This window comes from Rhodovulum sp. YNF3179 (assembly GCF_050586465.1).
In the GTDB taxonomy this organism is placed as follows: domain Bacteria; phylum Pseudomonadota; class Alphaproteobacteria; order Rhodobacterales; family Rhodobacteraceae; genus CAJXYS01.
The window spans coordinates 107,207-215,032 of the sequence record NZ_JBOCEG010000006.1; the positions used below are offsets into that span (position 1 = coordinate 107,207).

The window sequence follows — 107,826 nt, forward strand, 5'->3', positions numbered from 1 at the left end:
CCGAACGGACCCTTCAGACCCTCGACATTGGGCAGCAGCGCGTCCTCGCCCACCTCGACGCCGTCCATGACGATCTCGCCGGTGATCGAGGCGCGCAGGGACAGCTTGCCGCCGACCTTGGGCGCCGAGAGCCCCTTCATGCCCTTCTCCAGCACGAAGCCGCGGATCTTGCCGCCATGCGCCTCGGACTTGGCCCAGACCACGAAGACATCCGCGATCGGCGAATTGGAGATCCACATCTTGGAGCCCGAAATCACGTAGCCGTCCGCGGTCTTCTTGGCGACGGTCTTCATGCCCGCGGGGTCCGAGCCCGCATCGGGCTCGGTCAGGCCGAAGCACCCGATCAGCGCGCCCTTCGCCAGCCCGGGCAGGTATTTCCGGCGCTGCTCTTCCGAGCCGTAGGCGTGGATCGGGTACATCACCAGCGAGGATTGCACGCTCATCATCGAGCGGTAGCCGGAATCGACGCGCTCCACCTCGCGGGCGACGAGCCCGTAGGTGACGTAGCCCGCGCCGATGCCGCCGTATTCCTCGGGGATCGTCACGCCCAGCAGGCCCATCTCGCCCATCTCGGCGAAGATCGACGGATCGGTCTCGGCCTCGCGATAGGCGTCGATGATGCGCGGCTGAAGCTTTTCCTGCGCATAGGCGCGCGCCGCGTCGCGCATCATCCGCTCGTCCTCGGTCAGCTGGTCCTCGAGCCGGAAGGGATCCTCCCAGTCGAAGCGCGAGAGAGAGGGCGAGTCCTTGGCCGGGATCGGCGTTTCCATGTTCATGTCTTTCCTCCGCAGGCTGGCACGGGTGTCGTGCCGGACCGTATCAATTGCAACGAGCGGCCACAACGGGCAAGCCGTATCGTTTCGTCGTGTTCAGCCGACATGTTCCTCGACGGCGGGTATCTGCGCGCGATGCGCCTGGCCCGCCGCCGCCGCCGCGACCAGCGCCCGGAAGATCGCGCGCTGCCGGTGGGCGTAGAACAGGTGCTCCGGATGCCATTGCACGCCGAGCGCGAAGGGATCGGTCACGCGTTCGACGGCCTGGATCATGCCGCCCGTGTCGCGGGCCGCGACGCGGATGCCCACGCCAAGGCGGTCCACCGACTGCGTGTGCAGCACGTTGACCCGCATGCCCTCCGGCCCGGCGATGCCCTCCAGCCGCGAGCCCGGCACGATCTCGATCGACTTGCGCGGCAGGACCGTCCAGCGCCGGTCGCTCCTGTCGTAGACGCTGTAGGCGTCCTGGTGCAGCGTGCCCCCGAGGGCCACGTTCAGCATCTGCGCGCCCCGGCATATCCCGAGGATCGGCTTGTTGAGTTCGAAGGCCCTGTGGACGAGGTCGCGCTCCATCCGGTCGCGGTCGGGGTCGAGCCGCGCACTGGAGACGAGATGCCCGCCATAGAAATCGGGCGAGATATCGTCCCCGCCGCCCACGATGATGCCGTCTGCATGATCGATATCCGTGCCGTATCCGTTGCCCCAGCGCACCGCGCGCCCGCCGGCGAGCCATATGTTGAAGGCCAGCAGGGGAAAGACGCGCCAGCCGCTGCGGCGCGACGTGGTCACACCGATCACGGGTCGGGTCATAGGCGTGCCTCTCCGCTCAGGCCGTGGCGGGAAAGTATGGCATCCGCGCGATCCTTCCAGTCCGGCCGCACGGTCAGCAGCGCGCCGCGATGGGCGGCCCAGGCCTCGGCCAGCTCGGCCATCGCGGCGCGGTCCGCGGCCACGCGCTCGACCAGCACCCAGCGGTTCCATTCGTCCGCCAGCCTGTAGTCGGCTTCGTCGATCCGGCAGTCCGGCAGGCGGTAGTGAAAGGTCGGCCGCCCCCCGGTGGCGGTATCCCGCGGGAAAAGCCGGTCGAAGCGGGCGCGGTCGAGATGCGCGAAGAGCGGCAGCATGTCGAGCCCGCGGTTGCGGGTATTGCCGTGCCGGGCGTAGAGCCCGAACAGCGCATCGACATCCATCTCGGGCCAGCCGGCGGCCAGGTCGTCGACGAAGCCCCGCGGATAGGGGTCGGTGAAGGGCAGCACCCGTCGGCTGAGATTGATCGGGTTCACCGCGCGCAGCCAGTCTTCGATCAGCGCATAGGCGGTGACGATATGCACGGTGGCCGTGCCCGAGAGCGCGGGCACCTCCGGGTTGAAATGCACCCCGAAGCCAAGGAACAGGCCGTCGCGGCTGCCCGTCGCGCCGCGCGCGCGCAACCGCGCGCGAAGCTTTTCCAGCGTGGGCAGCGCCGCGGGCGGCAACGGCGGGGTGACGATCTCCACCGGGATGACCGCGCTGCCGAGTTCGAGCCCGGCCTTCTTCAGCGGCGTGTCGGCATATTTGCGCAGGGCCGTGTCGAGATAGACCCGGAAGGTGCCGATCCCGGTGTCGCGGATCTCGGTCTCGAGCGCGCCGGCGTCGTGGAGGCTGCCGCCGAATTCCGCGCGCACGCAGGCTGCGGCGGCGTCGCGGTCCAGCCCGCCGAACTCGATCTCGACGCCGATCCGTCTCTCCGAGCCGTCCTCGGTCGTGGGGGTGGGCAGCGGGGCGAACATGGGCGGGTGCGCGGGGGGCTCCGTCTTGCGGGGCCCGGGGATCGGGCCGGAGGGATTGCCACGGGGGTAGCACATCGGGATCGCCCTGTCTGCAACGCCGCCGATGCCCCGGCGCGATGCCCGGCCCGGTCTTTGTCTTTGCCGCGCGGCTCCGCTAGGCTGCGGCGGACCGAAGGCGCCGCGCAACCTGGGAGATGGCATGATCGAGATTTCCGGCATCGGCGGGTTCATCCTGCTTATCCTCGACCTCTGGGCGATCGTCTCCATCCTCGGGGCGTCGGCGACGACAGGGCGCAAGGTTCTGTGGATCCTGCTGGTCGTCCTGTTGCCGCTGCTGGGCTTCATCCTCTGGCTGATCGCCGGCCCGCGCGCGGGGCGCTAGACGCGGGTCAGATCAGCGGCCGCTTCTGCGGCGTTTCATCGGGCGCGACCTGGGCGATCTCGCAGAGGCGGTCGAAATTGTTGACCGCCAGCCGGCCCTCGCGCCAGGTGGCGATCTGGCGTTCGCGCAGGGTCTTGAGGGTCTTGTTCGTGTGCACCAGCGACAGCCCCAGCGCGTCGGCCAGGTCCTGCTGGGTATAGGGCAGGGGCGCGTGCCCGTTGCGGGCCATGTCGACCGCCCGCGCCCGGCTGTAGACGTGGACGAAGGCGCGGGCCACCTTCTCGCGCGCGGTCATCTGCCCGAGCGCCGCGACGCTGTCGCCCAGGAAATGTTCCTCGATCGCGGCGAGCCATGTCAGGTCGAAGGCCCGTTGCGGCCGCTGGCGGAAAAGTGACCATAGGCTGGCCCGGTCGAAAACGCAGAGCGTCATCCGGGTGGTCGCCTCCATCGAGTGCTGCATCTTGCCCATGACGCCGGCCTGCAGCCCGGCGAAATCGCCGGGCAGCGCGAAGTTGAGCACCTGCCGACGCCCGTCGGCCAGGGTCTTGTAGCGCAGGCCCATGCCCTCGAGCACCGTGAAGAGCTGCGGGCTGTTCGATCCCTCCATCAGCAACGTGGTTCCGGGATTGACATTCAGCTCGCCGGTCTTGAATTTCTGCATGAAGGCGACCTCCTCCTCCGACATCGGGGTGAAGATCTCCTTCCGGCGCAGCGGGCATGCGTGGCATTTGGTGGCCATCTTCGCTCCTGGCGTCATGTCATAGTTAAATGCGCCGGCAGCGGATGGGTTCCACACTGCGAACCATGACCAGACCCGATTCGGGCAGGAGAAAGTTTGACCGACCGTAGAAAGACCCCGATTTACGCCGTCGTCGACCGCGACGCGGTGATTTCCATGGACCTTGTGGAGACCCTGCGCGAGGCCGGCCCGTGCAAGGTATATCAATACAACAGCATCGCCGATTTCCGTGCCGATCTGGCCCGCTACGAACGCTTGACCGCGGCGTTTCTCGAAACCGGCTATGACGCCATCACCCGCGACGGGCTCGACCGCACGCTCGAAGGGCTGGGCGCGCGGATCGTGATGACCGCCGGCGAAGCCGATGCCCCGCGGGTCGCGGACCGGGGCTGGAAGCACCTGGTGCGCCCTTTCACCGGCGAGATGGTGCGCGAGAGCCTGTCTTGAGCTGTGGCCGGACGGACCCACCCGCCCGGCGCGACGGGCCTGCCGGGCGCTCGGAGTTTTCTTCGGGGCCATCGTCGCCGGTGTTTCCGGCTGCGGCGGGGGGCGCGCAGATCCTCTTCGTCGGTTTGCCGTCCCGCTTCGCGATCAGGCGGTCAGCGTCTCGGTGCTGGCGAAGAACATCGCCTGGCTCACCGCCGAGCGGATCTGGCCCTCGTTATAGGGCTTGGAGATGAGGAAGGCCGGCTCGGGCCGCTCGCCCGTCAGAAGCCGTTCGGGGAAGGCGGTGATGAAGACCACCGGCGGCATGTTCGCGCCGCTGAGCAGGTCGTTTACCGCGTCGATGCCCGAGGATTTGTCGGCCAGCTGGATATCCGCCAGGATCAGGTCGGGCGGGTCCGCGCGACCGAGCTTCACCGCCTCGTCGCGCGTCGTGGCGACGCCGGTGACGCTGTGGCCCATCTCGGAGACGATCGAGGAGATATCCATCGCGATGATCGCCTCGTCCTCGATGACCATGACCCGGCCGGTGACGCCATCGGCCATCTCGGTCTGGGCGATGGTGACCAGTTCCGCGGCCTCGCCGGGCCCGACCCCGAGGATGTCGCCGATCTCGTCGGGGCGGAAATTCTCGATGCTGTGCAGCAGGAGCGCCTCGCGGGTGTTCGGCGTAAGGCCCGAAAGACGTCGCTGGGCCTGCGATTCCGGGCCGTCGGGGGCGTCCGGCCCGCTGTCGACCGGCGCGCCGGAGGACGCCCAGATCCCGTGGAACACCTTGAAAAGCGCGACCTTCGCCGTGGCCGAGCGGTCGAAGACCTCGTCATCGGCGAGGATCGCCTCCAGCGTCGCGGCCGCATAGCGGTCGCCGGTTTCCTGGCTGCCCGTCAGGGCCCGCGCATAGCGGCGCAGGAAGGGCAGTTCGGCGGCGATCGCATCGGTGAGGCTCGCGTCGGTGCGGGCGTCTGACATTGTGTTCCCCCATAACTTTTCACATGCTCTTGGAACCGAACGCAGGGTCGCGCCGTTCGGTTCCATGAACAAGCCGGGAATTCGCGGACTTAGGCAAGCATGACAAACCAGCGGAAGAAATCCAAAGTGCAGGAACAGATCGACGAAAACCTCCGGCGCGTCTACGCCGAAGCGCTCGACGACGAGATCCCCGACCGGTTCACCTCGTTGCTGGATCAGCTGCGTGCACAGGAGAAGGGTCGCGCGACGGACGATCCCGCGGAGGGCGAATGACCGCCGATCCCGGACATTCCGACCCGCGTGAGGAGCTGGTGGAGCATCTGCCGGCCATGCGGGCCTTCGCACTGAGCCTGACGCGCAACCCGGCGACGGCCGACGACCTGGTGCAGGACACCATCGTCAAGGCGTGGACCAATATCGACAAGTTCCAGCCGGGCACGAACCTGCGCGCATGGCTTTTCACGATCCTGCGCAACACCTTCTATTCGCTGCGCCGCAAGCGCAAGCGCGAGGTCGCCGACAGCGACGGCGCGATGGCCGAGCAGCTGTCGCAGAAACCTGACCACGACGGCCGGCTCGTGCTGAGCGATTTCCGCGCCGCCTTCGAGCAGCTGCCCGACGAACAGCGCGAGGCGCTGATCCTCGTGGGGGCATCCGGCTTTTCCTACGAGGAAGCGGCCGAGATGTGCGGCTGCGCGGTCGGCACCATCAAGAGCCGGACGAACCGGGCCCGGCGGCGCCTTGCGGAGTTGATGAACCTCGAAGACGACGAAGAGCTCGAGATGACGGACGCCGCCACGGTCGCCGTGGTCTCGGGCACCCCGGCCGCATGACCGGGCCGGGCGGCCCGCCGCCGCCGCGCCGCCGGTTCATGCGCAGCCTGACATCGCAGCTGATCGCGGTCCTCACCGTGGCGCTGCTGCCGCTGGGGCTGATCTCTCTCTACCAGACCTCCGAAGTGCTCGAGGAAACGCGCGCGCTGTCGGAAACGGCGCTGCTCGGCCAGACCGAACGGGCCGCCGAGCGCGAACGCACCCTGATCGAAGGAGCCTTCGGCGCGGCTGCCGCGGCCGGGGCCGCGCTGCTGGAACTGCGCCGCGGCGGGGATGCCTGCGGCCCGATGCTGGCGCGGCTGGTCGAGACCGGCCCGCGGTTCGTACATGCGGCCTTCATAGGACCCGACGGCGCGACGATCTGCTCCTCTGACGGGCAACCTGCCAGCCTGGGCGACACGGAGCGCTACGAGACCTACCGGGCCAGCCCCCGGCGCGTGGTGGAGATAGAGGCCGGCGCGCCGGAGGGCGGCCCGCCGGTCCTGACCGTCGGCGTGCCCCTGGTGGCAGGCACCAGCTTTCTTGGCTACGTGACCATCGGCGTCCCCCACGCCGTCGCCGGTCCCCTGAACGAAGAGACCGACCGCCAGGCCGAGCTTCTGACCTTCAACGCCGAGGGCACGATCCTCTCGGCCGGACCCGGGCTCGGTGACATCGCCCGCACGCTGCCCGCGGCCCATGAACTGGCCTGGTATTTCGGCGGGGCGCCGCGGGCCTTCCTCGGGCGCAACACCCTGGGCGAAGAGCGTGTCTTCGCGGTGGTTCCGATCGTCGACGATACGGTCTATGCGCTGGGCAGCTGGCCGCCGGAACGCAGCCTGAACGGCGCGATGGCGCTGGTCTTTCCGCTGCTGATGTGGATCGTCAGCATTTTCGTCGCCTATTTCGGGCTCAACCGTCTGGTGATCCGCCATGTCCGCCGCCTGCAGCGCCGGATGCGGCTCTATTCCGCGGGGCATCATGAATTCGGGACCGTGCGGCTGGACCGCGCGCCGGAAGAGCTCGACGAGGTGGCGGCGACGTTCAACACCATGACCCGGACCCTGAACGAGAACGAGCGCCGCCGGGAGGAGGACCTGCAGGAGAAGACCGTCCTGCTGAAAGAGGTGCATCACCGGGTCAAGAACAACCTTCAGCTGATTTCCTCGATCATGAACATGCAGATCCGCGCCGCCGCCACCGACGAGGCGCGGCGCGTGCTTCGCCGCGTGCAGGATCGCGTGATGGGGCTCGCGACGATCCACCGCTACCTCTATACCGCGCGGAACCTCGGAACGGTGCGGGCCGACACGCTGCTGCGCGAGATCATCAACCAGCTGGGCGTGGTCGGCAGCGGCGGCGGCGAGGCCGCGGTGCGCATATCGGAGCATCTCGACCCGGTCGAGATCACGCCCGACCAGTCTGTGCCCCTGTCTTTGCTCGCGACCGAGGCGGCCACCAACGCCGTGAAGTATGTTGGCCGGCCCCGGGACGAAGATCCCTGGATTTCCCTGGTGCTGAAGGATCTGGGCGGGCGCAAGGCGGTCCTGAGCATCGTGAACTCCCTCGGCGACCCGGTCCACGACGCGCTTGAGGACAACGGCTCCGGGCTCGGCTCGCGGCTGATCGAGTCCTTCGTCACCCAGCTGGGCGGCACCCTCGAGACCGAGGCGGGCACGGAACGCTTCGGAATCCATGTCAGCTTCGAGATCGCCGAATTCGACCCCGAGAAGGAGGCGGTTCCGCTGCCGGACGCCTGAGCCCGGCCGGCTGGGCGGAACGTCGGGCGGCCCGGTGCGTTTCTCCGGGGACCCCCGGAGCCGGCCGCCCGCGGCCGCCGGATCACCCACGCTTTGACGGAGGCAGACATGGCCGATACCGACACGACCTGGAAAGACGCCGAGACGCAGCTGTTCCGGCGCCTGCACGCGGTGCGGGCCGGGATGCTCTCGCTCGAGAATTCCTCTTTGCACGCCCGTCCGATGACCCATTACCTCGACGAGGCCGGGCGGGTGCTGCACTTCATCACCGCGCGCGACACGGATCTCGTGCGCGCGCTCGGGCAGGGGGCGACGGCCCGGTTCACGATCCAGTCGCCCGAAGAAGACTATTATGCCTGCCTGACCGGCACGCTTCGCCAGAGCGAGGACACCGACAAGCTGGACGAGGTCTGGACCCGCGGCGCCGCCGCCTGGTTCGAGGAAGGCCGCGACGATCCGAAGATCGTCCTGCTCGAGATGCCGCTGCGCGATGCGGCGATCTGGGCGACGACCGACAACGCCGTCGTGTTCGGGCTCGAGGTCACGCGCGCCGCGCTGGGGGAAAAGAGCGCGCCGGACGTGGGCGCGCAGGTGCTGCTCGACTTCACCGCCTGAGCCCGCGCGGCGCTTTTCGGCGGGCGGGCGGTGGACCGGCCCGCGCGCCACCGCTATCTTGCCCCGGAAACCGGGCAGGGAGGTGCGCGCGTGGCCCCGAAAACAGAGACTATCGAGGACGTCCAGGCGCTGCTTGCCGGGCAGGATTATGTCTGTGACCGGGCGCTTGGCACCGTGGTCTTCCTGGCGTTGCGCCTGGGGCGGCCGCTGTTCCTCGAGGGGGAGGCCGGCGTCGGCAAGACCGAGATCGCCAAGGCGCTCGCCGCCGGGCTGGGCCGGCGGCTGATCCGGCTGCAATGCTACGAGGGGCTGGACGCCGCGAGCGCGGTCTATGAATGGAACTTCCCCGCCCAGATGGTCGCGATCCGCACCGCCGAGGCGGTGGAGAGCACCGACCGCGAGGCGCTCACCGACGAGTTGTTCTCGGACCGGTTCCTGATCCGCCGCCCGCTGCTCGAGGCCATGAGCCCGCAGGCCGGGGGCGCGCCGGTGCTGCTGATCGACGAGCTCGACCGCACCGACGAGCCCTTCGAGGCCTTCCTGCTGGAGGCGCTCAGCGATTTCCAGGTGACGATCCCCGAGCTTGGCACGATCAGGGCGCCGGAGCCGCCCATCGTGATCATCACGTCGAACCGCACCCGCGAGGTTCATGACGCGCTGAAGCGGCGCTGCCTCTATCACTGGGTGGACTACCCCGATTTCAGCCGCGAGATGGATATCCTGCATGCCCGCGCGCCCGAGGCCGCCGAGGCGCTCTCGCGCGAGGTGGTGAGCTTCGTGCAGCGCCTGCGGGGCGAGGATCTTTTCAAGAAGCCGGGCGTGGCCGAAACCATCGACTGGGCGAAATGCCTGTTGGCGCTCGACGCGGTGCAGCTGAGCCCCGAGGTGATCGCGGACACGATCGGCGCGATCCTGAAATACCAGGACGATATCCAGCGCCTGCAGGGATCGGAGGCCAAGCGCATCCTCGACGAGGCCCGCGCCGGGCTCGAAACCGCCTGAGCCCGGGCGCAGCGCCATGGTCGAATACGCCCCCCTCGACATTCCCGAGGACGGCAAGCTCGCCGCCAACATCACCCATTTCGCCCGCGCGCTGCGCAAGGCCGGGCTGCCGGCCGGGCCGGGGCGGGTGGTCGATGCGATCCGCGCGGTGGAGGCGGCCGGCTTCACCAGCCGGGCGGATTTCTTCTTCACGCTCCAGGCCTGTTTCGTGAACCGGCCCGAACAGCGCGCGGTCTTCGCGCAGATCTTCCGGCTTTACTGGCGCGATCCGCGTTACCTCGAGCACATGATGTCGATGATGCTGCCGGCGATACGGGGCGTGCAGGAGGAACGCGCCGCGCGCGCCGCCGAACGCCGCGCGGCCGAGGCGCTGCTCGACGGGGTGGCGCGTGACGCGCCCGACCTGCCCGAGCCCGAAGGCGAGAGCGAGCAGATCGAGATCGACGCCGCGCTGACCATGTCGGCCGAGGAGCGGCTCCGGACGCTCGACTTCGAGCAGATGACCACCGCCGAGATGGCCGCGGCCCGGCGCCGGATCGCCCGGCTGAGCCTGCCGGTCCCGCCGCTGAAGACGCGCCGGCTGGCCGCCGATCCGCGCGGCCGGCGACCGGACTGGCGCGCCACGATGCGCGCCGCGCTGCGCCGCGGCGGCGCGATCGAACGGCTGTCCTGGCGGGCGCGGCGGACGCGCTGGCCGAACCTGGTCGCGCTCTGCGACATCTCGGGATCGATGTCGGCCTATTCGCGGGTGGTGCTGCATTTCCTGCACAGCGTCGCCAACGAGAAGGGCGCGGGCTGGGCGAAGGTGCACGCCTTCACCTTCGGCACGCGGCTGACCAACATCACCCGCCAGCTCGGCGCGCGCGACGTGGACGCGGCGCTGGCCGCGGCCGGGGCCGAGGCGCGGGACTGGGAGGGCGGCACCCGGATCGGGCATTGCCTGCACGTCTTCAACCGCGACTGGTCGCGGCGCGTCCTGGGATCGGGCGCGGTGGTGCTGCTGATCACCGACGGGCTCGACCGCGACGACCCGGAGCGGCTGGCGCGCGAGATGGAGCGGCTGCATCTCTCGGCGCGGCGGGTCATCTGGATCAACCCGCTGCTGCGCTGGGAGGGCTTCGCGCCGCGTGCACAGGGGATCGCGGCGATGCTGCCCCATGTCGACTGCTTCCGCGCGGGCCACAACCTGGCCTCGCTCGAGGCGCTGGCGGACGCGGTGGCCGATGCCGGCGACCAGGGCGAGAAACTGCGGCTGATGCAGATGCTGGCGGCCGGCTGAGCGGCGGCGCGCTGGCGCGCGCCAAGACGGTTTGCGCGCCCGTGCCGGGCGCGCGGTGCCTCCGGCGGGGATATTTCCGGAACGGTGAGAACGGGAAAGGGGCGCCCGCAGGCGCCCCCTGGCCGCGTTCGGGGTCGTGGCGGCGCCTCAGTCGACGATCGTCGCCTCGGTCTTCTCGCGGATCTCGTCCGCGGTCACGCCGTCGGCGGTCTCGACGATCCTGAGCCCGCCCTCGACCACGTCGAGCACGCCGAGATTGGTGATGATCCGGTCCACGACGCCGGTGCCGGTCAGTGGCAGGGTGCAGGCCTTCAGCAGCTTGGGCGCGCCGGCCTTGTTGTTGTGGTCCATCACCACCACGACGCGGCGGACGCCGGCGACGAGGTCCATGGCGCCGCCCATGCCCTTCACCAGCTTGCCCGGGATCATCCAGTTGGCGAGATCGCCGTTCTCGGCCACTTCCATCGCGCCGAGGATCGCCATCGCGATCTTGCCGCCGCGGATCATGCCGAAGCTGGTCGCGCTGTCGAAATAGGCGGTGTTGGGCAGTTCGGTGATCGTCTGCTTGCCGGCATTGATGAGATCCGGGTCCTCCTCGCCCTCGAGGGGGAAGGGGCCCATGCCCAGCATGCCGTTTTCCGATTGCAGCGTCACCGTCACCCCCTCGGGGATGAAGTTCGGCACCAGGGTCGGGATGCCGATGCCGAGATTGACGTAGGTGCCGTCCTCGAGTTCCTGCGCGGCGCGTGCCGCCATCTGATCGCGATCCCAGGCCATTACAGGTCCTCCCCTTGTCCGGCGCCGCCCTCGGCCTTGGGCCGGGTCGTGCGTTTCTCGATGCGCTTCTCGTGATCGCCCTGGATCAGCCGGTGCACGTAGATGCCCGGCAGGTGGATGCCGTCGGGGTCGAGCTCGCCGGGCTCGACGATTTCCTCGACCTCCATCACGCAGACCTTCCCGCACATCGCCGCCGGCGGGTTGAAGTTGCGCGCGGTCTTGCGGAAGATGCAGTTGCCGGTCGTGTCGGCTTTCCAGGCCTTGACGATCGCGAGATCGGCGAAGATCCCCCGCTCGAGGATGTAGGGCTCGCCGTCGAAGTCCTTGACCTCCTTGCCCTCGCCGATCTGCGTGCCGTAGCCGGTCTTGGTGTAGAAGCCCGCGATGCCCGCGCCGCCGGCGCGCATGCGTTCGGCCAGCGTGCCCTGCGGGTTGAACTCCAGCTCGAGCTCGCCCGAGAGGTATTGCTGCATGAAGGTGTCGTTCTCGCCGACATAGGACGACATCATCTTCTTGACCTGGCGGGTCTGCAGCAGGAGGCCAAGTCCGAAATCGTCGACGCCCGCGTTGTTGGAGGCGACGGTCAGCTCCTTGGTGCCGGCATCGCGGATCGCCGCGATGAGCAGTTCCGGGATCCCGCAGAGCCCGAAGCCCCCCGCGGCGATGGTCATCCCGTCGAACAGAAGCCCGTCCAGCGCTTCCGCCGCCGAGCCGTAGATCTTGTTCATGGCAAGCTCCCGAATGTCTGAAACTGCCCGCGTTTGTGACCGGGGGCCGGGGTGGAGTCAATGCCGATGCCGCGCTGCAGCGGGGTCAGAAGACCTGCTGGCGGATCTCGGTGATCATCTCGGAATGGAGCGCCCGGACCCTTGCGCAGGGCTGGCGCGCCATGAAGACCTCGCCCTGCGGGTCCGGGGCGCGCACGGCGCTGCCCGAGAGCTCCTCGAGCACCGCGTGGCCGCAAAAGGGCACGTAGAGTTCCGAGTACCCGCCCTCGTGAACCATCGCGAGCCGCCCGTCGCAGAGCGTGTCCGCCGCCCGCATCAGCTGGCGCGTCATGAGCCGGAAGGTTTCCGCGGTGCACATCATCCGTGAGAGCGGGTCGATCGCGCTGGCGTCGTAGCCGCAGGCCACGATCACGATATCGGGGCCGAAGCCGGTGAGCGCGGGCACCACCAGCCGTTCCATCGCCTCGAGATAGGCCTCGTGGCCCGCACCCGGGGGCAGGGGTATGTTGAGGTTGCAGCCATGCCCCGCGCCGGATCCGCGATCCTCGACGAAGCCGGTGTCCTCGGGATAGTTGCGATCCTGGTGAACCGAGATCGTCAGAACGTCGTCGCGGTCGTAGAAGATCGCCTCCGTGCCGTTGCCGTGATGCACGTCCCAGTCCACCACCGCGAAGCGCCGGCCGCGCCCCGACGCGATCGCCGCCTCGATGGCGATGGCGATATTGGCGAGGATGCAGAAGCCGTTCGGGAAATCCGGCAGGGCGTGGTGGCCCGGCGGGCGCGAGAGCGCGTAGGCGTTGCGATAGTCGCCGTCGAGCACCGCCGCCACCGCCTGCTTGGCCAGCCCGGCCGAGAGGCTGGCGATCTCGAACCCGCCGCGGGAAAACGGTGCCTGCTCGCCGATCTCGCCGCCGCCGGCATCGGACAGCGCCTTGAACCTGCGCAGGAACGCCTCGGGATGCACGCGCGCCAAGTCCGTCCAGCTTGCCGGTTCGGCCCCCTGGGCGTCGAGATCGCGGGTCAGCCCGGTGACGTCCATCAGGTTCTTCAGCCGCCGCTTGGTCTCGGGGCTTTCGGCGAGGCCCCCGGCCGCCTGTGGCTGCACCAGCCCGCCGACCGGCATGGTGAAGCTGTAGGTCCCGCCCGCGTGCCAGAAGCACCGTTCGTCCCAGAAGAACGCCGTCTCGTGCATGCCCTGCCTCCCTCGTCTGGGGCGAGATAACCCGGACGCGCGCCAAAAGGGAAGGGTGACCGCGCGGGGCGCGCCGGGCCGCGACAGGACCGTCCGTCTCGGGAACCGGACTTCAGCGCTTGAGCCGGTAGCTGCCCTCGGGCAGATCGAGCGCGGCCGCCAGGTCGCGGATCTGGGAAAGCGACAGGGTGATCTTCTGGTCGCGGTCGGTGCGCGGGTCGGTCTGTTCGACCGTGACGCAATCCTCGAAGGCCGTAATCGTCACGTCCTCCTGCAGGTGGCTGCCCGGCTCGTCGACCAGCGTGACCACGGTGGCGTCGAATTCATGCTCGATCGTGAACATCTGGCCCCCCGATTCTGTAGGGTCGATCAAACGCCCGTCACGCCGCAAATGCAAACCCGCCGCTTCAGGCCTATATTGGGTTCGAAGGAGATACCGATGCGCAGCCTTTTCGTCCTCGCCCTCTTCGCCCTCTCGGCCTGCGTCGCCACGGTCGAGGACGGCCCGCCGCCGGCCGCCTCGCAGCCGCCGCCGCCAGCGGTCTCCGCCGACGTCGCGGCCCGGAATTTCGTGGAGGTGGTGCGCCGCGTCGAGCCGGTGGCCGAACGCGTCTGCCGCGCGGAGGCCCCGCGCCTGGACTGCGATTTCCGAATCGCCGTGGATGATCGCCCCGGCCAGCCGGCCAATGCCTTCCAGACCGTCGACGGGCAGGGCCGGCCCTATATCGTCTTCACGCTGGCCCTGATCGCCGACGCGCGCAACAGCGACGAGCTGGCTTTCGTGCTGGGCCACGAGGCCGCCCATCACATCGCCGCGCACATCCCCAAGCTGCAGCAGAACGCGCTGGGCGGCGCCATGCTCGGGGGGCTGCTGGCCGCGACGCTGGGCGCGGATTCGCGGGGGATCGAGGCCGGCCAGGACCTGGGCGCCACCCTGGGCGCACGCCGGTATTCCAAGGAATTCGAGCTGGAAGCCGATGCGCTGGGCACGGTCATCGCCCATCGCGCGGGCTACGATCCGCTGCGCGGCGCCGCGTTCTTCGCCCGCATTCCCGATCCGGGCGACCGGTTCCTCGGCACCCATCCGCCCAACGCCGCGCGCATGGACACGGTGCGCCGGGTGATGGCGCGGCTAGAGTGACAGGCGCCGCTGCCGGCGCAGGTGCCACCGGTAGAGCAGCGGCGCGAGCACATGGTCGTAAAGCGCCGCGGCGGCCTGCCGGACGCCCGGCAGCCCGACCAGCCGCGCCAGCCAGCGATAGCGCGGCATGTCCCGCCACAGCGTGAGAAACGCCGGAATACCGCTCTCGAGCCGGCCGTTCCGGGCCACGTAGAGACGACGCGCGGCCTGGTCGGGCGTCAGGCCCCAGCGCGCCAGGTCGGTGGCGTTGAGATCGTGGAAGCGAATCGGCAGCGCCCGCGCGCCGGCATAGCCCTGGTAATGGCCGATCTCGGCCGCGCAGACGGGGCAGGCCCCGTTGTAAAGCACGTCTGTCTGGGTTTCCTCGGTCATGATCGAAAGATAGGCGGACGGGCCGGCCCGGAAAGGGGGGGGCTTGCGCGGATTTGATCTGGATCATGGTATTCGTTGCAGATGCAACGGACTCTGGTGTCGAGACGCCGCGCATGCGGCCCCGAAACCCAGAGGAGGCGCACATGTTCAACCTGTCCAAGCTGGATCGCCACGAGAAACTCGTCGACCGCATGGCGGAAACCCAGGGCATCGACATCGGGGAAGAGATGATGCGCGGGCATCTCTCGGCCAACGACCTGCGGTCGGCCGTGTTCAGCTGCACCGCCTGCACCCATGCCGATGACTGCGTGCACTGGCTCGAGGATCACAAGGACGGTGCGTCGCAGACACCGGACTATTGCCGCAACGCCGGTCTTTTCCGCGCGCTCCGCGAGGCCTGAGCCGGCTGGCGGGCGCGGGGCTGGTCCCCGGCGCCCCCATGCGCTAGACGCGCGGCATGCGGGTCTTCGAGAATGTCCTGACCGACCGCGGCTCGAAATACGCGGTTTCCGGCGGGCCGGCCGACAGCCGGGCCGCCGCGCAGGCTTTCGTCAAGACGCTCAAGAAAAACAAGAAATTCGCCAAGGCGACGCATAATACCTGGGCGGTGCTGCTCGACGCGGACGGCTCGCCCGAGCCGGTGAAGAACGACGATGGCGAGGCGGGCGCCGGGATGGTGATCCTGCGCATGCTCGAGCGGGCGGGCCGCACCAACCACGTCGTCGTGGTGACCCGCTGGTACGGGGGCGTGAAACTCGGGGGCGACCGGTTCCGCCGCGTGCAGGATGCGGTGACCTATTATCTCGACCGGCTCGGCGACTGAGCCGGCTCAGTCGCCGGTCTCTTCCGCGATCCAGCGGGCGGTGTCGGGGTCGGCCGCGATCTCGGACCAGGTGATGGCGGGCAGGTCATAGGGATGGCGGTCGCGGATCAGCGCCACCAGTTCCTCGACGCAGGACGAGCGCGTCTTGAAGCTCAGGATCCGTTCTTCCTCGTTCTCGATCTTGCCCTGCCAGTGGAAATGGCTGGTCACCGGCCCCGAAAGATTGGCGCAGGCGGCGAGCCGGGCCGCGATCGCCGCGCTGGCCAGCGCGGCGCCGGTCGCCGCGTCGGGGCAGGGAACGTGCAGTTCGACAGGGTGGGGCATGGGGCCTCCGCTCTCTGATCGCGTCGGAGAGAGGAAAGCATGTCACCCGCGTTCCGGCAAGCGCCCCCAAAGATCGTATTCGGAGGCCTCGTCGACCTCGACGGTCACGATGTCGCCGGGGCTGAGCGACTCGAACCCGGCATCGATGAAGAGGCAGCCGTCGATCTCGGGCGCGTCGGCCTTGGTGCGGCAGGTCGCGCCCTTGGCATCGACGGAATCGACGATCACCTCTTGCAGTTTTCCAACCTTCCCGGCCAGTTTTTCGGCTGATATCGTCTGGGCTCTTTCCATAAACCGATGCCAGCGCTCCTCCTTGACCTCTTCGGGCAGGTGGCCCGGCAACGCGTTCGAGCGGGCGCCTGCGACGTTCTCGTATTTGAAGCAGCCGACGCGGTCGAGCCGGGCCTCGTCGAGCCAGTCGAGGAGCGTCTGGAATTCTTCCTCGGTCTCGCCCGGGTAGCCCACGATGAAGGTCGAGCGCAGCGCGATCTCGGGGCAGATCGCACGCCAGGCGGCGATCTCGTCCAGCGTCTTCGCCGCCGCCGCCGGCCGCGCCATGCGCCGAAGCGTGTCGGGATGGGCGTGCTGGAAGGGAATGTCGAGATAGGGCAGGACCTTGCCCTCGGCCATCAGCGGGATCAGCTGGCGGACATGCGGGTAGGGATAGACGTAGTGCAGCCGGACCCAGGCACCGAGATCCCCGAGCGCCCCGGCAAGGTCGGTGATATGGGCGCGGATCTCGCCGTCTTTCCATGGGCTCGCCGCATGCTTGAGATCGACGCCGTAGGCACTGGTGTCCTGCGAGATGACGAGCAGCTCGCGCACCCCCGCCTCGACCAGCTTCTCGGCCTCGCGCAGCACCGCGCCCGCCGGCCGCGACTGCAGCCGGCCGCGCATGTCAGGGATAATGCAGAACTTGCACTTGTGATTGCAGCCCTCTGAAATCTTTAAATAACTATAGTGGCGAGGTGTCAGGCTGACCCCGGAGGCCGGCAGCAGGTCGACGAAGGGATCGGGCGCGGGCGGCACCGCGTCATGGACCGCGTCGAGAACCTGCTCGTACTGGTGCGGCCCGGTCACCGCCAGCACCGTCGGATGCGCGCCGGTGATGTAGCCGGGCTCGGCCCCCAGACAGCCGGTGACGATGACGCGCCCGTTCTCGGCCAGCGCTTCGCCGATGGCCTCGAGGCTCTCGGCCTTGGCGCTGTCGAGAAAGCCGCAGGTGTTCACGATCACCGCGTCGGCGCCGGAATACTCCGCGGAGATCGCGTACCCCTCGGCACGGAGCCGGGTCAGGATCCGCTCGCTGTCGACCAGCGCCTTGGGGCAGCCGAGCGAGACCATGCCGATGGTCGGCTGGCCGGGGCGGCGGGTCGCGGTCAGTCGGGCGGCCGGGGCGATGTCGGGGCGCAGGTCGGGCGGATTGGTGCTCATGCCTGCCATATAGAGGCCCCTCCGCGCCCGCGAAAGGCCCTTCGCACTTGTGGGCACGCCGCCCGGCACCTTAGTCTGGACCACGCACGCATTTCCCGGAGGCCGTAGGATGCGCTGGCTGCTTCGCCTGGTCTTTATCCTTGGGGCGCTCGCGCTGATCGCCGGCGCGGGGCTTCTGCTCATGCCGACGGATCGCATCGCCGAGGTCGCCGAGCGCCGCTTCGAGGCGGCGACGGGCCGTGTGCTCGATCTTTCGGGCGGCGTCAGCCCGACGCTCTGGCCGGTTGTCGGGGTTCGGACCGGGCCGGTGACGATCTCCGATGCGCCCTGGGCGGGCGCGGGGCCCATGGTCGCGGCCGAGGCCCTGACCATCGGGCTCAAGCCCGGCCCCCTGATCCGGGGCGAGATCGCGATCCAGGAACTGCGCCTGACCGCGCCCCGCATCCGGCTGCGCCGCGAGGCCGACGGCCGGGCCAACTGGAACCTTGGCGGCGAAGCCGCCCCGGCGGCCCCGCCGGCCGCCCCGGCCGACGACGGCGGGGGGGCGGCCGCCCTGACGCTTGACGAGGCGGTGATCGCCGGGGGCGAGCTGCACTTCACCGACGCGGCGACCGGCACCGAGGCGGTGCTGACGGATCTGGAGCTGACCGCGGCGCTGCCAGAGGCCGCCGGCCGCGCCGAGATTTCCGGCACGGCGGTCCTGAACGGCGCCGAGACCGCGTTCAGCACGGCCATCGACGGTTTCGCCGGGTTCCTGGCGGGCGATCTGCGCGCGGTCAGTGCCCGGCTCGAGATCGGGCCCAACAGCGTCACCTTCGACGGACGGGCGGGGACCGCGCCGGTGGCGGCCGAGGGACGTCTGCGCGCCGATCTCGGTGACTGGCCGGCGCTGCTGACCGCGCTGGGGCAGCAACCGCCGGCACCGCCGTCCGGGCTTGGACGCAGCGCGGCGCTGTCGGGTGAGCTGACCTATACCGAGGCCGGGCTTGCCCTGCGCGGTGCCGAGCTCTCTGCCGCGGGAAACACGCTGCGGGGAGAGGCCGACCTGACATTCGCCGAGCCGCGCCCGCGGCTGGTCGCACGGCTCGGCGCCGAGGCGCTCGAGCTTGGGGCGCTGGCGGGTGATGGCGGCGGCGGCGCGGATGGCCGGGCCGACGAAGACGGTGGCGGCTGGTCCGATGCGCCCATCGACGTCAGCGCGCTTGCCGCGCTGGATGCCGAGATCGCCCTGAGCGCCGGGCGCGTCGCGCTGGGCGACATCAGCCTCGACCGCACCGATCTCGTGGCAAGGCTCGACCGGTCCAGGCTCGTTTTCGACATCACCGAGATCGGTGCCTATGGCGGGCGGATCGGCGGGCAGTTCGTGGTGAATGGCCGGGGCGGCCTCTCGGTGGGCGGCGATCTGACGGTCGCCGATTTGCAGTTGCAGCCCTTTCTGACGGCCACCGCGGAGTATGACCGGCTCATCGGCGCGGTGGACGGCGAGGTCGATTTCCTCGGCGTCGGCAATTCGATGGCCGCGATCATGCGGTCGCTTTCGGGCAGCGGGCGCCTGTCGATCGGCAAGGGGGAATTGCTGGGGCTCGACCTTGTCGGCATGCTGCGCAATTTCGACACCTCCTATAGGGGGCCCGGCTCCAAGACGATCTTCGACGCGGTCACCGCGAGTTTCACGATCTCCGACGGGGTGCTGTCCAACGAAGACCTGCTCTTCGTCGCGCCGCTCGCCGAGGCCACCGGCGCGGGCACCGTCGATATCGGGGCGCGGCGCCTCGATTACCGCGTGGTGCCGGTCGCCTTTGCCAACCGCGACGGCACGGAATCGACCGGGGGCGTGAGGATTCCCGTTGTCATTACCGGCAGCTGGGACGATCCGAAGTTCCGCCCCGATCTCGCAGGCCTGATCGAGCAGGAAACGGGTCTCGACGAGGAGCAGGTCAAGGAAGACCTCCGCGGCCGTGTCCGCGAGAAGATCGAAGAGGAGATCGGCCCGGTCGAGGAGGGGCAGTCGCTCGAGGATGCCGTGCGCGACAGGATCGAGGACGAGGCCAGGAAGAAACTGCTGGACTTCCTCGGCGGCGGAAACTGACGGCTTGATCCGGCACGCCCGCGCCATAGCTACTTCGTCACACAGGCGGAGGAGACACGGATGCGGATCATCGTCACGCTCGTCGCGCTTACCCTGATGGCGCTGCCGCTGCGCGCGGCGGAGTTCAGCTTCGACTCGATCGATGGCGGCACGCTGTCGCTGACCGACTATGCCGGGCGCCCGGTGCTGGTGGCCAACACCGCCTCGCTCTGCGGCTTCACCGATCAATACGCCGATCTCCAGGCGGTTTACGATCGCTACCGCGACAAGGGGCTGGTCGTGCTGGCCGTGCCGTCCGACGACTTCCGGCAAGAGCTCGGCAGCGCCGCCGAGGTCAAGGATTTCTGCGAGCTGAATTACGGCCTCGATCTGCCGATGACCGACATCACCCATGTGCGCGGGCGGAATGCCCATCCGTTCTATGCATGGCTGAGGACGGATCACGGCATCGCGCCGCGCTGGAACTTCTACAAGGTGCTGCTGGGCCCCGACGGCTTGCCGGTGGAAAGCTGGGGATCGGCCACCAAGCCGACCGCGCCCGAGGTCACGCGCCGGATTGAGGCGCTGCTGGCAGAGTGACCGCGGCGCCGCTCTTCATCGGGTCCGAGATCTATCGCGGCTCCAGCTACGGAACCTGGCACCCGCTGGCGATCCCGCGGGTGCCCACGGTGATGGATCTCGCGCGCGCGCTCGGCTGGCTGCCGCGGGACCGCTACGTCGCCAGTCCGCGCGCCAAGCCGGCCGCGCTGGCAGCCTTCCACACGCCGGGGTACCTGGCCGCGCTCCAGGATGCGGAGCGGACCCAGTCGGTCAGCGACCAGGTGCGCGCCCGCCATCACCTCGGCACCCATTCCAACCCGGTCTACCCCGAGGTGTTCCGCCGCCCGGCCACGGCCGCCGGCGGCTCGATCCTGGCGGCCGAGCTGCTGCGCGACGGCGGGGTGGTCTACAACCCCGGCGGGGGGACCCATCACGGCCTGCCCGATCGCGCCAACGGGTTCTGTTATCTCAACGACCCGGTCCTGGCGCTCAAGGCCTTCCGCGCGCAGGGTATCCGGCGGCTCGCCTATGTGGACGTCGATGCCCATCACTGCGACGGTGTGGAAATGGCCTTCGACGGTGATCCCGAGATCCGGATGATCTCGGTCCACGAGGAACGGCGCTGGCCCTTCACCGGGGCGCTGCAGGACCGGGCCGGCGGCGCTGCGCGCAACATGCCGGTGCCTGCGGGGCTGAACGACAGCGAGATGGACGCGATCCTCGACGGCGCCATCCTGCCGCTCGTCGCGGATTTCCGGCCCGAGGCCGTGGTGCTCCAATGCGGCGCCGACGCGCTCGCCGAGGATCCGCTGTCGCGGCTGACGCTCTCCAACGGGGCGCTGTGGCGCGTGGTCGCGGCGCTCCGCCCGCTGGCGCCGCGCTTCCTGGTGCTGGGCGGCGGCGGCTACAATCCCTGGTCGGTCGGGCGGGCGTGGACCGGCGTCTGGGCGACGCTGGCGGGCCACGAGATCCCCGACCGCCTGCCCGGGTCGGCGCAGGCGGTGTTGCGCGCGCTCAACTGGTCGCGCGCCCGGAGCCGCCCCCCGGCGCCGTCGCTCATGGAGACGCTGGCCGATGCGCCGCGCCCCGGCCCGATCCGGCCCGAGATCCGGACGCGTATCGCCGCGGTGACGGCATGATGCGGGCCTTCGTGGCCATAGACCTGCCCGAGGCGGCACGCACCGATCTCGCGCTCCTGCAGCAGGCACTGCCTGTCGGCCGCGCCGTGCCGCCCGAGAACATGCATGTCACGCTGGTCTTCCTGGGCGAGGTTCCCGAGCCGGTGCTGGAAGATGCCGATGCCGCCTTCCGCCGGGTCGCCGCGCCGGGCTTTTCGCTGCACTGCGCGGGGGTGGGCGTTTTCGGCGGCGACCTGCCCCGCGCGGTCTATGCCGGCATCTCCGGGACCGAACCGCTCTGCCATCTGCAGGCGAAGCTCGAGACCGCGGCCCGCGGCGCCGGGGTGACGGTGGCGAAGCGCCGCTTCGTCCCGCACGTGACGCTCGCCCGGCCGGGCGGGCGCGTGGACCGGATCGCGCTGGAGCATTTCATCGCCGGTCACGCCGCCCATCGCGGCCCGGAATTCGAGGTCGCGGATTTTCGGCTCTACGAGGCGACGCTCGGCCGCAAGGCGGCGCGCTACACGGAACTGGCGCGCTACCCGCTGACCGGGTGACCCGGCCCGCCGGGCCGGGTTTCGCGCGCGATGCGCGCGAGGATATTTGGACCACTTGGAGAACGGCATCCTCCAAGTGGCGGAAATATCCCCGCCGGAGGCATGGACTCGCCGCGCAGCGGCTCAGACGCGCGGCGTGCCGCCCGACAACACAGTGCGCATCCAGTCCGTGTCGATGTTGCCGCCGCACAGGATCACGCCCACCTCCTTGCCCTGCATCCGTGCGCGTTCCTGCATCAACGCGGCAAGGGGCGCCGCGCCCGCGCCCTCGGCCAGGTTGTGGGTGTCCTGGAAATAGACCCGGATCGCCTCGGCCACGGCGTCGTCGCTGACCGTCACGATGCGCTCGGCGCCCGTGGCGTAGATATCGTAGGCCGCCTTCACGGGCACCCGTACCGCCATGCCGTCGGCGAAGGTCGCCGCGCTCTCGGTCGGCGTGAGCGTTCCGCGCTCGACGGAGAGCTTGGCGGTCTGGGCGTGCTCGGAGACGACGCCGACCACCCTGGTCCCGAGCCCGAGCGCGTCGCGCGCCGTGATCACCCCGCAGATGCCGGAGCCGCATCCGATGGGCACGTAGACGGTGTCGAGATCGGGCTTGACGGTGAAAAGCTCGAAGGCATAGGTCGCGACCCCGCGCATCAGTTCCTCGTGGAAGGGCGGCACCATGAAGAGGTCTTCCTCGGCGGCCGCCCGGCCGGCGGCCTCGCGCGCGGCGTCGAAATCGGCGCCCACCTCCACCAGCTCCGCGCCGAAGGCGCGCATGGCGGCGTTCTTCTCGACCGAATTGCCGTGGGGGACGAAGATCTTGGCGCGCAGCCCTGCCGCGCGGGCCGCGCGCGCCTGGCTCTGTCCGTGGTTGCCGCGGGTCGCGGTGACGATGCCGCGCGCCTCGGGATGGGTGCGGCGGAGCCAGTCGATGAAGGTGATGCCGCCGCGGATCTTGAAGGCGCCGGTGGGCGTGTGGTTCTCGTGCTTGACCCAGACCGTGGCGCCGAGCCGGTTCGACAGGGTCGGCCAGGCATATTGCGGCGTGGGCGGCATCTGGCTGTGCACGAGCGCGGTGGCGTTCTCAAGGGCGACGCGGTCGAAAACGGGTTTGGCCATTCTGCCTCCTTCTTTGGGACGCCGGGGCGGCACGGGGGCGGGCCCCTAGCCCCTGAGCGCGATCATCAGGTCCATCACGTTGGTGCCGGTCGGACCGGTGGTGAACAGGCAGCGCTGCGCGGCGAGCCAGCGGCCCGCATCGGCGCGGGCGAGCGCCTCGGCCCCGCCGGTGGCGCGTGCCCAGCTGGCGCCGTCGACGATCCCGCCGGCGGCCTGCGTCGGCCCGTCGGTGCCGTCGGTGCCCGCCACCAGCAGCGTCAGCCCGGCCTCGCCCGCGATCTGGCGCGCCAGCGCCAGTGCCAGCGCCTGGTTGCGCCCGCCGCGGCCGGGGTCCGGGGGCAGGGTCACGGTGGGTTCCCCGCCGAGGATGGCCACGCCCGGCGGCAGCGCCCGCAGTCGCGGGCCCAGCGCGCGGGCGAGGAGTTCCACCTCGCCGTAGAGATCCTCGGCATTGACATGAACCGCGAGCCCGGCCGCGCGGGCCGCCGCCGCGGCCGCGTCGCGCGCGATGGCGTTGGAGGCGACGATGCGGGTCTCGCAGGTGCCCCCCGCCGCGGCGGGGCATTGCCCGATCCCCGACCCGATCACCGCGATGTCGTCGCCCGACACGTCCGAGATGGCGAGCACGGTCGCCCCTGCGCCGCCGAAAGCCGCCAGGAGCCCGCCGCCCTTGATCCGCGACAAGGCGCGCCGGCGGGCGTTGATGGCGTGGATGTCCTGCCCGCCGGCCAGAAGGCGGGCGTTTTCTGCCGCGAGATCGTCGAGCGACACGCCTTCGGCCGGGCATTCCGCCAGCGCGGAGGCGCCGCCCGAGACCAGGAGAAGCAGCGTCTCGTCCGCGGACATCGCCGCGACCGCATCGTAAAGCGCACGGCCGGCCGCGAGGCTCGCGGCGTCGGGCACGGGGTGGGCGGCTTCGAGGACGGTCAGCCCTGGCGGCGCGCCGGTACCGTGGCCGTACTTGGTGACCGCGAGGGCCGGCACCGCGGCGTAGCGGGCCAGCGCCGCGCGGGCCATGGGCACGGCGGCCTTGCCGACGGCGAGGATCCGGTCGGGCCGCGGCGGCGCGTCGGAGGCCAGCGCCGCGGCCACGGCGGTATCGCCGCGCACGGCGTCCACCCCGGCCTGCCAGATCCGGCGCAGGGTGTTTTCTGCGGAGAGCGCGCTCATGGCGCGCATTTGGACAGAAACGGCGCCGGAGGCCAAGCCCCCGGCGCCGCCGATCTTTCAGGCCGTCGCCGCGCTTACTGCGCCATGACCTCGGCGGTCGGGCGCGGGGTGGCGGCGGTTTCGGCCGGCAGGATCGGCACCGTCACGTCCGGCGCGCGGCCGGTGAGGCTGTCGAGGAAGGCCACCAGCTTGTCGGCCTCGTCGTCGGTGATCGCCGCGCCGAGCTGCGACTCGGCCATGATCTGCACCGCGACCTTCAGGTCCCAGACCTTGCCGGAATGGAAATAGGGCGCGGTCAGCGCCACGTTCCGCAGCGGCGAGGCGCGGAAGACATACTCGTCGTCCACGGTGTCGGTCACGGCGAAGCGGCCCTTGTCGTCGGGCGGCAGAACCTCGGCGCCGGGCTTCTCGATCAGGCCGAAGGGATAGTAGCCCTCGCCGCCGAGGTTGACGCCGCTGTGACAGGCCACGCAGCCCTTGTCCATGAAGAGCTGGAGCCCGTCCTTCTGCATGGCGTTCAGCGCCATGTCATCGCCGTTGAGATAGGCGTCGAAGGGCGCCGGGGTGATCAGCGTGGCCTCGAAGGCCTCGATCGCGCGCGCCATGTTGTCGAAGGTGACCGGCGCCTCTTCCTCGGCGAAGGCGGCCTCGAACCAGTCGACGTAGTCGGGCATCGAGTTCAGCGTGACGACGACGTTCTCGGGCGTGTTGGCCATCTCGACGCCGGCCTGGATCGGCCCCTTGGCCTGGGCCTTGAGGTCCTCGGCGCGCCCGTCCCAGAACTGGGCCTCGTTCAGCACCGCGTTCAGCACGGTGGGCGAGTTGCGCGGACCTTTCTGCCAGCCGTGGCCGATCGAGGTTTCCTGGTTGTCGTCACCGCCGGTGGCGAGGTTGTGGCAGGAATAGCAGCTGAACACGCCCGAGGCCGAGAGCCGCGGGTCGAAGAACAGCGCCTTGCCGAGCTCGATCTTTTCTTCCGTCACGCGGTTGTCGGCGATCTGCGGGATGGTGGAGGGCAGCGGCTCGAAATAGTCCAGCGCGTCGTCGCGCAGGGCCTCGGCCGAGGCCGCCCCGGCCAGGCAGGTGGTCACCAGGAAGGCAGGGAGGATATGTCTCATGAGGGTCTCCGGACTCGGTTACGCGTTTCCCGGTTCCGAGCATGCCGTCTGCCCCCGCGGCGGCCTTGATCCAGCGCAAATTCGGGCCGGAAAATTCACCAATTTTAGTATCTTAAGGATAGGTAGGGTTAACCTTACCTTTACTCCTGGAAGACATAGGTGCCCGGCGCGTCGCAGAGCGGCGCGAGGCCCGCATCGGGCGCGCCCATGGGCGGCGGCGCGGCCCGCCGGCCCGACCGGCGCTTGAGCCAGCGGGACCATTCCTGCCACCACGAACCGTCCTTGATGGCGGCGCTGGCGAACCAGCTGTCGGGATCGACATAGGGCGCGTGATCGGCCATCGTGCAGACGCGGTAGCGCCGCCGGGGATGGCCGGGTTCGGACAGGATGCCGCCGTTATGGCCGCCGCTGGTCAGGGTGAAGGTCACCTCGGTGTCGGTCAGGTGAGCGATCTTGTAGGCCGAGCGCCAGGGTGCCACGTGATCCTTCTCGGTGCCGACGGCGAAGATCGGCCGGCGGATATCGGTGACCGAGACCGGCCGGCCGTCCACCTCGTAGCGGCCCTCCGCGAGATCGTTGTCCAGAAAGAGCCGGCGCAGGTATTCCGCGTGCATGCGGTAGGGCATGCGTGTCGCGTCGGCGTTCCAGGCCATGAGGTCGCTGGGGCTGGTGCGCTCGCCCATCATGTATTCCTTGAGAATCCGCGACCAGATCAGGTCGTTCGACCTGAGCAGCTGAAAGGTGCCGGCCATCTGCGCGGGGTCGAGCCCGCCCTGGTCCCACATCATGTCCTCGAGGAAGGCCAGCTGGCTCGGCCCGATGAAGAGCGTCAGTTCGCCCGCCTCGGTGAAATCGACCTGCGCGGCCAGCAGGCTCAGGCTGGCCAGCCGGTCGTCGCCGTCCCGCGCCATCGCCGCCGCCGCGATCGACAGGAGCGTACCCCCCAGGCAGTAGCCCGTGGCGTGGATCCTGCGGCCCGGCTGCACCTGTCCGATGGCGTCGAGCGCGGCCATCACGCCCTCTGCGCGGTAGTCTTCCATGCCGAGATCGGCGTCCTCGGGGCCCGGATTGCACCACGATATCGCGTAGACGGTGAAGCCCTGTCCGGTCAGGTAGCGGATCATCGAGTTGTGCGGCGACAAATCCAAGATGTAGTATTTCATGATCCAGGCCGGCACGATCAGCACCGGCTCGGGATGCACCGTCTTCGTCTCGGGGGCGTACTGGATCAGCTCGATCAGGGCGTTGCGGTAGATCACCTTGCCCGGCGTGACGGCGAGGTTCTCGCCCACGGCATATTCGCCGGTGCCGTCAGGGCGTTCGCCGGCGGCGATGCGGGTGGCGTCTTCGGCCAGGTGCCCGGCGCCGCGGACCAGGTTCGCGCCCATTTCCTCGACCGTGCGGCGCTGCACCTCGGGGTTGGTCCAGAAGAAATTCGAAGGTGACATGGTATCGAGCAGCTGGCGCGCCGCGAAAGAGGCGACCCGGTCATGCTGGTCGCTCATGCCGCGAATGCCGGTCGTGGCCTCCTGCCACCAGTCCTGCTGGGCGAGGAAACCGCGATAGAGCAGGTTATAGGGCCAGCGCTGCCAGGCCGGGTCGCGGAAGCGCTTGTCGCCCGGATCTTCCGGCTGCCCGGCGATGTCGCGCCCGAGATCGTTCATCAAGGTAAGCCAGCGCGCACCGGCGCTGTCTGCGAGCTGCGCGCATTTCCCCGGCGAGAAGCCGAGATGCAGCGCCCAGTCCAGGTAGACCTGGCTGAGCGCCACCGGCGAGAGTCCCCCCGTCATGCGCGCGACGGCCGCGTGCATCCGCCGGTCGAAGCGACTGGCCAGCGCGTCGAGGCCGGCCGGGGTCTCGGCACTGGCGGGGCGGGGGCTGGTCTCGCGCATGGGGCAGTCCTTTCGGTCGGTCACGTCTGGCCGCGTGATGCCATCGCCCGGGTAACGGGAAAATGACAGACCCGGCCCGCCGGCCGCGGCGAACTGCCTCAATCCCCGGATGCGGAGATGCCCTCAGCGGCCGCTGGCGATCCGGTCGGTCACCTCGTCGATAGAGCCGCGCGCCAGGCCGATATCCTCCAGTTCATGGGCCGAGAGGCGGTAGAGCTGGTTGCGGGTCTGCAGGCGGTCGCGGTAGCGGCGCAGCAGTTTCAGGGCGGAGATCATGGCGGCGGTCCTTTCGTGTCCCGGTTTTGAATGCCTTGAAAAAGATAGGCACAGGGATCACGCTATGCTATCGAGATCGGCTCGAAATATATTGAGAAAAACTAAAAGATGACCGCACTTCGCGACCTGCCTCTCTCGGCGCTCCGGGCCTTTGCCGCGGTGGCGCGGGCCGGCAGCCTCAGCGGTGCGGCCGAGCGGCTGGGCGTGACCCCCGGGGCGGTCAGCCACCAGATCCGTCATCTCGAGGACAGGCTGGGGGTCAAGCTCGTGACCCGGGCCGGGAACGGTGTCCAGGTCACCCGCGCGGCCGAGCGCGCCCTGCCGGATATCGACCGGGGCTTCGAGGCGCTGCGCCAGGGCATGCAGCGCCTGCGCACCGAGAGCCTGCACCAGAGTTTCACCGTCGCGGCGGATCCGTCCTTCGCGGCGCTCTGGCTTGCGCCGCGGCTGCCCGCGCTGCGCGCCGCGGTCGAGGGGCTCGAGGTGCGGATCGTCGCGCCGGTGCCGCTGGGCGCGATGCTGGACGAGGCGGTGGATCTCTCGATCAGCTACAGCGCCGACATCCCGGCCGGGCTCGAGACGGTGGCGTTTCCGCCCGAGCGGATTGTCCCGGCCTGTGCGCCGGACCTGCTGGAGGGGATCGCGAACACCCGGGCGCCGGGGGTGATGCGGCGGCTGCCGCTGCTGCATATCGACCCCTCGATGGGTGACAACGTCTATCCCGGCTGGCGCGACTGGTTCGCCGCCGCCGGGTTCCCGGCGGCAGAGGCGGATCGCGGCGTGCATTTCGGCCTCGGCCTCGTCGCGGCGCAGGCCGCGATCACCGGGCAGGGCGTGCTGCTGGCCAGCGAGGCCGTGCTGGAAAGCCATCTCGGCGCCGGCGCCCTGGTCGAGATCGCCGGGGACGGGCCGCGGCTCTCGTTCCAGCGCCGGCTGGTCTGGCCGGGCCGCGGCCCGCGCGCCGCCCAGAGCGCGGCGGTGGCCGATCTGCTGGCGCATGCCGCCGGGCGCTGAGCCCGGGCTTCAGCCGGCTTCGTGGGCGTCGCGGCTGTCAGCGGGGGCTTCGGCGCGGTCGGTCATCCCGTAATCCCGGATGACCTCGGCCACGCGCAGCCGGTAGTCGGCGAAGACGCCGTCCCGGCCCGCCGCCTGGGCCTCGCGGTGGAACTGGGTGTTGCGCCAGGCGGCGACCGCGGCCTCGTCGCGGAAGAAGGAGACCGACAGCATCTTGCCCCCGGTCGTGAGGCTGGCGAAGCGTTCGACCGAGATGAAGCCGTCGATCTGCTCCAGGTGCGGGCGAAGCGTGGCGGCGATATCGAGATAGGCCTCCTTGCGGCCGGCGGCGGGCGTGACCTCGAAGATGACGGCGATCATGGTTTCTCCCTTTTCGCGGGCGATCCTGCGCCGGGCCGTGCGGGGGTGCAAGCGGTGTCGGCTTCCCCCGCGGGGGCGCGCGGTGTAACCCTGTTGCGCGAGGGGGGCGCGATGGCACGCGGCACGAAAAACATCCTGTTCATAATGTTCGACCAGCTGCGCTGGGATTACCTGTCCTGCGCGGGCCACCCGCATCTGGAGACGCCGAATATCGACCGGCTGGCCGCGCGCGGCGTCCGCTTCACCCGGGCCTACGCGCAGTCGACCATTTGCGGATCGTCGCGCATGTCCTTCTATACCGGGCGCTACGTCCATTCCCATGGCGCCAGCTGGAACGGCATCCCGCTCAAGGTGGGCGAGATGACGCTGGGCGATCACCTGCGGGCGGCTGGCATGGACTGCTGGCTGGTCGGCAAGACCCACATGCGCGCCGATGCCGAGGGCATGGCACGGCTGGGGCTCGCGCCCGACTCGATCATCGGCGCGCGGGTTGCCGAATGCGGCTTCGACGTCTTCGAGCGCGACGACGGCATGCGGCCCGAGGGGCCGGACGGCTTCTACGACCCGGGCGGTGCGGCGGCCTATAACGACTGGCTGCGCGCGCGCGGCTACGACGCCGACAACCCCTGGCACGATTTCGCGAATTCGGGCCGCGACGCCGCGGGCAACCTGCTCTCGGGCTGGTTCCTGAAGAACTCCGCGCAGGCAGCCAATATTCGCGAGCAAGACAGCGAGACGCCCTACATGACGCGCCGGGCGATGGACTTCGTCTCGCAGGCCGCGGCGCCCTGGCTCTGTCACCTGTCCTACATCAAGCCGCACTGGCCCTACGTGGTGCCCGAGCCCTATGCCTCGATGTACGGGCCCGCGCATATCCTGCCGCCCGTCCGCACCGAGGCCGAGCGCGCCGCGCCCCATCCGGTGCTCGACGCCTTCATGACGAGCCCGCTGGGGCAGGCCTTCTCGCGCGAGGAGACCCGCGCGGCGGTGATCCCGGCCTATATGGGGCTGGTCAAGCAGTGCGACGACCAGATCGGCGTGGTGCTGGACTGGCTCGAAGAGACCGGCCGCATGGAAGAGACCATGATCGTGCTGACCTCCGATCACGGCGATTACCTCGGCGATCACTGGATGGGCGAGAAGATGTTCTTCCACGATGCCAGCGTGAAGATCCCGCTGATCGTCTACGATCCCGCGCCCGCGGCCGACGCGACCCGCGGAACGGCCTGCGAGCGGCTGGTCGAGGCGATCGACCTCGTGCCGACCTTCATCGAGGCCGCGGGCGGCACCGTGCCCGGCCACATCGTCGAGGGCCGGTCGCTGATGCCGCTGCTGCACGGCGCGGACCCCGCGGAGTGGCGCGATTTCGTGATCTCGGAATATGATTTCTCGGCCACGCCGATGGCCGAGAAGCTGGGCGTCGACGCCCGCGAGGCGGTCATGTTCATGGTCGCGGATACCCGCTGGAAGCTGATCCATTGCGAGGGCGGTTTCCGGCCGGTGCTGTTCGACCTCGAACACGACCCCGACGAACTGACCGATCTCGGCGACAGTCCCGACCACGCCGCGGTGATCGCCGCGATGTATGACAAGCTCTTCCGCTGGACCCGGCGCGTCGCCCAGAGGACGACCCGCAGCGACGCGCAGCTGCGCGAGATGCGGGGCAAGTCGCGGCGCCGTGGCGTGCTGCTCGGCATCTACGACGAGAACGACGTCCCGCTCGAGCTGACGGTGAAATACCGCGGGCGCAAGGTGCCCGACATGAAGGACTGACGCCGCCGCGCCGGCCCGCGCCGTGCGCTAGCAGGCGTCGCGCGCGGCCTGCGCGAAGGCCCGCGCCTCCGCCGGGGCCTGTCCCAGCTGGGCCGCCGGGTCGAAGACCCCGGCCAGGTCGGCCTCCGGCCAGCGCGCGCGGGCGAGATCGGCCAGCGGCGTGCCCGCCGCCAGCGCCTGCTGGCAGAGCGCCTTGACGGCCGCCTGTGCGTCGGGGCGCGGCATGTGGTGCGCCAGCGCGAAGCTCAGCGCCTCGGCATGGATCAGGCCCAGCCCGTCGCCGTCGAGATTGGCCGCCATGCGCGCCGGATCGGGCGCGATGGTTTCGGCCAGCTCGCCCGCCACGGCCAGTCCGCGCGCCGTCGCCATCACCAGTTGCGGCAGGGTCAGCCATTCCACCATCCAGGCCACGCCGTCGCGTTGCTGGCGATGGGCCATGGCGCCCGAGATCGCGGCCTGTTGCGCGGCCGCGAACCGCCCCAGCGCCACCAGCAGCGAGGGCTGCACGGGGTTCTGTTTCTGCGGCATGGTCGACGACCCGCCGCCCGCGCCGAGCCGGACCTCGCCCGTGTCGGACTGGGTCAGCAGCACGAGATCCTCGCCCATCTTCGCAAGGCTGCCCGCCACGAGCGCGCACCAGTTGGCGAATTCCGCGATGCCGTCGCGGGTGCCGTGCCAGGCGCCGTCCGCGCGGTCGAGCCCCAGGGCCTCTGCCAGCCCGTCGGCCACCCCGGGCCCCTTGTCCCCCATCGCGGACAGCGTGCCGGACGCCCCGGCGAGGCTGACCCGCAGGAGCCGCGGACGCAGCTCTGCCAGCCGCGCGCGATGGGTCAGCAGGGGCCGGCCCCAGGCCGCGCAGACGGCGCCGAAGCTGGTCGGCGTGGCCGTCTGCGCCCAGGTGCGCGCGGCCATCGGCGTCTCGGCATGGTTCGCGGCCAGCCGGCCGAGCGCGGCCGCGGTCGTGGCCAGCCGCTTGTCCAGCAGGGTCACCACCTGCCGCAGGCGCAGCACCAGCGCGGTGTCGATGATGTCCTGGCTGGTCGCGCCCCAGTGGACGTATTGCGCGTGTTCGGGGGCCTGCATCGCCGCGCGGAAGGCCTTGACCAGTGCCGGGACCATGACCGCGCTCTGGCCGGTTTCGGCGGCGAGCCCGCCCGGGTCGAGCTGGATCTCGAGGCTGGCGCGGTGGATCGCCTGGGCGCTCGTTTCGGGGATCAGCCCAAGACCGCCCTGAACCTTGGCCAGCGCCCCCTCGACGATCAGCATCGCGCGCAGCTCGGCGCTGTCGGCAAAGAGCTGGCCTGCCTCGGCGTCATGGAAGAGGCCGCGGAAGACCCGGCTTTCGAAGGGCGAGACGGCCATGGCTCAGCCGGCTTTCAACGGCAGGCCGAGGATCTCGCGCGCCTGCTGCCAGCTGGCGACGGGGCGCGCGTGTTTCTCGCAGATCTCGGCCGTGCGCCGGACGAGCGCGGCGTTGGACGGCGCCAGCGTGTCGCGGTCCCAGCGGATGTTGTCCTCGAGCCCCGTGCGGGTGTGCCCGCCCGCGGCGATGGACCACGCGTTGAGCGTGACCTGGTCCTTGCCGACGCCCGCACCGCACCAGGTCGCATCGGGGGCGAGACGCCTGACCGTCTCGACGTAGAAATCGAACACCGCCCGGTCCACCGGTATGGCGTTCTTGACGCCCATCACGAACTGGATGTGGAGCGGCCCCCTGAGCCGGCCGTCCTGCTGCATCTTCACCGCCTGGAAGATGTGCGACAGGTCGAAGGCCTCGATCTCGGGCTTCACGTCGTATTTCAGCATCTCCGCGGCGAGCCAGTCCACGAGGTCGGGCGGGTTCTCGTAGACGCGGGTGGGGAAATTGTTGGACCCCACCGACAGGGAGGCCATGTCCGGGGCCAGGGGCAGCATGCCGCCGCGCGCGCTGCCGGCCCCCGACCGGCCGCCGGTCGAAAGCTGGACGATCATGCCGGGGCAGTGCTTCTCGATGCCCTCCTTCAGCCGCGCGAAGCGCTCGGGGTCGGAGGTCGGCGTGCCGTCGTCGAGCCGGACATGGCAATGCGCGATGCTGGCGCCCGCCTCGAAGGATTCATGGGTCGACTCGATCTGTTCGCTGACCGTGATCGGGACGGCGGGATTGTTTTCCTTGCGCGGCACCGAGCCGGTGATCGCGACGCAGATGATACAGGGGGTGGTCATGACGTTCCGGGGCTACATGTCGAAGAAGACGGTTTCGTGGTCGCCTTGCAGGCGGATGTCGAACCTGTAGACACCATTCCCCTCGGGCTGTGCAAGCAGGCTCGGCACGCGGTTGCGATGCTCGATCCGCGCCAGCACCGGGTCCTCGGCGTTGGCGTCCGCCTCGTCGGCGAAATACATCCGGGTATGCAGCCCGGTGTTGATCCCGCGCGCGGCGATCCAGACCGTGACATGGGGGGCCTGCAGGCGCCCGTCGGGGTAGGGGACGCGCCCGGGCTTCACGGTCTCGAAGGTGAACGTCCCGGTCTCCCAGTCGCAGCCTGACCGGCCGAAGCCGGCGAAGTCCGGATCGGCCGTGCCGCGCGGCTCCTCGGGCGAGGGGTAGAGCCCGTCGGCGTCGGCCTGCCAGATTTCCACCAGCGCGTCGCGGAGCGCCGTGCCGGTGCCGTCCCAGACCGTGCCGGTGATGGTGATCCGTTCGCCCCGGGTCCGGTCGTTGACCATCCGCGCGCCGAGATCCTCGGGATAGATCCCGGTATTGCCGAGGAAATTCGGCGTGCAGCCGATATGGACGTAGGGCCCGGCCGTCTGCGAGGGCGTTTCCTTGAGAGTGTCCGGTCGCCGGGTCATCAGAGCCCCTCCTTTCGGGTCTCGAACAGCGTCTGGCGCCGGCCGCGCAGCACGATGTCGAAGCGGTAGGCCAGCGCGTCCATCGGGATCGTCGCGGTCATGTCCTGCGCCGCGATCAGCCGCTCGACCGCGGCGTCGGACGGGATCGTGCGGACAATCGGGCATTGCCAGATCAGCGGATCGCCCTCGAAATACATCTGGCTGATCAGCCGCTGCGCGAAGCCCGAGCCGAAGAGCGAGAAATGGATGTGGCTCGGCCGCCAGTCGTTGACGCCGTTGGGCCAGGGATAGGGCCCGGGCTTGACGGTGCGGAACTCGTAGCGCCCCTCGGCATCCGTGACCATGCGCCCGCAGCCGCCGAAATTCGGGTCGAGCGGCGCGAGGTAGCCGTCTTTCCTGTGGCGGTAGCGCCCGCCCGCATTGGCCTGCCAGACCTCGATCAGCGCGTTCGGCACGCCGCGGCCATGCTCGTCCGTCACGCGGCCATGGACGATGATCCGCTCGCCGATGGCGGCCTCGCCGTCGCGGGCGAAGTTCAGGATCAGGTCGTTGTCGCGCGGGCCCAGCATGTCGCGGCCGAAGACCGGGCCGGTTTCCTCGGACAGGGTCGTCGGCATCGAGATCAGCGGCCGGCCCGGCGCCCGCGTCACGCTGGTCTTGTAGCCGGGCGTATAGGCCGGCGGGTGCCAGGCCCGGTCGCGCTGGATGAAGCCGCCCTTGGTCATGTCTGTCCCCCCGTGGTATCGGCCTCCATCGCGGCGAAGGTCTCCTTGGCGATGCGGATGGCGTGGTTGGCCCTGGGCACGCCGGCATAGACCGCGACATGCAGGAGCGCTTCCATCACGTCCTCGCGGCTGGCGCCGGTGTTGGCGGTGGCGCGGATATGCATGGCCAGCTCGTCATGGCTGCCGGTCGCGGCCAGGAGCGCGATGGTCAGCATCGACCGCTCGCGCAGGCTGATCGTCTCGCGCGACCAGAGATGGCCCCAGGCGGCCTCGGTGATGAGATCCTGGAAGGGCGCGTCGAAGGCCGTCTTCGCCGCCTCGGCCCGGTCCACATGGGCGGCGCCCAGCACCCGCCGGCGGGTCGCCATGCCACGGTCGTGCCGCTCAGACATGGCCGGTCTCCTCCAGGAAGGTGGTCAGCAGCGCGGCGAAGGCTTCCGGCTTCTCGACACATGGCAGGTGCCCCGCGCCACGGATCAGTTCGAAGCGCGATCCCTTTACCAGCTCGGCGGTCTCGCGCACGAGGTCCGGCGGGGTCGAGCCGTCCTCGGTGCCCGCGATGGCCAGCGTCGGCAGGGTCAGCTGCGCGGTCGAGGCATAGAAGTCGCTGCCGCCGATCGCGGCCGAACAGCCGACATAGCCCGCGTCGGGCGTCCGCGTGAGCATGTTGCGCCAGCCGGCCAGGTCGACGGGCTGCTCGGTCCGGAACCGCCTGGAGAACCAACGCTCCATCACCGCGTCGGCCAGCACCTCTATGCCGCCCGAGTCAACTGCGGCGATCCGCTCGTGCCACATCTCGGTGGTGCCGATCTTGACGCCGGTGTTCGACAGCACCATCGCGCGCACCTGGTCGGTGCGCTTCATCGCCAGCCCCTGCGCGATCATGCCCCCGATGGACAGCCCCACGAAGAGGCAGTCCCTGACGCCGAGCGCGTCGAGCAGGTTCTCGGCGTCGCGGACCAGGGCGCCCATCGAATAGGGCGGGCGGGGGCAGCTCGTCAGCCCGTGGCCCCGCTTGTCATAGCGGATGACGCGCAGGCCTTGCGGCAGGTGCGGCAGGATCGGGTCCCAGAGCCGGAAATCGGTGCCGAGCGAGTTGGCGAAGACGACCGGCGCGCCGTCGGGGTCGCCCTCGTCGGCGTAATGGACCATGATGTCGTCCAGCTCGATCATCCGCATGGCGGCTCTCCTCAGTAGGGCAGTCCGACGTAATTCTCGGCCATCGCGGTCTGCGCGGCAACCGAGGTTTCGAGATAGGCGATCTCGGCCTCCTGCATGCGCTGGTCGAAGGTCGACTGTTCGGGGAAGCGGTGCAGCATCGTGGTCATCCACCAGCTGAAGCGTTCGCATTTCCAGACGCGGGAGAGCGCCCGCTCGGAATAGGTCTCGATCCCTGCATCCTCGCCGTCGCGGTAATGGGCGGCCAGCGCCGTGTGCAGGTAATGCACGTCGCCCACGGCCAGGTTCAGCCCCTTGGCCCCGGTGGGCGGCACGATATGCGCGGCGTCGCCGGCCAGGAACAGGCGTCCCCAGCGCATCGGCTCGGCCACGAAGGATCGCAGCGGCGCGATGGATTTCTCCACCGCCGGGCCGGTCACCAGGCGGTCGGCGGCATCGCCCGGAATGCGGCGGCGCAGCTCGTCCCAGAAGGCGTCGTCGGACCAGGCTTCGACCCGGTCCTCGAGCGGCACCTGCACGTAGTAGCGGCTGAGCCGGGCATTCCGCATCGAGCAGAGCGCGAAGCCCCGTTCGTGGTTGGCATAGATCAGCTCGTCGGAGACCGGCGGCGTCTCCGACAGGACGCCGAGCCAGCCGAAGGGATAGACGCGTTCGAATGCGCGCAGGACGCCGGGCGGGATGCAGCCGCGGCTGACACCGTGATAGCCGTCGCACCCCGCGACGAAGTCGCAGTCGATGCGATGCTCGGTCCCGTCCTTGACATAGGTGACGTGGGGCGCGTCACCGTCGAGGCCGTGCGGCATCACCCCCTCGGCTTCGTCGATGATCGTGCCGCCGGCGGCGTCGCGCGCGGCATAGAGGTCATGGGTGACCTCGGTCTGGCCGTACACCATCACGGGCTTGCCGGTGGCGGCCTTGAAACCGATCCGGAAGCCGCGGTTCTGGGCCGCGAGATAGGTGCCGTCATGGACGAAGCCCTCGCGGTCCATGCGGGCGCCGACGCCCGCGGCGCGCAGCATCTCGACCGTGCCCCATTCCAGTACGCCGGCCCGGATCCGCGAGAGAACGTGGTCGCGCGACCGGCGTTCGAGCACGATGGTCTCGATCCCGTCGCGATGCAAAAGCTGCGACAGGAGCAGGCCCGCGGGCCCGCCGCCGATGATGACGACCTGGGTACGCATCGGTTCCTCCCTCGACCGGTGGCGTGCCGAGAGGATGGGCGCAGGTGATTGGCAATGTCAACTATCCTGCCGTCCGGCCGCCATGGCCCCGGCCGCCGGACCGCCCCGGCGCGGGCGCGGCGGCGTGTTTCGGCTTGACCGGAACCGGGCTTTGCGGTCGGGTTCGGGCAAGGGCCGGGTCCGCCGGCCGACACGCTGCACAGGGGGACGTCCATGACCACTATCCGCGCCGCCGTCTGCCACGAATTCGGCGCCCCGCTTTCCATCGAGGAAGTGACGCTCGCCGCGCCCGGCGCCGACGAGGTCGAGGTCGCGGTGGAGGCCGTGGCGATCTGCCATTCCGACATCTCCTATGCCGACGGCGCCTGGGGCGGCGCGCTGCCGGCGGTCTATGGACACGAGGCCGCCGGCCGGGTCACTGCCGTCGGCGCCGGGGTCCGGCGTCTGGCCGTCGGCGACCCGGTGATCGTGACGCTGATCCGATCCTGCGGCCAGTGCCCCAGCTGTTCCGGCGGCCACCCGGTGCGCTGCGAGACGCCCGCGGCCGATGCCGGGCCGCTGACCCGTGCCGATGGCGGCCCGCTGGTGCAGGGGCTGTCCACCGCGGCTTTCGCCGAGAAGGTGGTGGTCCATCGCAGCCAGGTCGCCCCGATCCCGGACGACATGCCGATGGACGTGGCGTCGCTGCTGGCCTGCGGGGTGATCACCGGGGTCGGCGCCGTCATCAACTCGGCCGGGGTGCGGCCGGGCGAGAGCGTTGTCGTCGTCGGGGCGGGCGGCGTCGGGCTGAACGCGATCCAGGGCGCCGTGATCGCGGGTGCCCGGCAGGTGATCGCGGTCGACCTGTCGGAGGAAAAACTCGACGACGCGCGTGCCTTCGGGGCCACCCACGGCGTTCTGGCCACCGATCCGAAGCCGCATCGCAGCGTGCGCGAGATCACGGGCGGGCGCGGGGCCGATCACGTGCTGGTCACGGTCGGGGCGGCGCAGGCCTACCAGGACGCGCCGAAATTCCTGGCGCCGGGCGGCACGCTGGTCATGGTCGGGATGCCCCCATCGGGCGCCACGGTGACCTACGAGCCGGTGGTGGTCGCGGCGACCAGCCAGGTGATGCGCGGCTCGAAGATGGGCGACGTGGTGATCTCGCGCGATATTCCGTGGCTTGTCGATCTCTACAAGCAGGGGCGGCTGGAGCTGGACGCGCTGATCTCCGGGCGCTACCCGCTGGACGACATCAACGCCGCCATCGCCGATACCCGCGCCGGGCGCGCGCGGCGCAACGTCATCGTGCTGCGCTAGCGCCCCCCGGGGACCATGCCCGTGAAGGCCGCGCCGGAAGCGTCCGGCCCCGGCGGTGTCGCCCCGGGCCGGACCGGCCAATTTCGCGCTTGCCACCCGGATGGCGGCGCGGCAGCGTAGGCGCAGGCAATCGGAGGGCAGGATGCGTCTGAGCGATCTCGAGATTTTCGTCACCGCGCCGCCGCCACCCGGCTGGGGCGGGCGCTACTGGATCTTCGTCAAGCTGACCACCGATTGCGGCATCACCGGCTATGGCGAGGTCTACGCCGCTTCCGTCGGCCCCGAGGCCATGCGCGCGGTGATCGCGGATGTCTTCGCCCGGCACATGCAGGGCGAGACCCCCGAGAATATCGAGCTGATGTTCCGCCGCGCCTATTCTTCCGGGTTCACCCAGCGCCCGGACCTGACGGTGATGGGGGCGTTCTCGGGGCTCGAGATGGCCTGCTGGGACATCATCGGCAAGGCCCATGACCGGCCGGTGCATGCGCTGCTCGGCGGGCGGATGAACGCGCGCATCCGGTCCTACAGCTATATCTATCCGCTGCCGGGCCATGACATGGCCGCGTTCTGGACCAGCCCCGAACTGGCCGCCGAAAGCGCGCTGGCGATGGTCGAGCAGGGGTTCACCGCGCTCAAGTTCGACCCGGCCGGGCCCTACACGCTGCGCGGCGGGCATCAGCCCTCGATGCGTGACATCGAGACCTCGGCCGCCTTTTGCCGCGAGATCCGCCGCGCGGTGGGCGACCGGGCGGACCTGCTCTTCGGCACCCATGGCCAGTTCACCACCGACGGGGCCATCCGGCTGGGGCGGCGGCTCGAGGAATTTGACCCGCTCTGGTTCGAGGAGCCGATCCCGCCCGACAACCTGCTGGAGTTCGCCCGGGTCGCGCAGGCGGTGCGCATCCCGGTCGCCACCGGCGAACGGCTGACGACGAAGGCCGAGTTCGCCACCCTGCTGCGCACCGGCGGCGCCTCGATCCTGCAGCCGGCGCTGGGCCGGTCCGGCGGCATCCTCGAGACCAAGAAGATCGCCGGCATGGCCGAGGCCTTCAACGCGCAGATGGCGCCGCATCTCTATGCCGGGCCGGTGGAATGGGCCGCGAACCTGCAGCTGGCCGCCAATATTCCCAACCTGCTGGTGGTCGAGACGATCGGGACCGGCGGCGACTTCCACCAGCAGCTGATCGGGAACGCGATCACCTGGGAAGAGGGCTTCATCCATGCGCCGGAGGCCCCGGGACTGGGCATTGCCTTGGACGAAGAGCTCGCCCGGGCGCATCCCTACACGGGCACGGGGCTGCATCTCGAGATGCAGGAAGCCCCCTGCAACTACGCCGAGGGAAACAGCTTCATCGGGGGCGCGCCGCCGGTCGAGGCATAGCCGCGCGCCCGATCCCCCGTGACACCTCCGGGCCCCCGTGCTACAGGGCGCGCGAGCCCGTGCCGGGCAGTCCAGAGGGCCAGATCCTTGCCGAAACTCTCCGTCGTCATCCCCGCCTATAACGAGGCCGGGAACATAGGCGCCCTCGTGGCCGAGACCTTCGACGCCGTGCCGGCCGACCTGCTCGGCGAGGTGATCGTCGTCGACGATTGCTCGACCGACGCCACCGGCGCCGAGGTCGCGGCGCTGTTCGGGCAGTATCCGGGGCTGCGCTGCCTGCGCCATCTCAGCAATGCCGGGCAGAGCGCGGCGATGCGCAGCGGGATCGCCGCCGCGCGTTTCCCGGTGATCGGCACGCTGGACGGTGACGGGCAGAACCCGCCGGGCGACATCGCAGGGCTCGCCGGGCACTACGCACCCGACGGGCCGCAACTGGTCGGGGGCATCCGCGCCAAGCGGCGTGACACGGTCTCCAAGCGGCTCGCCTCGCGGGCGGCCAATGCGATCCGGCGCGCGGTGCTGCACGACGATTGCCCGGACACGGGCTGCGGGCTCAAGGTCTTCGACCGCGAGGTCTATATGCGGCTGCCCTTCTTTCACGGCCAGCACCGCTATCTGCCCGCGCTCTTCCGGGCCTATGGCTGCGTGACCGCATACCATCCCGTCGGCGACCGTCCGCGCCGCCACGGGCAATCGAAATACACGAACTGGCGCCGGGGCGTGATGGGAGCCTATGATCTGATCGGGGTCTCGTGGCTCGTCCGCCGGACCCGCTTCGCCGCAACGGAAGAACTTGGCCGAGAATGATCGACAGCATCCGCAACTTCCTCACCGACACGCCGACCCTGGAACTCGCCTGGCTTGGCATCGGCTTCCTGGCGCAGGCGATGTTCTCCGCGCGGTTCCTCGTCCAGTGGATCGCCAGCGAGCGGGCCCGGCGGTCCATCGTGCCGGAACTGTTCTGGTACTTCTCCTTCGCGGGGGGCGCGCTGCTCTTCATGTACGCGATCTACCGCAAGGACCCGGTCTTCATCCTCGGACAGGGATTCGGGCTGCTGGTCTACTCGCGCAACATCTATTTCCTCTGGCGCTACGGGTCGAGCGACCCCGCGCCGCCGGCGCCGCGCTCCGACGACTGAGGCTCAGGCCTCTTCCAGCCGGTCGGTGGCCGGGGCGGGCGCCGGGGCCAGCGCATCGAGCCGGGCCTTGAGATCGGCGTCGAGCGTGAGCCCCATGGCGGCCAGGGACGGGTCCAGCTGCGCGACGCTGCGCGCGCCGACGATCGGGCCCGTCACGGCCGGGTGCGCGGCCACCCAGGCCACCGCCAGCGTCGCCGGGTCGTGCCCCGTTTCCCCGGCCAGCCGGACGAGGCCCGCGGCCGCCTCGTGCATCCAGTCGGGCGCGTAGCGCGCCGCGTAGCGGTCGTCCTCGGTCAGCCGGCCGCTGCCGCCGGCCGCGTATTTCCCGCTCAGCAGCCCGCCGCCCAGCGGCGAATAGGGCTGCACGGCGATGCCTTCCGTGGCGGCCATCGGCAGGATCTCCACCTCGGCCTGGCGTTTGACCAGGTTGTACATCGGCTGGATCACGTCGATCCCGGTGCCGAAGCTCCGGGCGACGGCCTGTGCCTTCATCACCTGCCAGGCGGCGTAGTTCGAGACGCCGACATGGCGTACCAGGCCGCGGTCCTGCAGCCCGGCCAGGGTCTCGAAGGTTTCCTCGAGCGGCGTGTCGCCGTCCCAGCGGTGCAGGTAGAGCAGGTCGACGCTGTCCATGCCGAGCCGCGTGCGACTCTCGTCGAAGGTGCGCAGGATGTTGTCGCGCGCGGCCCCACCCTTGTAGCCGGCCTTGGTCGCGATGAAGAGCCGGTCGCGCTCGGGTGCCGCGAAACGCCCGAGCAGCGTCTCCGAGGCGCCGTCGGTGTAGACATGCGCCGTGTCGAAATGGGTGATCCCGGCGGCGCGGCTGGCCTCGAACAGGGCTTGTGACGCGGCCGCGTCGGCGCGGCCGCCGAACTGCATCGTGCCGAAGACGAAGCGGCTGGCCGGCTGGTCGTCGGCGGTGATGAGCGGGGCGTTGGGCATGGCAGGCTCCTCAAGGAAAAGGCCCGCGCCGGGGCGCGGGCCTTGCAGGGTATCGAACTGCCGCGGGGCGGCAAGGGCTCACTTGGGCAGGTCGCCGGTGATGCCCTCGACGTAGAAGTCCATGCCCAGCAGCGTGCCGTCGTCGGCGGTCTCGCCCTCGGCCAGCCAGACGCTGCCGTCCTGCTTGTTGATCGGGCCGGTGAAGGGGTGGTACGCGCCACTCGCGATGCTCTCCTTCAGCGCCAGCGCCTCCTCGCGGACCTCGGCCGGAACGGCGTCGGTGATCTCGCCGATTTCCACCATGCCCTCGTCGATGCCGTGCCAGACGTCCTGGCTTTCCCAGGTGCCGTCGATCACGGCCTGCACCCGGTCGATATAGTAGGGCGCCCAGTTGTCGATGATCGACGAGACGCGCGGCTCGGGCTTGTACTCGGCCATGTCAGAGGCCTGGCCGAAGCCGATCACGCCGCCCGCTTTCTCGGCCGCGGCCAGCGGCGCGGTGGAGTCGGTGTGCTGCATGATCACGTCGGCGCCCTGCTCGATCAGCGCCTGCGCGGCGTCGGCCTCTTTCGCCGGGTCGAACCAGGTGTAGGCCCAGACGATCGAGAACTCGACCTCGGGGTTGGCCTTGCGGGCATGCAGGAAGGACGCGTTGATGCCGCGCACGACCTCGGGGATCGGGAAGGACCCGATATATCCGATCTTGTTGGTCTCGGTCAGCTTGCCGGCGATGTGTCCCTGGATGGCGCGGCCCTCGTAGAAACGCGCCGAGTAGGTCGAGACGTTGTCGGCCCGCTTGTAGCCGGTGGCGTGCTCGAACTTCACGTCCGGGAACTTCTTGGCCACGTTGACGGTCGGGTCCATGTAGCCGAACGAGGTGGTGAAGATCAGGTCGGCCCCCGACAGCGCCATCTGCGTCAGCACGCGCTCGGCATCCGCGCCTTCCGGCACGCTTTCCTGGTAGACGGTCTCGACCGCGTCGCCGAAATGCTCCTCGACGGCGAGCCGGCCCTTGTTGTGCTCGTAGGTCCACCCGCCGTCGCCGATCGGCCCGACATAGACGAAGCCCACCTTGACCGGGTCCTGCGCGGCGGCGGCGCCGGCCAGTCCCAGCGACAGCGCGGCGGCCGTCAGTAGTTTATGCATCGGTTTCATTTCATCTCCCTCGTTGGTTTCGGACGCGGTGCGCCCGGGTTGGCAGCCTGCGCCCCGGCGGTCAGCTCGAGGCATGAAAGGATCGGCCGAGCGAGGCGGGCGCGTTGAGCGCCGCGCGGCTGCGGTCGGCCGACATGATCACAAGGACCAGAATGGTTATCAGATACGGGGCCATCGACAAGTATTCCACCGGGATCGCGATGCCGGCGGCCTGCAGATTCAGCTGCAGCACGGCCACCCCGCCGAAAAGATAGGCGCCCAGCAGAACCCGCGGCGCTTTCCAGCTGGCGAAGACCACGATGGCCAGCGCGATCCAGCCCGCGCCCGAGGTCATGCCGTCGGTCCACTGGGGCACCCGCACCAGCGAGATATAGGCCCCGCCCAGGCCGGCGCAGGCCCCGCCGAAGAGGATCGCGAGGATGCGGATGCGCACCACCTTGTAGCCCAGCGCATGGGCGGCGTCGTGGCTCTCGCCCACGGCGCGCAGGACGAGCCCGGCGCGCGTGTAGCGCAGGAAGGCCCAGACCGCGGCGACCAGCAAAAGCGAGGCATAGACCACCCAGTCATGCTGGAAGAGGATGCGCCCGACCACCGGCAGGTCGGCCAGCACAGGGATCTCGATCCGGGCCGTCGGCGGCGGCTTGATGCCGGTGTAGCCCTGGCCCATCAGCGACGAGAGGCCGAGCCCGAACAGCGTCAGCGCAAGCCCCGTCGCCACCTGGTTCGACAGGAAGACCTGCGTCAGCACCCCGAAGACCAGCGACAGCGCCGCGCCGCCCGCGAAGGCCGCCAGAAAGCCCAGCAGCGGCGAGCCGGTCTCGACCGCGGTCGCGAAGCCGCAGATCGCGCCGGTGATCATCATGCCCTCGACGCCCAGGTTCAGCACGCCGGCCTTCTCGACCACCAGTTCGCCGATGGCGGCCAGCAGGATCGGCGTGGCGGCCACCATCAGGCTCGCCACGAGCACCAGCGGATTGATCGCGGAGAGATCCATCAGGCCACCTCGCTCGTGACGCGTCGGACGCGGTAGTTGGAAAAGACGTCGAAGCCCAGCAGGAAGAACAGCAGCATGCCCTGGAAGGCCTGGATCGCGGCGGCGGGCAGGCCCAGCATGAACTGCGCCAGCTCCCCGCCGATATAGGTCAGCGCCATCAGCAGCCCGGCCAGCAGGATGCCCACCGGGTGCAGCCGCCCGAGGAAGGCGACGATGATCGCCGTGAAGCCATAGCCCACGTTGAAATCGATCGAGATCTGCCCGGCGGGGCCGGCGACCTCGAACAGCCCGGCGAGCCCGGCGAGCGCGCCCGAGGTGCCGAGGCAGAAGGCGACCAGGAGGGGCGGGCTGACCCCGGCGAAGCGCGCCGCGCGCGGCGATTGCCCGGCGAGCCGGATATGGAAGCCCAGGATGTGGCGGTTGAGCAGCACATAGGCGGCGATCACCGCGAGAAAGGCGGTCATGACGCCCCAGTGCATGCCCGTTCCGGCGATGATCTCGGTATTGGCCGCCGCCGGGTATTCCTGCAGGTTCCGCGAGCCCGGGAAGCCGTGGCCCTCGGGGTTGCGCAGCAGCCCGAGCGACATCGAGGCCAGGAACTGCTCGGCCACGTAGACGAGCATCAGCGAGACGAGGATCTCGTTGGTTCCGAAGCGGATCTTGAGCAGCGCCGGGATCATGCCCCAGGCCCAGCCGCCCAGCGCGCCGGCCAGCACCATCAGCGGAAACACGATCCAGGAGTCGAGCGGGTAGAAGGCCAGCGCCACACCGGCGCCGCAGATCGCCCCGGCGATGTACTGCCCCTCGGCCCCGATGTTCCAGATCCCGGCGCGGAACCCGAGGCTTAGTCCGAGCGCGATGAGGATCAGCGGCCCGGCCTTCACCAGCAGCTGCGGGCGCGCGAAGTCGGCGAACTGCGCGTTGAAGAGCGGATCCCAGAAGATCGTGCGGATCGACTCCAGCGGATCCTTGCCCAGCATGGCGAAGAGAACGCCGCCCGCGATCATGGTCGTCAGCACCGCCAGCACCGGCGTCACCGCGGTCCAGAACCGCGAGGGCTCGGGCCGTTTTTCCAGCCGGATCATGCGCCGGGCCTCCGTCTTGCCGCGTCAGATCGCATCGGCCACCTCCATGTCGTGGGCGCCGCCCATCATCAGGCCGATTTCCTCGATGCTCAGGCCGCGCGCCGGGCGCGGCGCCGAGAGCCGGCCCTCGTTCAGCGCCGCGAACTGGTCGGAAATCTCCATCAGCTCGTCGAGATCCTGGCTGATGCAGATCACCGCCGTGCCCGTCGAGGCCAGGTCCAGCAGCGCCTGCCGGATCGCCGCGGCCGCCGAGGCATCGACGCCCCAGGTGGGCTGGTTGACCACCAGGACCTCGGGGCGCTGGAGCACCTCGCGCCCGATGACGAATTTCTGCAGGTTGCCACCCGACAGGGAGCGCGCCGCATGCCCGACGCCGGGCGTGCGCACGTCGAAGCGTTCGACGATGCGGCGGGCAAAACCCTGTGCCGCGCCCCAGCGCAGGAAGCCGCGGGCGGCCAGATCCTCGCGGATGACGCCGGTCAGGATCGCGTTCTCGGTCAGGCTCATGTCCGGGGCGGCGGCATGGCCCAGCCGTTCCTCTGGCGCGCAGAGCAGCCCGAGCCGGCGGCGGGCATTCGGGCCGAGCTGGCCCACATCCGCGCCCTTCAGCCGGATCGCGTCCGGCTCCACCCGCGACTCGCCCGAGAGCGCGGCCAGCAGCTCGTCCTGGCCGTTGCCGGCGACGCCGCCGATGCCCAGCACCTCGCCCGCGCGGACACGAAAATGCACGTTCTTGAGCGTGGTGCCGAAAGGATTGGCCGATTTCATCGACAGCCCGCTGACGTCGAGAACGACCTCGCCGGGCGCGGCCGACTCGCGCTCGGGCGGTGTCAGCTTGGTGCCGACCATCATCTCCGCCAGCTCCGCCGCGCTTTTCTCGCGCGGGTCACAGGTGGCGACCACCTTGCCCAGCCGCAGGATCGTCGCGTGGTCGCAGAGCGCGCGGATCTCCTCGAGCTTGTGACTGATATAGAGGATCGCCGTGCCTTCGGCCGCCAGCTTGCGCAGCGTCTCGAACAGGATCTCCACCTCCTGCGGCGTCAGCACGCTGGTCGGCTCGTCCATGATCAGCAGCTTGGGATCCTGCAACAGGCAGCGGATGATCTCGACCCGCTGGCGCTCGCCGGCCGACAGCTCGCCGACCAGCCGGTCGGGGTCGAGCGGAAGGCCGTAGGCCTCGCTCACCTCGCGGATGCGGCGCGCCAGCTGGCGCTGGGGCGGCGGGTTCTCCATCCCCAGCGCGATGTTCTCGGCCACGTCGAGCGCGTCGAAAAGCGAGAAATGCTGGAACACCATCGCCACGCCCGCGGCCCGCGCCGCGCGCGGCTCGGACGGCGTGTAGGGGGTGTCCCGCAGGCGCATCCGGCCGGCATCGGGACGCACCAGACCGTAGATCATCTTGACCAGGGTCGACTTGCCCGCGCCGTTCTCGCCCAGAAGCGCGTGAACCTCGCCCGGGGCGATGGCGAAGGAGACGTCGTCATTGGCGACGACACCGGGATAGGCCTTGGTCAGACCCTCGACGGTCAGCAGCGCGGTCACGACATGGCCTCCCTGGCACGGTCCTCGGCACTCTCCTGTCTCAGTAGCCCCGCCGCCACCCCGACCGCAATGGCCTGCGGGTGTTTTCCGAGCGCCGGGTCGCCGATCGGGCAGGCAATGCGGTCGATCCGGGCATCCGGGTGGCCCAGCTGCCGAAGGCGTGAGCGGAAACGGGCCCATTTGCTGGCCGACCCGATCAGCCCGGCACTGGCGAAGCCATGCCCGAGCAACCTGTGGCAGAGCTCGAGATCGAGGGCGTGGGAATAGGTGAGCACGAGATGCGCGGCCGCGGCCGGCGCATGCGCCACCAGCCCGGCCGGGTGCGCGGCGACCAGCCGGGTGACGCCGGCCGGGATCTCGGGCGGGAACCGGTCCTCGGCCGTGTCGATCCAGGTGATGGCGAAGCCGGGCAGGGGCGCCAGCGTCGCGACGAGGGCGCGACCCACATGTCCCGCCCCCCAGATCCAGAGCGGCCGTGCGGGCGCGGTCAGCGGTTCGACGAGCCAGCCGGAGACCAGCTGCGGTTCGGGCAGGACGCCCGCCGACCGGGCCCGGTTCAGCACCCGGCGGAGCGCCAGGGGCGGTGCGGCGTCGGCCCCCGGCGCGACCGGGCGTGCATGGACGTCGCCCGGCGCGTCGGCAAGCCGGTCAAGCGCGCGGGTGTCGTAGAGTTCCGTCACCAGCGTCACCGCGCCCCCGCAGCACTGGCCGAGCCCCGGCCCGAGCGGGATGCGCGCGAACAGCGGGGAGGCCGCGCCCGCCGCCAGGCGGTCGCGCGCCCGGTCCGCGGCCGCGTATTCCAGCGCCCCGCCGCCGATGGTGCCGGACTGGCCGCCGGCCCAGACCAGCATCGCCGCGCCCGGCTCGCGCGGGGCCGACCCGGCGGCGGCGGCGACGACGACGCGCGCCACCGCGCCGTGATCCCGCGCCGCCCGGCGCAGAGCGTCGCGGTCGAAGCTCATCGTGCCGTCGCCCGCTGGCGCGCCACCGCGGCCAGCACGCGCTCGGGCGTGGCCGGCGCGTCGAGCGCGACATAACGGGTCCCGTCGCCGCAGGCCGCCACCGCGTCCGACAGCGCCATAAGCGCCGAGATGCCCAGCATCAGCGGGGGTTCGCCCACGGCCTTCGACCGGTAGATCGTGTCCTCGCGGTTGCGGCCCTTCTCCCAGAGGCGGGCGTTGAAGACCCGCGGCCGGTCCGAACAGGCCGGGATCTTGTAGGTGGACGGCGCATGGGTCGCGAGGCGGCCCTCCGCGTCCCAGACCAGTTCTTCCGTCGTCAGCCAGCCCGCCCCCTGGACGAAGCCGCCCTCGACCTGGCCCAGATCGATCGCCAGGTTCAGCGAGCGGCCCGCATCGTGCAGGATATCGGCCCGCAGCAGCCGGTACTCGCCGGTCAGCGTGTCGATCGCGGCCTCGGTCACCGCCGCGCCGTAGGCGAAGTAGTAAAACGGCCGCCCGCGCCCGGCCTTGCGGTCCCAGCTCAGCTTCGGCGTGGCGTAGAACCCGGTCGCCGAAAGGCTCACGCGGTCGAGATAGGCCAGCCGGGCGGCCTCGGCGAAGCTGTAGGTCTCGGCCCCGGCCGTGACCCGCCCATCGGCAAAGACGACCTCGGCCGCCTCGGTCTGGTGACGCTCGGCGAGCAGGGCCGCGATGCGGCCCCGGATCTCGTCGCAGGCGGCCTTGACGGCCATGCCGTTCAGGTCCGATCCCGAGGACGCGGCGGTGGCCGAGGTGTTCGGCACCTTGCCGGTGTCGGTCGCGGTGATCTTCACCGCCGAGAGGTCCACCCCGAAGGCCTCCGCCGCCACCTGGGCCACTTTCTGGAACAGCCCCTGGCCCATCTCGGTGCCGCCATGGTTCATGTGGATCGAGCCGTCCTGGTAGACATGCACCAGCGCGCCCGCCTGGTTGAGATGCGTCAGCGTGAAGCTGATCCCGAATTTCACCGGCGTCAGCGCGATGCCGCGCTTCAGAACCGGGTTCTCCGCGTTCCAGGCCGCGATCTCGGCCCGGCGGCGGCGGTACTCGGCGCTGTCTGCCAGCGCGTCCACGATCTCGCCGATCACGCAGTCCTCGACCGCCATGTGATAGGGCGTGGTCTGCGCCGTCGACGCCCCGCGCGCGGCGATGCCGGTGCCCGGATCGGCCGCCGCGGCCCCCGGCTTCGCCGTTCCGGAAATATCCTCGGGGGGAGTCCCGGGCGCCTGCCCGGGACGGGGGGCGGACAGCCCCCCTGCCACGGCGTCCCGGTAGAAATTCAGCTGCCGTATGTCGAGCGGGTCGCGGCCGAGCGCCTGGGCCACGTGATCCATCACCCGCTCGATCCCCACCATGCCCTGCGGCCCGCCGAAGCCGCGGAAGGCGGTGGCCGACTGGGTGTTGGTCTTAAGCCGGTGGCTTTCGATGCGGGCATGGGGCAGGTGATAGGCGTTGTCGGCATGCAGCATGGCCCGGTCGGCCACCGGCATCGAGAGATCCAGCGCCCAGCCGCAGCGGGCGTATTGCTCGAACAGCACCGCCTCGAGCCGTCCCGCCGCGTCCGTGCCCGCGCGGTAGGCGATGCGGAAGTCGTGGCGCTTGCCGGTGATCGTCATGTCGTCGTCGCGGTCGTAGCGCATCCGCGCCGGGCGGCCGGTCAGCCGGGCCGCCACGGCGGTGGCGACCGCCAGCGCGTTGCCCTGGCTTTCCTTGCCGCCGAAGCCGCCGCCCATGCGCCGCACCTCGACCCGGACGGCGTGCATCGGCACCGCCAGCGCGTCGGCCACCTTGTGCTGGATCTCGGTCGGGTGCTGGCTGGAGGAATGCACCACCATGTCGCCGCCTTCCTGCGGCAGCGCCAGCGCGGCCTGGCCCTCGAGGTAGAAATGCTCCTGCCCGCCGATCTCGATCACGCCCTCGACGCGATGGGCCGCCGCGGCGTAGGCGGCCTCGGCGTCGCCCTTCCGCCAGACCACAGGGTCCTCGAAGCGGCTGCCGGCGGCGAGCGCGTCGTCGATGCTCAGGATCGCGGGGCGCGCGCGATAGGCGATCTTCGCGCGCCGCGCGGCCCTGCGCGCGGCCAGGTGGCTCTCGGCGGCGACCAGGAAGATCGGCTGCCCGACATACTGCACCGTGCCGTCGGCCAGGAGCGGTTCGTCATGGATCGAGGGCGAGACGTCGTTCGCGCCCGGCAGGTCCGCCGCGGTCCAGACCGCGACGACGCCGGGGGCGCTGCGCACCGGCGCGAGGTCCATCGATCCGATCTCGCCATGCGCGATTTCCGACAGGCCGAAGCACAGATGCAGCGCGTTGGCCGGCAGCGGGATGTCGTCGACGTAGCGCGCGGCGCCCGTGACGTGGAGCCGGGCGGCGTCGTGGGGCAGGGGCCTGGCCACGCTCATGCCGGCACCTCCAGCACGCGGGTGGCCGGGCCGTCCGTCGTCTCGAGGAAATAGCGGGTCAGCATGTTGCGGGCCGTCTCCAGCCGGTAGGCGGCCGAGGCCCGCATGTCGTCGATCGGGGCGAAGGCGGCGTCGAAGGCCGGCCCGGCGGCCGTGATCGTGGCCGCGGTCCAGGGCTGGCCGCGCAGCGCGTCCTCCACGGCGGTGGCGCGTTTCGGCGTCGCCGCCATGCCGCCGAAGGCGATGCGCGCCCCGGTGACCCGGCCGTCCGTGACTGTCACGTTGAAACAGCCGCACACGGCCGAGATATCCTGGTCGAAGCGTTTCGACAGCTTGTAGCATTTCAGCCGATCGGGCTGGACCGGGATCGTGACGGCTTCCACCAGTTCGCCGGGCCGGCGGTCCTGCTTGCCGTAATCGAGGAAGAAATCCTCCAGCGGCATGTCCCGCGTTTCGGTGCCGTGGCGCAGGTGCAGCGTCGCGCCGAGCGCGATCAGCGCCGGTGGCCCGTCGCCGATGGGCGAGCCGTTGGCGATGTTGCCGCCGATGGTCGCGGCGTTGCGGACCTGCACGGACCCGTAGCGGCGGATCAGCTCGCCCAGGCCGGGATGGCGCGGCACGAGCGCCTCGTGCAATTCCTCCAGCGTGACGGCCGCGCCGATGCGCAGCCCCGCCGCGGTCTCGTCGATCCGCCTGAGCGCGGGCACGCCGGCGACGAAGGCGACGCGATCCATCGCGCGCAGCGCCTTGGTGACCCAGAGGCCCACGTCGGTCGCGCCGCCCACCAGAACCGCGTCCGGGTGCGCGGCATACCATTCCGCCAGCCGCTCGAGGCTGTCGGGCACGAAGGCGTCCGCCGTTTCCAGCGCACCGGCGGCCAGCGTCGCGACGGCGTCGCCATCGGCGCGCATCCAGCCCGGCACGGGCGCGTCCCGGGCCGCCTCGGCGGCGCGGATGATGGGCGCGTAGCCCGTGCAGCGGCAGAGATTGCCGGCGAGCACGTCGTCATGGTCGCGGCGCCCGTTCAGATGCCCCACCGCCATCGAGACGACGAAGCCCGGCGTGCAGAAGCCGCACTGGCTGGCGTGATGATCGATCATCGCCTGCTGGACCGGGTGCAGCGTGCCGTCGGGGCCGGCGATGCCCTCGACGGTGCGCACCGCCTTGCCGTGGAGCTGCGGCAGGAACAGGATGCAGGCATTGACCGCGCGGTGCACCGGCGTCCCGTCCTCCAGCGCGGTGACCATCACGGTGCAGGCGCCGCAATCGCCCTCGTTGCAGCCTTCCTTGGTGCCGGTAAGGCCACGCGTCTCGCGGAGCCAGTCGAGCAGGGTCCGGGTTGCGGGGGTGCCGGCCACGCGCACGGGCTCCCCGTTCAGAAGAAAGGTGATCTCTCCCATTTCTGTCCGATGCCGCTTTCTGTTTCGCGGTCTTTCGCCGCAATGCACCGGCCCGATGCGGCGTAAAGCCGGTGCTCTCCCCGTGTTGGTTGCTTTCAGGAAAGACGCCAAACCCCCGGCTTGGCAAGAGTCGAGTTTTGCCGGCCGCGCGAAAGACCTTTCGGGAATTCCCGAAGATGGACGGGCCTTCCGCCCGGGCCGCCGCTGGCCTAGTCTGCCGCCATGAGCAGCGATCCCCGATTCATCCATCTCCGCCTTCACACCGAGTACTCGCTTCTCGAGGGGGCGGTGCCGGTCAAGAAGCTCGCCGGACTCTGCCGCGATCACGGCATGCCCGCCGTTGCCGTCACCGACACCGACAACATGTTCTGCGCGCTGGAATTTTCGGTCCTGGCGGCAGGGGAGGGGATCCAGCCGATCATCGGCTGCCAGATGCACATGACCTATCTCGACGCCCGGCCGGGAGAGCGGGCGCCGGACCCGGCGCCCGTGGTGCTGCTGGCACAGAACGAGACCGGCTATCTCAACCTGCTGAAGCTCAATTCCTGCGCCCACCTGATGCGCAGGGGCGAGGCCGCGCAGATCCGGACCGACGAACTGGAGCGTCACGCCGACGGGCTGATCTGCCTGACGGGCGGCGCGGATGGCCCGGTGGGCCGGCTCCTGCAGGCCGGCCAGCGCCCGGCGGCCGAGGCCCTGGTCCGCCGTCTCGCCGCCGCCTTCGCCGACCGGCTCTATATCGAGATCCAGCGCCACCCCGGCGGCGGCGGCCAGCGCAGCGACGCCGAGGCCGCCACCGAGCGGGGGCTCGTCGAGATGGCCTACGCCATGGACCTGCCGCTTGTGGCCACCAACGACGTGCATTTCCCCAGGCCCGAGATGTACGAGGCGCATGACGCGATGCTCTGCGTGGCCCAGGGCGCCTATGTCGACCAGCAGGAGCCGCGTCGCCGGCTGACGCCCGAGCATCACTTCAAGTCGCCCGAGGAAATGGCCGCGCTTTTCGCCGACCTGCCGGAGGCGATCGAGAACACGGTCGAGATCGCGCGGCGCTGTGCCTTCAAGGCAGAAAAACGCGCGCCGATCCTGCCGCGCTTCGCCGAGGACGAGGTGGAGGAACTGCGCCGCCAGGCACAGGCGGGGCTGAAGGCCCGGCTCGACGTCATTCCCCATGCCGCGCCGGTCGAGGACTACGAGGCGCGGCTGGACTACGAGCTCGGCATCATCGAGTCGATGGGGTTCCCGGGCTACTTCCTGATTGTCGCCGATTTCATCAAATGGGCGAAGGATCACGACATCCCCGTCGGGCCGGGGCGCGGGTCGGGCGCGGGGTCGCTGGTGGCCTACGCGCTGACGATCACCGATCTCGACCCGCTGCGCTACAAGCTGCTCTTCGAGCGCTTCCTCAATCCCGAGCGCGTCTCGATGCCGGACTTCGACATTGATTTCTGCATGGATCGCCGCGAGGAGGTGATCGAGTACGTCCAGAAGAAATACGGCGCCGAGAAGGTCGCGCAGATCATCACCTTCGGCGCGCTCCTGTCCAAGGCGGCGGTGCGCGACGTCGGCCGGGTGCTGCAGATGCCCTATGGCCAGGTGGACCGGCTTTCGAAGCTGATCCCGGTCGAGGGGGTGAAGCCGGTCTCCATCGCCAAGGCGCTGGAGGAGGAACCGCGCCTGCGCGAGGAGGCCCGCGCCGAGGAGGTCGTCGACCGGCTGCTGACCTATGGCCAGCAGATCGAGGGGCTGTTGCGCAACGCCTCGACCCATGCCGCGGGCGTGGTGATCGGAGACCGCCCGCTGGACGAGCTGGTGCCGCTCTACAAGGATCCGCGCTCGGAGATGCCGGCCACCCAGTTCAACATGAAATGGGTCGAACAGGCGGGGCTGGTGAAGTTCGACTTCCTCGGGCTGAAGACGCTGACGGTGATCCAGAACGCCGTCGACCTGATCCGCGCGGGCGGACGGCAGCTGCACGAGGCCGCCGACGGCCGGCAGCTCTACGCGCCGCCCGAAGGGGCCGGGAACCAGATCAACGCCATCCCGCTCGAGGACGAGGCGACCTACAGGCTCTATGCCTCGGCCAAGACGGTGGCGGTGTTCCAGGTGGAAAGCTCGGGCATGATGGACGCGCTCCGGCGGATGAAGCCCACCTGCATCGAGGACATCGTCGCGCTGGTCGCGCTCTACCGCCCGGGACCGATGGAGAACATCCCGAAATACTGCGAGGTGAAGAACGGGATCTCCGAACGCGACCACATCCACCCCTCGATCGACCATATCCTGGACGAGACCCAGGGCATCATCGTCTACCAGGAACAGGTGATGCAGATCGCCCAGGAGATGGCCGGCTACACGCTGGGTGGCGCCGACCTGCTGCGCCGGGCCATGGGCAAGAAGATCAAGGAGGCGATGGACGCCGAACGCCCGAAATTCATCGACGGCGCCAAGGAGAACGGCGTCGACGACGGCAAGGCGCTCGAAGTCTGGAACCTGCTCGAGAAATTCGCCAATTACGGCTTCAACAAGTCGCACGCGGCAGCCTATGCCGTGGTCAGCTACCAGACGGCATGGCTCAAGGCCAATCACCCGGTGGAATTCATGGCCGCGGTGATGAACTGCGACATGCACCTGACCGACAAGCTCAACATCTACAAGCGCGAGGTCGACCGGCTGGGGATCGGGCTGGTGCCGCCCTGCGTGAACCGCTCCGGCGCGCACTTCACCGTCGCGGACGGGCAGATCGTCTACGCGCTCGGGGCGCTCAAGAACGTGGGCGCCGACGCGATGCGCCTCATCGTCGAGGCGCGCGGCGAGCGCCCGTTCCGCGATCTCTTCGACGTCGCCGAGCGCGTCGACCTCAAGCGGATCGGCAAGCGCTCGCTCGAGATGCTGGCCCGCGCCGGGGCCTTCGACGAACTCGACCCCAACCGCGCCCGGGTCTTCGCGGCCCTCGACGCGCTGGTGGCCTATTCGAGCTCGGTCCACGAGGACCGCGCCTCGGCGCAGGTCTCGCTCTTCGGCGAGGCGACCGAGACCTTGCCGAAGCCGCGCCTGCCCCAGGCCGAGGACTGGCTGCCGGCAGAGCGGCTCGGCCAGGAACACCAGGCGGTGGGCTTCTACCTGTCTGGCCACCCACTCGACGATTACATGGGGCCGCTGAAGCGCAAGGGCGTGTCGACCCTGGCCGAACTCGAGAAGAAGGCCGCCGGCGGTCCCTGCGTCGCCAAGCTCGCGGGATCGGTCTCGGTCCGCCAGGAGCGCAAGTCGGCGCGCGGCAACCGCTTCGCCTTCGTCCAGCTCTCCGATCCCTCGGGGCTCTACGAGGTCACCGTCTTCTCCGACACGCTCGAGGCCGGGCGCCAGCATCTGGAACCCGGCTCGAACGTGGTCCTCTCGGTCGAGGCGACACTGGAGGCCGACCAGCTGAAGCTGCTGGCCCGCGGGGTGCAGCCCGTCGACCTGGCGGTGGCGGACGCGGCGCCGGCGGGGCTGCGCGTCTATCTCGACGATGCCTCGGCAATGACGACCGTCGCACGCGTGCTGGAGCGCGCCCGCGCCGAGGCCCAGGTCCGCGCCCGCGGGCCGGTCTCGCTCTGTCTCATGGCGCCCGACCTCCCCGGCGAGGTCGAGGTCGCGCTGCCCGAGCCCTTCCCGGTGACGCCCCAGGTCAAGGGCGCGATCCGGAGCCTCGGCGGCGTGGTGGAGGTGGAAGACTACTAAGCCCGCGCGTGCCGCGCGGGCGGTTTCGCGCGCCCTGCGCGCGAGGATATTTGGACCACTTGGAAGGGGCGGGCCGACCGCGCCCTCCAAGTGGCGGAAATATCCCCGCCGGAGGCATCGAAATCCCGGGCGCGCAGCGCCGGTCCGGCGCGCCGCCGCCGACCCCGACGGACAGGGCGATGTGATGGGGCGGGGCCGGGGTCGCGGTCATCGGGCGCGGTCGTTCCGGGCAAGGCTCACCAGTGCGGCGGCTTCTCGTCGCCGAGCGGGACCGTGCCGCCGGCCGCGACCTCGCGCTCGGCCTCGCGGTCCATCAGCAGCGCCACGCGGCGTTCGAGCCGCTCGATCGCCGTCGCCTGTCCCGCGACGACGTCGCTGAGATCCTCGACCATGCGGGTCAGGTGGGCAAGTCCCGCCTCGGCGTTGTCCAGTCGGTCGCTCATATGCACTCTCCTTCCGATCCTGCGCGGAAGTCCTAACCGCTTCGCGCCCGGGATGCACCGGGGAACGCGCCCCGCCTTGCCCCCCCGCCGCCCATCCGCTAGACGACGCGGCAAGTGCCCAAGAGGGATGCGAGATGGCGAAGGACAAGGCGAAGAAACCCCGGCGGCCCAGGGCCGAGACGCCCAAGGGCTTCCGCGACTATTTCGGCGCGGAGGTGAGCGCGCGCAACGCGATGCTGGCCACCATCGCCGAGGTGTATCACCGCTACGGCTTCGACCCGCTCGAGACCGCCGCCGTCGAGACGCTGGAGGCGCTGGGCAAGTACCTGCCCGACGTCGACCGCCCCCATGCCGGGGTCTTTGCCTGGCAGGAAGAGGATGACGGCGACTGGCTGGCGCTGCGCTACGACCTGACCGCGCCGCTGGCGCGGGTGGCCGCGCAGCATCGCCAGGAGCTGCCGACGCCCTATCGCCGCTACGCGATGGGCCCGGTCTGGCGCAACGAGAAGCCCGGCCCGGGCCGGTTCCGCCAGTTCTACCAGTGCGACGCCGACACCGTGGGTGCGCCCAGCGTAGCGGCCGATGCCGAGATCTGCGCCATGCTGGCCGAGACGCTGGAGGCGGTGGGCATCCCGCGCGGCGACTACATCGTGCGGGTCAACAACCGCAAGGTCCTGAATGGCGTGATGGAGGTCGCGGGCATCCTCGACCCCGCCGATCAGGATCGCTTCGAGCACGAGCGCGGCATCGTGCTCCGGGCCATCGACAAGCTCGACCGTCTGGGCGAGGACGGCGTGCGCGCGCTGCTCGGCGCGGGCCGCAAGGACGAGTCGGGCGACTTCACCGAGGGCGCGCAGCTCTCCGACGGGCAGGCCGAGATCGTCATGGGCTTCATGGCCGCCGGCCGCGAGACGGGCGCGGCGACCTGTGCGCGACTGCGCGAACTGGTGCAGGGCGCAGAGACCGGCGAGACCGGCGTCCAGGAGCTCGAGACCATCGCGGCGCTGCTCGACGCGCAGGGTTTCGGCCCTGACCGCATCGTGATCGATCCGTCGGTCGTGCGTGGCCTCGGCTACTACACCGGGCCGGTCTTCGAGGCCGAGCTGACCTTCGAGATCACCGATGAAAAGGGCCGGCCGCGCCAGTTCGGCTCCGTCGCCGGGGGCGGGCGCTACGACGACCTGGTCAAGCGCTTCACCGGCCAGGCGGTGCCGGCGACCGGCGTGTCGGTGGGCGTCGACCGGCTGCTCGCGGCCCTGCATGCCCGGGGCCGGGGCGGGGCGGAGGCCCACGGGCCCGTCGTCGTCACCGTCATGGATCGTGACCGCATGGCCGACTACCAGGCCATGGCCGCCGAGCTGCGCGGCGCCGGCATCCGGGCCGAGGTCTATCTCGGCAACCCGAAGAACTTCGGCAACCAGATGAAATATGCCGACCGCCGCGCCGCGCCGGTCGCGGTGATACAGGGCGAGGATGAGCGCGCCCGCGGCGTCGTCCAGGTCAAGGATCTCGTGCTCGGCGCCCGCATCGCCGAGGATGCGACGCTGGAGGAATGGAAGGCCCGCCCCGCGCAGTACGAGGTCGCGCGCGGCGACCTCGTGACCGAGGTGCGGCGCATCCTGGCCGGCGGGACGGGCTGATGGACACCGACGCGAAAGCCGCGATCCGGGCCGAGGCCGACCGGCTGGCCGCGCACTTCGCCGCGGCGGGGGCGCATCCCGTCGAGGCCGATATCCTGCAGCCGGCCGGAACGCTGCTCGATCTCTACGGCGAGGATATCCGTGCCCGTGCCTACACCACCCGCGACCCGGTCCGGGGCGAGCTGATGCTGCGGCCCGACTTCACCGTGCCGGTGGTGCAGATGCACATGGCCGAGGGCGCCGAGCTGGCGCGCTACACCTATGCCGGGCCGGTCTTCCGGATGCAGGACGCGGCCTCTCACCGGGCCTCGGAATACCTGCAGGTGGGCTACGAGCTTTTCGCCCGCGACGATCCCGCGGCCGCCGATGCCGAGGTCTTCGCGCTTTTCGCGAAGCTGCTCGCGCCGCTGGGGTTGCGGGCGGCGACCGGGGATATCGGGCTGCTGAAGGCGGCCGTGGCGGGCCTGCGCACGACGGCGCGGCGCAAGGCGGCGCTGGCGCGTCACATCTGGCGCCCGGCACGCTTCCGCGCGTTGCTCGACCGGTTCGGCGGGCGCACGGCCCCGCCGGCAAGCCGCGCCGCACTGCTGGACGCGGCCGAGACGACCCCGGCCGAGACGCTGATCGCCGAGGCCGGCCCGCTGGTCGGCCTGCGCACGCCCGACGAGATCGCGTCGCGCATCGCGGCGCTTCGGGCGGATGCCGCCGCGCCGCCGATCGCCGCCGGTGAGCTGGCGATCCTCGACCGGCTGCTCGGGCTGGCCGACACTGCGCCGCGCGCGCTGACCGAGTTGCGCGGCCTTGCCGGCGAAATGCCGGCCCTGGCGCCCGCCACCGACCGGATGGCGGCGCGGCTGGACGCCCTCGCAGACCGTGGCGTCGACATCGACGCGCTGCCCTTCGAGGGCAGCTACGGGCGCACCACGCTCGAGTATTACGACGGCTTCGTCTTCGGGTTCTACGCCGAGGGGCGCGCGCTGCCGCCCGTCGCCAGCGGCGGGCGCTACGACGCGCTCACGCGGGTCCTGGGGCAGGGCCGCGAGATCCCGGCCGTGGGCGGCGTGATCCGTCCCGCGCAGGTGCTCGCCGTGCAGGAGGGATTGGCATGACCGTCAAGCTCGGCCTGCCGTCCAAGGGACGGCTCATGGAACAGGCCTTCGACTGGTTCGCCGCACGCGGCGTCGCGGTCCGGCGCACCGGCTCGGACCGGGAATATGCCGGCGCGGTCGAGGGGGCGGACGGGGTGGAGCTGGTGCTGCTCTCGGCCGGCGAGATCCCGCGCGAGCTTGCGGCGGGACGGATCCACCTGGGCGTCACCGGCACCGATCTCGTGCGCGAGAAGATCCCGCTCTGGTCCGAGAAGATCGCGGAGATCGCGCGCCTCGGCTTCGGCCATGCCGACCTGGTGCTGGCCGTGCCGCGGGCCTGGATCGACGTGGATACGCTCGACGATCTCGACGCCGCGGCGGCGGCCTTCCGGGCGGCACATGGCCACCGGCTGCGGATTGCCACGAAGTACCATACGCTGGTGCGCGATTTCCTGAAGGCCAACGGCGTCGCGGATTACCGGCTGGTGGACAGCCAGGGCGCGACGGAGGGCACGGTCAAGAACCTGACCGCCGAGGCCATCGCCGACATCACCTCCTCGGGCGAGACGCTGCGCGCCAATCACCTGAAGATCCTCTCCGACGGGTTGATCCTGCAGAGCCAGGCGACCCTGTTCCGCTCGCGCATTGCCCCGGCGGAGGGCGCCACGGGGCGGCGCCTGGCCGCGTTGCTCGAGACGCTGGGGCTCGCCGCGGCGGGCTGAGCCCGCGCGCCGGCGCGCGGGCGGTTTCGCGCCCTTCGGGCGCGAGGATATTTGGACCACTTGGAAGGAGCGCGCGGCCTCTCCCTCCAAGTGGTGAAAAATCCCCGCCGGAGGCCTCGATCGCCGCGCAGCGGCGCTCAGCGCACGCCGATCTCGGCCAGCGCGGCGGCCAGGGCGGGCGGCAGCGACTCCTCGCGCGCACGGCCGGGCGGCAGGTCACGGGGGCTCTCCTCGGGCCTGAGGTAGCGCCAGCCCTGGAAAGGCCGGCGGGGCGCCCCCTCGGTGCGGACGATCTCGGGGTCGAGCAGGATACCGCAGCGCCGCACCCCGTCGCCGCGGTCGACCGGGTCGAGCCGCAGGATGCGCTGGCGCGCCAGGATCACCCCCTTGAACACCCAGTAGAGCGATCCGCCCGCGAGGATTTCGTCCGCGCGCTTGGGCCACATGCGGGTGACGTGACAGGGCAGGCCGTCCGGGGACTTCGCCGCGCGGCTCGCCTGCCACCGCGCGAGGTCCTCGACCTTTTCGGCGCCGACGCAGAGTTTCACGAGATTGATATGGCCTTTTGCCACCCTGACCCCATATCTTGTCTGTCCGTCCGAAAGCTAACCGAGTCGTTGCGTTTTTCAAGCGGACCGCCTATTTTCGAGGACTCTTTCGCAACCCATCGGACGCTGCCCCATGACGCGTTTTTCCGCCCCCATCGCCGAGCAGATCTGGGACATGAAATACCGCCTGAAGGAGGCCGACGGCAGTCCCGTCGACCAGACCGTTCAGGATACCTGGCGGCGAATCGCGCGGGCGCTGGCAGCCGCCGAGACGGACCCGGCAGAGTGGGCGGATGCCTTCTACCAAGCGCTCGAAGGGTTCCGCTATCTGCCGGCCGGCCGGATCACGGCCGGGGCCGGGACGGCGCGGGACGTCACGCTGTTCAATTGCTTCGTGATGGGCACCATCCCCGACAGCATGTCCGGGATTTTCGACATGCTGAAGGAAGCCGCGCTGACCATGCAGCAGGGTGGCGGCATCGGATATGATTTCTCGACCATCCGGCCCAAGGGCGCGGCGGTCCAGGGCGTGGCCGCCGACGCGTCGGGCCCGCTCAGCTTCATGGATGTGTGGGACGCGATGTGTCGCACGATCATGTCGGCCGGCTCGCGCCGCGGCGCGATGATGGCGACGATGCGCTGCGACCACCCGGACATCGAGGATTTCATCGCCGCCAAGCAGGATCCGGCGCGGCTGCGCAACTTCAACCTCTCGGTCCTGGTCACCGACGCCTTCATGGAGGCGGTGAAGGCCGACGGCGCCTGGGATCTGGTCTTCGGCGACAAGGTGTATCACACGGTCGAGGCGCGCGCGCTCTGGGATCGGATCATGCGCGCGACCTATGACTACGCCGAACCCGGCGTGATCTTCATCGATCGCATCAACGAGATGAACAACCTGCGCTACTGCGAGGAGATCAGCGCGACGAATCCCTGCGGCGAGCAGCCGCTTCCGCCCTATGGCGCCTGCCTTCTGGGATCCGTCAACCTGGCCACCCTGGTCAGCGCCCCCTTCGAGCCGGCCGCCGCGCTCGACGAGGCGGCGCTGCACGATCTGGTGCGCACGGCCGTGCGGATGATGGACAACGTGGTCGACGTTTCGCGCTTCCCGCTGCCCCAACAGGCCGAGGAGGCGCGGAACAAGCGCCGGATCGGGCTGGGCGTCACGGGGCTGGCGGATGCGCTGCTGATGCTGGGGCTGCGCTACGGCTCGGAAGAGGCCGCCGCGCAGACCGAGGCCTGGATGAAGGCCATCGCCCGCGAGGCCTATCTCGCGTCGGTCGAGCTGGCCAGGGAAAAGGGCGCCTTCCCGCTTTTCGATGCCGAGAAGTTCCTCGAAAGCGGGGCGCTGCGGCACATGGACGAGGACGTGCGCGAGGCGATCCGCACCCATGGCATCCGGAACGCGCTGCTGACCTCGATCGCGCCGACGGGGACGATCAGCCTCTATGCCGGGAACGTATCGTCGGGGATCGAGCCGGTCTTCGCCTACAGCTACAACCGCAAGGTCCTGCAGAAGGACGGCTCGCGCACCGAGGAGGAGGTCGTCGACTACGCCGTGCAGATGTGGCGCGACAAGTTCGGCGACGCGGACCTGCCCGGGCATTTCGTCAATGCCCAGACCCTGACGCCCGAGGATCACGTGCGCATGCAGGCGGCGGCGCAGAAATGGGTCGACAGCTCGATCTCGAAAACGATCAACTGCCCCGAGGACATTTCCTTCGAGCATTTCAAGGACGTCTATCTCAAGGCCTACGAGACCGGCTGCAAGGGCTGCACGACCTATCGCCCGAACGAGGTCACCGGATCGGTGCTGTCGGTCAGCGAAGAGACCGAGGCCGCGCCAGAGGCCGACCGCGGCGCCGACGTGGTCTACATCGCCGAGCCGCTCGGCAGGCCGCAGACGCTGGAGGGGCACACCTACAAGCTCAAATGGCCGATGTCCGAGCACGCGATCTACATCACGATCAACGATATCATCGTGAACGGCCACCGGCGGCCCTTCGAGGTCTTCATCAACTCCAAGAACATGGAGCATTACGCCTGGACGGTCGCGCTGACGCGGATGATCTCGGCGGTGTTCCGGCGCGGCGGCGACGTGAGTTTCGTGGTCGAGGAACTCAAGGCGGTGTTCGACCCGCGCGGCGGCGCCTGGGTGGCGGGGAAATACATCCCCTCGATCCTGGCCGCGATCGGCGGCGTGATCGAGGAACACATGATCTCCATCGGCTTCATCGACGCGGCCGGGACCGGGCTGAAGAGCGACCCGCACGCGGCGCTCTACGATACCGGCGAGGCCGCGCCGGCCGGCAAGACCTGCGAGCATTGCGGCAGCCGCGAGATGCGCATGATCGAGGGCTGCATGACCTGCGCCGATTGCGGTTTCTCGAAATGCGGATGAGCGGCTGAGTCTCGGTCCCGCACGTCGCGGCCCGGGCAAGGGGCGGATGGCCGGCGCCGCCGTTCCGCGTGCTTGACACCGCGGACAGGGGGACTACTCCTTCGGACAGAGCAACAGGGGCGTCCGCCGCGCGCGGGCTGAGAAGCACCCTCCGAACCTGAACCGGATCATGCCGGCGTAGGGAGTTGCAAGGACGGATCGCCGTCGCGGCGTCCCTGCTTGCCTCCCCTGCCGGACAGGAGGCGAGATGAAAAATCCCGGACACCACCTCGATGCCATGCGGTCCGCTGGCCCGCTGGTCCATAACATCACCAATTTCGTGGCGATGAACGTCATGGCAAACGTGCTGCTCGCGGTGGGGGCATCCCCGGCGATGGTGCATGCCCGCGACGAGGTGGCCGAGTTCGCCGGGCTCGCGCAGGCGCTTACGGTAAACATCGGCACCGCGGATGCCGAATGGGGCGCGGCGATGGAAGAGGCCGCCGCCATCATGTCCGGGGCCGGGCGGCCCTGGGTGTTCGATCCGGTCGGCGTCGGCGCGACGCGCTTCCGCAGGACGCTGTCCGCGCGCCTGCTCGCGCTCTGCCCGGCCGTCCTGCGCGGCAACGCCTCCGAGATCCTGACGCTGGCCGGGCTGGGCGGCGCGGCGCGCGGTGTCGATGCGGGTGATGCCGTGGCCGATGCCGAGGCGGCCGCGCGCATTCTGGCCCGCCGCACCGGCGGCGTGGTCGCGGTCTCGGGGCCGGTGGACTACGTCACGGACGGCAGGCGCGCCTACCGCGTGGCGAACGGTCACCCGCTCATGGCGCGGATCACGGTGATGGGTTGTTCGCTCAACGGCGTGATCGCCGCCTTCTGCGTGGACCAGCCCGCGCTGGAGGCCACGGCCGCCGCGCTGGCCGCCTATGGCCTCGCCGGCGAGACCGCCGGCGCGCATGCGACGGGGCCGGGCAGCTTCCAGCCGGCCTTCCTCGATGCGCTCCATGCCCAGAGCGCGGCGGTGCTCGACGCCGGCGCCCGGATCGAGGCGGTCGGATGATCGGGGCGGTCTATGTCGTGACCGATCCCGAGGCGCCCCTGCCGGTCGCCGAACAGGCCCGCGCCGCGGCGCGGGGTGGCGCCTGGGCGGTGCAGCTGCGGGACAAGCGCGCCGCGGACGCGGAGATGGCACAGTTGGCCACGGCGCTGCTGGCCGAGCTCGCTCCGCTCGGCGTGCGCGTCTTCGTCAATGATCGGGTCGAGGTGGCGCGCGCCACCGGCGCGGATCTGCATATCGGCCAGGGCGATGGCGACCCGCGCGCCGCGCGGGGCCGGATCGCCCCCACGGCGCTGCTTGGCCTGTCCGTCGAGACGGTCGCGCAGTGCGCCGCGATCCCGGCGGGCGTGTCCTATATCGGCGCCGGCCCGGTCCGGGTCACGGCGACCAAGCCCGACGCGGCCGCGCCGGTCGGCATCGCGGGCCTGGCGCGGATCGCCGCCGCCGCGCCGGTTCCGACGATCGCCATCGGCGGTCTCGCCGCCGCCGATATCCCGGGGCTCAAATCCGCCGGCGCGGCCGGTCTCGCCGTGGTCTCGGCGGTCAGCCGCGCCGCCGATCCGGAGGCGGCGACACGGGCGCTTGTCGAGACATGGAGGCGGACATGATCCCGAACATCCTGTCCATTGCCGGCTCCGACCCGTCCGGCGGGGCCGGGATCCAGGCCGATATCAAGGCGATCTCGGCCAATGGTGGTTATGCCATGGCCGCGGTCACCGGCCTGACCGCGCAGAACACCACCGGCGTGCGCGACGTGGCCCTGGTCGCGCCCGGCATGGTCGCCGGCCAGATCGCCGCGATCCGCGAGGATATCCGCATCGATGCGGTGAAGATCGGCATGCTGGGCAGCGCCGCGATCGTGGAGGCCGTGGCCGGCGCGCTGGCGGGGCTGGAGGCCCCGGTGGTGCTCGACCCGGTGATGGTCGCCAAGGGCGGCGACCGCCTGCTGGCGGCCGATGCCGTCGCGGCGGTGCGCGACCGCCTGCTGCCGATGGCGACGGTTCTGACGCCCAACCTGCCCGAGGCGGCCGATCTGCTTGGCGGGGCCGAGGCCGGGAACCGCGACGCGATGGCGCCGCAGGCCGCGGCGCTGCGTGCGCTCGGCCCCTCGGCGGTGCTGCTCAAGGGCGGGCATCTGTCCGGGGCGGACTGCCCGGACCTGCTCGAGACCGCCGGCGACGCGCTCTGGCTCGAGGGGCGGCGCCACGCCACGCGGAACACCCACGGCACGGGCTGCACCCTCTCGGCGGCGCTTGCCACCGGGCTCGGCCATGGCCGATCCCTGGCCGGGGCCGCCCGCATGGCCAAGGCCTATGTGGCCGCCGCCATCGCGGCCGCCGGGGCGCTGGGCGTCGGCACGGGTCACGGGCCGGTGCATCATTTCCATGCCATGACCACGAAGGAGACGACCGCATGACCCGTCCGTTCCGGAACCAGACCGTTCTCGTCACCGGCGCGGGCCGCGGGCTTGGCGCCGCCATCGCCCGCGCCTTTCACCGCGAAGGCGCCCGCGTCGCGATCAACTATCGTCGAAGCGGCCCGGCCGCGGAGGCCCTGGCCGAGGCGCTGGGCACCGGTGCGGCGGCGGTCAAGGCCGACGTGACCGACCCCGATGCGGTCTCCGACATGGTCGCGGAGGTCGCGGCGCGTCTCGGCCCGCCGACGGTCCTGGTCCACAACGCGCTGGCGGATTTCTCCTTCGACGGGGACGCGCGGGCGCATCTCGACCGTCTGGCCTGGGAGGACGTCGCGGCCCAGACGCAGGTGGCCGTGGGCGGCGCGCTCAACGCGATCCGGGCGCTGCGCCCGCATTTCGAGGCCGCCGCCGGCGGCCGCGTGGTGACGATCGGGACCAACCTCGTCCAGAACCCGGTGGTGCCCTATCACGACTACACCGCCGCGAAGGGCGCGCTGCTGGCCTTCACGCGCACCGTGTCCAGGGAACTCGGGCCACTGGGCGTCACGGTCAACATGGTGGCCGGGGGGCTTTTGCGGACAACGGATGCCAGCGCCGCCACGCCGGAACCCGTCTTCGACATCATCGCGGAGCAGACGCCGCTCGGCCGCGTCACCACGCCGGAAGAACTGGCCGATGCCGTGCTTTTCTTCGCCTCGCCCTGGGCGCGGGCGGTGACGGGGCAGACCCTGGTGGTCGATGGCGGGCTGGTCTGCGGCTGAGAGGATCGCGCGCGGGCCGGCGCCGGCGCTCAGCGCAGGGTGGCGTCGAACTCGATGACCGTGCGCCCGTCGTCGCGGGCCGGGGAGACGGCGATCTTGGCGTTGGAGACGCCTTCGCCGGAAAACTCGATGGCGCCGTTCAGCGCCGCGCTTTCCGACTTGTAGATGTCGTAGGCGCCGTCTTCCAGCGCCGTCCGCCATTCCGTCATCAGCGCGTCCGGTTCCTCGGCCGTCGCGATCGAGAACATCCGCACGGACGAGCCGATCTCGCGGTCCGAGAGCACCTCGGCGTCGGCGGGCAGGCGCAGCACGCCGGGCACCCAGCTCTGGACCCAGCCCTGCACCTGTTCCTCGGCCGAGAGAAGCGCCGAGGTCGAGAGCACGATCGCCGCGGCGGTCACCATCTCGCGCACCCGCATGGACCTGGCCAGGCGGCGGCGGATCTCGCGCGGGGCGGCGGGCGGCGTTATACCGGCAGAGGCCATGCCGGGCAGGGCGGTCGCTGTCATCATGCGGCAATCCTAGGCGGTCGGTCGATCACGTCAATTCCGCTCGGCAATCTTTCGCCGGGCTGCCGGCGGGGGCGCGCGGCTCAGCGCATCAGGATCACGGGCACCTTGCAGGAGCGGATCATCTCGGTGGTGGTCGAGCCGATCAGCAGCGACCGCACGCGGGAATGGCCATAGGCCCCCATGACCAGAAGCTCGAAGCCTTCCGAGCCGGTCATCTCGGCCAGCACCTTCTCGGGTTCGCCGGGGCGGAGCCGCGTCTCGGCCGTGATTCCCCCGGCGGCCAGCGTCGCGGCGGCATTGTCGAGCGCGGTCCGCGCCTCCGCCGTGTCGGCACCGGCGTAGACGAGCGTGACCGCCAGCCCGGCGAAAAGCGGGCTGCGCGCCATGAAGTCCACGGCCTTCAGCGCCGAGGCCCCGCCGTCGAAGGCCACCAGCACCCGGCTGATGGGCCGGAAGGCGCGGTTGGCCACGAAGACCGGCTTGTGGCTGGCGCGCACGATCCGTTCCAGGTTGGAGCCGACATGCTCCATCGCCGTGGCGGCGGCCTCGCCGCGCTTGCCGATCACGATCATGTCGGCGGTGTCTTCCTTGGCGGTGATCGTCTCGACCAGGTCGCCCTGGCGCAGCCGCGTCTCGACCTCTATGTCGCCGTCGCCCTCGATGATGGCCTTGGCATCCTCGAGGATGGCGCGGCCGTGTTCATGCGCCAGCTTGGCACGTGCCGCGTCCAGTTCGCTCAGCTGCTCGAGCAGCCGCGAGCGTGCACCGAGCCGGATCGCCCCGCTCAGGTCCTGTTTCTCCGGGGCGTCGCGGCGGCCCATGACATGGTATATCTTGACCTTGGACCCGGTCCGCTCGGCGATCCAGGCGGCGTGGTGGCAGACGCTTTCGGAATAGGCTGAGCCATCCACCAGCGCGATGAGTGTGCGTGTCGTCATGTTATCTGTCCTCAGTGGCCGAGCAGCTCGTCCATCGCGCCGGGCTTGTCATGTATGGCGAGCCGGTCGACGATGGTTTCGGAGGCTTCGTTGAGCCCGATGATCTCGACCTCCGCGCCCTCGCGGCGGAACTTGAGCACGGCCATGTCCAGCGCCGCAACCGACGAGATGTCCCAGATATGCGCGCGGCTGACGTCGATCGTCACGCGCTCGGGCGCCTCCTTGAAATCGAAGGCGCGCATGAAATCCTCGGACGAGGCAAAAAAGAGCTGCCCCTCGACGAAATAGGTGCGGTGGCTGCCGTCGGGGGTGATCGTCGTGCGCACGCGGAAGAGCTGCGCGATCTTCCAGGCGAAGAACAGGCCCGACAGCAGCACGCCCACCAGCACGCCGATGGCGAGGTTGTGCGTGTAGACCACGAAGAAGACCGTTGCCAGCATCACGATGGACGACGAGCGCGGGTGGTCGCGCAGGTTCCGGATCGAGGACCAGGAAAAGGTGCCGATCGAGACCATGATCATGATCGCCACCAGCGCCGCCATAGGGATGATCGCGACGATATCGCCGAGCGCCACCACCATGATCAGCAGGAAGACCCCCGCCGCGAAGGCCGAGAGCCGCCCGCGCCCGCCGGATTTCACGTTGATGATCGACTGGCCGATCATCGCGCAGCCGGCCATGCCGCCAATGAAGCCCGTCGCGGTGTTGGCGAGCCCCTGGCCGATGCATTCCTGGTTCCGGTCCGAGCCGGTGTCGGTCAGGTCGTCCACGATCTGCTGGGTCATCAGGCTTTCGAGCAGCCCGACCACCGCGACCGCCACCGAGTAAGGGAAGATGATTTGCAGGGTTTCGAGATTGAGCGGAATGTCGGGGATCAGGAAGACGGGCAGCGTGTCGGGCAGCGCGCCCATGTCGCCGACGGTGCGCACCTCCCAGCCCATCAGGACGGTCAGCCCCGTCAGCACGATGATCGTCACCAGCGGCGATGGCACGGCCGTCGTCAGGCGCGGGAACAGGTAGATGATCGCCAGCCCGGCGGCGACCAGCGCATAGGTTAGCATCGGCACCTTGGAGGGGTCGAGCTCGGGCAGCTGTGCCATGAAGATCAGGATCGCAAGGGCGTTGACGAAGCCCGTCATGACCGAGCGCGAGACGAAGCGCATCACGTAGCCGAGCTTCAGGAACCCCGCGCCGATCTGCAGCAGCCCCGCCAGGACCGTTGCCGCCAGCAGGTATTCGAGCCCGTGATCGCGCACCAGCGTGACCATGAGGACGGCCGTGGCGGCCGTCGCGGCCGAGATCATGCCGGGCCGGCCGCCCGCGATCGCCACGATCACCGCGATGGAAAACGAGGCGTAGAGCCCGACCTTGGGGTCGACGCCGGCGATGATGGAAAAGGCGATCGCCTCGGGAATCAGCGCCAGCGCCACCACGAGGCCGGAAAGGAGGTCGCCGCGAATGTTGCTCGTCCATTCGCGCCGGTAGGCGTTCAGGGAAATCATGGGAAGATCAGCTGTCCTTGGGCCGCGTCGCGGGCGATGCGGTCTTGCTTGGTTAGGTCGTTCTGCTTGTTTGTCCGGCGGATCGGCGGCCGGAAGAGCCACCCGGAGCGGCCTCCGGGTCCATGTTTGCTGCGGCGCAGCATACAGGCCGCGCCGCGAAGCGCAACCGGGTCTTCGCCGGGCGGGGTGGCGGGGCAGGGCGGCGGCGCCTCGCGCATCCGCGGCCTACGGGGAATTCCCGATGGCCGGGGGGACCCGGGCGCGCTAGGCTTTTGCCGACGGCACGACACGAGGCACGGTTCATGAAGAGATTCACGGCTTTGGTCCTGGCCGCGGCGCTGCTGCCCTGCGCCGCCCTGGCCCAGGAAGATCCCCCGGCGGACGACTTCGCCTGCGACTGGCTCGGCGCGGCCGCCTTCGACCTGATGCAAGCCCGGCAGAACGGCGTGGCGCTCGACATGGCCGCCGAGCGCGTGACCGGGTCGGTGGCCGAAAACGTCGTCTACGCCAGCGAAACCCGCGCCATGCTGCGCCAGCTCGCCACGATCGCCTACCGCGCCGAGCGCGAAGGCGACGAGGCCGCCCGGCAGCGCGCGGCCGAGCGGTTTCGCGCCTCCGTCATCACGGCCTGCAGGAACAGCGGGCAGGGCGGCGGCTGAGCCGCGGCCGGCGCGTCAGCGCGCGGCTTCCATCAGCGCGGCGAGGTCGGCCGCGTCCAGCGCCACGGGGTTCGCCTTCATCGACGAGGAACTGGCCGCGGCCGCCGCCGCCGCCGCGCGCTGCTCGGCGCTGATCCCCATCATGTCGAGTCCGCCGAGCCCGTTGGCGCGCACCCAGGCGGCAAGCGTGTCGAAGGCCGCGCCGGGGGCGCAGCCGAGCGCCCCGCCGATCCAGCCGCGGACCTCGTCGATGCGCCGCGCCAGCACCGGGTCGCGGCCGTGCCGCGCGTTCGCGGCCAGGCCATGGGGCAGCAGCGTGCCGCAGATCGCGCCATGCGCCGCGCCGCTGAGCCCGCCGAGGGGGCCGGCGAGCCCGTGCACGACGCCGAGCCCCGCATTGGCCAGCGCCATGCCGCCGTAAAGGCTGGTCAGGGCCATCGCGTCGAAAGCCGCCGGGTCGGGGCGGTCGGCCAGCGTGACGAGCGCCCCGAGCCCGGCCGGGATCGCGTCCCGGCAGATCGCGTCGGTCAGCGGGGTGGCGCGGCTGCTGATATAGGGCTCGATCACCTGGGTCACCGCGTCGAGTCCCGACGCGATCAGCACGGGGCGCGGGCAGCTCTCGACCAGGGACGGATCGACCACCGCCAGGCGCGGCAGCATCGCCAGGCTGCGCAGGCTGACCTTGCGCCGCTGCGCGGGCACCGCGATCACCGCGTTCCGCGTGACCTCGGCGCCGGTCCCGGCCGTCGTGGGCACCGCGATCATGGGCAGCGGTGCGGCCTCGAGCGGCAGACCCCGGCCGACGACCTCGAGATGGTCGAGAACCGGCCGGGTCGCGGGCACCAGCGCGGCGATGGCCTTGCCCGTGTCGATGACCGAGCCGCCGCCGATCGCCACGACCGTGTCGGCGCCGGCCTCCCGCGCCGTGGCGATGCCGGCCTCGATCGCCGCGAGATCGGGTTCCCCGGCAACGCCAAAGGCGGTGACGGCGCAGTCCTGCGTGGCGAGGCCGTCCGACAGCCAGGCGACGCGCTCGGGCCGGCTGCCGGTCACCAGCAGGATCCGCCGGCCGATCCGGGCGACCGCGTCCGAGATCCCGGCGGCGGTGCCGCGCCCGAAGCGGATCTCCGTTGCCGTGGCGAAACTGAAACTGTCCCTGGTCATCCGCGTTCCCATTGCTTCCGGTCCTGGGGCGGGTAGCACGGGCGGTCCCCGATGCGCCAGCGCCGCGTCGCGCGCGGCCCCGGCTTGACACCCGGCGCGGGGGGCGTATAAGGCGCACCCATCGGGGCCACGCGGCCCCGTGTTTCATTTGGTGTTGGTGGCCCCCGCAAGGGGATGCCTGTCGCCCTTCGGGGAAAGGACAACGCCCTTCGACATACCAGAAGGAGATCAGACGGTGAGCAAACGCACCTCTGCCAAGTACAAGATCGACCGCCGCATGGGCGAAAACATCTGGGGCCGTCCGAAAAGCCCCGTCAATCGCCGCGAATACGGCCCGGGCCAGCACGGGCAGCGCCGCAAGGGCAAGATGTCCGACTTCGGCCTGCAGCTGCGTGCCAAGCAGAAGCTCAAGGGCTATTACGGCGACCTGACCGAAAAGCAGTTCCGCCGCATCTACGCCGAGGCCGAGCGCAAGCGCGGCGACACCGGCGAGATCCTGATCGGCCTCTTGGAAAGCCGGCTCGACGCGGTCGTCTACCGCGCCAAGTTCGTGCCGACCGTCTTCGCGGCGCGCCAGTTCGTGAACCACGGCCACGTGCTCGTGAACGGCAAGAAGGTCAACATTCCCTCCTACCGCGTCAAGGAAGGCGACGTGGTCGAGGTGCGTGACAAGTCCAAGCAGATGGCGCTGGTGCTCGAATCCGTCGGCCTGGCCGAGCGTGACGTGCCCGACTACATCGACGCCGATCATTCCAAGCTGACCGCCACCTTCGTGCGCACCCCGCAGCTGGCCGACGTGCCGTACCCGGTGATGATGGAACCGAATCTCGTCATCGAATTCTACGCGCAGAACTGATCCGGCCCGCCGGTTCCCGTTTTCCGAGGCCGCGCCCGCCGGGCGCGGCCTTTTCTGTTGCGGGGCCTGCCATGGGCCGCGTTGCCGCGGCCACGGTCCGGCGGTAAGGGAAAGCCATGCAGACCGATCGCCACACCGCCCTGGCCAGCCTGATCGTCATCGTGACCGGCACGCTCTGGGGGCTCTACTGGCTGCCCGTGCGCCGCCTGGCCGAGCTGGCGCTGCCGGGCGCCTGGGGCACGCTCGCCATCGTGGCGGCCGCGGCGCTGCTGCTTGCGCCGGTGGCAATCGCGCGCCGCGACCGGCTCGGCCGCGCCGACCCGCTCGCCCTGGGCGCGGTGGCGCTGGGCGGCGCGGCCTTCGTGCTCTACTCGGTGGGCTTCGTCTACGGGCGCGTGGCGATCATCATCCTGCTGTTTTTCCTCACCCCCGTCTGGAGCACCCTGATCGGGCGCTTCCTGATGGGCTGGTCGGTGCCGCGGCTGCGGCTCGCGGCCATCGCGGTCGGCCTCGTGGGGCTGGCGGTCATGCTGGGCGCAGATGGCGCGGTCCCGGTGCCGCGCGGGGCGGGGGAATGGCTTGCGCTGCTGTCGGGGCTGCTCTGGTCGGTGGCGACGACGGGCATGCGCGCGCGCCCCGGGCTGGCCCCGCCCGAGGCCGCCTTCGTCTTTGCCGCCGGCGCCACGCTCGGCGCGCTTGCATTGGCCCCGATGCTGGAGCCCTGGCCGTCGGGCCTGCCGGTGGCTGCGCTTGGCCCGGTGCTGGGCTGGGCGACGCTTGCCGGGGGGCTCTGGTGGGGGCTGTCGATGGCGGGGCTGATGTGGGCCACGCCGCGCCTGGACCCCGCGCGGGTCGGCATCCTGCTCATGGCCGAGGTGCTGGTGGGCGCGGTCTCGGCCGCGCTCATCGCGGACGAGGCGCTGGGGCCGCTGGAGATCGTCGGCGGCATCCTGGTGCTGGCTGCCGGTCTGCTGGAGGTCTGGCCGATCCGCCGCCGTGGCGGCGCGGCGCCGGGCTGATCAGGCCGCGGCCGCGCGCAGCGCCGGCTGGTCGATCAGCCAGTCCGTCAGGACCGCGCCGATCCACATGCAGAACAGCGCCAGCCAGGCCGTGGCCACGAAGATGGACCCGCCCGTGACGCCGTTGCCGATGGCGCAGCCGCCGGCCAGCATGCCGCCGAAGCCCATCAGCGCCGCGCCGAAGAGCGCGCGGCGCATCGGGCCCGCCCCCTCGAAGCCCTGGACCTTGAGCTCCCGCCCGGCCAGCGCGGCGAGGAAGGCGCCGATGAAGACGCCCGGCACCAGGCCGATGTCGAAATCCAGAAGCGCGTTGCCCGTCAGGAAGAACATCAGCGTGTTGGCCGACGGACCCGTGAAGGTGGCGCTTTCCACCTGGGTCGGTTCGAAGCTGACCTGGCTGAGCGCGTAGGTGAGCCCCCAGCCGAGCGCCACCGCGAAGCCGACGCCCGACGCCATGAAGAGCACCCGCGGCCCGATGCTGTTCTTCTTGGCCAGCACCAGCGCCAGGAGCGCCGTCGCCAGACCCAGCGCAAGCCCGGTGCCCTCGGGCAGGCCGAGCCACGGGACGAGGTCGATATTCTTGCCGCCCGGCGTGATCCAAAGTGCCGCCAGCCCGTCGCGGACCGGCGCCAGCCAGCCCTGCAGGCTCATCTGCGCGACGACCGCGAAGACCAGGCCCGAGACGAGCGAGCGCAGGTTACCCGTCGCCGCCAGGACCAGCAGCCGTCCCGAGCAACCGCGGGCCAGGACCATGCCGGCGCCGAAGAGCAGGCCGCCGATGATCGCCCCGGAAACGGAACCGGGCACGGCCATGATCCGCGCCTGCTGGGAATCGAGCAGCCCCGCCATTTCCGCACCCTGGACCCAGACCACGGCGGTCGAAAAGGCCAGCAGCCAGACCGACATGCGCGGCCCCAGCCGGCCGCGCGCGAACTCGACCGTCGAGGCGCGCAGGCAGAAGGCCGACCGCTGCGCCGCGATGCCGAAGACGATGCCGGTGATGAGCCCGAAGAACGCGGCCGTGCCGGGTTCGCCCAGGGTTTCCACGATGGCGATCAGGTCCATGAGGGGTCTCCGTAACCGTTCCGGGCCTCTTGGCCCAAAGCATCGCCCCGCGCCTTGATCCAGATCAGAGGCCCGGGCGCTTTGCGCTCGCGCGCGGGGCGGAAACGGGGTAATCGGAACCCATGTTGCTGACCAACCACAGACGCAAGGTGCCGCTGGACGAGGCGCGGGGCTACCCGTTCTTCCGCCGGCCGGTGTTCCTGCTCTACCTGATGGCGGCGGCGATGCCGATCGCCTTCGCCACCTGGTCGGCGCTGCTCAACAACTTCGTGATCGAGGCGGCGGGCTTCACCGGCGTCGAGATCGGCTGGCTGCACACGGTCCGCGAGATCCCGGGGTTCCTGGCCATCGGGGTGATCCTGCTGATCATCCTGATCCGCGAGCAGGTTCTCGCGGTGATCTCCCTGGTCGCGCTCGGTGCCGGCACGGCGGTGGTGGCGCAGTTCCCGGAATTCTCGGGGCTGCTGATGACCACGCTGATCAGCTCGATCGGGTTTCACTACTACGAGACGGTCAACCAGTCGCTGCAGCTCCAGTGGATCGAGAAGGAGAACGCGCCGCAGACGCTGGGCTGGATCGTGGCGATCGGTTCGGGGGCGTCGCTCTTCGCCTACGCGGCGCTGGTGGTCACCTGGAAGGCCTTCGACCTGTCCTACAACCTGGTCTACATGCTGGCGGGCGGCATCACGGTGGCCATCGCGCTCTATTGTTTCATGGTCTTCCCGCAATTCGAGGCACCGAACCCCCAGCACAAGAAGATGATCCTGCGACGGCGCTACTGGCTTTACTACGCGCTGCAGTTCATGTCGGGGGCGCGGCGGCAGATCTTCGTGGTCTTCGCCGCCTTCATGATGGTGGAACGCTTCGGCTTCGAGGTGCACGAGGTGACCGCGCTCTTCCTGATCAACTTCGTCGCCAACATGGCCTTCGCGCCGTTGATGGGCCGGATGGTCGCCCGCTTCGGCGAGCGCCGCGCGCTGGTTTTCGAATATGTCGGGCTGACCGCGGTGTTCCTCGCCTATGGCGGGATCTACTACTTCGGATGGGGCGTCGTTCTGGCGGCCGCGCTCTATGTCCTCGATCATCTCTTCTTCGCGCTGGCCTTCGCGCTCAAGACCTATTTCCAGAAGATCGCCGACCCGGCCGACATCGCGCCGACGGCGGCGGTGGCCTTCACGATCAACCACATCGCCGCCGTGACCCTTCCGGCGGTGCTCGGCTATCTGTGGATCACGGCGCCGCAGTCGGTCTTCCTGCTTGCCGCCGGGATGGCGGTGACGTCGCTGGCGCTGGCGCTGATGATCCCGCGTCATCCGGGCCCCGGCAACGAGACGATCTTCGCGCCGCTCCTGCCGGCCCCGGCCGGGTAGCCCCGCCTTGCCGCGTGGCGCGGCGCCTCCATATAGAGGGACAGAGAAAAAGGAGCGCGCGATGTTCTTTGGCCGCAAGAAAACCGAGATGCCCGCCGCCGACCGGGCGCTGCCGGGCCGCGACCGCCCGATCCAGACCGCCGAGACCCATTTCGTGACCGGCCGCCCGCTGAAGGCGCCGGTGCCGGAGGGCATGGCAGAGGCGATGTTCGGCATGGGCTGCTTCTGGGGCGTCGAGCGGATCTTCTGGCAGGTGCCGGGCGTCTGGCTGACGATGGCGGGCTATGCCGGCGGGACCACGCCCAACCCCACCTACCAGGAGGTCTGCACCGGCCAGACCGGCCACAACGAGGTGGTGCGGGTGGTCTACGACCCGGCCGCGCTGTCTTACGAAGACCTGCTGCGCCGGTTCTGGGAGGGGCATGATCCGACCCAGGGCATGCGCCAGGGCAATGACGTGGGCACGCAGTACCGATCCGGGATCTATACCTACACCGAGGCGCAGAAGGCGGCGGCCGAGACCAGCCGCGACGCCTATGCCGCGCGGCTCTCGGCGTCGGGCTACGGGCCGATCACCACCGAGATCCTGGGTGCCCCGGTCTTCTACTACGCCGAGGACTATCACCAGCAATACCTTGCCAAGAACCCGTCGGGCTATTGCGGGATCGGCGGCACCGGCGTCAGTTGTCCCATCGGCCTGCCGGCTTGACGGGCGCGGGCGGCTTGCCTATCCGCGTCTGACCCGACGCAGAGGACGCCGCCCATGCCCACCTTCACCGCCTTCACGACCCTTCCCGGCAAACCCGCGGCCGAGGATCTCGGCGCCGCGATGGAGCGGCTCGATCCGGAACCGACGGGCGTCGGCGTCTTCGAGATCGAGGACGGGTCCGGGCTCTGGGAGGTCGGCGGGTATTTCGCGCAAGCACCGGACGCGGCCGCACTGGCGCTGCTGGCGGCGGCGTTCGGGGCCGCGCCCTTCGCCGTGTCCGAGCTGCCGGAAACCGACTGGGTCGCCAAGGTGCGCCGCGAACTCGCCCCGGTCGAGGCCGGGCGCTTTTTCGTCCATGGCAGCCACGATTCCGACAAGGTGCCGGAGGGCTGCGTCGCGCTGCTGATCGAGGCGGCGATGGCCTTCGGCACCGGTCACCACGGCACCACGCAGGGATGCCTGCGCGCGCTCGACCGGTTGATCGGGGCCGGCCTCGCGCCGCGGGCCGTCGCCGATATCGGCTGCGGCACGGCGGTGCTGGCGATGGCCGCGGCACGGATCTGGCCGGTGCCGGTCATCGCCAGCGACATCGACCCCGTGGCCGTCGAGGTGGCCGAGGCGAATCTCGCCGCCAATGCCATGACGGGCCGGGTCACCTGCATCGAGGCGGCGGGCTTCGATCACCCGCGCCTGGCCGACGCCGCGCCCTTCGACCTTGTCTTCGCCAATATTCTCAAGGGTCCGCTGGTCGCGCTGGCCCCGGACATGGCCCGCGCGGTGGCGCCGGGCGGGGCGGCGATCCTGTCGGGGATCCTCAATGAACAGGCCGACGCGGTCGCCGCCGCCTACGCCGCCGAGGGCTTTGCCGAGACCGCCCGCGAGGTGATCGGCGAATGGACGACGCTCACGCTGCGCCGCGCCGCGTGACGGCATGAAAAAAGGCCGCCCCCGTTTCCGGGAGCGGCCCTGAAGCCCTGGGGCGCTCGGCTGCGCTCAGCGCAGGTTCTCGAGATCGCCGCGCACGAGACCGATGTCGTCCAGCTCGCGGTCGCTGAGCTTGGAGAGCGCGTTGCGCGTGGCGCGCTTGGCGTTCCAGTCGGAGACGGCACCGACGATGTGGTAGGCAACGGAGGCGGCGCGGTTGAAGATCGACGCACCTTCGCTGATCGAGCGGGTTGTTTCGAAGACGGCCATGATATCGATCCTTCTGGCACGGGGTGACGCTGTGTTTCTGAACCGGCATCTAGGATCGTTTTCGCGCCCGCGCAATCGCGCGTTTTGCATGGCTTCCATGCGTTTTTCGCATGGGTTCGTTTTCCGGCTAAAGTCATGAAAAATATTCAAAAATTCCGGATAAAACTGTCGCTTTCAGACCCGGTTTCGTCGCGATTCGACCATGGTTCCGGTCGGCCCCGGCGACTGGGTCCGGCGCCGGCCCGAAGGCGCCGGAAAACGATTTCGCGCCCGCTGTGGCCGAAAGGTCGCAGCCGGCCCCGCCGCGACGCGGCGCTGGCCAATGTTCGCGTTTCGTGCTAGGCGTTTTGAAAAGGACAAGGGCAGGGACAGGCCATGCGCATCTTGGGCATCGACCCCGGATTACGGGTTCTCGGATGGGGACTCGTGGAAACCTCGGGCAGCAAGGTGATCCACCGCGCCAACGGCGTCTGCAAATCCGAGGGCAAGGAACTCGCCGCGCGCCTCCTGAGCCTCTATGAGCAACTGACCGAGGTCTGCCGGACCCATGCCCCCGACATGGCGGCGGTGGAAAAGACCTTCGTCAACCGCGACGGGGCGGGCACGCTGAAGCTTGGCCAGGCACGCGGCATCGCGCTGCTGGTGCCGGCCCAGGCCGGGCTGGACGTCGCGGAATATTCCCCGAACTCCGTCAAGAAGGTCGTGGTCGGCGTCGGCCATGCCGAGAAGCGCCAGGTCGAGCACATGGTCCGCCTGCTTTTGCCCGGCGCGGTCCCGGCGGGCCCGGACGCGGCCGACGCGCTGGCCGTGGCGCTCTGCCACGCGCAATACATGCAAAGCGCCGGACGGCTGGACGCGGCGCTTGCGAGGGCCGGCGCATGATCGGGCGGATCGCGGGGATCGTCGACTACCGCGGCGCCGATCACGTGCTGATCGACGTGCGCGGGGTCGGCTATGTCATCCATTGTTCCGACCGCACCCTTGCCGCCCTGCCCGGTCCGGGCGAGGCGGCGGCGCTTTACACCGACCTTCTCGTGCGCGAGGACCTTTTGCAGCTCTACGGCTTCACCACCCTGCAGGAACGCGAATGGCACCGGCTGCTGACGACCGTGCAGGGCGTGGGCGCGAAGGCCTCGATGGCCATCCTTGGCACGCTCGGCCCCGACGGGGTCAGCCGCGCCATCGCGCTGGGGGACTGGGCGGCGATCAAGGCCGCGCCCGGGGTGGGCCCCAAGATCGCGCAGCGCGTGGTCAACGAGCTGAAGGACAAGGCTCCGCAGGTCATGGCGCTCGGCGCGACCGTCACGCGCCCGCAGGCGCCGGCCGGTGGGTCCGGCGCGGCCGCCGTTCTCGACCCCGGCGACGTCGCCCCGGAGCCGGCCCCGGCCGCCCCCGCCGCGCCGGGACGCGGTGCCGCGCAGGCCGAGGCCCTGTCGGCGCTGGTCAATCTGGGCTATAGCCAGGGCGAGGCCGCCTCCGCCGTCGCGACCGCCGCCGGCGACGCCCCCGAGGCCGACACCGCCGCGGTGATCCGTGCCGCGCTGAAACTGCTGGCTCCGAAGGGCTGAGCACATGACCGAGCCCGACCCGACCCTCCGCCCCGAGCCGCGCCCCGAGGATGCGGATCGCGCGCTTCGCCCGCAGACGCTCGAGGCCTTCATCGGCCAGGCCGAGGCCCGCGCGAACCTGCGCGTTTTCGTCGAAAGCGCCCGCCGCCGTGGCGAGGCGATGGATCACACCCTCTTCTTCGGCCCGCCGGGCCTGGGCAAGACCACGCTGGCCCAGATCATGGCGCGCGAGCTCGGCGTGAACTTCCGCATGACCTCGGGCCCGGTTCTGGCCAAGGCCGGGGATCTCGCGGCGATCCTCACGAATCTCGAGGCGCGCGACGTGCTCTTCATCGACGAGATCCATCGCCTCAACCCGACCGTCGAAGAGGTGCTCTACCCGGCGATGGAGGATTTCGAGCTCGATCTCGTGATCGGCGAGGGGCCGGCCGCGCGCACGGTGCGGATCGAGTTGCAGCCCTTCACGCTGGTCGGCGCCACGACGCGGCTCGGGCTGCTGACCACGCCGCTCCGCGACCGTTTCGGCATCCCAACGCGGCTGGAATTCTACAGCCCCGAGGAGCTGCACGAGATCGTCACGCGCGGCGCCCGGCTGCTCGGCGCCGATCCCGCGCCCGAGGGCGCCTGGGAAATCGCCCGCCGCGCCCGCGGCACGCCGCGGATCGCGGGCCGGCTGTTGCGCCGGGTGGTGGATTTCGCCGTCGTCGAGGGCGACGGCACCGTGACGCAGGCCCTGGCCGACCGCGCCCTGACGCGGCTCGGCGTCGACGCGCTGGGGCTCGACGGGGCGGACCGGCGCTATCTCAGGCTCATGGCCGAGCATTACGGCGGCGGCCCGGTCGGCGTCGAGACGCTGGCGGCCGCGCTCTCGGAAAGCCGGGACGCCATCGAGGAGGTGATCGAGCCCTACCTTCTGCAGCAGGGGCTGGTGCAGCGCACGCCGCGCGGCCGGATGCTTGCGGCGAAGGCCTGGGCGCATCTCGGCCTCGAGCCGCCGCGGCGGGGCGACCTGCTCGATCTCTAGAGCGGTTGCGGGCCGCGCCCCGGCGGTCTATGCCGCGTCCAGGTGGTGGAAATATCCTCGGGGGTGAGCCCCGGACGGGCGTCCGGGGCGAGGGGGCGGAAAGCCCCCTCCCGGCAGGCGGGGAGGCTGGCGATGACGCCGGACGAGATCGAAACGCTCTTCACCGGCTCTGACGGGCGCTACGGCTTCGCGCGCTGGGGCAGGCCGATTGCGCCCGTGGTCTTCGGGGTCGAGGACGCCACGGTCGCCGCGCTCAAGGGCGCGCTCGAGGCGGTGGTGGCGCTGGCCGGGCACGGCATGGCCGAGACGGATCCCGAGCTCGGCGTCAACCTGATGGTCTTCTTCCTGCGCGACTGGAACGAGCTCACAGCGGTGCCGGACCTGGACCGGCTGGTGCCAGGGCTGGGCCCGCTTGTCGCCCGTCTCGATGCCGGCGGGGCGACCAACTACAGGCTGTTCCGCTTCGATGCCGATGGGGCGATCAGGGCCTGTTTCGTCTTCATCCGCGTCGACGACGCCGTCGCCGGGATGCCCGCCGAGACCCTGGCGCTCGGCGAGGCGGTCCAGGTGATGCTGACCTGGTCGGACCGCGCCTTTGCCGCGCAGGGCCCGCTGGGGCAGGCGGAACCCGGCGGACCGGCGCTGCTGAAGCCCGGGATCGCCGGTGTGATCCGCGCGGCCTACGACCCGGTGATGCCTGCGGCCACGACCGACCCGGCGCATGCGCTGCGCCTCGCGGCCCGGCTGGGGGCGATGCGATGACGCCCCATCGCTTCGATCTGAGGGTCTATTACGAGGACACCGACCTCGCGGGCATCGTGTATTATGCCAACTACCTCAAGTTCATCGAACGCGCCCGCACCGAATGGGTGCGCGGGTTGGGCATCGACCAGGGGCGGCTGAAGGCCGAGAGCGGGATCGTCTTCGCGGTGCGCCGGGTCGTGGCCGACTACCTGCGCCCCGCGCGTTTCGACGACCTGCTGACGGTCGAGACGCGTCTGGCCGCGCTCTCGCCGGCGCGGATCGTCCTCGAACAGGACGTGCTGCGCGCCGGGGAGCGGCTCTTCGCCGCCGGGGTGACGCTCGTCGCGCTCGCCGAGACCGGGCGCCCGGCCCGGCTGCCAGCGGATATTCGCCGAGCGCTGGGCGCGGCCGCGCGATAATCGTCCGATCACGCCGAGTTTGTTGGCAATCCGCTTGGAAAACGGCTATTTTGGCCTTTGAAAAGAACAGTCGCAGCAGGCGGCGCACGGACGAAAAAGAGCAGGTCCATGGAAACCGAAGCCCTCGCGGCCGCACAGGCGGTCGATTTCTCGCTGGCCGCGCTGTTCTGGCGCGCCACCTTCACCGTGAAGCTCGTGATGATCGCGCTCGTCCTGGCCTCTTTCTGGGTCTGGGCGATCGTCATCCAGAAATTCATCAACTACCGCGCCGCGCGCCAGGAGACCGCCGAGTTCGACAAGGCCTTCTGGTCGGGCGAGCCGCTCGACGAACTCTACGATCAGATCGGCGAGGTGCCGCGCAGCGCCCCGGAAAAGATCTTCTTTGCCGGCATGACCGAATGGAACCGTTCGCACCGCCGCGATGGCGCCCTGATCGCCGGTGCGCAGTCGCGGATCGACCGGTCGATGGACGTGGCCATCGGCCGCGAGAGCGACCGGCTGAACGGCGGGCTGACGGTGCTGGCCACGGTCGGCGCCACCGCGCCCTTCATCGGGCTCTTCGGCACGGTCTGGGGGATCAAGCACGCCTTCGAGGAGATCGCGCTGCAGCAGAACACCAGCCTCGCGGTCGTGGCCCCCGGCATCGCCGAGGCGCTGGTCGCCACGGCGCTGGGTCTCTTCGCGGCGATCCCGGCGGTGATCTTCTACAACAAGCTCTCGAGCGACGCAGAGCGGATCACCTCCGAATACGAGGCCTTCGCCGACGAGTTCGCCACCATCCTCTCGCGCCAGCTGGAGGGCTGAGATGGGCGCGGGGGTCATGGACAAGGGCGGCGGCGGCGGTCGACAGGGACGGCGCCGGGCGCGCCGCGCCAAGCCGATGTCGGAGATCAACGTCACGCCCTTCGTGGACGTGATGCTGGTGCTGCTGATCATCTTCATGGTGGCCGCGCCGCTGCTGACCGTCGGCGTGCCGGTGCAGCTGCCCGAGACGGCGGCGACCCCGTTGCCGACCGAGGACCAGGAGCCGCTGACGGTCACCCTGACCGCGGACGGCCGGCTGTTGCTGCAATCGACCGAGATCGCCCGCGACGAGCTGATCCCCAAGCTGCGCGCCGTGCAGGCCGAGCGCGCGGACGACAAGCTCTTCCTGCGCGCCGACGGGGCCATCCCCTATGACGCGGTGATGCAGGTGATGGGCGCGCTCAACGCCGGGGGCTTCCGCAATATCGGGCTGGTGACGGAGTCGGGCGGGCCGACGCTCGACGGGCGGGACGGCTGAGGCCTGGCATGCAAACCGGCGTCAAGATCTCCGGGGCGCTTCATCTGGGCGCGATCCTCTGGGTGCTTCTCGGCGGAACCCTGTTCCGTGCGCCGCCGCCCGCGGACATGCAGGTCTCCGACGTCTCGATCCTGAGCGAGTCGGAATTCGCCGCGCTGGTCTCGGATGCGCCCGAGGCCGAAACCGTGCTGCCCGCGCCCGAAACGCCGGAGGTCGCCGCCGAGGCGCCGGCCGTGCCCGGGGCCGAGAGCGCCCCCCAACGCCCCGAGGTGGTGGCCCCCGCGCCGCCACAGCCCGCCGAGGCCGAACCAGACATGAGCGGCGCCCGCGCCCGCGCCGAGGCCGAGGCCGACGATACGCCGCCGCCCGCGCCGGTGCCGCCCGCGTCCGAGGACAGCCTGCCGCCCGCCCCCGCGCCCGACGCGCCGGTGGCCGCGCAGGATCGCGAGGGGCTCGACCGGCCGCAGCCGCCCGCGCTGGAAACCGCCGCGCCGCGCCCGGCCGAGCGCGTCGCGCCCGAGGCGACGCCCGCGCCGGACCCCGACGTGGCCCGCGCGGAGCAAGCCACCGAGGCCACCGCGCCCGACCCCGAGGCCGAGGCCGCCGCCACGGCGGAGCCCCGGACCGAGGCCGCGCCGGAGGCGGCGGCGACCGAGATCGTCACCGAGGCGGAGGAAGGCGAGGCCGACCGGGCGACCGCGCCGCTGCGCACGGCGCGCCCGCGGGCGCGGCCGGACCGCCCGGCGCCGTCGCCCGACCCGGAGCCGGACACCGAAACCACCGCGGCAGAGCCCGACCCGCCCCCCGAGGAAGAGAGCCCCGAGGACGCCATCGCCGCCGCCATCGCCGCCGACATGGCGAACGACACGCCGCCGGACGGCCAGCCCGCCGCGCGCAGCGGCCCGCCGCTGACCGGGGGTGAGCGCGAAGCGCTGCGCGTGGCGGTGCAGGACTGCTGGAACCTCGGGTCGCTCTCTTCGGCGGCGCAGCGGGTCGTCGTGACCGTCGGCGTCAGCATGTCGCCCGACGGGCTGCCGATCGCCGACAGCATCCGCCAGATTTCCGCGACCGGGGGCTCGGGCGGTGCCGCCCAGCAGGCCTACGAGGCCGCGCGCCGCGCCATTATCCGCTGCGGCCGGGACGGCTACGGCCTGCCCCCCGAGAAATACGATCAGTGGCGTGATATAGAAATGACATTCAATCCTGAGAGGATGCGGACCCGATGAGACATCTCGCGACATATCTCCTGGCGCTGGCGCTCTCGACCCTCGCCGTGGCCGGCCCCGGCGCGCAGGCGCAGGGGCGCGACGGCCCGCTCAGGATCGAGATCACCGAGGGCGTGATCGAGCCCTTGCCTTTCGCCGTGCCCGATTTCGTGGCCGAGGACGGCCGCGCGCGCGACCTGGCCGCGCAGATCGCCGACGTCGTGGCGGCCGACCTGGCGGGCACCGGGCTGTTTCGAGAAATCCCGGAAAACGCCCATATCTCGCGCGTGACCAGCTTCGATTCGCCGGTGCAGTTCTCCGACTGGAAGGCGATCAACGCCCAGGCGCTCGTCACCGGGGCGGTCGCGACCGGCGCCGGCGGCCGGCTGACGGTGAAGTTCCGGCTCTTCGACGTCTTCGCCGAGGCCCCGCTCGGCGAGGGGCTGCAGTTCCAGGGCTCGACCGGGTCCTGGCGGCGCATGGCCCACAAGGTGTCCGACGCGGTCTATTCCCGCATCACCGGCGAGGCCCCGTATTTCGACAGCCGCGTGGTCTTCGTCTCGGAGACCGGGCCCAAGAACGACAGGCGCAAACGCCTTGCGGTGATGGATTACGACGGGGCGAACATGCAGTACCTGACGGGCGACCAGTCGCTCGTGCTGGCGCCGCGGTTCTCGCCGGACGGTCGGCGGGTACTCTACACCTCCTACGAGACCGGCTTCCCGCGGATCAACATCCTCGACGTGACCACGGTGCAGCGCCGCGCGCTCGACGACCAGCCGGGCACGATGAGCTTCGCGCCGCGCTTCGCGCCGGACGGGCGCACGGTGGTGTTCTCGCTCAACCGCGGGGCCAACACCGACATCTTCACGCTGGATCTCGCCACCGGCGAGCGGCGCAGGCTGACGAGCTCGGCCGCGATCGAGACGGCGCCGAGCTTTTCGCCCGACGGCCGCTTCGTCGTGTTCGAGTCCGACCGCAGCGGCACCCAGCAGCTCTACATCATGTCCGCCTCGGGCGGCGAGGCACGGCGCATCAGCTTCGGCAAGGGGCGCTACGGCACGCCGGTCTGGTCGCCGCGCGGCGACATGATCGCCTTCACCAAGCAGAACGCGGGACGCTTCCATATCGGCGTGATGCGCACCGATGGCTCCGAGGAACGGCTGCTGACCTCCTCCTTCCTCGACGAAGGGCCGACATGGGCGCCCAACGGCCGGGTGGTGATGTTCACGCGCGAGACCGCCGGGGCCGGGGGCGCGCCCGCGCTCTACTCGGTGGACATATCGGGGCGGAACCTCAAACGCGTCCCGACGCCCAACGCGGCATCGGACCCGAACTGGTCGCCGCTGCTGGAGTGAGCCGCGTTTCCAGCGCGGCCGCGACCTGTTAGACTGCCCCCAATCGAGCAAAGACGAAAAACAAGGACCGCATCCATGACTTCCCCCAGAACTCTCCTGATCCTCGCCGTCGCGATGGGCCTGTCGGCCTGTGCGGGCGGTTTCCGCGGCGACGGCGCCGGCAGCGGCTATGGCAGCGGCACGGGCGCCGGCGCCGGTGCGGGCATGGGCGTCTACGACCCGGCCTCGCCGCAATATTTCAACCAGACCGTCGGTGACCGCGTCTTCTTCGCCGTGGACGAGAGCACGCTCTCGGCCGAGGCGCGCGCGACCCTGGACGCCCAGGCCGACTGGCTGATCCGCAATCCCGAATACAGCGCCATCGTCGAGGGCCATGCCGACGAGCAGGGCACGCGGGAATACAACCTCGCCCTCGGCGCGCGCCGGGCGAGCGCGGTGCGCGACTATATCGTCGAGCGCGGCGTCGCCGATGCACGTCTGCGGACCGTCAGCTACGGCAAGGAGCGCCCGATCGAGATCTGCTCCACCGAGGCGTGTTATTCCAAGAACCGCCGTGCGGTGACGGTCATCTCGGCCGGCTCCTCCAGCTGATCCCCGGAGCGCCCGCATGACCCGTCCCGCCCTCTTGCTGGCCACCTGTTTGGCCCTGGTGCTTCCCGCGACGGGCGCCTGGGCGCAGGCGCGCGGCGAGACCCTCGCCGATATCCGGCAGGACCTCTCGGTGCTCTACGTCGAGATCCAGCGCCTGAAGCGCGAGCTGTCGACCACGGGTGGCCCGTCGGTGGCGACCGGCGGCAGCAGCCTCCTGGATCGCGTCGACAGCCTCGAGACGGAACTGCGCCGCCTGACGGCGCGGGCGGAGGAGCTCGACCACCGGATCCGCAGCGTCGTCGAGGACGGGACCAATCGCGTGGGCGACCTGGAATTCCGGCTCTGCGAGCTGGAAGAGGACTGCGACATCGCCGAACTCGGCGATACGCCGTCGCTGGGCGGCGTGCCCGACGACGAGATCCGGATCGACCCGGAGCCGGCGCCGGGCGGCGGCAATGGCGCCGCCCCGGAACTCGCCATGGGCGAGCAGGCCGATTTCGACGCGGCACGCGCCGCCTATGACGCCGGCGACTTCCAGGCGGCGGCCGAGCAGTTCCAGGATTTCACCACCAACTACCCGGGCGGCGCGCTCTCGGGCGCGGCGCATTTCTGGCGCGGCGAGGCGCTTGCCGCGCTCGAGGACTGGAGCGGCGCCGCGCGCGCGTATCTCGACAGTTTCAGCGGCGATCCGGACGGCGACAAGGCCCCGGTGGCGCTGCTGCGGCTCGGGATCAGCCTCGACCGTATCGGCCAGCGCGAGGAAGCCTGCCTGACGCTGGGCGAGGTTCCGGCGCGCTATCCGGGCAGCGCCGCCGCCGAAGAGGCCCGCGCCCAGATGCGGGCATTCGGCTGCCAGTGACGCCCCCCTCGGCGGCAGAGTTCGAACAGAGCATGGCCGCCTGCCTGGGTGGCCCCGCCCCCGGCCGGCTGGGTGTGGCCGTGTCGGGCGGGGGCGACTCCGTGGCGCTGATGGCGCTGCTGGCCGACTGGGCCGGGCCGCGGGGCGTCGCGCTGTCGGCGGTGACGGTCGATCACGGCCTGCGCCCCGAGGCGGCGGAGGAAGCCGCGCTCGCCGCCCGCAGCGCCGCCCGGCTGGGCCTGCCGCACGAGACGCTGCGATGGCAGGGCTGGGACGGGCAGGGCAACCTGCAGGATGCCGCCCGCCGGGCGCGCCGCGCGCTGATCGCCGACTGGGCCGGGACGCAAGGGCTCGGGGCGGTGGCCCTGGGCCATACGCTGGACGACCAGGCCGAAACCGTGCTGCTGCGGCTTGCGCGCGGATCGGGGGTGGACGGGCTCTCGGGCATGGCGCGGCACCGGCGCGCGGCCGGCATCGTCTGGCTGCGCCCGCTGCTCGGGGTGCGCCGCGCCGCGCTGCGCGCGCTTTTGCGGGACAGGGACCTGCCCTGGGCGGAAGATCCCAGCAACGCGGATCCGCGCTTCGACCGGGTGAAGGCCCGGCGGGCACTGGAAGCGCTGGCGCCGCTCGGCTTGGACGCCGAGGGCCTGGCCGAAACAGCCGGGCACATGGCGACGGCGCGGGCCGCGCTCGAGGCCGAGACACAGGACGCGGCGCGGGCCATCGCCCGGGTCACTGTCGCCGGCGCGGTGTGCATCGACCGCGCGGGGCTCGTCGCGCTGCCGGAGGAGATTCGCCTGCGGCTGGTGTCGCACGCCCTGATCTGGGTGGCCTCGGCGGGCTACCGCCCGCGCCGCCGGGCGCTGGAACGCGCGCTCTCGGATGCCGTCGCGGGGCAGGCGGGCACGCTGCATGGCTGTGAACTGCGCCCCGAGGCAGGCGATCTCTGCATCCGGCGCGAACCCGCGGCGGTCCGCGACATGACCGCGCGGCCGGGCGAGATCTGGGACGGGCGCTGGCGCGTCACGGGCCCCGGCGCGCCGGACCTGCGGGTTGCGGCGCTGGGGATCGCGGGGCTGGCCGACTGCCCCGGATGGCGCGAAACGGGCCTCTCGCGCGGCGCATTGGCCGCCACGCCGGCGGTCTGGCGGGACGCGCGACTGGTCGCCGCGCCGCTCGCCGGGCGGGCCGAAGGGTGGCAGGCGCGGCTCGAACCGGGGGCGGACTCCTTCTTCGAAACGATATTATCGCATTGAAAGACGCCCCCCGATCTCTATTTTAGGCCCATGGCCGGGATCGCACCCGCGACACCCGGCCAATCCAAATCGAGGAGAGTTTCGTGGGCAACGCGCGAAATATTGCCTTTTGGGTCGTTCTGTTCCTGCTGATCGTGGCGCTGTTCAACCTGTTCAGCGGCGACCAGGCCACCATGGCGTCCCGAAGCGTATCCTATTCAGAATTCATCGAACGCGTCGATGACGGCGACATCACCAGCGCCACGCTCGACGGCGAGAAGGTCTATTTCCGCGGCGCGGACGGCACCCAGTTCATGACCGTCAAGCCCGCCGAGGTGGACGTCACCGACCGGCTGCTGGACAACGGCGTCGCGATCGAGGCCAAGCCGCAGGAAGAGTCCGGGTTCCTCTCGGTCCTCTCGCTCTGGCTGCCCTTCCTGATCCTGATCGGTATCTGGATCTTCTTCATGAACCGCATGCAGGGTGGCGGCCGCGGTGGCGCCATGGGCTTCGGCAAGTCCAAGGCCAAGCTCCTGACGGAGAAGCATGGCCGCGTCACCTTCGACGACGTCGCCGGCATCGACGAGGCCAAGGACGACCTCGAAGAGATCGTGGAATTCCTGCGCAACCCGCAGAAGTTCTCGCGCCTGGGCGGCAAGATCCCCAAAGGCGCGCTGCTGGTAGGCCCGCCGGGCACCGGTAAGACGCTGCTCGCACGGGCCGTCGCGGGCGAGGCCGGCGTGCCGTTCTTCACCATCTCGGGCTCGGACTTCGTCGAAATGTTCGTGGGCGTCGGCGCCAGCCGCGTGCGCGACATGTTCGAACAGGCCAAGAAGAACGCGCCCTGCATCGTCTTCATCGACGAGATCGACGCCGTCGGCCGGTCGCGTGGCGTCGGCTATGGCGGCGGCAACGACGAGCGCGAGCAGACGCTGAACCAGCTGCTGGTCGAGATGGACGGCTTCGAGGCCAACGAGGGGATCATCATCGTCGCGGCCACCAACCGCCCCGACGTGCTGGATCCCGCGCTGCTGCGTCCGGGCCGGTTCGACCGCCAGGTGCAGGTGCCCAACCCCGACATCAAGGGCCGCGAGAAGATCCTCGGCGTGCACGCCCGCAAGGTTCCGCTGGGTCCCGACGTGGACCTGCGCATCATCGCGCGCGGCACGCCGGGCTTCTCGGGCGCCGATCTCGCCAACCTCGTGAACGAGGCGGCGCTGATGGCCGCGCGGGCCGGGCGGCGTTTCGTGACGATGGAGGATTTCGAGAACGCCAAGGACAAGGTCATGATGGGCGCCGAGCGCCGGTCGATGGTCATGACCGAGGACGAGAAGAAGCTGACCGCCTATCACGAGGCCGGGCATGCGGTCGTCGGCATGAACGTGCCGCAGCACGACCCGATCCACAAGGCCACGATCATCCCGCGCGGCCGGGCGCTCGGGCTCGTGCTGTCGCTGCCCGAACGGGATCAGCTGTCGGTCACGCTGACCAAGTACAAGTCCAAGATCGCCATGGCGATGGGCGGGCGCGTGGCCGAAGAGCTCGTCTTCGGGCCGGAGAACGTGACCTCCGGCGCGGCGTCCGACATCCAGCAGGTGTCCAAGATCGCGCGGGCCATGGTGACGCAGTTCGGCTTTGCCGAGGAACTGGGCTATGTCGATTACGCCAACGAGCAGCAAAGCTTCCTCGGGGCCTATGGCGGCGGCGCGCAGCACTCCGAGGAGATGCAGAAGCGCATCGACGCCAAGGTGAAGGAGATCGTGGACGAGGGCTACGAGACCGCCAAGCGGATCCTGACCGAGAAACGCGACGATCTCGAGCGGCTGGCGCAGGGGCTTCTGGAATACGAGACCCTGACCGGTGACGAGATCCGCAAGGTGATCGAGGGCGAGCCGCTCAATCGTGGCGGCGACGAGGATGACCTGCCGCCGAGCGGCAACGCCCCGAGCGTCACGGCGATCCCGAAGACCAACAAGCCGAAATCCTCGGATGGCGGCGGCCTCGAGCCGGAGCCGGAACCGACCTGACGCCGAGGCCGGCGGCAGGTGACGAAGACCCCCGGGGCGCGCTGCCCCGGGGGTTTTTCTTTGCCGGGCCGACAGGGCTTTCGGCTTGCGGGGGCGGGACCGGCGCGGCAGTCTGGGCCGGATCCCGGAAAGGAGCCACCGATGCCGCTGTTGATCCCCACGGGCCACGCGGCCCGCGTCACCTGGATCGGGGTGGTGCCCGACCGCACCGCGAGCCTCGCCGCCGCACCGCTGGAGCGGGCCGAGCTGACCTTCGCCGGGATCGCGGGGGAGGCCCATGCCGGGCTGACCCGGCCGTCCTGCAGCCGGGTCACGATGCTCTACGACAAGGGGACCGAGATCCGGAACACCCGGCAGCTCTCGATCCTGTCCGAGGAAGACCTCGACGCCATCTCCGCCGGGATGGGGCTGGACCGGCTGGACCCGGCCTGGCTCGGCGCCTCGATGGTGGTCGCCGGCATCCCCGACTTCACCCTGGTGCCGCCCGGTGCGCGGCTGCGGCTCGCCTCGGGCGCGGTGGTGACGGTGGACATGGAGAACCGCCCCTGCCACCTGCCGGTCGAGGTGATCGAGCGTCACCATCCGGGCAAGGGCAAGGCGTTCCGGACCGCCGCGCAGCGCCGTCGCGGCGTGACCGCCTGGGTCGAACGCGAAGGGCCGCTGGCGCGCGGCGACGGGGTCGCGCTGTTCGTGCCGGACCAGCCGCGCTGGCCGCACGATCCCGCCGGCTGACCCGCCGCGCGCGCCGCGCCGTTTCCCATGGGAAACCACCGCTGCGACATTTCGACGGTTCCCGATCCAAATGTGTCGGAAACGCCGCTGTCGGCCCCCGTGCTTCGCGGCTATCAGGCCAGTGGAACCCGGATCACCGACATCCGAGCGCAAGGGGACAGTCATGGCGCACAAGACCGATATCGAGATCGCACGCGAGGCGACGAAGAAGCCGATCCAGGAGATCGGCCAGACGCTGGGCATTCCCGGCGATCACCTGCTGCCCTTCGGCCATGACAAGGCCAAGGTCTCGGCCGACTTCATCGACAGCGTGAAGGATCGCCCCGACGGCAAGCTCATCCTGGTCACCGCCATCAACCCGACCCCGGCCGGCGAGGGCAAGACCACCACCACCGTGGGGCTCGGCGACGGGCTGAACCGAATCGGCAAGAAGGCCGCGATCTGCATCCGCGAGGCCTCGCTCGGCCCGTGCTTCGGCATGAAGGGCGGCGCGGCCGGGGGCGGCTATGCCCAGGTCGTCCCGATGGAGGAGATGAACCTCCATTTCACCGGCGACTTTCACGCGATCACGGCCGCGCATAACCTGCTCTCGGCGATGATCGACAACCACATCTACTGGGGCAACGAGCTCGGCATCGACGAACGCCGGGTCGCCTGGCGCCGGGTGATGGACATGAACGACCGCGCGCTGCGCGACATCGTGACCTCGCTCGGCGGCGTGGCCAACGGCTTCCCGCGCCAGACCGGCTTCGACATCACCGTGGCCTCCGAGGTCATGGCGATCCTGTGCCTCGCGACCGATCTGGCCGACCTGCAGCGCCGGCTGGGCGCGATCATCGTGGCCTATACCCGCGACAAGCAGCCCATCTACGCCCGCGACATCAAGGCCGACGGCGCGATGACGGTGCTGCTGCGCGACGCGATGCAGCCGAACCTGGTGCAGACGCTGGAAAACAACCCGGCCTTCGTCCATGGCGGCCCCTTCGCCAACATCGCCCATGGCTGCAACTCGGTCGTGGCGACGCAGACGGCGCTGAAACTGGCCGATTACGTGGTGACCGAGGCCGGCTTCGGCGCCGACCTGGGGGCCGAGAAGTTCATGAACATCAAGTGCCGCAAGGCCGGGCTCGCGCCCGACTGCGTCGTGCTGGTGGCCACGGTCCGCGCGATGAAGATGAACGGCGGCGTCGCCAAGGAGGATCTCGGCGCCGAGAACGTCGCGGCGGTCGAGGACGGCTGCGCCAATCTGGGCCGGCACATCGGCAACGTCAAAAGCTTCGGGGTGCCGGTGGTCGTGGCGATCAACCATTTCGCCGGCGACACCGAGGCCGAGGTCAAGGCGGTGATGGATTACGTCGAGACGCAGGGTTCCGAGGCGATCCTCTGCAAGCACTGGGCCGAGGGCGGCAAGGGCACCGAGACACTCGCCACGCGCGTGGCCGAGATCGCCGACAGCGGCGTCTCGCAGTTCTCGCCGCTCTACCGGGACGACATGCCGCTCTTCGAGAAGATCGAGACCATCGCCAAGCGCATCTACCGCGCCGACGAGGTGCTGGCCGACGCCAAGGTGCGCAACCAGCTCAAGGAATGGGAGGCCGCGGGCTATGGCGAGCTGCCGGTCTGCATGGCCAAGACGCAGTACAGCTTCACCACCGACCCGTCGCGCCGTGGCGCGCCCACCGGCCATTCCGTCCCGGTGCGCGAGGTGCGGCTGTCGGCCGGCGCGGGCTTCATCGTGGTCATCTGCGGCGAGATCATGACCATGCCCGGCTTGCCGCGCGTGCCCTCGGCCGAGGCGATCGGGCTCAACGACCTGGGCCAGGTCGAGGGCCTCTTCTGAGGCCCGTTCCCGGGGGCGGCGCGATGGTCGAGACCCTGATCCCGGCACGGCGCGCGGCGGCGATCGACGGCAGGTCCATCGCCGCGCGGATGCGCGCCGCCGTGGCCGCCGAGGTGGCAGCGCTCGCCGACGCCGGCTGGGCGCCGCGGCTGGTCTCGATCAGCGTGGGCGACCAGGCCGCGTCGGAGATCTATGTCCGCAACCAGGCGCGCGCGGCCGCCGCCGCCGGCGTCGGCTTCGAGGCCCGCCACTACCCTGCCGGGACCACGCTCGAGCAGCTGGCGGACGTGTTGGACGGGCTGAACGCCGATCCGCGGGTCAACGGGATCATCATCCAGCGCCCGCTGCCGGCGCATATTCCCGTGAAGGCGCTGCAAAGGGCCGTGCATCCCCTCAAGGACGTCGAGGGCATGCATCCGGCCTCGATCGGGAACATCGTCTATAACGATCTCGCCCTCGGCCCCTGCACGGCGGTGGCCGCGGTCGAGATCCTGAAGACCCTGCCGCTGAAGATCGAGGGTCTCGACGTCACCGTGATCGGGCATTCCGAGATCGTCGGCAAGCCGATCGCCTTCCTGCTGATGGGACTGGGTGCGACGGTGACGGTCTGCCACCACATGACCCGGTCGGTCGCGATGCATTCCCGCGGCGCGGACGCGGTTTTCGTCGCGGTCGGCAGGGCGGGGCTGGTCACGGGCGAGATGATCAAGCCCGGCGCGGCGCTGATCGATATCGGGATCAACCGGATCGAGACGCCTGGCGGCGCGCGCACGGTGGGCGACGCCGATTTCGACAGCTGCGCAGAGGTCGCGGGCTGGATCACGCCGGTTCCCGGCGGGGTCGGGCCGGTCACGGTGGCCGTGCTGCTGAAGAACGCCACCCTTGCGACGCGGCTCCAGATGGCCCAAACCCGCGACAGCTTCGCCACCCCAGAGTCCTGACGGAGGATCCATGAGCGCCAAGATCATCGACGGAAAGGCCTTCTCGGCCGAGGTGCGGGCCCGCGTGGGCGAACAGGTCGCCCGGCTCAAGGCCGCGCACGGGATCACGCCCGGCCTCGCGGTCGTGCTGGTGGGCGAGGATCCGGCCAGCCAGGTCTATGTCCGCAACAAGGGCAAGCAGACCGTCGAGGCGGGGATGGAAAGCTTCGAGCACAAGCTCGACGCCGACACGTCCGAGGCCGCGTTGCTGGACCTGGTCGCGCGCCTGAACGCCGACCCGGCGGTGCACGGCATTCTCGTGCAGCTGCCGCTGCCCGGTCACATGAACGCCGATGCCGTCATCAATGCCATCGACCCGGCCAAGGACGTGGACGGCTTCCATATCTCGAATGTCGGGCTGCTGGCGACGGGGCAGAAGGCGATGGTGCCCTGCACCCCGCTTGGCTGCCTGATGATGCTGCGCGACCAGCACGGGGATCTCTCGGGCATGAACGCGGTGGTCGTGGGACGGTCGAACATCGTCGGAAAGCCGATGGCGCAGCTCCTGCTGCGCGACAGCTGCACGGTCACCATCGCCCATTCCCGCACCCGCGAGATCGAGACCGTCTGCCGGCAGGCCGATATCCTCGTCGCCGCGGTCGGGCGCCCCGAGATGGTCACCGGCGACTGGATCAGGCCGGGCGCCACGGTGATCGACGTGGGCATCAACCGCGTGCCGGCGCCCGAGAAGGGCGAGGGCAAGCACCGGCTCGTCGGTGACGTTCATTTCGAAAGCGCGTCACAGGTGGCCGGGGCCATCACCCCGGTGCCCGGCGGGGTCGGGCCGATGACGATCGCCTGCCTTCTGGCCAACACGCTGACCGCCTGCTGCCGGGCCAACGGCCTGCCCGAGCCAGAGGGGCTGACGGCCTGACGCGGATTGGCGTCACCCGGTAACGGGCACCATCGTTCCGAGAAGCGTGGCGACCGGCACGCGGTCCTCGCCGGTCTCCGCCACGACATCGGCGCGCACCACCATCAGCCGCCGGCCGGGCTTGACGACGCTGCCCGTGGCGACCAGCCGATCCCCTTTCCCCGGGGCCAGGAGATGGATTTTCATCTCGCTGGTCAGGACTTCGCTGCCTTCCGGCATCAGCGAAAGGGCCGCGTAGCCGGCCGCGCTGTCGCCGATGGCGAAGGTCAGCCCGGCATGGGCATATCCGTGCTGCTGGGTGGCCGAGGGCAGAATCGGCGCCGCGATCCGGCAGCGCCCGGACGCAATCTCGATCATCTCGGCGCCGAGCGTGCGCATCAGCGCCTGCAGGTCAAAACTGCAACGGATTGACTCAAACCGGTGATTGCCTGTCGCGTTTTCCATGTGGCAACATTTCATCCATCCAACAAGCGGGCCAGACGCATAGTATATCGAATGTTGAGTTCTCGTAACCGTTCAGGACCTGATGTGCGGCACTTGATCCTGGCAGACAGGTTTCTCCCAATAGCGGTGGTCGCGAAAGCGGTGCGTTTTCCCATCGAGGTCCTGGTGCGGATGCTCCGGCCGCTGACACTCGGATCCTGGGCGCTGGCGACGCTCCTGACGGCGCTGACCGGTCCGCTCGGAACCTATTCGTCCTATGCCCTGCCCGAGCGGCTGGTCTACTGGGGCGGCTTCATCGGCGCGTCGATCCTGCTTGCGACCGCGCTTCTCGTGCTGAGCGATCGCCACACCCTGCGCTTCGGCTACTGGCCCGTGGCGCTGGCGCGCGTGCTGGTCTTCACCGGTCTCTTCACCTGGTTCCTGTACTGGTTCCATTGCGTCGTGCTGGACTTTCCGCACGAGGAAATGCCGCCCGTCTGGTATCTTGCCCTGGTCGTGTTCACGGTGGCGCTCTGGGTGAATATCTTCCGCTATTTCCTGGCGGGCGCGGGGCGCGCGGCCGCCGAGGCCGACGCGTCCGCGCCCGAAGACTCCACGGCAGAACCGCGCCTGCTGCGCCGGCTTTCCGCCGACATGGGCAGCGACATCCTGCATCTCTCGGTCGATGACCATTACGTCGAGGTGGTCACGGCCCGCGGCCGGCAACGGCTGCTGATGCGTTTCGTCGATGCGCTGGACGAGCTCGAGGGGCTTGACGGGCTGCGCGTTCACCGCTCGCACTGGATCGCGCCGGAGGCGGTGGTCCGGCATCAGCGCGAGCGCGGGCGCGACGTCCTGGTGCTGAAGACCGGCGCCCATGTCCCGGTCAGCCGCAAGTACCGCGCGGCGGTGCGCGCCGCCGGGCTCATCTAGCGGCGCGGCATCGGCATGGCGCGTGGCGGCGCCCCCGTCAGGATCGCGATCGCCTGCGGACCCATCAGCCCGGCCAGGGGCGGGGCGTGGCAGGCAAGCCCCCCGGTATAGGTGCCGTAGGCAGGCAGGATCACGCGCCGGCTGTCGACGAGAAAGGCCGGCCGGCTCCGGCGGGCGAGCCGGGCCTTGGGATGATAATGGCCCGAGACCTCGCCGGCGGCGTCCGGACGGGCGATATGGCGGAAGACCAGCGGCCCGAGCGCCAGCTCCGCCCGGTGCGTGCCGCCCAGATCGACCGGCCCCGGATCGTGATTGCCCTCGACCCAGATCCAGCGCCGGCCGGCCATGAGCTGCATCAGCCAGCTCCGCTCCGCCTCGCCGAGACCGCCGGCCGCCGCGAGATCGTCGAAACTGTCGCCGAGACAGACCACGACCGCCGGATCGGTCGACGCGATGTCGTCGGCGAGCCGGGCGAGCGTGTCGCGGGTCTCGAACGGGGGCAGCAGCGCACCGCCCCGCCGGGCGATCCGCTCGGCCTTGCCGAGATGCAGGTCCGAGACGCAAAGGAGCGACTCCGCGCGCCAGAACAGCGCGCCCGATCCGAGCGCCGTGAGGGTCGCGTCCGCGAGGGGAAAGTCATGCCCGTGCATACCCGTCAGAAACACCCTGTGGCGCCGCCGCGCAAGGGCCGCTGCGCGGCGATTCCATGCCTCCGGCGGGGATATTTCCGCCACTTGGAGGGCCGCGGCCCTATCCGAGCCCGGCCTCGGCCATCAGCCGGGCGGCTTCCTCGTCCATCAGCCGTGCCGCGCCCGCGCCCTCGATCGGGACGCGCCCGGCCTCGAGCAGGAGCGGTGCCGCCAGCGGCGTGACATGCGGCGCCGCGACCAGGTCGATCCGGTCGCCGATCCGGTCGATCATCGCCTCGAGCCGGCTGAAATCCACCAGCCCGCGCATGGCCTCCTCGCGGGTGATGCGCAGGAGCAGGTGGTCGGGATCGTATTTGCGCAGCGTGTCGTAGAGGATGTCCGAGGAAAAGGTCGCCTGCTTCCCGCTGCGCCGCTGCCCGGGCATGTTGCGCTCGATCAGCCCGGCGACGATGGCCGAGGCGCGGAAGGTGCGCTTCATCACGGCGTTCGAGGCCAGCCAGGTCTCCAGCGCGTCACGCAGCCCCGCCCGCGTAAAGAGCGGCGCCGGATCCCGGAGCGGCTCGAGCCCCCAGACCAGCGTCGCGTAGTCGCTGGCGACGAAGCCGAGTGGCTGCAGCCCGGCCGCTTCCATGCGCTGGGTCAGCATGAGGCCCAGCGTCTGCTGCGCGTTCCGCCCCGCGAAGCCGTAGATGCAGCTATGCGCGCGACCCTCGCGCCGGAAGCTCTCGATCAGCAGCCGGTTCGGTGCGGGCAGCCGCGAGATGCGGCGCTGAAGCGCGAGCCAGTCGGCGGTGTGGCCGGGCAGGTCCGGCCAGCTTCGTTGCTGGAGGATGCCGAGAACCCGGTCCGACAGAAGGGTCGAGGTCGCCATCTTGGTACCCATGAAGACCGCGATCCTGGGCGCGCGGCCGCGGTCGCGGCTGACTTCGACCACCATCTCGCGCAGCCCCTCGTAGCGCACGACCTGGCCGCCGATGAGAAACGTGTCGCCGGGGCTCAGCGACGCGGCGAAGGCTTCCTCCACCTCGCCGAGCGGGGCGCCGCCGCGCCGGTTCTTCAGCCGGACCTTGACCGTCTCGTAATCGACGATGGTGCCGATATTCATGCGGATGTTGCGCGCGCTGCGGGGATCGCGCAGCCGCCAGAGCCCGTCCGGCCCCTGCTTCAGCCGCTGCCAGCGATCATAGGCGCGGAGCGCGTAGCCCCCGGTGGCGCAGAATTCGAGGCAATCGTCGAACTCTGCGCGGGTGAGGGCCGCGTAGGGGCCGGCCGCGCGGATCTCGCGATAGAGCGTGTCCGCCGCGAAGGGGCCGGCGCAGGCGGCGATCAGGATATGCTGGCAGAGCACGTCGCGCGGGCCCGGGCCGCGGGGTGCGCCGTCGAGGTCATGGGCGCGCACCGCGTCCAGCGCGGCGCGGCATTCCACCACCTCGAACCGGTTCGCGGGGACCAGGAGCGCCTTGGAGGGGGCGTTGTAGCGGTGGTTGGCCCGCCCGATCCGCTGCACCAGCCGCTTGACGTTCTTCGGCGCGCCGACCTGGATCACCAGGTCCACGTCGCCCCAGTCGATCCCGAGATCGAGCGAGCCGGTGCAGACGATCGCGCGCAATTCGCCGGCGACCATCGCGGCCTCGACCTTCTGGCGGGCCTCGCGCGAGAGAGAGCCGTGATGGATGCCGATGGGCAGGTTGTCGGAATTGGCCTGCCAGAGCGCGTGGAAGAAGATCTCGGCCTGGGCGCGGGTGTTGTGGAAGATCAGCGTGGTGTTGTGGCGGCGCAGCTCCTCCAGCACGGCCGGGATCGCGTAGCGCCCGCCGCCGCCGGCCCAGGGCGGGGGCGTGTCGGTCTCGAGCATGGCGATCTCGGGGTCGGGGCCCGGGTCCGCGCGCAGGATCTCGCAGGGATCGGGATGGCGCGCGAGGAAGCGGGCGATCGCCGCCGGATCCTCGACCGTGGCCGAGAGCCCGACGCGGCGCAGCCCCGGCGCCAGCGTCTGCAGTCGCGAGAGCCCCAGCATCAGCTGGTCGCCGCGTTTCGATTCGGCCAGGGCATGGATCTCGTCCACGATGACGCGGCGCAGACCGGCGAATATGCGCGGCGCGTCCTCGTAGGACAGCAGCAGCGCGAGGCTCTCGGGCGTGGTCAGCAGGATATGGGGCGGGGAGGCGCGCTGCTTGCGGCGCTGGGTCTGCGTGGTATCGCCCGACCGGTCCTCGACCCGGATCGGCAGGCCCATCTCGGCAACGGGCGCGGTCAGGTTGCGCCGGATATCGGCCGCGAGCGCCTTGAGCGGCGAGATGTAGAGTGTGTGCAGCCCCTCATGGGGGCGGTCGGCCAGTTCCGCCAGGCTGGGCAGGAAGCCCGCCAGGGTCTTGCCGCCGCCGGTCGGTGCCACCAGCAGCAGCGCCGGCGCATCGGCGCGCGCCAGCATCTCCGCCTGGTGCGGATGTACGGACCAGCCGCGGGACGCGAACCAGTCGGCGAAGAGGGGGGGCAGCTCGGCCATCGGGCCGAGAGTAGCGGTCCGCGCGGCGGGGGAAAGCCCCCGCCGCCGGAAATCGGCCCGGCCGCGGCCGCGGCGTCAGTGATGGATTTCTTCGTCGCGCACGAAGAGGTTCGCCCAGGCCCGGTCGACCAGCTCCGGTGTCATCCGGTAGGGCTGGCCCTCGTAGTCGCACATCGCCGCCATCTGGTCGACGAGGAAGGGGCCGTGGAAGTTGGCATAGACATTGCCGATCTCGGGATACTTGTTGCGCACGAGATGCACGAGGCTGTCCTCGTCCAGCGGCATGCCCTTCTTCTTGGCGATCATCGCCAGGACCTTGAGGAATTCCTCCTGCGTCGGGCCGTCGATCTTGATCTTGAAGAAGATCCGGCGCAGCGCCGCGCCGTCGAACATCTGGTTCGGATGGAAGTTGGTCGAGAAGATCACCAGCGTATCGAATGGCACCTCGAACTTCTCGCCCGACTGCAGCGCCAGGATGTCGTAGCCCGCCTCCATCGGCACGATCCAGCGGTTGATGATCGATTGCGGCGGCTCCTGCTGGCGGCCCAGGTCGTCGACGATGAAGACGCCGCCCGTGGCCTTGAGCTGCAGCGAGGCCTGGTAGGTGCGCGAGGTCTTGTTGTAGTTCAGGTCCAGCATGTCGAGCGTCAGCTCGCCGCCGGTCATCACCGTGGGCCGGTCGCAGAGCACGTAGCGCTGGTCGAACCGGTTGGAGCTGCGCCGCAGCGAGGTCGGATCGTCCTCGAGCGCCTCGGCCTTGTTGTGCACGATCGGGTCGTAGACCGTGATGACCTGGCCGGCATATTCGATGCAGCGGGGCACGTAGATCCGGTCGCCGAGCGCGTCGCGGATGCCGTTCGAGATCGACGACTTGCCGTTGCCCGGCGGCCCGTAAAGCAGGATCGAGCGGCCGGAGCTGACCGCGGGGCCGAGGTTTTCCAGCATGCCTTCCGGCAGGATGAGATGGCCCATAGAGCCCTCGAGCATCTGCCGCGTGATCTGGATGTTGGTGACCGACTGGCGACGGGTCTGCTCGTAATAGACGTCGAGCGGAACCGGCATCGCGCCGTAGTATTCGGATTGCGACAGCGCGTCGAGCGCGCGGGCCCGGCCGGCCTCGGAAAGCTGGTAGACCATCTCCGAGGACGAGGTGGCGTGCATGTTGCCCATCGCCTCGACGAGCTTCTGCTCGCGCGCGAGATCCACGAGTTCCTGTGCCACCGGGATCGGCAGGCAGACCGCGCGCGAGACCTGCGACACGGTCTCGAGGTTCTGGCGGAACATCGTCTTGAGCAGGATGTCCCGCATCATCACGATGTTGAGCCCCGTATCGGCAAGAGAGCGCGGCGGCGGCGGGGCAAGCACGTCCCCGGGATGCATGTTCATGGGTCGACCTCGGCGTTGCTTCTGGGGCGGTGGCCCGGACGCGCCTCGCGCCCGGCGGATCCGCCCCGTCCGTCTTTGTTTTGCATGTGGGACCCTGCCGGAATACTATGGCGAAAAAATGGAACGAGGCAGGCATGAGCAGAGCCACTGGACCCAACGGTACGCTTCTGCTGATCTATCTTGTGGCGCTTCTGGCGGTCGAGGCCCTGGTGCAGATCGGCCGCGGGGCGCTGCTGATCAACCAGCACGAGGGCGATTCCATCCATCTGGCCGATATCGTCCTGCGCATGGCACTGGGCGAGATCCCGCATCTGGATTTCATGACGCCGGTGGGGATTGCCGCCTTTGCGCCGTTCTCGCTCTTCGTCGGGTTCGGGATGGGGATCGGCAAGGCGATCCTGGCCGGGCAGATCCTCGTCGCCGGGCTGCTGCTGCCCGCCGTCTGGTGGGCGGGCGTCACCCGGCTGGGACCGCGGCTGGCCTATGTCTTCGGGTTCCTGGTGCTCACGCTCGTCGTGGCGCTGGTACATGGTGCGCCGGATACCAGCGTGTCGATCTCGATGCATTACAACCGCTGGGCCTGGGCGATCACCTTCGTCGTCCTGGTCGTCGCGCTGGTCGATCCCGGCCCGCGCCGGTCGGCTCTGGTCGACGGCCTGGTGCTGGGGCTCGGCATCGCGGCGCTGGCGCTGATCAAGGCGACGTATGTGGCGGCCTTCATCTTGCCGGTCCTGGTCGCGCTGCTGCTGCGAGAGCAATGGGGCGCGATCGTCACGGCGCTGTTGGCGGGTCTTGCCGTGGTCGGCGCCATGACGCTGGCCTTCGGGGTCGCCTACTGGCAGGCCTATCTCGCCGATCTGGTCTTCGTGGCGCAGAGCGAGGTGCGCCCGCGCCCGGGCGACGGCCTGGCGGAACTGCTGATCGGCGCCAGGTTCCTGCTGTCGAACGGGCTTCTTCTGCTGGCGGTGGCGCTTTTGCGCCAGTCCGAGCGGCTCGTGGCCGGGGTGGTGCTGCTGCTGCTCGTCCCGGGCTTCGTTTACGTCACCTACCAGAACTGGGGCAACGATCCGCAATGGCTCGTGCTGGTGGCGGTGTTGCTGCTCGCCCTGCGTCCAGAGCGAAACCTGCGCAACGGCATCGGCTGGGAGATGCGCAATGCCATTTCCACGGCGGCGGTGGTGGCCTTCGCGCTGATCGGCCCGTCGCTGGTCAATATCGTCTTCAGCCCCGTGCGCCATGCACAGCTGCCCGCGGCCGAGTACGTGCCGATCCTGCCGGACCCGGCACATGCGGATTTCGCGGTCCACGAGAAGCGCGCCTTCAACCTCTCGGCGCGCACGCGGCTCTCCTACGAGGATCCGGAGCGCGAGGCGCGCCGGGTCGGCGAGGAGCCGCTCGCCATGCTCTACGGCCAGCCGCTGCCGCATTGCGCGCTGACCACCGGCAATGTCGGCATGTACAGCGCGATGGCCGCGGATCTGCGTGACGCCGGGTTCGCGGACGGGCGGACGATCTTCATGGCCGACGCGGTTTCGGGGCTCTGGCTCTTCGGGGCGGGGGAGCGTCTGGAGGGGGGCGCGCCATGGTATTACGGCGGGCTCGACGCGCTGGCGCGGTCCGATCTCTTTCTCGTGCCGCTCTGTCCGACGGCGCTGCCGATGCGCAACCACATCCTCTCCGCGCTGGCCGAGCGGCCGGATCTCGTCTTCACCGAGGTGCGCCGGAGCGATCATTACATCCTGCTGGAGCGCGCGGACGCGCAGCGCTAGGCCGGCTGCAGCGCCGCGAGCCCGAGATAGAAGATCAGGATGCCCCCCAGCGCGAAGCCCAGCGGAAAGTCCCGCGTCACGGTCCAGGAATGCCAGTCGGCCGTCGCCCGGCGCATCGCGGGCAGGGCGCGGAAGAGGCGGTGCGTGGCGAAGGCCGCAAGCAGCCCGAAGGCGAGAATGTAGAGAAAGGCGAACAGGTCGCCCGGCGCGATATAGGGCGCGGCCGCGGCCGCGAATTTCGCGTCGCCCGCCCCGAGCTTGCCGGCGCTCGAGAGCAGGAACCCCACGACGAGCACCACCACGAGGTTGAGCAGCCGCCAGGCGAAGACGTCGAGGGGCAGCGCGATCGGTCCGAGGACCAGAAACCCGAGCGTCAGCGCGACGACCGACGGGTTGGGGATGCGCATGTACTTCATGTCGCTCCACGCCGCCCAGATCGAGATCGGGAAGGCGGCGATCAGCAACAGCAGCGCCTGCGCGGGAGTCGTGTCCATGTTTGGGTCCCGGTCCTGTTCCAGTCGCACAGCGGCGCGGGCGCTTACGGCAGGCCCCCGCCACCGCCGCCCAGCACGTCCATGATGTCATAGACGGACGGCCCGATCAGGATAATCAGAAGTGGCGGCACGGTGAACATCATCGTGCCCAGCGTCAGCTTCGTCGGCAGGACGTTCGCCTTTTCCTCGGCCCGCATGACCCGCTTGTCGCGCATCTCGCCGGCATAGACCCGCAGCGCCTCGGCGATCGAGGTGCCGAAGCTGGCCGACTGGATCAGCACGGTGGTGAAGGACGAGATGTCGGGAACCCCGCAGCGTTCCGCCATGTCCTTGAGCACGTTGACCTTGTCCTTGCCGGCCTTCATCTCGTGGGCGACGATTTCGTATTCGTCGGCAAGCGCCGGGAAACCGGCGCGGATTTCCTTGGCCACGCGGATGATCGACTGGTCCAGCGACTGGCCGGCCTCGACGCAGACCAGCATCATGTCCAGCGAATCAGGGAAGCCGTTGACGATCTCTTCCTGCCGGGCCTGGCGGCGGCGCTCGACCCAGTAGGCCGGCGTGTAGTAGCCCACGAGCCCCGGCAGGATGATCCAGAGCAGCAGGCTGTGCACCTTGATGCCGTCGGCCGAGGAGGTGAGGATCGCCATCAGCGCGCCGAAGATCAGCAGCGAAACGCCCAGCGCGAACTGCGCGAGGTGATAGGTGCGGATCGCGGTCTTGGACCGGTAGCCCGCCTGCATCATCTTCTTGCGGGCCTCGCTGTAGTCGCCCTCGTCCTGCGGTTCGAGGAAGGTGGCGAACTTGTCCAGCTTCTGCGAGCTTTCCTTCTGGCGCAGGTTCGCCTTGGCCTGGGTCTGGTTGCCCGGCTTGTGAAGCGCCGAAGGATGCGGGACCTGGTCGCGCAGCTTATCCAGCGGGTCGGCGCGGCGCTGCACCAGGAAGGGCAGCACCGCCGAGATCAGCAGAACCCCCAGCATCCCGGTCGCGAAGAGCGGCCCGAGCGGGCCGAACTGCGTCACGAGAAAATCGTTCAGGCGGTTGAACGCGTCCATGATCGGACTCCTCAGACTTTGATGTTTACCATCATCTTCATGTAGATGACGTTGACCACGAGGAAGACGCCCACGCCGATCGCGGCGGGGATGAAGAGCGAGGTTTCCTTGACCTCGTCATAGTAGTTCGGCTCCAGCACGCTGATGCCGACCAGGGCCACGATCGGGAAGACCGACAGGAACCAGCCGGACCACTTGGCCTCGGCGGTGATCGCCTTGACGCGGCGGAACAGCTTGAAGCGTGCGCGGATCACCCGGGCAAGACCGTCGAGGATCTCGGCGAGGTTGCCGCCCGACTGCTGCTGGATCGTCACCGCCACCGCGAGGAAGCGGACGTCCTGCATGTCCACGCGTTCGGCCAGGTCCTTCAGCGCCTCGGTGATGTCGCCGCCATAGGCGGCCTCGTCGGCGATCACGCCGAACTCGGTGCCGAGCGGATCGGGCACCTCCTTGGCGACGATGTTGACCGCGCTCGAAAAGGGGTGCCCGACCCGCAGCGACCGGACCATGAGCTCCACCGCATCGGGAAGCTGCTCCTCGAACAGGGCGAGCCGCTTCTTGGCCTTGTTGTCGATCCAGGTATAGACCGCCCCGATCCCCATCGCGACCGAGACCGCGATCCGCACCGGCAGTGCCGCGCCGGTCAACAGCGTCAGCAGCCCGAAGCAGATTCCCGAGAGCAGCATCATGATCAGCACGAGGGCCTTCGGGTTGAAGGCGATATTCGCCTTCTGCGCCTTGTTCGCGATGATCGCGTAGATCGGGATCGACTTGGCCGAGTTGTACTGGTTCATCTCCTTTCGGAGCTGTTCCAGGACCGCCTCGCGCGTGCCGCCCTTCTCGAGCATGTCGAGCCGGCGGTTCACCCGGTTGTTGAGCGAGATCGATTTCCCGAAGACGACGAGGTAGATTCCCTCCACCAGGAGCAGGACCGCCACGAAGATCAGGGCGTAGATGATCGGTTCGATGCTGATCGTCATGACGTTACTCCGCGGCCGATGGATCGTAGATGCTGGCCGGCAGGTCATAGCCCCACTGGCGGAAGCGTTCCGAGTAATGCGAGCGGATGCCGCTGGGCATGAAACGACCGATGATCCGGCCGTCTCCGTCCAGCCCGTCGCGCTGGTACTTGAAGATTTCCTGCATGGTGATGACGTCACCCTCCATCCCGGTGATCTCTGAGACCGAGACCATCCGGCGCGAGCCGTCCTGCAGGCGGCTGATCTGCACGATCAGGTTCACCGCCGAGGCGATCTGCTGGCGCATCGCCTTCATCGGCATTTCGATGCCGGACATCGAGATCATGTTCTCGAGCCGGCTGACCGCGTCGCGGGCCGAGTTGGCGTGGATCGTGGTCATCGACCCGTCATGGCCGGTGTTCATGGCCTGGAGCATGTCGATCACCTCCTCGCCGCGGGTCTCGCCGACGATGATCCGGTCGGGCCGCATCCGCAGCGCGTTCTTCAGACAGTCGCGCTGGCTGACCGCGCCGCGGCCCTCGACATTGGCCGGGCGGCTTTCCATCCGGCCCACATGGACCTGCTGAAGCTGCAGTTCCGCGGTGTCCTCGATGGTGATGATCCGCTCGGCGTTGTGGATGAAGGACGACAGCGCGTTGAGCGTCGTCGTCTTGCCCGAGCCCGTGCCGCCCGAGACGATGATGTTGAGCCGGCAGGCGACCGCGGCTTCGAGATAGGCGGCCATCTCGTCGGAAAAGGCGCCGTAGCGGACGAGATCGGGGATGCCGAGCTTGTCTTTCTTGAATTTCCGGATCGAGACCAGGCTGCCGTCCACCGCGATCGGCGGCACCATCGCGTTGAAACGCGAACCGTCGGCCAGTCGCGCGTCCACATAGGGGTTGGACTCGTCGACGCGCCGGCCCACCGCCGAGACGATCTTGTCGATGATGCGCAGCAGGTGGCGTTCGTCCTTGAAGCGGACGGTCGTCAGCTCGAGCCGGCCGTCACGTTCCACGAAGATCTGCTGCGGACCGTTCACCAGGATATCGTTGACGGTGTCGTCCTTGAGAAGGGGCTCCAGCGGGCCGAGACCCGTCACCTCGTCATAGAGTTCCTGGTTGAGGATCGCGCGCTCTTCCTTGTTGAGCACGACCCCCATCTCGTTCAACCCGTCCGCGCAGATCGAGGTGATCTCGGCCCGCAGCTCGGCTTCCGAGGCATGTTCGAGCGCGGCGAGGTTCAGCGTGTCGAGCAGCATCTTGTGCAGCTCGGTGCGCACCTCGGAGAGCTTGTCGCGGCGCTTCTGTTCCTTATCTTCGGGCACCGGGCGGGTCGGCGCGGCCTGGGCGGCCGGTTTCTTGCGCGGCGCGGCCTTGGCCTGCGCCTTCAGCGCGGCCACCTGTTGCAGGTCGATGGGCTCCGCGCTGCCGGCGCCGGCCGGCGTCGCGGCGGCGGGCTTGGCGCTGCCCGCCGTGGCCGCGGGAGACGCGGCCGGTTTACTGTCCTTGCGATAACGACTGAACACGGGTCACCTCGAATGCGTCATGCGGTTGCTTCGGCCGCGATGAGGTCTTGCAGGGATTTCGCCAGTTTCTCGATTTCCTTGCGCAGCGGGTTCTTCTTGGCCGTGTTGAAGATCGGCATGCCATGGTCGCCGCTGTGAAGGATCTGCTTGCCGCCGTCGGGCAGCCAGAGCTCGATGTCGATATCGAGGCTCTCGGCCATGCGCTTGGCGCGCGACTTGCCCGACAGGTCGGTGAATTTTGGCGCCCGGTTGAGCGCGTAGCGCACCCGCTCGTAGGGCAGGTCCTCTGCCTTAAGCGCCCGAATGAAGCGCAGCGCGTTCTGCGCCGAGCGCATGTCGAGTTCCACCAGCGCGAAGTAAACCTGGGCCGCGTTCAGCACAGTCTCGGTCCATTGCACCAGCGTGGTCGGCATGTCGACCACCACGAAATCGTAGTCGTGCCGCGCCTGGTCGATGATCGCCGAGACGTCGTCCTGGCTCAGGAAGTCCAGCGGCAGGCTTTCGGACGGCGCCGTCAGAACCTTGATCTTGTCCTGGAAGCTCATCATCGCCTGGTCCAGCGCCTCGGCATCCATGGCCGAGGTGTCCGACAGAAGCTCGTAGACCGCCTCGCGGCGGGGCAGGTCGAGATAGGTCGAGACGGTGCCGAACTGAAGATCGAGATCGATCAAGCAGACCTTCGGCGCGTCCATCTTCGAGGCGGTCGCCAACTCCCAGGCGAGGTTCACCGCCAGCGTTGTCGCACCGACGCCGCCCGACAGGCCGTGGACCGGCAGAACCACGCCTTCGTGGTCGCGTCCGCCGCCGCCCGTCGCCGGACCGCCCGTCGGGTTCGACAGCAGCAGCGTGGGCGCGGCGGCCGCCTTCATCTGACGCTCGATCGCGTCCTGCAGCGCGTTGTCGGGCAGGGGGTAGGGCACGAAGTCGTCCGCCCCCATCCGCAACAGCTGGTGCAATGCCATGGGGCTCAGATCGTCGGCGATCAGGATCACCTTGACCCCGAGTCCCTTGGCCGATCGGATGATGTCCCCGACCGTGTCGAAATTCGGCTCGTCCTGCGCGTCCACCGCGATGGCGACGAATGTCAGGTTGACGGCCTCGGGTTCGGCCATGAAGGCCAGCCCGTCCTCGAAGTTCAGGTCGCCCCAGCGTTCACCGAGCTCCTGTTCCATGTCCTCGATCAGAAGATCGAAGGTCTGGATGTCTCTTGCGATCGTGCAGGCCTCGATAGCTGCCGGTTCCTGCTTCAACGCGGTATTACTCGTCATAGTTACGCCCCCTCCGGTCCTGTCGGCAAAGCGCGGGCAGTGTCGCCCCTGCGCCGGATCCTCCGGCCGCGCGACGGTGCCGCACCTTCATCATTGCGACGGGGGATCGCGACTCCGGTCGCGGCTCTCCCGTCCCATCCTGCGAAACTGGCTGCGAAGTTGGGCATAAATACGGCCCAAAAAACGATATTATTGTGGAACGCGCATCTGTTTCCGGTCTGGAAATCCGCCCGCGCGGCATCGGGTGCCGCCATCGCGCGAAAGCGGGACCGGCCGGCCACCAGCGGCCGGCCAGACAGCGAAGAGCCCGCCTTGCGGGGCGGGCTCTGGCTTGGGTCTGTCCATGTCGTGATCCGCGATTCTGTCATGTAGTCAGATATTTCAGAGCCGTGGTTCACGTGGTTTCCGGGGCTGGCTCAGCTGCCGTCCGGGCCGTCGCCATCCGGACAGGGGATCTCGATATCGACCACCTCGGTTCCGCGGCGGGTCCGGATCGAACAGGTCTTCGTCGTCGGCTCTTTCTTGACGATCTGCTCCTCGATGCCGAGCAGCTCCTGCTGGTCGATCTCGACCTGGCCGGTCGCGTTGTTGTCCTCCACCCCGCGGAGCGAGAGATAGAGCCGCCCGGTCGACTGGGCCTGGGCCAGCGTGCCGACGGCCTTGGGCGACACCTCGACGGTGACGGTGCGGGCCACGGTCGGCTGGTTGCGATCCTCGTCGGCGATCTGGTCAATGGCGATCAGGCGAACCTTGTCGAGGATCAGCCGGGTGACGTCGCCGCCGCCCGTCCGGCCGGACCAGTAGATGTCCACGTTGTCGCCCGGCCGCAGGAAACCGGACACGCCGGTCGCCACGTCGACCCGGATCGCGAAGGCGCGCATGCCCGGCGCGAGCCGCGAGGTGACCCCGGCATCCGCGCCCGGCTCGGTGACCTTCACCTTCAGGACCGGCTCGTGCTTTTCCATCGTGCGCAGAACCGAGCGGACCTCGTCGCTGTTCTTCGGGAACAGGTTCGAGTCGGCGAGGAAGGCGCCTTCGGGAATGGCGTTGGACGGCCAGGCCTGGAGACGCACGTCCTCCTTCGTCAGGCGTTCCCCGTAGCGCACCTGGCGGTTGACCACGAAGACCTGAGAGAGGGGCACGTTGTTCCGGAGCGCCTGTTGCTGGCGCTCCAGCGCTACCTGGTATTCGGTGAAGCGATCCTGTGCCATGTAGACGGCGAACCCGGCGAGGCCGAGGCCGATCATCAGCACCAAGGCGAACATCAGTCGCATCTCAATCCCTTTCCATCGTCTGGCACGCGCATGCGTGCCCGGTCGCCGTTTTCCGGCGATGTTTCTCTAGAGGCTGTCGCCCCGCGTCCCGGATGCCCATGCCCCGGTCCGGACCGGCGCGCAGTGTTGCCGATGAATGCGGCAAAAGAATGATCGCATGTTGATAATGCGGCGGCTGATCCGGGATTGCGCGATATCGATGAACAATGTGCCACCCGCGCCCCCGGTCTCAGAACGAGCCATTGATGGTCTGTTGCGAGAGGGTGCTTTCCAGGTCGGTGGAAAGATCGCCGACGCCGCCGGTGATTGCGCCGACGACGGCCAGCGACAGGCCGATGATCCCGGCGGTCAGCAGCACCCAGTCCGTGGTGACAGCGCCGCTGTCATCATGGATCAGGTGGGTTTTCGCGCGTTCGATCATGTCGATCATCCTCGATCATCGTTCTGCCGACGGCGAGGCGCCGGCAATGACAACACTATGAATTAAAATCGATAAATGCGGCCAAAGCGTGTTTCTGCATGGGTCATTCCGTGAACGGAAGAGGCGGCGCGGACGAAAAAACCGCGCCCGGAGCCGGGCGCGGTTTTGTGGCATCCCCTGCCTGCCCGTCCGTTCAGAACGAGTAGGCGGTGGTTCCGTAGCTCGACAGGGCACTGTCGATATCGGTCGACAGGTTGCCCACGCCGCCGGACACCGCGGCGAGAACCGCGATCCCGAGGCCGACGATGGCCGCGGTGAGCACGACCCAGTCGACGGTGACGGCGCCGGACTCGTCGGCCTTGAAGGTTTTGATCGCCTGGATCAGTTTCATGTGTTCCTCCAACGTAAACACGCTCATGCGTTTCCACTCGATGTCGAGAGGGTGAGGGGTCCGAAAAGCCTCTGTCTTGGTCGGATCACCGCCTCGGCACGATCGCTATATGGCCGTTCAATTGGGGCAGGAGTTTGGCGCGGATCGTTCAATTTCATAGAAAATGCGAGGTCTTAAGGAGGAATTTTCATTTTTCGATTCTTCGGGGGGGCCGGATTATTCGGGTGCAGGAACAGCGCATTATCATATCTGGCGGGCGCAGCGCCGCCCCGGCAAAACCGGAATTGGTTTCCGAACGAAAACCGCGCTTCGCACTGGCAAACCGCCCGGGTTTTTGCGAATACGGATTGAATTGAAAACGAAAACTGGGGTGCCCCGGCCCGGCCGGGGGCGCCCGCCGCGGGGAGGCGCGCATGCCTGAGGGGAAGCCGCTGGTGGTCGATGCCGACGCGGCGCTGCTGCCGACCGGCCTGGCCCTGGAATGTTTCTGGTCGGCGCTCGGGCGGGCGCCGCTTGCGACAATGGGCGCGGTGTTGCGGAACCTGGGGCGGCCGGCCCGGCTGAAGGCGATCCTGTTCCGGCTTGCGTCGCTGCGCGCCGATCTCCTGCCGTCCCGTCCCGACGTGGCCGCCCGAATTGAGCAGGCCCGGGCCGCGGGCCGTCCGGTGACCCTGGTGACCGCGTG

The 107,826-nt window shown here is 69.8% G+C and carries 109 protein-coding genes, 1 riboswitch and 1 other annotated feature (2 of these 111 only partly in view); of the genes, 56 read left to right on the forward strand and 53 right to left on the reverse strand.

Annotated elements, in window-relative coordinates:
* The 3 genes from ACQ5SP_RS12170 to ACQ5SP_RS12180 all read right to left on the reverse strand — a co-directional run.
* Positions 1-776, reverse strand: the 5' portion of a protein-coding gene (locus tag ACQ5SP_RS12170) for an acyl-CoA dehydrogenase (RefSeq protein WP_430938649.1). Its footprint begins 445 nt before the window's first position; the window shows 776 of its 1,221 coding nt (coding positions 1-776); its start codon is at positions 774-776; the stop codon falls past the left edge of the window.
* Between the two features lie 93 nt (positions 777-869).
* Positions 870-1,583 (reverse strand): gamma-glutamyl-gamma-aminobutyrate hydrolase family protein, encoded by a 714-nt coding sequence (locus ACQ5SP_RS12175; RefSeq protein WP_430938650.1) that lies wholly within the window; start codon positions 1,581-1,583, stop codon positions 870-872.
* Positions 1,580-2,542 (reverse strand): amidoligase family protein, encoded by a 963-nt coding sequence (locus tag ACQ5SP_RS12180; RefSeq protein ID WP_430938651.1) that lies wholly within the window; start codon positions 2,540-2,542, stop codon positions 1,580-1,582. Before ACQ5SP_RS12180 ends, ACQ5SP_RS12175 begins: the two co-directional genes overlap by 4 nt.
* Positions 2,543-2,741: 199 nt before the next feature.
* On the opposite strand from ACQ5SP_RS12180, the gene ACQ5SP_RS12185 reads away from it, so the two are divergent.
* A complete protein-coding gene (locus ACQ5SP_RS12185) occupies positions 2,742-2,924 on the forward strand; it encodes a PLDc N-terminal domain-containing protein (RefSeq protein WP_430938652.1) in 183 nt (60 codons plus the stop codon).
* Between the two features lie 7 nt (positions 2,925-2,931).
* Here ACQ5SP_RS12185 and ACQ5SP_RS12190 read toward each other — a convergent pair whose 3' ends face one another.
* On the reverse strand, positions 2,932-3,663 hold the full coding sequence (locus ACQ5SP_RS12190; RefSeq protein ID WP_430938653.1) for a Crp/Fnr family transcriptional regulator: 732 nt from the start codon (positions 3,661-3,663) through the stop codon (positions 2,932-2,934).
* Between the two features lie 96 nt (positions 3,664-3,759).
* Between ACQ5SP_RS12190 and ACQ5SP_RS12195 the strand changes: the two genes are divergently transcribed.
* Positions 3,760-4,110, forward strand: coding sequence for a hypothetical protein (locus ACQ5SP_RS12195; RefSeq protein WP_430938654.1), 351 nt, complete (start codon positions 3,760-3,762; stop codon positions 4,108-4,110).
* 144 nt (positions 4,111-4,254) lie between these two features.
* Here ACQ5SP_RS12195 and ACQ5SP_RS12200 read toward each other — a convergent pair whose 3' ends face one another.
* Positions 4,255-5,076, reverse strand: coding sequence for a response regulator (locus ACQ5SP_RS12200; RefSeq protein WP_430938655.1), 822 nt, complete (start codon positions 5,074-5,076; stop codon positions 4,255-4,257).
* A gap of 99 nt (positions 5,077-5,175) precedes the next feature.
* Here ACQ5SP_RS12200 and ACQ5SP_RS12205 point away from each other — a divergent pair, with 99 nt between their 5' ends.
* The 6 genes from ACQ5SP_RS12205 to ACQ5SP_RS12230 all read left to right on the forward strand — a co-directional run bounded on the left by ACQ5SP_RS12205 (position 5,176) and on the right by ACQ5SP_RS12230 (position 10,544).
* Positions 5,176-5,349 (forward strand): NepR family anti-sigma factor, encoded by a 174-nt coding sequence (locus tag ACQ5SP_RS12205; protein ID WP_430938656.1) that lies wholly within the window; start codon positions 5,176-5,178, stop codon positions 5,347-5,349.
* Positions 5,346-5,909 (forward strand): RNA polymerase sigma factor, encoded by a 564-nt coding sequence (locus tag ACQ5SP_RS12210; RefSeq protein WP_430938657.1) that lies wholly within the window; start codon positions 5,346-5,348, stop codon positions 5,907-5,909. The genes ACQ5SP_RS12205 and ACQ5SP_RS12210 overlap by 4 nt, the downstream gene beginning before the upstream one ends.
* Positions 5,906-7,648, forward strand: a complete 1,743-nt coding sequence (locus tag ACQ5SP_RS12215; protein WP_430938658.1) for a sensor histidine kinase — start codon at positions 5,906-5,908, stop codon at positions 7,646-7,648. Before ACQ5SP_RS12210 ends, ACQ5SP_RS12215 begins: the two co-directional genes overlap by 4 nt.
* A 108-nt stretch (positions 7,649-7,756) precedes the next feature.
* Positions 7,757-8,263, forward strand: coding sequence for a pyridoxamine 5'-phosphate oxidase family protein (locus tag ACQ5SP_RS12220; protein WP_430938659.1), 507 nt, complete (start codon positions 7,757-7,759; stop codon positions 8,261-8,263).
* Positions 8,264-8,353: 90 nt separating this feature from the next.
* On the forward strand, positions 8,354-9,265 hold the full coding sequence (locus ACQ5SP_RS12225; protein ID WP_430938660.1) for an AAA family ATPase: 912 nt from the start codon (positions 8,354-8,356) through the stop codon (positions 9,263-9,265).
* A 16-nt stretch (positions 9,266-9,281) separates the two neighbouring features.
* Positions 9,282-10,544, forward strand: coding sequence for a vWA domain-containing protein (locus ACQ5SP_RS12230; protein WP_430938661.1), 1,263 nt, complete (start codon positions 9,282-9,284; stop codon positions 10,542-10,544).
* 147 nt (positions 10,545-10,691) lie between these two features.
* On the opposite strand, the gene ACQ5SP_RS12235 is transcribed toward ACQ5SP_RS12230, so the two are convergent.
* The 4 genes from ACQ5SP_RS12235 to ACQ5SP_RS12250 all read right to left on the reverse strand — a co-directional run bounded on the left by ACQ5SP_RS12235 (position 10,692) and on the right by ACQ5SP_RS12250 (position 13,584).
* Entirely contained in the window at positions 10,692-11,321 is a 630-nt protein-coding gene (locus ACQ5SP_RS12235) for a CoA transferase subunit B (RefSeq protein ID WP_430938662.1), read from the reverse strand.
* Positions 11,321-12,049: a CoA transferase subunit A gene (locus tag ACQ5SP_RS12240; protein WP_430938663.1), complete on the reverse strand. Its 729-nt coding sequence runs from the start codon at positions 12,047-12,049 to the stop codon at positions 11,321-11,323. The genes ACQ5SP_RS12235 and ACQ5SP_RS12240 overlap by 1 nt, the downstream gene beginning before the upstream one ends.
* An 85-nt stretch (positions 12,050-12,134) precedes the next feature.
* Positions 12,135-13,241, reverse strand: a complete 1,107-nt coding sequence (locus ACQ5SP_RS12245; protein ID WP_430938664.1) for a class II histone deacetylase — start codon at positions 13,239-13,241, stop codon at positions 12,135-12,137.
* A 112-nt stretch (positions 13,242-13,353) separates the two neighbouring features.
* On the reverse strand, positions 13,354-13,584 hold the full coding sequence (locus tag ACQ5SP_RS12250; RefSeq protein WP_430938665.1) for a hypothetical protein: 231 nt from the start codon (positions 13,582-13,584) through the stop codon (positions 13,354-13,356).
* A gap of 96 nt (positions 13,585-13,680) precedes the next feature.
* Here ACQ5SP_RS12250 and ACQ5SP_RS12255 point away from each other — a divergent pair, with 96 nt between their 5' ends.
* Positions 13,681-14,382: a M48 family metalloprotease gene (locus tag ACQ5SP_RS12255; RefSeq protein ID WP_430938666.1), complete on the forward strand. Its 702-nt coding sequence runs from the start codon at positions 13,681-13,683 to the stop codon at positions 14,380-14,382.
* Here the strand turns inward: ACQ5SP_RS12255 and ACQ5SP_RS12260 are convergent.
* Positions 14,374-14,754 carry a thiol-disulfide oxidoreductase DCC family protein gene (locus ACQ5SP_RS12260; protein ID WP_430938667.1) on the reverse strand — a complete coding sequence of 127 codons (381 nt, stop codon included), beginning with the start codon at positions 14,752-14,754 and terminating at the stop codon, positions 14,374-14,376. The two genes, ACQ5SP_RS12255 and ACQ5SP_RS12260, sit on opposite strands and share 9 nt — an antisense overlap.
* A gap of 143 nt (positions 14,755-14,897) precedes the next feature.
* Here ACQ5SP_RS12260 and ACQ5SP_RS12265 point away from each other — a divergent pair, with 143 nt between their 5' ends.
* Entirely contained in the window at positions 14,898-15,155 is a 258-nt protein-coding gene (locus ACQ5SP_RS12265) for a DUF6455 family protein (RefSeq protein ID WP_430938668.1), read from the forward strand.
* 56 nt (positions 15,156-15,211) lie between these two features.
* A complete protein-coding gene (locus ACQ5SP_RS12270; protein ID WP_430938669.1) occupies positions 15,212-15,577 on the forward strand; it encodes a YigZ family protein in 366 nt (121 codons plus the stop codon).
* Between the two features lie 6 nt (positions 15,578-15,583).
* Here ACQ5SP_RS12270 and cutA read toward each other — a convergent pair whose 3' ends face one another.
* Entirely contained in the window at positions 15,584-15,901 is a 318-nt protein-coding gene (gene cutA / locus ACQ5SP_RS12275; protein WP_430938670.1) for a divalent-cation tolerance protein CutA, read from the reverse strand.
* A gap of 42 nt (positions 15,902-15,943) precedes the next feature.
* Positions 15,944-17,335 (reverse strand): 30S ribosomal protein S12 methylthiotransferase RimO, encoded by a 1,392-nt coding sequence (gene rimO / locus ACQ5SP_RS12280; RefSeq protein ID WP_430938671.1) that lies wholly within the window; start codon positions 17,333-17,335, stop codon positions 15,944-15,946.
* A 109-nt stretch (positions 17,336-17,444) separates the two neighbouring features.
* On the opposite strand from rimO, the gene ACQ5SP_RS12285 reads away from it, so the two are divergent.
* From ACQ5SP_RS12285 to thpR, 4 genes are read left to right on the forward strand one after another with little or no spacing between them, the layout of a single operon-like run.
* The gene (locus ACQ5SP_RS12285) at positions 17,445-19,424 is read left to right on the forward strand and encodes an AsmA family protein (RefSeq protein ID WP_430938672.1); all 1,980 of its coding nucleotides are present in this window, start codon (positions 17,445-17,447) and stop codon (positions 19,422-19,424) included.
* 60 nt (positions 19,425-19,484) lie between these two features.
* Entirely contained in the window at positions 19,485-20,003 is a 519-nt protein-coding gene (locus ACQ5SP_RS12290) for a glutathione peroxidase (RefSeq protein WP_430938673.1), read from the forward strand.
* A complete protein-coding gene (locus ACQ5SP_RS12295; protein ID WP_430938674.1) occupies positions 20,000-21,103 on the forward strand; it encodes an acetoin utilization protein AcuC in 1,104 nt (367 codons plus the stop codon). The genes ACQ5SP_RS12290 and ACQ5SP_RS12295 overlap by 4 nt, the downstream gene beginning before the upstream one ends.
* The gene (thpR, locus tag ACQ5SP_RS12300; RefSeq protein ID WP_430938675.1) at positions 21,100-21,639 is read left to right on the forward strand and encodes an RNA 2',3'-cyclic phosphodiesterase; all 540 of its coding nucleotides are present in this window, start codon (positions 21,100-21,102) and stop codon (positions 21,637-21,639) included. Before ACQ5SP_RS12295 ends, thpR begins: the two co-directional genes overlap by 4 nt.
* Positions 21,640-21,762: 123 nt before the next feature.
* Here thpR and ACQ5SP_RS12305 read toward each other — a convergent pair whose 3' ends face one another.
* From ACQ5SP_RS12305 to ACQ5SP_RS12325, 5 genes are all read right to left on the reverse strand, one after another.
* On the reverse strand, positions 21,763-22,743 hold the full coding sequence (locus ACQ5SP_RS12305) for a threonine dehydratase (protein ID WP_430938676.1): 981 nt from the start codon (positions 22,741-22,743) through the stop codon (positions 21,763-21,765).
* A gap of 45 nt (positions 22,744-22,788) precedes the next feature.
* Positions 22,789-23,913: a DUF4147 domain-containing protein gene (locus ACQ5SP_RS12310; RefSeq protein ID WP_430938677.1), complete on the reverse strand. Its 1,125-nt coding sequence runs from the start codon at positions 23,911-23,913 to the stop codon at positions 22,789-22,791.
* A 74-nt stretch (positions 23,914-23,987) separates the two neighbouring features.
* Complete coding sequence (locus ACQ5SP_RS12315; RefSeq protein ID WP_430938678.1) at positions 23,988-25,031, reverse strand: cytochrome-c peroxidase; 1,044 nt, start codon at positions 25,029-25,031, stop codon at positions 23,988-23,990.
* A 140-nt stretch (positions 25,032-25,171) separates the two neighbouring features.
* On the reverse strand, positions 25,172-26,923 hold the full coding sequence (locus tag ACQ5SP_RS12320) for a PHA/PHB synthase family protein (RefSeq protein WP_430938679.1): 1,752 nt from the start codon (positions 26,921-26,923) through the stop codon (positions 25,172-25,174).
* A gap of 123 nt (positions 26,924-27,046) precedes the next feature.
* Positions 27,047-27,199 carry a DUF1127 domain-containing protein gene (locus ACQ5SP_RS12325; RefSeq protein ID WP_430938680.1) on the reverse strand — a complete coding sequence of 51 codons (153 nt, stop codon included), beginning with the start codon at positions 27,197-27,199 and terminating at the stop codon, positions 27,047-27,049.
* Positions 27,200-27,307: 108 nt separating this feature from the next.
* Here ACQ5SP_RS12325 and ACQ5SP_RS12330 point away from each other — a divergent pair, with 108 nt between their 5' ends.
* A complete protein-coding gene (locus ACQ5SP_RS12330; protein ID WP_430938681.1) occupies positions 27,308-28,213 on the forward strand; it encodes a LysR family transcriptional regulator in 906 nt (301 codons plus the stop codon).
* Between the two features lie 9 nt (positions 28,214-28,222).
* Here the strand turns inward: ACQ5SP_RS12330 and ACQ5SP_RS12335 are convergent, their stop codons facing one another.
* Positions 28,223-28,573 carry an antibiotic biosynthesis monooxygenase family protein gene (locus tag ACQ5SP_RS12335; protein WP_430938682.1) on the reverse strand — a complete coding sequence of 117 codons (351 nt, stop codon included), beginning with the start codon at positions 28,571-28,573 and terminating at the stop codon, positions 28,223-28,225.
* Positions 28,574-28,684: 111 nt separating this feature from the next.
* Between ACQ5SP_RS12335 and ACQ5SP_RS12340 the strand changes: the two genes are divergently transcribed.
* Entirely contained in the window at positions 28,685-30,346 is a 1,662-nt protein-coding gene (locus ACQ5SP_RS12340) for an alkaline phosphatase family protein (protein ID WP_430938683.1), read from the forward strand.
* A 27-nt stretch (positions 30,347-30,373) separates the two neighbouring features.
* Here the strand turns inward: ACQ5SP_RS12340 and ACQ5SP_RS12345 are convergent, their stop codons facing one another.
* From ACQ5SP_RS12345 to pobA, 7 genes are read right to left on the reverse strand one after another with little or no spacing between them, the layout of a single operon-like run.
* Positions 30,374-31,708 carry a class-II fumarase/aspartase family protein gene (locus ACQ5SP_RS12345; RefSeq protein ID WP_430938684.1) on the reverse strand — a complete coding sequence of 445 codons (1,335 nt, stop codon included), beginning with the start codon at positions 31,706-31,708 and terminating at the stop codon, positions 30,374-30,376.
* 3 nt (positions 31,709-31,711) lie between these two features.
* On the reverse strand, positions 31,712-32,548 hold the full coding sequence (locus tag ACQ5SP_RS12350) for a 3-keto-5-aminohexanoate cleavage protein (RefSeq protein WP_430938685.1): 837 nt from the start codon (positions 32,546-32,548) through the stop codon (positions 31,712-31,714).
* 12 nt (positions 32,549-32,560) lie between these two features.
* A complete protein-coding gene (gene pcaG / locus ACQ5SP_RS12355) occupies positions 32,561-33,178 on the reverse strand; it encodes a protocatechuate 3,4-dioxygenase subunit alpha (RefSeq protein WP_430938686.1) in 618 nt (205 codons plus the stop codon).
* On the reverse strand, positions 33,178-33,903 hold the full coding sequence (gene pcaH / locus ACQ5SP_RS12360; RefSeq protein ID WP_430938687.1) for a protocatechuate 3,4-dioxygenase subunit beta: 726 nt from the start codon (positions 33,901-33,903) through the stop codon (positions 33,178-33,180). The genes pcaG and pcaH overlap by 1 nt, the downstream gene beginning before the upstream one ends.
* A complete protein-coding gene (gene pcaC / locus ACQ5SP_RS12365; protein ID WP_430938688.1) occupies positions 33,900-34,295 on the reverse strand; it encodes a 4-carboxymuconolactone decarboxylase in 396 nt (131 codons plus the stop codon). Before pcaC ends, pcaH begins: the two co-directional genes overlap by 4 nt.
* Positions 34,288-35,082, reverse strand: coding sequence for a 3-oxoadipate enol-lactonase (gene pcaD, locus ACQ5SP_RS12370; protein ID WP_430938689.1), 795 nt, complete (start codon positions 35,080-35,082; stop codon positions 34,288-34,290). Before pcaD ends, pcaC begins: the two co-directional genes overlap by 8 nt.
* A gap of 11 nt (positions 35,083-35,093) precedes the next feature.
* Positions 35,094-36,263 carry a 4-hydroxybenzoate 3-monooxygenase gene (gene pobA / locus ACQ5SP_RS12375; RefSeq protein ID WP_430938690.1) on the reverse strand — a complete coding sequence of 390 codons (1,170 nt, stop codon included), beginning with the start codon at positions 36,261-36,263 and terminating at the stop codon, positions 35,094-35,096.
* 213 nt (positions 36,264-36,476) lie between these two features.
* On the opposite strand from pobA, the gene ACQ5SP_RS12380 reads away from it, so the two are divergent.
* From ACQ5SP_RS12380 to ACQ5SP_RS12395, 4 genes are all read left to right on the forward strand, one after another.
* The gene (locus ACQ5SP_RS12380; RefSeq protein WP_430938691.1) at positions 36,477-37,562 is read left to right on the forward strand and encodes a zinc-binding dehydrogenase; all 1,086 of its coding nucleotides are present in this window, start codon (positions 36,477-36,479) and stop codon (positions 37,560-37,562) included.
* 142 nt (positions 37,563-37,704) lie between these two features.
* Positions 37,705-38,943 (forward strand): mandelate racemase/muconate lactonizing enzyme family protein, encoded by a 1,239-nt coding sequence (locus tag ACQ5SP_RS12385; protein ID WP_430938692.1) that lies wholly within the window; start codon positions 37,705-37,707, stop codon positions 38,941-38,943.
* 87 nt (positions 38,944-39,030) lie between these two features.
* The gene (locus tag ACQ5SP_RS12390) at positions 39,031-39,750 is read left to right on the forward strand and encodes a glycosyltransferase family 2 protein (RefSeq protein WP_430938693.1); all 720 of its coding nucleotides are present in this window, start codon (positions 39,031-39,033) and stop codon (positions 39,748-39,750) included.
* Positions 39,747-40,082, forward strand: coding sequence for a lipid-A-disaccharide synthase N-terminal domain-containing protein (locus ACQ5SP_RS12395; protein WP_430938694.1), 336 nt, complete (start codon positions 39,747-39,749; stop codon positions 40,080-40,082). The genes ACQ5SP_RS12390 and ACQ5SP_RS12395 overlap by 4 nt, the downstream gene beginning before the upstream one ends.
* 3 nt (positions 40,083-40,085) lie before the next feature.
* Here ACQ5SP_RS12395 and ACQ5SP_RS12400 read toward each other — a convergent pair whose 3' ends face one another.
* The 8 genes from ACQ5SP_RS12400 to xdhA form a co-directional block, all read right to left on the reverse strand.
* Positions 40,086-41,024: an aldo/keto reductase gene (locus tag ACQ5SP_RS12400; protein ID WP_430938695.1), complete on the reverse strand. Its 939-nt coding sequence runs from the start codon at positions 41,022-41,024 to the stop codon at positions 40,086-40,088.
* Positions 41,025-41,102: 78 nt separating this feature from the next.
* Entirely contained in the window at positions 41,103-42,179 is a 1,077-nt protein-coding gene (locus ACQ5SP_RS12405) for a BMP family ABC transporter substrate-binding protein (protein ID WP_430938696.1), read from the reverse strand.
* 61 nt (positions 42,180-42,240) lie between these two features.
* The gene (locus tag ACQ5SP_RS12410; protein WP_430938697.1) at positions 42,241-43,173 is read right to left on the reverse strand and encodes an ABC transporter permease; all 933 of its coding nucleotides are present in this window, start codon (positions 43,171-43,173) and stop codon (positions 42,241-42,243) included.
* Positions 43,173-44,258: an ABC transporter permease gene (locus ACQ5SP_RS12415; RefSeq protein ID WP_430938698.1), complete on the reverse strand. Its 1,086-nt coding sequence runs from the start codon at positions 44,256-44,258 to the stop codon at positions 43,173-43,175. Before ACQ5SP_RS12415 ends, ACQ5SP_RS12410 begins: the two co-directional genes overlap by 1 nt.
* A 24-nt stretch (positions 44,259-44,282) precedes the next feature.
* Complete coding sequence (locus tag ACQ5SP_RS12420; RefSeq protein ID WP_430938699.1) at positions 44,283-45,800, reverse strand: ABC transporter ATP-binding protein; 1,518 nt, start codon at positions 45,798-45,800, stop codon at positions 44,283-44,285.
* On the reverse strand, positions 45,797-46,762 hold the full coding sequence (gene xdhC, locus ACQ5SP_RS12425; RefSeq protein WP_430938700.1) for a xanthine dehydrogenase accessory protein XdhC: 966 nt from the start codon (positions 46,760-46,762) through the stop codon (positions 45,797-45,799). Before xdhC ends, ACQ5SP_RS12420 begins: the two co-directional genes overlap by 4 nt.
* Positions 46,759-49,182 carry a xanthine dehydrogenase molybdopterin binding subunit gene (xdhB, locus tag ACQ5SP_RS12430; protein WP_430938701.1) on the reverse strand — a complete coding sequence of 808 codons (2,424 nt, stop codon included), beginning with the start codon at positions 49,180-49,182 and terminating at the stop codon, positions 46,759-46,761. Before xdhB ends, xdhC begins: the two co-directional genes overlap by 4 nt.
* Positions 49,179-50,582: a xanthine dehydrogenase small subunit gene (gene xdhA / locus ACQ5SP_RS12435; protein ID WP_430938702.1), complete on the reverse strand. Its 1,404-nt coding sequence runs from the start codon at positions 50,580-50,582 to the stop codon at positions 49,179-49,181. Before xdhA ends, xdhB begins: the two co-directional genes overlap by 4 nt.
* A gap of 222 nt (positions 50,583-50,804) precedes the next feature.
* Here xdhA and dnaE point away from each other — a divergent pair, with 222 nt between their 5' ends.
* Complete coding sequence (dnaE, locus tag ACQ5SP_RS12440; protein ID WP_430938703.1) at positions 50,805-54,305, forward strand: DNA polymerase III subunit alpha; 3,501 nt, start codon at positions 50,805-50,807, stop codon at positions 54,303-54,305.
* Positions 54,306-54,541: 236 nt separating this feature from the next.
* Here the strand turns inward: dnaE and ACQ5SP_RS12445 are convergent, their stop codons facing one another.
* Positions 54,542-54,748, reverse strand: a complete 207-nt coding sequence (locus ACQ5SP_RS12445; protein ID WP_430938704.1) for a SlyX family protein — start codon at positions 54,746-54,748, stop codon at positions 54,542-54,544.
* 134 nt (positions 54,749-54,882) lie between these two features.
* On the opposite strand from ACQ5SP_RS12445, the gene hisS reads away from it, so the two are divergent.
* The 3 genes from hisS to hisG are packed head-to-tail and all read left to right on the forward strand — an operon-like array spanning position 54,883 to position 58,198.
* A complete protein-coding gene (gene hisS / locus ACQ5SP_RS12450) occupies positions 54,883-56,388 on the forward strand; it encodes a histidine--tRNA ligase (RefSeq protein ID WP_430938705.1) in 1,506 nt (501 codons plus the stop codon).
* Positions 56,388-57,497 (forward strand): ATP phosphoribosyltransferase regulatory subunit, encoded by a 1,110-nt coding sequence (locus ACQ5SP_RS12455; protein ID WP_430938706.1) that lies wholly within the window; start codon positions 56,388-56,390, stop codon positions 57,495-57,497. Before hisS ends, ACQ5SP_RS12455 begins: the two co-directional genes overlap by 1 nt.
* Positions 57,494-58,198 carry an ATP phosphoribosyltransferase gene (gene hisG, locus ACQ5SP_RS12460; RefSeq protein WP_430938707.1) on the forward strand — a complete coding sequence of 235 codons (705 nt, stop codon included), beginning with the start codon at positions 57,494-57,496 and terminating at the stop codon, positions 58,196-58,198. The genes ACQ5SP_RS12455 and hisG overlap by 4 nt, the downstream gene beginning before the upstream one ends.
* A gap of 137 nt (positions 58,199-58,335) precedes the next feature.
* Here hisG and ACQ5SP_RS12465 read toward each other — a convergent pair whose 3' ends face one another.
* Positions 58,336-58,770 carry a DUF1489 family protein gene (locus tag ACQ5SP_RS12465; protein WP_430938708.1) on the reverse strand — a complete coding sequence of 145 codons (435 nt, stop codon included), beginning with the start codon at positions 58,768-58,770 and terminating at the stop codon, positions 58,336-58,338.
* Positions 58,771-58,879: 109 nt separating this feature from the next.
* On the opposite strand from ACQ5SP_RS12465, the gene ACQ5SP_RS12470 reads away from it, so the two are divergent.
* From ACQ5SP_RS12470 to ACQ5SP_RS12490, 5 genes are all read left to right on the forward strand, one after another.
* Complete coding sequence (locus tag ACQ5SP_RS12470) at positions 58,880-61,147, forward strand: adenosylcobalamin-dependent ribonucleoside-diphosphate reductase (RefSeq protein WP_430938709.1); 2,268 nt, start codon at positions 58,880-58,882, stop codon at positions 61,145-61,147.
* A gap of 105 nt (positions 61,148-61,252) precedes the next feature.
* Positions 61,253-61,348: riboswitch (TPP riboswitch) on the forward strand.
* A 46-nt stretch (positions 61,349-61,394) separates the two neighbouring features.
* Positions 61,395-62,186, forward strand: a complete 792-nt coding sequence (thiM, locus tag ACQ5SP_RS12475; protein WP_430938710.1) for a hydroxyethylthiazole kinase — start codon at positions 61,395-61,397, stop codon at positions 62,184-62,186.
* A complete protein-coding gene (gene thiE / locus ACQ5SP_RS12480; protein ID WP_430938711.1) occupies positions 62,183-62,791 on the forward strand; it encodes a thiamine phosphate synthase in 609 nt (202 codons plus the stop codon). The genes thiM and thiE overlap by 4 nt, the downstream gene beginning before the upstream one ends.
* Positions 62,788-63,600, forward strand: a complete 813-nt coding sequence (thiD, locus tag ACQ5SP_RS12485) for a bifunctional hydroxymethylpyrimidine kinase/phosphomethylpyrimidine kinase (protein WP_430938712.1) — start codon at positions 62,788-62,790, stop codon at positions 63,598-63,600. Before thiE ends, thiD begins: the two co-directional genes overlap by 4 nt.
* Positions 63,597-64,361 carry a 3-oxoacyl-ACP reductase gene (locus tag ACQ5SP_RS12490; protein ID WP_430938713.1) on the forward strand — a complete coding sequence of 255 codons (765 nt, stop codon included), beginning with the start codon at positions 63,597-63,599 and terminating at the stop codon, positions 64,359-64,361. Before thiD ends, ACQ5SP_RS12490 begins: the two co-directional genes overlap by 4 nt.
* A gap of 29 nt (positions 64,362-64,390) precedes the next feature.
* Here ACQ5SP_RS12490 and ACQ5SP_RS12495 read toward each other — a convergent pair whose 3' ends face one another.
* The 3 genes from ACQ5SP_RS12495 to ACQ5SP_RS12505 all read right to left on the reverse strand — a co-directional run bounded on the left by ACQ5SP_RS12495 (position 64,391) and on the right by ACQ5SP_RS12505 (position 67,313).
* Entirely contained in the window at positions 64,391-64,873 is a 483-nt protein-coding gene (locus ACQ5SP_RS12495; RefSeq protein ID WP_430938714.1) for a hypothetical protein, read from the reverse strand.
* An 80-nt stretch (positions 64,874-64,953) separates the two neighbouring features.
* Positions 64,954-65,811, reverse strand: a complete 858-nt coding sequence (locus tag ACQ5SP_RS12500; protein ID WP_430938715.1) for a universal stress protein — start codon at positions 65,809-65,811, stop codon at positions 64,954-64,956.
* A gap of 11 nt (positions 65,812-65,822) precedes the next feature.
* Entirely contained in the window at positions 65,823-67,313 is a 1,491-nt protein-coding gene (locus ACQ5SP_RS12505; protein ID WP_430938716.1) for a SulP family inorganic anion transporter, read from the reverse strand.
* A gap of 68 nt (positions 67,314-67,381) precedes the next feature.
* Positions 67,382-67,438 (reverse strand) — a sequence feature (sul1 is cis-regulatory element that is thought to sense ions involved in sulfur or methionine metabolism; They are found in Alphaproteobacteria).
* A 177-nt stretch (positions 67,439-67,615) separates the two neighbouring features.
* On the opposite strand from ACQ5SP_RS12505, the gene ACQ5SP_RS12510 reads away from it, so the two are divergent.
* On the forward strand, positions 67,616-67,972 hold the full coding sequence (locus ACQ5SP_RS12510) for a hypothetical protein (RefSeq protein ID WP_430938717.1): 357 nt from the start codon (positions 67,616-67,618) through the stop codon (positions 67,970-67,972).
* 15 nt (positions 67,973-67,987) lie between these two features.
* Here the strand turns inward: ACQ5SP_RS12510 and ACQ5SP_RS12515 are convergent, their stop codons facing one another.
* The gene (locus tag ACQ5SP_RS12515; protein WP_430938718.1) at positions 67,988-69,136 is read right to left on the reverse strand and encodes an iron-containing alcohol dehydrogenase; all 1,149 of its coding nucleotides are present in this window, start codon (positions 69,134-69,136) and stop codon (positions 67,988-67,990) included.
* A 235-nt stretch (positions 69,137-69,371) separates the two neighbouring features.
* Between ACQ5SP_RS12515 and rpsD the strand changes: the two genes are divergently transcribed.
* On the forward strand, positions 69,372-69,992 hold the full coding sequence (gene rpsD / locus ACQ5SP_RS12520) for a 30S ribosomal protein S4 (RefSeq protein WP_430938719.1): 621 nt from the start codon (positions 69,372-69,374) through the stop codon (positions 69,990-69,992).
* 116 nt (positions 69,993-70,108) lie between these two features.
* Entirely contained in the window at positions 70,109-71,011 is a 903-nt protein-coding gene (locus tag ACQ5SP_RS12525; RefSeq protein ID WP_430938720.1) for a DMT family transporter, read from the forward strand.
* Here ACQ5SP_RS12525 and ACQ5SP_RS12530 read toward each other — a convergent pair whose 3' ends face one another.
* Complete coding sequence (locus tag ACQ5SP_RS12530; protein ID WP_430938721.1) at positions 71,012-72,076, reverse strand: YeeE/YedE family protein; 1,065 nt, start codon at positions 72,074-72,076, stop codon at positions 71,012-71,014. It abuts the gene before it with no gap.
* Positions 72,077-72,198: 122 nt separating this feature from the next.
* Here ACQ5SP_RS12530 and ACQ5SP_RS12535 point away from each other — a divergent pair, with 122 nt between their 5' ends.
* From ACQ5SP_RS12535 to ACQ5SP_RS12545, 3 genes are all read left to right on the forward strand, one after another.
* Positions 72,199-73,446 (forward strand): MFS transporter, encoded by a 1,248-nt coding sequence (locus ACQ5SP_RS12535; RefSeq protein ID WP_430938722.1) that lies wholly within the window; start codon positions 72,199-72,201, stop codon positions 73,444-73,446.
* 61 nt (positions 73,447-73,507) lie between these two features.
* Positions 73,508-74,155: a peptide-methionine (S)-S-oxide reductase MsrA gene (gene msrA, locus ACQ5SP_RS12540; RefSeq protein WP_430938723.1), complete on the forward strand. Its 648-nt coding sequence runs from the start codon at positions 73,508-73,510 to the stop codon at positions 74,153-74,155.
* Between the two features lie 54 nt (positions 74,156-74,209).
* Positions 74,210-75,082: a 50S ribosomal protein L11 methyltransferase gene (locus ACQ5SP_RS12545; protein ID WP_430938724.1), complete on the forward strand. Its 873-nt coding sequence runs from the start codon at positions 74,210-74,212 to the stop codon at positions 75,080-75,082.
* 66 nt (positions 75,083-75,148) lie between these two features.
* Here ACQ5SP_RS12545 and ACQ5SP_RS12550 read toward each other — a convergent pair whose 3' ends face one another.
* The gene (locus ACQ5SP_RS12550; protein WP_430938725.1) at positions 75,149-75,349 is read right to left on the reverse strand and encodes a DUF1127 domain-containing protein; all 201 of its coding nucleotides are present in this window, start codon (positions 75,347-75,349) and stop codon (positions 75,149-75,151) included.
* Positions 75,350-75,724: 375 nt separating this feature from the next.
* On the opposite strand from ACQ5SP_RS12550, the gene ruvC reads away from it, so the two are divergent.
* The 17 genes from ruvC (at position 75,725) to folD (ending at position 92,087) form a co-directional block, all read left to right on the forward strand.
* Complete coding sequence (ruvC, locus tag ACQ5SP_RS12555; protein ID WP_430938726.1) at positions 75,725-76,231, forward strand: crossover junction endodeoxyribonuclease RuvC; 507 nt, start codon at positions 75,725-75,727, stop codon at positions 76,229-76,231.
* Positions 76,228-76,917 (forward strand): Holliday junction branch migration protein RuvA, encoded by a 690-nt coding sequence (gene ruvA / locus ACQ5SP_RS12560; protein ID WP_430938727.1) that lies wholly within the window; start codon positions 76,228-76,230, stop codon positions 76,915-76,917. The genes ruvC and ruvA overlap by 4 nt, the downstream gene beginning before the upstream one ends.
* Before the next feature lie 4 nt (positions 76,918-76,921).
* Positions 76,922-77,941 (forward strand): Holliday junction branch migration DNA helicase RuvB, encoded by a 1,020-nt coding sequence (gene ruvB, locus ACQ5SP_RS12565; protein ID WP_430938728.1) that lies wholly within the window; start codon positions 76,922-76,924, stop codon positions 77,939-77,941.
* 132 nt (positions 77,942-78,073) lie between these two features.
* Positions 78,074-78,703: a hypothetical protein gene (locus ACQ5SP_RS12570; protein ID WP_430938729.1), complete on the forward strand. Its 630-nt coding sequence runs from the start codon at positions 78,074-78,076 to the stop codon at positions 78,701-78,703.
* Complete coding sequence (gene ybgC / locus ACQ5SP_RS12575; protein ID WP_430938730.1) at positions 78,700-79,104, forward strand: tol-pal system-associated acyl-CoA thioesterase; 405 nt, start codon at positions 78,700-78,702, stop codon at positions 79,102-79,104. The genes ACQ5SP_RS12570 and ybgC overlap by 4 nt, the downstream gene beginning before the upstream one ends.
* Before the next feature lie 108 nt (positions 79,105-79,212).
* Positions 79,213-79,908 (forward strand): protein TolQ, encoded by a 696-nt coding sequence (tolQ, locus tag ACQ5SP_RS12580; RefSeq protein ID WP_430938731.1) that lies wholly within the window; start codon positions 79,213-79,215, stop codon positions 79,906-79,908.
* Between the two features lies 1 nt (position 79,909).
* The gene (gene tolR, locus ACQ5SP_RS12585) at positions 79,910-80,386 is read left to right on the forward strand and encodes a protein TolR (protein WP_430938732.1); all 477 of its coding nucleotides are present in this window, start codon (positions 79,910-79,912) and stop codon (positions 80,384-80,386) included.
* A gap of 8 nt (positions 80,387-80,394) precedes the next feature.
* Complete coding sequence (locus ACQ5SP_RS12590) at positions 80,395-81,612, forward strand: hypothetical protein (RefSeq protein ID WP_430938733.1); 1,218 nt, start codon at positions 80,395-80,397, stop codon at positions 81,610-81,612.
* Entirely contained in the window at positions 81,609-82,949 is a 1,341-nt protein-coding gene (gene tolB / locus ACQ5SP_RS12595) for a Tol-Pal system beta propeller repeat protein TolB (RefSeq protein ID WP_430938734.1), read from the forward strand. Before ACQ5SP_RS12590 ends, tolB begins: the two co-directional genes overlap by 4 nt.
* 75 nt (positions 82,950-83,024) lie before the next feature.
* Complete coding sequence (pal, locus tag ACQ5SP_RS12600; RefSeq protein ID WP_430938735.1) at positions 83,025-83,540, forward strand: peptidoglycan-associated lipoprotein Pal; 516 nt, start codon at positions 83,025-83,027, stop codon at positions 83,538-83,540.
* Between the two features lie 16 nt (positions 83,541-83,556).
* Positions 83,557-84,399, forward strand: a complete 843-nt coding sequence (gene ybgF / locus ACQ5SP_RS12605) for a tol-pal system protein YbgF (RefSeq protein ID WP_430938736.1) — start codon at positions 83,557-83,559, stop codon at positions 84,397-84,399.
* A gap of 32 nt (positions 84,400-84,431) precedes the next feature.
* Positions 84,432-85,655, forward strand: a complete 1,224-nt coding sequence (tilS, locus tag ACQ5SP_RS12610; protein ID WP_430938835.1) for a tRNA lysidine(34) synthetase TilS — start codon at positions 84,432-84,434, stop codon at positions 85,653-85,655.
* Positions 85,656-85,738: 83 nt separating this feature from the next.
* Complete coding sequence (gene ftsH / locus ACQ5SP_RS12615; RefSeq protein ID WP_430938737.1) at positions 85,739-87,661, forward strand: ATP-dependent zinc metalloprotease FtsH; 1,923 nt, start codon at positions 85,739-85,741, stop codon at positions 87,659-87,661.
* A 141-nt stretch (positions 87,662-87,802) separates the two neighbouring features.
* Positions 87,803-88,393 carry an MOSC domain-containing protein gene (locus tag ACQ5SP_RS12620; protein ID WP_430938738.1) on the forward strand — a complete coding sequence of 197 codons (591 nt, stop codon included), beginning with the start codon at positions 87,803-87,805 and terminating at the stop codon, positions 88,391-88,393.
* A 163-nt stretch (positions 88,394-88,556) separates the two neighbouring features.
* The gene (locus ACQ5SP_RS12625) at positions 88,557-90,233 is read left to right on the forward strand and encodes a formate--tetrahydrofolate ligase (protein WP_430938739.1); all 1,677 of its coding nucleotides are present in this window, start codon (positions 88,557-88,559) and stop codon (positions 90,231-90,233) included.
* Positions 90,234-90,256: 23 nt separating this feature from the next.
* Positions 90,257-91,174 (forward strand): bifunctional 5,10-methylenetetrahydrofolate dehydrogenase/5,10-methenyltetrahydrofolate cyclohydrolase, encoded by a 918-nt coding sequence (locus ACQ5SP_RS12630; RefSeq protein ID WP_430938740.1) that lies wholly within the window; start codon positions 90,257-90,259, stop codon positions 91,172-91,174.
* A gap of 10 nt (positions 91,175-91,184) precedes the next feature.
* A complete protein-coding gene (folD, locus tag ACQ5SP_RS12635; protein WP_430938741.1) occupies positions 91,185-92,087 on the forward strand; it encodes a bifunctional methylenetetrahydrofolate dehydrogenase/methenyltetrahydrofolate cyclohydrolase FolD in 903 nt (300 codons plus the stop codon).
* A gap of 12 nt (positions 92,088-92,099) precedes the next feature.
* Here folD and ACQ5SP_RS12640 read toward each other — a convergent pair whose 3' ends face one another.
* Complete coding sequence (locus ACQ5SP_RS12640; RefSeq protein ID WP_430938742.1) at positions 92,100-92,465, reverse strand: PaaI family thioesterase; 366 nt, start codon at positions 92,463-92,465, stop codon at positions 92,100-92,102.
* 207 nt (positions 92,466-92,672) lie between these two features.
* Between ACQ5SP_RS12640 and ACQ5SP_RS12645 the strand changes: the two genes are divergently transcribed.
* The gene (locus tag ACQ5SP_RS12645; protein ID WP_430938743.1) at positions 92,673-93,443 is read left to right on the forward strand and encodes a LytTR family DNA-binding domain-containing protein; all 771 of its coding nucleotides are present in this window, start codon (positions 92,673-92,675) and stop codon (positions 93,441-93,443) included.
* Here ACQ5SP_RS12645 and pdeM read toward each other — a convergent pair.
* The 3 genes from pdeM to ACQ5SP_RS12660 form a co-directional block, all read right to left on the reverse strand.
* On the reverse strand, positions 93,440-94,093 hold the full coding sequence (gene pdeM / locus ACQ5SP_RS12650) for a ligase-associated DNA damage response endonuclease PdeM (RefSeq protein ID WP_430938744.1): 654 nt from the start codon (positions 94,091-94,093) through the stop codon (positions 93,440-93,442). The genes ACQ5SP_RS12645 and pdeM overlap by 4 nt on opposite strands.
* A gap of 100 nt (positions 94,094-94,193) precedes the next feature.
* Positions 94,194-96,599, reverse strand: a complete 2,406-nt coding sequence (locus tag ACQ5SP_RS12655) for a ligase-associated DNA damage response DEXH box helicase (RefSeq protein WP_430938745.1) — start codon at positions 96,597-96,599, stop codon at positions 94,194-94,196.
* 75 nt (positions 96,600-96,674) lie between these two features.
* Positions 96,675-97,985: an ATPase gene (locus ACQ5SP_RS12660; protein ID WP_430938746.1), complete on the reverse strand. Its 1,311-nt coding sequence runs from the start codon at positions 97,983-97,985 to the stop codon at positions 96,675-96,677.
* 134 nt (positions 97,986-98,119) lie between these two features.
* Between ACQ5SP_RS12660 and ACQ5SP_RS12665 the strand changes: the two genes are divergently transcribed.
* On the forward strand, positions 98,120-99,754 hold the full coding sequence (locus ACQ5SP_RS12665) for a hypothetical protein (RefSeq protein WP_430938747.1): 1,635 nt from the start codon (positions 98,120-98,122) through the stop codon (positions 99,752-99,754).
* Here the strand turns inward: ACQ5SP_RS12665 and ACQ5SP_RS12670 are convergent.
* From ACQ5SP_RS12670 to ACQ5SP_RS12705, 8 genes are all read right to left on the reverse strand, one after another.
* A complete protein-coding gene (locus ACQ5SP_RS12670) occupies positions 99,751-100,248 on the reverse strand; it encodes a prepilin peptidase (RefSeq protein WP_430938748.1) in 498 nt (165 codons plus the stop codon). The two genes, ACQ5SP_RS12665 and ACQ5SP_RS12670, sit on opposite strands and share 4 nt — an antisense overlap.
* Positions 100,249-100,292: 44 nt before the next feature.
* Entirely contained in the window at positions 100,293-101,303 is a 1,011-nt protein-coding gene (locus ACQ5SP_RS12675) for a type II secretion system F family protein (RefSeq protein WP_430938749.1), read from the reverse strand.
* A gap of 11 nt (positions 101,304-101,314) precedes the next feature.
* On the reverse strand, positions 101,315-102,283 hold the full coding sequence (locus ACQ5SP_RS12680; RefSeq protein WP_430938750.1) for a type II secretion system F family protein: 969 nt from the start codon (positions 102,281-102,283) through the stop codon (positions 101,315-101,317).
* 4 nt (positions 102,284-102,287) lie between these two features.
* A complete protein-coding gene (locus ACQ5SP_RS12685) occupies positions 102,288-103,787 on the reverse strand; it encodes a CpaF family protein (protein WP_430938751.1) in 1,500 nt (499 codons plus the stop codon).
* A gap of 17 nt (positions 103,788-103,804) precedes the next feature.
* Positions 103,805-105,055 (reverse strand): AAA family ATPase, encoded by a 1,251-nt coding sequence (locus ACQ5SP_RS12690; protein ID WP_430938752.1) that lies wholly within the window; start codon positions 105,053-105,055, stop codon positions 103,805-103,807.
* Between the two features lie 416 nt (positions 105,056-105,471).
* Complete coding sequence (cpaB, locus tag ACQ5SP_RS12695) at positions 105,472-106,329, reverse strand: Flp pilus assembly protein CpaB (RefSeq protein WP_430938753.1); 858 nt, start codon at positions 106,327-106,329, stop codon at positions 105,472-105,474.
* A 229-nt stretch (positions 106,330-106,558) separates the two neighbouring features.
* On the reverse strand, positions 106,559-106,759 hold the full coding sequence (locus tag ACQ5SP_RS12700; RefSeq protein WP_430938754.1) for a pilus assembly protein: 201 nt from the start codon (positions 106,757-106,759) through the stop codon (positions 106,559-106,561).
* A gap of 184 nt (positions 106,760-106,943) precedes the next feature.
* A complete protein-coding gene (locus tag ACQ5SP_RS12705) occupies positions 106,944-107,141 on the reverse strand; it encodes a Flp family type IVb pilin (RefSeq protein WP_430938755.1) in 198 nt (65 codons plus the stop codon).
* 413 nt (positions 107,142-107,554) lie between these two features.
* On the opposite strand from ACQ5SP_RS12705, the gene ACQ5SP_RS12710 reads away from it, so the two are divergent.
* Positions 107,555-107,826: the 5' end (the start) of a UbiA family prenyltransferase gene (locus ACQ5SP_RS12710; protein ID WP_430938756.1), read on the forward strand. The gene runs 1,090 nt beyond the window's last position; 272 of the gene's 1,362 nt are visible here — the first part of the coding sequence; the start codon lies at positions 107,555-107,557; its stop codon lies beyond the right edge, outside the window.

What these genes read in the sequence shown, in the direction of transcription:
- ACQ5SP_RS12205 (WP_430938656.1), top strand. Translation starts at nt 5,176, where the DNA reads ATGACAAACCAGCGGAAGAAATCCAAAGTGCAGGAACAGATCGACGAA.
- pdeM (WP_430938744.1), bottom strand. Translation starts at nt 94,093, where the DNA reads ATGCACGGGCATGACTTTCCCCTCGCGGACGCGACCCTCACGGCGCTC.
- ACQ5SP_RS12490 (WP_430938713.1), top strand. Translation starts at nt 63,597, where the DNA reads ATGACCCGTCCGTTCCGGAACCAGACCGTTCTCGTCACCGGCGCGGGC.
- ACQ5SP_RS12630 (WP_430938740.1), top strand. Translation starts at nt 90,257, where the DNA reads ATGGTCGAGACCCTGATCCCGGCACGGCGCGCGGCGGCGATCGACGGC.
- xdhB (WP_430938701.1), bottom strand. Translation starts at nt 49,182, where the DNA reads ATGAGCGTGGCCAGGCCCCTGCCCCACGACGCCGCCCGGCTCCACGTC.
- ACQ5SP_RS12470 (WP_430938709.1), top strand. Translation starts at nt 58,880, where the DNA reads ATGACGCGTTTTTCCGCCCCCATCGCCGAGCAGATCTGGGACATGAAA.
- rimO (WP_430938671.1), bottom strand. Translation starts at nt 17,335, where the DNA reads ATGAGCACCAATCCGCCCGACCTGCGCCCCGACATCGCCCCGGCCGCC.
- ACQ5SP_RS12325 (WP_430938680.1), bottom strand. Translation starts at nt 27,199, where the DNA reads ATGATCTCCGCCCTGAAACTGCTGCGCCGCTACCGCGACCGCCTGCAG.
- cpaB (WP_430938753.1), bottom strand. Translation starts at nt 106,329, where the DNA reads ATGCGACTGATGTTCGCCTTGGTGCTGATGATCGGCCTCGGCCTCGCC.
- ACQ5SP_RS12285 (WP_430938672.1), top strand. Translation starts at nt 17,445, where the DNA reads ATGCGCTGGCTGCTTCGCCTGGTCTTTATCCTTGGGGCGCTCGCGCTG.
- ACQ5SP_RS12210 (WP_430938657.1), top strand. Translation starts at nt 5,346, where the DNA reads ATGACCGCCGATCCCGGACATTCCGACCCGCGTGAGGAGCTGGTGGAG.
- ACQ5SP_RS12250 (WP_430938665.1), bottom strand. Translation starts at nt 13,584, where the DNA reads ATGTTCACGATCGAGCATGAATTCGACGCCACCGTGGTCACGCTGGTC.
- ACQ5SP_RS12700 (WP_430938754.1), bottom strand. Translation starts at nt 106,759, where the DNA reads ATGATCGACATGATCGAACGCGCGAAAACCCACCTGATCCATGATGAC.
- ACQ5SP_RS12570 (WP_430938729.1), top strand. Translation starts at nt 78,074, where the DNA reads ATGACGCCGGACGAGATCGAAACGCTCTTCACCGGCTCTGACGGGCGC.
- ACQ5SP_RS12200 (WP_430938655.1), bottom strand. Translation starts at nt 5,076, where the DNA reads ATGTCAGACGCCCGCACCGACGCGAGCCTCACCGATGCGATCGCCGCC.
- ACQ5SP_RS12620 (WP_430938738.1), top strand. Translation starts at nt 87,803, where the DNA reads ATGCCGCTGTTGATCCCCACGGGCCACGCGGCCCGCGTCACCTGGATC.
- ACQ5SP_RS12350 (WP_430938685.1), bottom strand. Translation starts at nt 32,548, where the DNA reads ATGACCACCCCCTGTATCATCTGCGTCGCGATCACCGGCTCGGTGCCG.
- ACQ5SP_RS12415 (WP_430938698.1), bottom strand. Translation starts at nt 44,258, where the DNA reads ATGATCCGGCTGGAAAAACGGCCCGAGCCCTCGCGGTTCTGGACCGCG.
- ACQ5SP_RS12525 (WP_430938720.1), top strand. Translation starts at nt 70,109, where the DNA reads ATGCAGACCGATCGCCACACCGCCCTGGCCAGCCTGATCGTCATCGTG.
- ACQ5SP_RS12335 (WP_430938682.1), bottom strand. Translation starts at nt 28,573, where the DNA reads ATGATCGCCGTCATCTTCGAGGTCACGCCCGCCGCCGGCCGCAAGGAG.
- ACQ5SP_RS12320 (WP_430938679.1), bottom strand. Translation starts at nt 26,923, where the DNA reads ATGCGCGAGACCAGCCCCCGCCCCGCCAGTGCCGAGACCCCGGCCGGC.
- ACQ5SP_RS12245 (WP_430938664.1), bottom strand. Translation starts at nt 13,241, where the DNA reads ATGCACGAGACGGCGTTCTTCTGGGACGAACGGTGCTTCTGGCACGCG.
- tolB (WP_430938734.1), top strand. Translation starts at nt 81,609, where the DNA reads ATGAGACATCTCGCGACATATCTCCTGGCGCTGGCGCTCTCGACCCTC.
- ACQ5SP_RS12215 (WP_430938658.1), top strand. Translation starts at nt 5,906, where the DNA reads ATGACCGGGCCGGGCGGCCCGCCGCCGCCGCGCCGCCGGTTCATGCGC.
- ACQ5SP_RS12515 (WP_430938718.1), bottom strand. Translation starts at nt 69,136, where the DNA reads ATGACCAGGGACAGTTTCAGTTTCGCCACGGCAACGGAGATCCGCTTC.
- ACQ5SP_RS12315 (WP_430938678.1), bottom strand. Translation starts at nt 25,031, where the DNA reads ATGAGACATATCCTCCCTGCCTTCCTGGTGACCACCTGCCTGGCCGGG.
- ybgF (WP_430938736.1), top strand. Translation starts at nt 83,557, where the DNA reads ATGACCCGTCCCGCCCTCTTGCTGGCCACCTGTTTGGCCCTGGTGCTT.
- ACQ5SP_RS12655 (WP_430938745.1), bottom strand. Translation starts at nt 96,599, where the DNA reads ATGGCCGAGCTGCCCCCCCTCTTCGCCGACTGGTTCGCGTCCCGCGGC.
- xdhA (WP_430938702.1), bottom strand. Translation starts at nt 50,582, where the DNA reads ATGGGAGAGATCACCTTTCTTCTGAACGGGGAGCCCGTGCGCGTGGCC.
- ACQ5SP_RS12340 (WP_430938683.1), top strand. Translation starts at nt 28,685, where the DNA reads ATGGCACGCGGCACGAAAAACATCCTGTTCATAATGTTCGACCAGCTG.
- ACQ5SP_RS12625 (WP_430938739.1), top strand. Translation starts at nt 88,557, where the DNA reads ATGGCGCACAAGACCGATATCGAGATCGCACGCGAGGCGACGAAGAAG.
- tolQ (WP_430938731.1), top strand. Translation starts at nt 79,213, where the DNA reads ATGGAAACCGAAGCCCTCGCGGCCGCACAGGCGGTCGATTTCTCGCTG.
- pcaG (WP_430938686.1), bottom strand. Translation starts at nt 33,178, where the DNA reads ATGACCCGGCGACCGGACACTCTCAAGGAAACGCCCTCGCAGACGGCC.
- ACQ5SP_RS12380 (WP_430938691.1), top strand. Translation starts at nt 36,477, where the DNA reads ATGACCACTATCCGCGCCGCCGTCTGCCACGAATTCGGCGCCCCGCTT.
- cutA (WP_430938670.1), bottom strand. Translation starts at nt 15,901, where the DNA reads ATGCCCCACCCTGTCGAACTGCACGTTCCCTGCCCCGACGCGGCGACC.
- ACQ5SP_RS12400 (WP_430938695.1), bottom strand. Translation starts at nt 41,024, where the DNA reads ATGCCCAACGCCCCGCTCATCACCGCCGACGACCAGCCGGCCAGCCGC.
- ACQ5SP_RS12675 (WP_430938749.1), bottom strand. Translation starts at nt 101,303, where the DNA reads ATGGACGCGTTCAACCGCCTGAACGATTTTCTCGTGACGCAGTTCGGC.
- ACQ5SP_RS12680 (WP_430938750.1), bottom strand. Translation starts at nt 102,283, where the DNA reads ATGACGATCAGCATCGAACCGATCATCTACGCCCTGATCTTCGTGGCG.
- ruvB (WP_430938728.1), top strand. Translation starts at nt 76,922, where the DNA reads ATGACCGAGCCCGACCCGACCCTCCGCCCCGAGCCGCGCCCCGAGGAT.
- hisG (WP_430938707.1), top strand. Translation starts at nt 57,494, where the DNA reads ATGACCGTCAAGCTCGGCCTGCCGTCCAAGGGACGGCTCATGGAACAG.
- pcaH (WP_430938687.1), bottom strand. Translation starts at nt 33,903, where the DNA reads ATGACCAAGGGCGGCTTCATCCAGCGCGACCGGGCCTGGCACCCGCCG.
- thiD (WP_430938712.1), top strand. Translation starts at nt 62,788, where the DNA reads ATGATCCCGAACATCCTGTCCATTGCCGGCTCCGACCCGTCCGGCGGG.
- hisS (WP_430938705.1), top strand. Translation starts at nt 54,883, where the DNA reads ATGGCGAAGGACAAGGCGAAGAAACCCCGGCGGCCCAGGGCCGAGACG.
- folD (WP_430938741.1), top strand. Translation starts at nt 91,185, where the DNA reads ATGAGCGCCAAGATCATCGACGGAAAGGCCTTCTCGGCCGAGGTGCGG.
- ACQ5SP_RS12705 (WP_430938755.1), bottom strand. Translation starts at nt 107,141, where the DNA reads ATGAAACTGATCCAGGCGATCAAAACCTTCAAGGCCGACGAGTCCGGC.
- ACQ5SP_RS12265 (WP_430938668.1), top strand. Translation starts at nt 14,898, where the DNA reads ATGTTCAACCTGTCCAAGCTGGATCGCCACGAGAAACTCGTCGACCGC.
- ACQ5SP_RS12665 (WP_430938747.1), top strand. Translation starts at nt 98,120, where the DNA reads ATGAGCAGAGCCACTGGACCCAACGGTACGCTTCTGCTGATCTATCTT.
- ACQ5SP_RS12505 (WP_430938716.1), bottom strand. Translation starts at nt 67,313, where the DNA reads ATGATTTCCCTGAACGCCTACCGGCGCGAATGGACGAGCAACATTCGC.
- ACQ5SP_RS12270 (WP_430938669.1), top strand. Translation starts at nt 15,212, where the DNA reads ATGCGGGTCTTCGAGAATGTCCTGACCGACCGCGGCTCGAAATACGCG.
- ACQ5SP_RS12255 (WP_430938666.1), top strand. Translation starts at nt 13,681, where the DNA reads ATGCGCAGCCTTTTCGTCCTCGCCCTCTTCGCCCTCTCGGCCTGCGTC.
- ACQ5SP_RS12670 (WP_430938748.1), bottom strand. Translation starts at nt 100,248, where the DNA reads ATGGACACGACTCCCGCGCAGGCGCTGCTGTTGCTGATCGCCGCCTTC.
- ACQ5SP_RS12545 (WP_430938724.1), top strand. Translation starts at nt 74,210, where the DNA reads ATGCCCACCTTCACCGCCTTCACGACCCTTCCCGGCAAACCCGCGGCC.
- thiM (WP_430938710.1), top strand. Translation starts at nt 61,395, where the DNA reads ATGAAAAATCCCGGACACCACCTCGATGCCATGCGGTCCGCTGGCCCG.
- ACQ5SP_RS12410 (WP_430938697.1), bottom strand. Translation starts at nt 43,173, where the DNA reads ATGGATCTCTCCGCGATCAATCCGCTGGTGCTCGTGGCGAGCCTGATG.
- ACQ5SP_RS12500 (WP_430938715.1), bottom strand. Translation starts at nt 65,811, where the DNA reads ATGACGACACGCACACTCATCGCGCTGGTGGATGGCTCAGCCTATTCC.
- ACQ5SP_RS12405 (WP_430938696.1), bottom strand. Translation starts at nt 42,179, where the DNA reads ATGAAACCGATGCATAAACTACTGACGGCCGCCGCGCTGTCGCTGGGA.
- ACQ5SP_RS12590 (WP_430938733.1), top strand. Translation starts at nt 80,395, where the DNA reads ATGCAAACCGGCGTCAAGATCTCCGGGGCGCTTCATCTGGGCGCGATC.
- ACQ5SP_RS12240 (WP_430938663.1), bottom strand. Translation starts at nt 12,049, where the DNA reads ATGAACAAGATCTACGGCTCGGCGGCGGAAGCGCTGGACGGGCTTCTG.
- ACQ5SP_RS12185 (WP_430938652.1), top strand. Translation starts at nt 2,742, where the DNA reads ATGATCGAGATTTCCGGCATCGGCGGGTTCATCCTGCTTATCCTCGAC.
- ACQ5SP_RS12260 (WP_430938667.1), bottom strand. Translation starts at nt 14,754, where the DNA reads ATGACCGAGGAAACCCAGACAGACGTGCTTTACAACGGGGCCTGCCCC.
- ACQ5SP_RS12445 (WP_430938704.1), bottom strand. Translation starts at nt 54,748, where the DNA reads ATGAGCGACCGACTGGACAACGCCGAGGCGGGACTTGCCCACCTGACC.
- ACQ5SP_RS12660 (WP_430938746.1), bottom strand. Translation starts at nt 97,985, where the DNA reads ATGAACATGCATCCCGGGGACGTGCTTGCCCCGCCGCCGCCGCGCTCT.
- ACQ5SP_RS12530 (WP_430938721.1), bottom strand. Translation starts at nt 72,076, where the DNA reads ATGGACCTGATCGCCATCGTGGAAACCCTGGGCGAACCCGGCACGGCC.
- ACQ5SP_RS12310 (WP_430938677.1), bottom strand. Translation starts at nt 23,913, where the DNA reads ATGAGCGCGCTCTCCGCAGAAAACACCCTGCGCCGGATCTGGCAGGCC.
- ACQ5SP_RS12510 (WP_430938717.1), top strand. Translation starts at nt 67,616, where the DNA reads ATGAAGAGATTCACGGCTTTGGTCCTGGCCGCGGCGCTGCTGCCCTGC.
- ACQ5SP_RS12535 (WP_430938722.1), top strand. Translation starts at nt 72,199, where the DNA reads ATGTTGCTGACCAACCACAGACGCAAGGTGCCGCTGGACGAGGCGCGG.
- msrA (WP_430938723.1), top strand. Translation starts at nt 73,508, where the DNA reads ATGTTCTTTGGCCGCAAGAAAACCGAGATGCCCGCCGCCGACCGGGCG.
- ACQ5SP_RS12690 (WP_430938752.1), bottom strand. Translation starts at nt 105,055, where the DNA reads ATGACGAGTAATACCGCGTTGAAGCAGGAACCGGCAGCTATCGAGGCC.
- ACQ5SP_RS12385 (WP_430938692.1), top strand. Translation starts at nt 37,705, where the DNA reads ATGCGTCTGAGCGATCTCGAGATTTTCGTCACCGCGCCGCCGCCACCC.
- pcaC (WP_430938688.1), bottom strand. Translation starts at nt 34,295, where the DNA reads ATGTCTGAGCGGCACGACCGTGGCATGGCGACCCGCCGGCGGGTGCTG.
- ACQ5SP_RS12290 (WP_430938673.1), top strand. Translation starts at nt 19,485, where the DNA reads ATGCGGATCATCGTCACGCTCGTCGCGCTTACCCTGATGGCGCTGCCG.
- thiE (WP_430938711.1), top strand. Translation starts at nt 62,183, where the DNA reads ATGATCGGGGCGGTCTATGTCGTGACCGATCCCGAGGCGCCCCTGCCG.
- tolR (WP_430938732.1), top strand. Translation starts at nt 79,910, where the DNA reads ATGGGCGCGGGGGTCATGGACAAGGGCGGCGGCGGCGGTCGACAGGGA.
- pal (WP_430938735.1), top strand. Translation starts at nt 83,025, where the DNA reads ATGACTTCCCCCAGAACTCTCCTGATCCTCGCCGTCGCGATGGGCCTG.
- ACQ5SP_RS12640 (WP_430938742.1), bottom strand. Translation starts at nt 92,465, where the DNA reads ATGCGCACGCTCGGCGCCGAGATGATCGAGATTGCGTCCGGGCGCTGC.
- ACQ5SP_RS12495 (WP_430938714.1), bottom strand. Translation starts at nt 64,873, where the DNA reads ATGATGACAGCGACCGCCCTGCCCGGCATGGCCTCTGCCGGTATAACG.
- ACQ5SP_RS12395 (WP_430938694.1), top strand. Translation starts at nt 39,747, where the DNA reads ATGATCGACAGCATCCGCAACTTCCTCACCGACACGCCGACCCTGGAA.
- ACQ5SP_RS12175 (WP_430938650.1), bottom strand. Translation starts at nt 1,583, where the DNA reads ATGACCCGACCCGTGATCGGTGTGACCACGTCGCGCCGCAGCGGCTGG.
- ruvC (WP_430938726.1), top strand. Translation starts at nt 75,725, where the DNA reads ATGCGCATCTTGGGCATCGACCCCGGATTACGGGTTCTCGGATGGGGA.
- ACQ5SP_RS12230 (WP_430938661.1), top strand. Translation starts at nt 9,282, where the DNA reads ATGGTCGAATACGCCCCCCTCGACATTCCCGAGGACGGCAAGCTCGCC.
- ACQ5SP_RS12235 (WP_430938662.1), bottom strand. Translation starts at nt 11,321, where the DNA reads ATGGCCTGGGATCGCGATCAGATGGCGGCACGCGCCGCGCAGGAACTC.
- ACQ5SP_RS12220 (WP_430938659.1), top strand. Translation starts at nt 7,757, where the DNA reads ATGGCCGATACCGACACGACCTGGAAAGACGCCGAGACGCAGCTGTTC.
- tilS (WP_430938835.1), top strand. Translation starts at nt 84,432, where the DNA reads ATGGCCGCCTGCCTGGGTGGCCCCGCCCCCGGCCGGCTGGGTGTGGCC.
- ACQ5SP_RS12305 (WP_430938676.1), bottom strand. Translation starts at nt 22,743, where the DNA reads ATGGCCAAACCCGTTTTCGACCGCGTCGCCCTTGAGAACGCCACCGCG.
- pcaD (WP_430938689.1), bottom strand. Translation starts at nt 35,082, where the DNA reads ATGCGGATGATCGAGCTGGACGACATCATGGTCCATTACGCCGACGAG.
- ACQ5SP_RS12550 (WP_430938725.1), bottom strand. Translation starts at nt 75,349, where the DNA reads ATGGCCGTCTTCGAAACAACCCGCTCGATCAGCGAAGGTGCGTCGATC.
- ruvA (WP_430938727.1), top strand. Translation starts at nt 76,228, where the DNA reads ATGATCGGGCGGATCGCGGGGATCGTCGACTACCGCGGCGCCGATCAC.
- ACQ5SP_RS12190 (WP_430938653.1), bottom strand. Translation starts at nt 3,663, where the DNA reads ATGGCCACCAAATGCCACGCATGCCCGCTGCGCCGGAAGGAGATCTTC.
- ACQ5SP_RS12345 (WP_430938684.1), bottom strand. Translation starts at nt 31,708, where the DNA reads ATGGCCGTCTCGCCCTTCGAAAGCCGGGTCTTCCGCGGCCTCTTCCAT.
- pobA (WP_430938690.1), bottom strand. Translation starts at nt 36,263, where the DNA reads ATGCGTACCCAGGTCGTCATCATCGGCGGCGGGCCCGCGGGCCTGCTC.
- xdhC (WP_430938700.1), bottom strand. Translation starts at nt 46,762, where the DNA reads ATGAGCTTCGACCGCGACGCTCTGCGCCGGGCGGCGCGGGATCACGGC.
- thpR (WP_430938675.1), top strand. Translation starts at nt 21,100, where the DNA reads ATGATGCGGGCCTTCGTGGCCATAGACCTGCCCGAGGCGGCACGCACC.
- ACQ5SP_RS12455 (WP_430938706.1), top strand. Translation starts at nt 56,388, where the DNA reads ATGGACACCGACGCGAAAGCCGCGATCCGGGCCGAGGCCGACCGGCTG.
- ACQ5SP_RS12330 (WP_430938681.1), top strand. Translation starts at nt 27,308, where the DNA reads ATGACCGCACTTCGCGACCTGCCTCTCTCGGCGCTCCGGGCCTTTGCC.
- ACQ5SP_RS12180 (WP_430938651.1), bottom strand. Translation starts at nt 2,542, where the DNA reads ATGTTCGCCCCGCTGCCCACCCCCACGACCGAGGACGGCTCGGAGAGA.
- ybgC (WP_430938730.1), top strand. Translation starts at nt 78,700, where the DNA reads ATGACGCCCCATCGCTTCGATCTGAGGGTCTATTACGAGGACACCGAC.
- dnaE (WP_430938703.1), top strand. Translation starts at nt 50,805, where the DNA reads ATGAGCAGCGATCCCCGATTCATCCATCTCCGCCTTCACACCGAGTAC.